113 protein-coding genes and 1 tRNA gene (2 of these 114 only partly in view) are annotated in these 110776 nt (G+C 64.5%); 70 read left to right on the forward strand and 44 right to left on the reverse strand.

What is annotated here, in order from left to right:
• The 6 genes from H4I97_RS10600 to H4I97_RS10625 all read left to right on the forward strand — a co-directional run.
• Nucleotides 1-1505, forward strand: partial view of an LPS-assembly protein LptD gene (locus H4I97_RS10600; protein ID WP_244658621.1) — the 3' portion only. 841 nt of this gene lie to the left of the window's left edge; the window shows 1505 of its 2346 coding nt (coding positions 842-2346); the start codon falls outside the window, past its left edge; its stop codon occupies nucleotides 1503-1505.
• A gap of 199 nt (nucleotides 1506-1704) precedes the next feature.
• Nucleotides 1705-2649 carry a SurA N-terminal domain-containing protein gene (locus tag H4I97_RS10605; protein WP_182304593.1) on the forward strand — a complete coding sequence of 315 codons (945 nt, stop codon included), beginning with the start codon at nucleotides 1705-1707 and terminating at the stop codon, nucleotides 2647-2649.
• 18 nt (nucleotides 2650-2667) lie between these two features.
• Complete coding sequence (gene pdxA / locus H4I97_RS10610) at nucleotides 2668-3693, forward strand: 4-hydroxythreonine-4-phosphate dehydrogenase PdxA (protein WP_182304594.1); 1026 nt, start codon at nucleotides 2668-2670, stop codon at nucleotides 3691-3693.
• Nucleotides 3693-4520: a 16S rRNA (adenine(1518)-N(6)/adenine(1519)-N(6))-dimethyltransferase RsmA gene (gene rsmA, locus H4I97_RS10615; protein WP_182304595.1), complete on the forward strand. Its 828-nt coding sequence runs from the start codon at nucleotides 3693-3695 to the stop codon at nucleotides 4518-4520. Before pdxA ends, rsmA begins: the two co-directional genes overlap by 1 nt.
• Before the next feature lie 101 nt (nucleotides 4521-4621).
• The gene (locus tag H4I97_RS10620; protein ID WP_182304596.1) at nucleotides 4622-5095 is read left to right on the forward strand and encodes a carboxymuconolactone decarboxylase family protein; all 474 of its coding nucleotides are present in this window, start codon (nucleotides 4622-4624) and stop codon (nucleotides 5093-5095) included.
• Complete coding sequence (locus tag H4I97_RS10625; protein WP_182304597.1) at nucleotides 5095-5952, forward strand: sigma-70 family RNA polymerase sigma factor; 858 nt, start codon at nucleotides 5095-5097, stop codon at nucleotides 5950-5952. The genes H4I97_RS10620 and H4I97_RS10625 overlap by 1 nt, the downstream gene beginning before the upstream one ends.
• A gap of 28 nt (nucleotides 5953-5980) precedes the next feature.
• Here H4I97_RS10625 and gmk read toward each other — a convergent pair whose 3' ends face one another.
• The 7 genes from gmk to fabD form a co-directional block, all read right to left on the reverse strand.
• Nucleotides 5981-6637, reverse strand: coding sequence for a guanylate kinase (gene gmk / locus H4I97_RS10630; protein ID WP_182304598.1), 657 nt, complete (start codon nucleotides 6635-6637; stop codon nucleotides 5981-5983).
• Nucleotides 6638-6640: 3 nt separating this feature from the next.
• Entirely contained in the window at nucleotides 6641-7531 is an 891-nt protein-coding gene (locus H4I97_RS10635; protein WP_182304599.1) for a YicC/YloC family endoribonuclease, read from the reverse strand.
• 90 nt (nucleotides 7532-7621) lie between these two features.
• Nucleotides 7622-8797, reverse strand: coding sequence for an endolytic transglycosylase MltG (gene mltG, locus H4I97_RS10640; protein ID WP_244658773.1), 1176 nt, complete (start codon nucleotides 8795-8797; stop codon nucleotides 7622-7624).
• Nucleotides 8798-8920: 123 nt separating this feature from the next.
• Entirely contained in the window at nucleotides 8921-10177 is a 1257-nt protein-coding gene (gene fabF / locus H4I97_RS10645) for a beta-ketoacyl-ACP synthase II (RefSeq protein ID WP_182304601.1), read from the reverse strand.
• A gap of 106 nt (nucleotides 10178-10283) precedes the next feature.
• Nucleotides 10284-10520, reverse strand: a complete 237-nt coding sequence (locus H4I97_RS10650; RefSeq protein WP_027507378.1) for an acyl carrier protein — start codon at nucleotides 10518-10520, stop codon at nucleotides 10284-10286.
• Nucleotides 10521-10792: 272 nt separating this feature from the next.
• Nucleotides 10793-11530, reverse strand: coding sequence for a 3-oxoacyl-[acyl-carrier-protein] reductase (gene fabG / locus H4I97_RS10655; protein ID WP_182304602.1), 738 nt, complete (start codon nucleotides 11528-11530; stop codon nucleotides 10793-10795).
• 31 nt (nucleotides 11531-11561) lie between these two features.
• On the reverse strand, nucleotides 11562-12506 hold the full coding sequence (gene fabD / locus H4I97_RS10660; RefSeq protein WP_182304603.1) for an ACP S-malonyltransferase: 945 nt from the start codon (nucleotides 12504-12506) through the stop codon (nucleotides 11562-11564).
• 248 nt (nucleotides 12507-12754) lie between these two features.
• Between fabD and H4I97_RS10665 the strand changes: the two genes are divergently transcribed.
• The 7 genes from H4I97_RS10665 (at nucleotide 12755) to H4I97_RS10695 (ending at nucleotide 19407) form a co-directional block, all read left to right on the forward strand.
• Nucleotides 12755-13798, forward strand: coding sequence for an aldo/keto reductase (locus tag H4I97_RS10665; RefSeq protein ID WP_182304604.1), 1044 nt, complete (start codon nucleotides 12755-12757; stop codon nucleotides 13796-13798).
• Between the two features lie 38 nt (nucleotides 13799-13836).
• Nucleotides 13837-14829 (forward strand): calcium/sodium antiporter, encoded by a 993-nt coding sequence (locus H4I97_RS10670; protein ID WP_244658622.1) that lies wholly within the window; start codon nucleotides 13837-13839, stop codon nucleotides 14827-14829.
• 277 nt (nucleotides 14830-15106) lie between these two features.
• Nucleotides 15107-15562, forward strand: a complete 456-nt coding sequence (rpsF, locus tag H4I97_RS10675; protein WP_182304605.1) for a 30S ribosomal protein S6 — start codon at nucleotides 15107-15109, stop codon at nucleotides 15560-15562.
• A gap of 24 nt (nucleotides 15563-15586) precedes the next feature.
• Nucleotides 15587-15835 (forward strand): 30S ribosomal protein S18, encoded by a 249-nt coding sequence (rpsR, locus tag H4I97_RS10680; protein WP_112686882.1) that lies wholly within the window; start codon nucleotides 15587-15589, stop codon nucleotides 15833-15835.
• A 149-nt stretch (nucleotides 15836-15984) separates the two neighbouring features.
• Entirely contained in the window at nucleotides 15985-16962 is a 978-nt protein-coding gene (locus H4I97_RS10685; RefSeq protein ID WP_182304606.1) for a DUF2232 domain-containing protein, read from the forward strand.
• 24 nt (nucleotides 16963-16986) lie between these two features.
• Entirely contained in the window at nucleotides 16987-17562 is a 576-nt protein-coding gene (gene rplI, locus H4I97_RS10690; protein ID WP_182304607.1) for a 50S ribosomal protein L9, read from the forward strand.
• A 348-nt stretch (nucleotides 17563-17910) separates the two neighbouring features.
• Complete coding sequence (locus H4I97_RS10695; RefSeq protein WP_182304608.1) at nucleotides 17911-19407, forward strand: replicative DNA helicase; 1497 nt, start codon at nucleotides 17911-17913, stop codon at nucleotides 19405-19407.
• 16 nt (nucleotides 19408-19423) lie between these two features.
• Here the strand turns inward: H4I97_RS10695 and H4I97_RS10700 are convergent, their stop codons facing one another.
• From H4I97_RS10700 to H4I97_RS10710, 3 genes are all read right to left on the reverse strand, one after another.
• On the reverse strand, nucleotides 19424-19726 hold the full coding sequence (locus H4I97_RS10700) for an AzlD family protein (protein ID WP_182304609.1): 303 nt from the start codon (nucleotides 19724-19726) through the stop codon (nucleotides 19424-19426).
• Nucleotides 19723-20430: an AzlC family ABC transporter permease gene (locus H4I97_RS10705; protein ID WP_182304610.1), complete on the reverse strand. Its 708-nt coding sequence runs from the start codon at nucleotides 20428-20430 to the stop codon at nucleotides 19723-19725. Before H4I97_RS10705 ends, H4I97_RS10700 begins: the two co-directional genes overlap by 4 nt.
• 72 nt (nucleotides 20431-20502) lie before the next feature.
• A complete protein-coding gene (locus tag H4I97_RS10710; RefSeq protein WP_182304611.1) occupies nucleotides 20503-21360 on the reverse strand; it encodes an AraC family transcriptional regulator in 858 nt (285 codons plus the stop codon).
• Between the two features lie 116 nt (nucleotides 21361-21476).
• Between H4I97_RS10710 and alr the strand changes: the two genes are divergently transcribed.
• From alr to rarD, 13 genes are all read left to right on the forward strand, one after another.
• Nucleotides 21477-22640: an alanine racemase gene (gene alr / locus H4I97_RS10715; protein WP_182304612.1), complete on the forward strand. Its 1164-nt coding sequence runs from the start codon at nucleotides 21477-21479 to the stop codon at nucleotides 22638-22640.
• Between the two features lie 107 nt (nucleotides 22641-22747).
• Nucleotides 22748-24151, forward strand: a complete 1404-nt coding sequence (radA, locus tag H4I97_RS10720; RefSeq protein ID WP_182304613.1) for a DNA repair protein RadA — start codon at nucleotides 22748-22750, stop codon at nucleotides 24149-24151.
• Nucleotides 24152-24240: 89 nt separating this feature from the next.
• Nucleotides 24241-24876 (forward strand): CvpA family protein, encoded by a 636-nt coding sequence (locus tag H4I97_RS10725; RefSeq protein WP_182304614.1) that lies wholly within the window; start codon nucleotides 24241-24243, stop codon nucleotides 24874-24876.
• 137 nt (nucleotides 24877-25013) lie between these two features.
• Nucleotides 25014-26504 carry an amidophosphoribosyltransferase gene (gene purF, locus H4I97_RS10730; protein ID WP_182304615.1) on the forward strand — a complete coding sequence of 497 codons (1491 nt, stop codon included), beginning with the start codon at nucleotides 25014-25016 and terminating at the stop codon, nucleotides 26502-26504.
• 198 nt (nucleotides 26505-26702) lie between these two features.
• Nucleotides 26703-27443 (forward strand): SDR family NAD(P)-dependent oxidoreductase, encoded by a 741-nt coding sequence (locus H4I97_RS10735; RefSeq protein WP_182304616.1) that lies wholly within the window; start codon nucleotides 26703-26705, stop codon nucleotides 27441-27443.
• A 190-nt stretch (nucleotides 27444-27633) separates the two neighbouring features.
• Complete coding sequence (locus H4I97_RS10740; RefSeq protein WP_244658623.1) at nucleotides 27634-28038, forward strand: hypothetical protein; 405 nt, start codon at nucleotides 27634-27636, stop codon at nucleotides 28036-28038.
• A gap of 203 nt (nucleotides 28039-28241) precedes the next feature.
• The gene (gene cysS, locus H4I97_RS10745; RefSeq protein ID WP_182304617.1) at nucleotides 28242-29726 is read left to right on the forward strand and encodes a cysteine--tRNA ligase; all 1485 of its coding nucleotides are present in this window, start codon (nucleotides 28242-28244) and stop codon (nucleotides 29724-29726) included.
• Nucleotides 29727-29784: 58 nt separating this feature from the next.
• Nucleotides 29785-30261: a GFA family protein gene (locus H4I97_RS10750; RefSeq protein ID WP_182304618.1), complete on the forward strand. Its 477-nt coding sequence runs from the start codon at nucleotides 29785-29787 to the stop codon at nucleotides 30259-30261.
• Between the two features lie 134 nt (nucleotides 30262-30395).
• On the forward strand, nucleotides 30396-30857 hold the full coding sequence (locus tag H4I97_RS10755; RefSeq protein WP_182304619.1) for a GFA family protein: 462 nt from the start codon (nucleotides 30396-30398) through the stop codon (nucleotides 30855-30857).
• A complete protein-coding gene (locus H4I97_RS10760) occupies nucleotides 30854-31351 on the forward strand; it encodes a GFA family protein (protein WP_182304620.1) in 498 nt (165 codons plus the stop codon). Before H4I97_RS10755 ends, H4I97_RS10760 begins: the two co-directional genes overlap by 4 nt.
• Entirely contained in the window at nucleotides 31348-32307 is a 960-nt protein-coding gene (gene pip, locus H4I97_RS10765; protein WP_182307610.1) for a prolyl aminopeptidase, read from the forward strand. Before H4I97_RS10760 ends, pip begins: the two co-directional genes overlap by 4 nt.
• Nucleotides 32308-32641: 334 nt before the next feature.
• The gene (gene cimA, locus H4I97_RS10770) at nucleotides 32642-34258 is read left to right on the forward strand and encodes a citramalate synthase (RefSeq protein WP_182304621.1); all 1617 of its coding nucleotides are present in this window, start codon (nucleotides 32642-32644) and stop codon (nucleotides 34256-34258) included.
• Nucleotides 34259-34421: 163 nt separating this feature from the next.
• On the forward strand, nucleotides 34422-35330 hold the full coding sequence (gene rarD, locus H4I97_RS10775) for an EamA family transporter RarD (protein ID WP_182304622.1): 909 nt from the start codon (nucleotides 34422-34424) through the stop codon (nucleotides 35328-35330).
• A 9-nt stretch (nucleotides 35331-35339) separates the two neighbouring features.
• Here the strand turns inward: rarD and H4I97_RS10780 are convergent, their stop codons facing one another.
• Nucleotides 35340-35960, reverse strand: a complete 621-nt coding sequence (locus H4I97_RS10780) for an LOG family protein (protein ID WP_182304623.1) — start codon at nucleotides 35958-35960, stop codon at nucleotides 35340-35342.
• A 156-nt stretch (nucleotides 35961-36116) separates the two neighbouring features.
• Between H4I97_RS10780 and H4I97_RS10785 the strand changes: the two genes are divergently transcribed.
• Together H4I97_RS10785 and H4I97_RS10790 are read left to right on the forward strand one after the other, a co-directional pair.
• Nucleotides 36117-38216 (forward strand): LysM peptidoglycan-binding domain-containing protein, encoded by a 2100-nt coding sequence (locus H4I97_RS10785; RefSeq protein ID WP_182304624.1) that lies wholly within the window; start codon nucleotides 36117-36119, stop codon nucleotides 38214-38216.
• 141 nt (nucleotides 38217-38357) lie between these two features.
• Entirely contained in the window at nucleotides 38358-40241 is a 1884-nt protein-coding gene (locus H4I97_RS10790) for an ABCB family ABC transporter ATP-binding protein/permease (protein WP_182304625.1), read from the forward strand.
• Between the two features lie 6 nt (nucleotides 40242-40247).
• Here the strand turns inward: H4I97_RS10790 and H4I97_RS10795 are convergent, their stop codons facing one another.
• A complete protein-coding gene (locus tag H4I97_RS10795) occupies nucleotides 40248-41555 on the reverse strand; it encodes a sensor domain-containing diguanylate cyclase (protein ID WP_182304626.1) in 1308 nt (435 codons plus the stop codon).
• Nucleotides 41556-41802: 247 nt separating this feature from the next.
• On the opposite strand from H4I97_RS10795, the gene H4I97_RS10800 reads away from it, so the two are divergent.
• The 3 genes from H4I97_RS10800 (at nucleotide 41803) to H4I97_RS24785 (ending at nucleotide 43691) form a co-directional block, all read left to right on the forward strand.
• Entirely contained in the window at nucleotides 41803-42501 is a 699-nt protein-coding gene (locus H4I97_RS10800; RefSeq protein WP_182304627.1) for a phosphatidylserine decarboxylase, read from the forward strand.
• Nucleotides 42502-42523: 22 nt separating this feature from the next.
• Complete coding sequence (gene pssA, locus H4I97_RS10805) at nucleotides 42524-43384, forward strand: CDP-diacylglycerol--serine O-phosphatidyltransferase (RefSeq protein ID WP_182304629.1); 861 nt, start codon at nucleotides 42524-42526, stop codon at nucleotides 43382-43384.
• Between the two features lie 172 nt (nucleotides 43385-43556).
• Nucleotides 43557-43691 (forward strand): hypothetical protein, encoded by a 135-nt coding sequence (locus H4I97_RS24785; RefSeq protein ID WP_280527676.1) that lies wholly within the window; start codon nucleotides 43557-43559, stop codon nucleotides 43689-43691.
• A 14-nt stretch (nucleotides 43692-43705) separates the two neighbouring features.
• Here the strand turns inward: H4I97_RS24785 and H4I97_RS10810 are convergent, their stop codons facing one another.
• Complete coding sequence (locus H4I97_RS10810; protein WP_182304630.1) at nucleotides 43706-44470, reverse strand: SOS response-associated peptidase; 765 nt, start codon at nucleotides 44468-44470, stop codon at nucleotides 43706-43708.
• Between the two features lie 147 nt (nucleotides 44471-44617).
• On the opposite strand from H4I97_RS10810, the gene H4I97_RS10815 reads away from it, so the two are divergent.
• The 9 genes from H4I97_RS10815 (at nucleotide 44618) to H4I97_RS10855 (ending at nucleotide 50618) form a co-directional block, all read left to right on the forward strand.
• Nucleotides 44618-45040, forward strand: a complete 423-nt coding sequence (locus H4I97_RS10815) for an NUDIX hydrolase (RefSeq protein WP_182307611.1) — start codon at nucleotides 44618-44620, stop codon at nucleotides 45038-45040.
• A complete protein-coding gene (locus tag H4I97_RS10820; RefSeq protein ID WP_182304632.1) occupies nucleotides 45030-45470 on the forward strand; it encodes a TIGR02301 family protein in 441 nt (146 codons plus the stop codon). Before H4I97_RS10815 ends, H4I97_RS10820 begins: the two co-directional genes overlap by 11 nt.
• 103 nt (nucleotides 45471-45573) lie before the next feature.
• Nucleotides 45574-45831 (forward strand): hypothetical protein, encoded by a 258-nt coding sequence (locus H4I97_RS10825; protein WP_182304633.1) that lies wholly within the window; start codon nucleotides 45574-45576, stop codon nucleotides 45829-45831.
• Between the two features lie 19 nt (nucleotides 45832-45850).
• Nucleotides 45851-46618 (forward strand): hypothetical protein, encoded by a 768-nt coding sequence (locus H4I97_RS10830; protein ID WP_182304635.1) that lies wholly within the window; start codon nucleotides 45851-45853, stop codon nucleotides 46616-46618.
• A 70-nt stretch (nucleotides 46619-46688) separates the two neighbouring features.
• Complete coding sequence (gene ygfZ / locus H4I97_RS10835) at nucleotides 46689-47525, forward strand: CAF17-like 4Fe-4S cluster assembly/insertion protein YgfZ (protein ID WP_182304637.1); 837 nt, start codon at nucleotides 46689-46691, stop codon at nucleotides 47523-47525.
• A 21-nt stretch (nucleotides 47526-47546) separates the two neighbouring features.
• A complete protein-coding gene (locus tag H4I97_RS10840; protein WP_182307612.1) occupies nucleotides 47547-48158 on the forward strand; it encodes an HD domain-containing protein in 612 nt (203 codons plus the stop codon).
• Nucleotides 48155-48691 (forward strand): tyrosine phosphatase family protein, encoded by a 537-nt coding sequence (locus tag H4I97_RS10845; RefSeq protein ID WP_182304639.1) that lies wholly within the window; start codon nucleotides 48155-48157, stop codon nucleotides 48689-48691. Before H4I97_RS10840 ends, H4I97_RS10845 begins: the two co-directional genes overlap by 4 nt.
• Nucleotides 48688-49674 carry an NUDIX hydrolase gene (locus H4I97_RS10850; RefSeq protein WP_182304640.1) on the forward strand — a complete coding sequence of 329 codons (987 nt, stop codon included), beginning with the start codon at nucleotides 48688-48690 and terminating at the stop codon, nucleotides 49672-49674. The genes H4I97_RS10845 and H4I97_RS10850 overlap by 4 nt, the downstream gene beginning before the upstream one ends.
• 56 nt (nucleotides 49675-49730) lie before the next feature.
• A complete protein-coding gene (locus tag H4I97_RS10855) occupies nucleotides 49731-50618 on the forward strand; it encodes a mechanosensitive ion channel family protein (RefSeq protein WP_182304642.1) in 888 nt (295 codons plus the stop codon).
• A gap of 27 nt (nucleotides 50619-50645) precedes the next feature.
• Here the strand turns inward: H4I97_RS10855 and nadC are convergent, their stop codons facing one another.
• The 3 genes from nadC to nadA are packed head-to-tail and all read right to left on the reverse strand — an operon-like array spanning nucleotide 50646 to nucleotide 54285.
• A complete protein-coding gene (nadC, locus tag H4I97_RS10860; protein ID WP_182304644.1) occupies nucleotides 50646-51554 on the reverse strand; it encodes a carboxylating nicotinate-nucleotide diphosphorylase in 909 nt (302 codons plus the stop codon).
• Nucleotides 51555-51576: 22 nt separating this feature from the next.
• The gene (locus H4I97_RS10865) at nucleotides 51577-53169 is read right to left on the reverse strand and encodes an L-aspartate oxidase (RefSeq protein ID WP_182304645.1); all 1593 of its coding nucleotides are present in this window, start codon (nucleotides 53167-53169) and stop codon (nucleotides 51577-51579) included.
• 42 nt (nucleotides 53170-53211) lie between these two features.
• Nucleotides 53212-54285, reverse strand: a complete 1074-nt coding sequence (gene nadA, locus H4I97_RS10870; protein WP_129331396.1) for a quinolinate synthase NadA — start codon at nucleotides 54283-54285, stop codon at nucleotides 53212-53214.
• A gap of 245 nt (nucleotides 54286-54530) precedes the next feature.
• On the opposite strand from nadA, the gene H4I97_RS10875 reads away from it, so the two are divergent.
• The 4 genes from H4I97_RS10875 (at nucleotide 54531) to H4I97_RS10890 (ending at nucleotide 58061) form a co-directional block, all read left to right on the forward strand.
• Nucleotides 54531-55184, forward strand: a complete 654-nt coding sequence (locus H4I97_RS10875; RefSeq protein ID WP_182304647.1) for an HD domain-containing protein — start codon at nucleotides 54531-54533, stop codon at nucleotides 55182-55184.
• Between the two features lie 9 nt (nucleotides 55185-55193).
• Nucleotides 55194-56042 carry an MOSC domain-containing protein gene (locus H4I97_RS10880; RefSeq protein WP_182304648.1) on the forward strand — a complete coding sequence of 283 codons (849 nt, stop codon included), beginning with the start codon at nucleotides 55194-55196 and terminating at the stop codon, nucleotides 56040-56042.
• A 143-nt stretch (nucleotides 56043-56185) separates the two neighbouring features.
• Nucleotides 56186-57406 (forward strand): MFS transporter, encoded by a 1221-nt coding sequence (locus tag H4I97_RS10885; RefSeq protein ID WP_182304650.1) that lies wholly within the window; start codon nucleotides 56186-56188, stop codon nucleotides 57404-57406.
• A gap of 400 nt (nucleotides 57407-57806) precedes the next feature.
• Nucleotides 57807-58061, forward strand: a complete 255-nt coding sequence (locus tag H4I97_RS10890) for a hypothetical protein (RefSeq protein WP_182304652.1) — start codon at nucleotides 57807-57809, stop codon at nucleotides 58059-58061.
• Here the strand turns inward: H4I97_RS10890 and recO are convergent.
• Nucleotides 57989-58762: a DNA repair protein RecO gene (gene recO, locus H4I97_RS10895; RefSeq protein ID WP_182304653.1), complete on the reverse strand. Its 774-nt coding sequence runs from the start codon at nucleotides 58760-58762 to the stop codon at nucleotides 57989-57991. The two genes, H4I97_RS10890 and recO, sit on opposite strands and share 73 nt — an antisense overlap.
• A 155-nt stretch (nucleotides 58763-58917) precedes the next feature.
• Between recO and H4I97_RS10900 the strand changes: the two genes are divergently transcribed.
• Nucleotides 58918-60018, forward strand: a complete 1101-nt coding sequence (locus H4I97_RS10900) for an AbrB family transcriptional regulator (protein ID WP_182304654.1) — start codon at nucleotides 58918-58920, stop codon at nucleotides 60016-60018.
• Nucleotides 60019-60033: 15 nt separating this feature from the next.
• On the opposite strand, the gene era is transcribed toward H4I97_RS10900, so the two are convergent.
• From era to rpoZ, 8 genes are all read right to left on the reverse strand, one after another.
• Nucleotides 60034-60981, reverse strand: coding sequence for a GTPase Era (era, locus tag H4I97_RS10905; protein ID WP_182304655.1), 948 nt, complete (start codon nucleotides 60979-60981; stop codon nucleotides 60034-60036).
• A gap of 15 nt (nucleotides 60982-60996) precedes the next feature.
• Nucleotides 60997-61710: a ribonuclease III gene (gene rnc, locus H4I97_RS10910; RefSeq protein WP_182304657.1), complete on the reverse strand. Its 714-nt coding sequence runs from the start codon at nucleotides 61708-61710 to the stop codon at nucleotides 60997-60999.
• The gene (gene lepB, locus H4I97_RS10915; protein ID WP_182304658.1) at nucleotides 61707-62450 is read right to left on the reverse strand and encodes a signal peptidase I; all 744 of its coding nucleotides are present in this window, start codon (nucleotides 62448-62450) and stop codon (nucleotides 61707-61709) included. The genes rnc and lepB overlap by 4 nt, the downstream gene beginning before the upstream one ends.
• Nucleotides 62451-62568: 118 nt before the next feature.
• Nucleotides 62569-62973 carry a holo-ACP synthase gene (gene acpS / locus H4I97_RS10920; RefSeq protein ID WP_182304660.1) on the reverse strand — a complete coding sequence of 135 codons (405 nt, stop codon included), beginning with the start codon at nucleotides 62971-62973 and terminating at the stop codon, nucleotides 62569-62571.
• A gap of 272 nt (nucleotides 62974-63245) precedes the next feature.
• A complete protein-coding gene (locus tag H4I97_RS10925; RefSeq protein ID WP_182304661.1) occupies nucleotides 63246-63398 on the reverse strand; it encodes a DUF3563 family protein in 153 nt (50 codons plus the stop codon).
• Nucleotides 63399-63531: 133 nt separating this feature from the next.
• Nucleotides 63532-64098, reverse strand: a complete 567-nt coding sequence (locus H4I97_RS10930; protein WP_182304663.1) for a hypothetical protein — start codon at nucleotides 64096-64098, stop codon at nucleotides 63532-63534.
• 83 nt (nucleotides 64099-64181) lie between these two features.
• On the reverse strand, nucleotides 64182-66398 hold the full coding sequence (locus H4I97_RS10935) for a RelA/SpoT family protein (protein ID WP_182304664.1): 2217 nt from the start codon (nucleotides 66396-66398) through the stop codon (nucleotides 64182-64184).
• A 99-nt stretch (nucleotides 66399-66497) separates the two neighbouring features.
• Complete coding sequence (rpoZ, locus tag H4I97_RS10940; RefSeq protein ID WP_182304666.1) at nucleotides 66498-66893, reverse strand: DNA-directed RNA polymerase subunit omega; 396 nt, start codon at nucleotides 66891-66893, stop codon at nucleotides 66498-66500.
• A 298-nt stretch (nucleotides 66894-67191) separates the two neighbouring features.
• Here rpoZ and H4I97_RS10945 point away from each other — a divergent pair, with 298 nt between their 5' ends.
• From H4I97_RS10945 to H4I97_RS10960, 4 genes are all read left to right on the forward strand, one after another.
• Complete coding sequence (locus H4I97_RS10945) at nucleotides 67192-67776, forward strand: LabA-like NYN domain-containing protein (protein WP_182304668.1); 585 nt, start codon at nucleotides 67192-67194, stop codon at nucleotides 67774-67776.
• A gap of 222 nt (nucleotides 67777-67998) precedes the next feature.
• Nucleotides 67999-69513 carry a methyl-accepting chemotaxis protein gene (locus H4I97_RS10950; protein ID WP_182304670.1) on the forward strand — a complete coding sequence of 505 codons (1515 nt, stop codon included), beginning with the start codon at nucleotides 67999-68001 and terminating at the stop codon, nucleotides 69511-69513.
• 80 nt (nucleotides 69514-69593) lie between these two features.
• Nucleotides 69594-70673, forward strand: a complete 1080-nt coding sequence (locus H4I97_RS10955; RefSeq protein ID WP_182304672.1) for a bifunctional transcriptional activator/DNA repair enzyme AdaA — start codon at nucleotides 69594-69596, stop codon at nucleotides 70671-70673.
• A gap of 279 nt (nucleotides 70674-70952) precedes the next feature.
• Entirely contained in the window at nucleotides 70953-71825 is an 873-nt protein-coding gene (locus H4I97_RS10960) for a LysR family transcriptional regulator (protein ID WP_182304674.1), read from the forward strand.
• Between the two features lie 16 nt (nucleotides 71826-71841).
• Here H4I97_RS10960 and H4I97_RS10965 read toward each other — a convergent pair whose 3' ends face one another.
• From H4I97_RS10965 to H4I97_RS10980, 4 genes are all read right to left on the reverse strand, one after another.
• Complete coding sequence (locus tag H4I97_RS10965; protein WP_182304676.1) at nucleotides 71842-72276, reverse strand: DUF3830 family protein; 435 nt, start codon at nucleotides 72274-72276, stop codon at nucleotides 71842-71844.
• Nucleotides 72276-72752: an SsrA-binding protein SmpB gene (gene smpB / locus H4I97_RS10970; protein WP_112686763.1), complete on the reverse strand. Its 477-nt coding sequence runs from the start codon at nucleotides 72750-72752 to the stop codon at nucleotides 72276-72278. Before smpB ends, H4I97_RS10965 begins: the two co-directional genes overlap by 1 nt.
• Before the next feature lie 243 nt (nucleotides 72753-72995).
• Nucleotides 72996-73496, reverse strand: coding sequence for a GFA family protein (locus H4I97_RS10975; protein ID WP_182304678.1), 501 nt, complete (start codon nucleotides 73494-73496; stop codon nucleotides 72996-72998).
• A 271-nt stretch (nucleotides 73497-73767) separates the two neighbouring features.
• Nucleotides 73768-74223, reverse strand: a complete 456-nt coding sequence (locus tag H4I97_RS10980; RefSeq protein ID WP_182304679.1) for a DUF2269 family protein — start codon at nucleotides 74221-74223, stop codon at nucleotides 73768-73770.
• A gap of 144 nt (nucleotides 74224-74367) precedes the next feature.
• Here H4I97_RS10980 and H4I97_RS10985 point away from each other — a divergent pair, with 144 nt between their 5' ends.
• The gene (locus tag H4I97_RS10985) at nucleotides 74368-74964 is read left to right on the forward strand and encodes a TetR/AcrR family transcriptional regulator (protein ID WP_244658624.1); all 597 of its coding nucleotides are present in this window, start codon (nucleotides 74368-74370) and stop codon (nucleotides 74962-74964) included.
• A 21-nt stretch (nucleotides 74965-74985) separates the two neighbouring features.
• Here H4I97_RS10985 and dapA read toward each other — a convergent pair whose 3' ends face one another.
• Entirely contained in the window at nucleotides 74986-75870 is an 885-nt protein-coding gene (dapA, locus tag H4I97_RS10990; protein ID WP_182304684.1) for a 4-hydroxy-tetrahydrodipicolinate synthase, read from the reverse strand.
• Between the two features lie 221 nt (nucleotides 75871-76091).
• Here dapA and H4I97_RS10995 point away from each other — a divergent pair, with 221 nt between their 5' ends.
• A complete protein-coding gene (locus H4I97_RS10995; protein ID WP_182304685.1) occupies nucleotides 76092-78164 on the forward strand; it encodes a lytic transglycosylase domain-containing protein in 2073 nt (690 codons plus the stop codon).
• A 93-nt stretch (nucleotides 78165-78257) separates the two neighbouring features.
• Nucleotides 78258-79142: an alpha/beta fold hydrolase gene (locus tag H4I97_RS11000; protein ID WP_182304687.1), complete on the forward strand. Its 885-nt coding sequence runs from the start codon at nucleotides 78258-78260 to the stop codon at nucleotides 79140-79142.
• Between the two features lie 98 nt (nucleotides 79143-79240).
• Here the strand turns inward: H4I97_RS11000 and H4I97_RS11005 are convergent, their stop codons facing one another.
• Nucleotides 79241-80245: a porin gene (locus H4I97_RS11005; RefSeq protein WP_182304689.1), complete on the reverse strand. Its 1005-nt coding sequence runs from the start codon at nucleotides 80243-80245 to the stop codon at nucleotides 79241-79243.
• A gap of 257 nt (nucleotides 80246-80502) precedes the next feature.
• Nucleotides 80503-80593: transfer RNA gene (locus H4I97_RS11010), tRNA-Ser, on the reverse strand.
• A gap of 586 nt (nucleotides 80594-81179) precedes the next feature.
• Here H4I97_RS11010 and H4I97_RS11015 point away from each other — a divergent pair.
• Complete coding sequence (locus tag H4I97_RS11015; protein WP_182304691.1) at nucleotides 81180-82217, forward strand: porin; 1038 nt, start codon at nucleotides 81180-81182, stop codon at nucleotides 82215-82217.
• A 284-nt stretch (nucleotides 82218-82501) separates the two neighbouring features.
• On the forward strand, nucleotides 82502-83434 hold the full coding sequence (locus tag H4I97_RS11020) for a tyrosine-type recombinase/integrase (RefSeq protein ID WP_425306235.1): 933 nt from the start codon (nucleotides 82502-82504) through the stop codon (nucleotides 83432-83434).
• 138 nt (nucleotides 83435-83572) lie between these two features.
• Here H4I97_RS11020 and H4I97_RS11025 read toward each other — a convergent pair whose 3' ends face one another.
• The gene (locus H4I97_RS11025) at nucleotides 83573-84379 is read right to left on the reverse strand and encodes an aldolase/citrate lyase family protein (protein ID WP_182304695.1); all 807 of its coding nucleotides are present in this window, start codon (nucleotides 84377-84379) and stop codon (nucleotides 83573-83575) included.
• A 9-nt stretch (nucleotides 84380-84388) separates the two neighbouring features.
• The gene (locus H4I97_RS11030; protein ID WP_182304697.1) at nucleotides 84389-85606 is read right to left on the reverse strand and encodes an NAD(P)/FAD-dependent oxidoreductase; all 1218 of its coding nucleotides are present in this window, start codon (nucleotides 85604-85606) and stop codon (nucleotides 84389-84391) included.
• A gap of 206 nt (nucleotides 85607-85812) precedes the next feature.
• Here H4I97_RS11030 and H4I97_RS11035 point away from each other — a divergent pair, with 206 nt between their 5' ends.
• Nucleotides 85813-86847 (forward strand): calcium-binding protein, encoded by a 1035-nt coding sequence (locus H4I97_RS11035; RefSeq protein WP_182304699.1) that lies wholly within the window; start codon nucleotides 85813-85815, stop codon nucleotides 86845-86847.
• Between the two features lie 223 nt (nucleotides 86848-87070).
• A complete protein-coding gene (locus H4I97_RS11040) occupies nucleotides 87071-88294 on the forward strand; it encodes an acyl-CoA dehydrogenase (RefSeq protein ID WP_182304701.1) in 1224 nt (407 codons plus the stop codon).
• 67 nt (nucleotides 88295-88361) lie between these two features.
• Here H4I97_RS11040 and fabF (H4I97_RS11045) read toward each other — a convergent pair whose 3' ends face one another.
• The 4 genes from fabF (H4I97_RS11045) to H4I97_RS11060 form a co-directional block, all read right to left on the reverse strand.
• Entirely contained in the window at nucleotides 88362-89630 is a 1269-nt protein-coding gene (gene fabF, locus H4I97_RS11045) for a beta-ketoacyl-ACP synthase II (protein WP_182304703.1), read from the reverse strand.
• A 93-nt stretch (nucleotides 89631-89723) separates the two neighbouring features.
• Entirely contained in the window at nucleotides 89724-90143 is a 420-nt protein-coding gene (locus tag H4I97_RS11050) for a MarR family winged helix-turn-helix transcriptional regulator (RefSeq protein WP_244658625.1), read from the reverse strand.
• 61 nt (nucleotides 90144-90204) lie between these two features.
• Nucleotides 90205-91572 (reverse strand): MATE family efflux transporter, encoded by a 1368-nt coding sequence (locus H4I97_RS11055; protein WP_182304705.1) that lies wholly within the window; start codon nucleotides 91570-91572, stop codon nucleotides 90205-90207.
• Between the two features lie 87 nt (nucleotides 91573-91659).
• Entirely contained in the window at nucleotides 91660-92100 is a 441-nt protein-coding gene (locus tag H4I97_RS11060; RefSeq protein ID WP_182304707.1) for a glyoxalase superfamily protein, read from the reverse strand.
• Nucleotides 92101-92391: 291 nt separating this feature from the next.
• Here H4I97_RS11060 and H4I97_RS11065 point away from each other — a divergent pair, with 291 nt between their 5' ends.
• A complete protein-coding gene (locus H4I97_RS11065) occupies nucleotides 92392-92739 on the forward strand; it encodes a hypothetical protein (RefSeq protein WP_182304709.1) in 348 nt (115 codons plus the stop codon).
• 72 nt (nucleotides 92740-92811) lie between these two features.
• Here the strand turns inward: H4I97_RS11065 and H4I97_RS11070 are convergent, their stop codons facing one another.
• Nucleotides 92812-93264 (reverse strand): host attachment protein, encoded by a 453-nt coding sequence (locus tag H4I97_RS11070; RefSeq protein ID WP_182304711.1) that lies wholly within the window; start codon nucleotides 93262-93264, stop codon nucleotides 92812-92814.
• Between the two features lie 322 nt (nucleotides 93265-93586).
• Between H4I97_RS11070 and H4I97_RS11075 the strand changes: the two genes are divergently transcribed.
• Both H4I97_RS11075 and H4I97_RS11080 read left to right on the forward strand, forming a co-directional pair.
• On the forward strand, nucleotides 93587-93970 hold the full coding sequence (locus H4I97_RS11075; RefSeq protein ID WP_182304713.1) for a PilZ domain-containing protein: 384 nt from the start codon (nucleotides 93587-93589) through the stop codon (nucleotides 93968-93970).
• Between the two features lie 85 nt (nucleotides 93971-94055).
• The gene (locus H4I97_RS11080) at nucleotides 94056-95165 is read left to right on the forward strand and encodes a pyridoxal phosphate-dependent aminotransferase (protein WP_182304715.1); all 1110 of its coding nucleotides are present in this window, start codon (nucleotides 94056-94058) and stop codon (nucleotides 95163-95165) included.
• A 164-nt stretch (nucleotides 95166-95329) separates the two neighbouring features.
• On the opposite strand, the gene H4I97_RS11085 is transcribed toward H4I97_RS11080, so the two are convergent.
• Nucleotides 95330-95596 (reverse strand): SEL1-like repeat protein, encoded by a 267-nt coding sequence (locus H4I97_RS11085; protein WP_182304717.1) that lies wholly within the window; start codon nucleotides 95594-95596, stop codon nucleotides 95330-95332.
• Nucleotides 95597-96142: 546 nt separating this feature from the next.
• Between H4I97_RS11085 and H4I97_RS11090 the strand changes: the two genes are divergently transcribed.
• Nucleotides 96143-96478, forward strand: a complete 336-nt coding sequence (locus tag H4I97_RS11090) for a DUF2147 domain-containing protein (protein ID WP_182304719.1) — start codon at nucleotides 96143-96145, stop codon at nucleotides 96476-96478.
• An 80-nt stretch (nucleotides 96479-96558) separates the two neighbouring features.
• Here H4I97_RS11090 and H4I97_RS11095 read toward each other — a convergent pair whose 3' ends face one another.
• On the reverse strand, nucleotides 96559-97251 hold the full coding sequence (locus tag H4I97_RS11095; RefSeq protein WP_182304721.1) for a glutathione S-transferase family protein: 693 nt from the start codon (nucleotides 97249-97251) through the stop codon (nucleotides 96559-96561).
• A gap of 288 nt (nucleotides 97252-97539) precedes the next feature.
• Between H4I97_RS11095 and H4I97_RS11100 the strand changes: the two genes are divergently transcribed.
• Nucleotides 97540-97716: a hypothetical protein gene (locus tag H4I97_RS11100; RefSeq protein WP_182304723.1), complete on the forward strand. Its 177-nt coding sequence runs from the start codon at nucleotides 97540-97542 to the stop codon at nucleotides 97714-97716.
• A gap of 84 nt (nucleotides 97717-97800) precedes the next feature.
• The gene (locus tag H4I97_RS11105) at nucleotides 97801-99303 is read left to right on the forward strand and encodes an AMP nucleosidase (protein ID WP_182304725.1); all 1503 of its coding nucleotides are present in this window, start codon (nucleotides 97801-97803) and stop codon (nucleotides 99301-99303) included.
• A gap of 30 nt (nucleotides 99304-99333) precedes the next feature.
• Here the strand turns inward: H4I97_RS11105 and H4I97_RS11110 are convergent, their stop codons facing one another.
• A complete protein-coding gene (locus H4I97_RS11110; protein ID WP_182304726.1) occupies nucleotides 99334-100308 on the reverse strand; it encodes a lysylphosphatidylglycerol synthase domain-containing protein in 975 nt (324 codons plus the stop codon).
• A gap of 161 nt (nucleotides 100309-100469) precedes the next feature.
• Between H4I97_RS11110 and H4I97_RS11115 the strand changes: the two genes are divergently transcribed.
• The 3 genes from H4I97_RS11115 to H4I97_RS11125 all read left to right on the forward strand — a co-directional run bounded on the left by H4I97_RS11115 (nucleotide 100470) and on the right by H4I97_RS11125 (nucleotide 104603).
• Nucleotides 100470-101963, forward strand: a complete 1494-nt coding sequence (locus H4I97_RS11115; protein ID WP_182304727.1) for an ArnT family glycosyltransferase — start codon at nucleotides 100470-100472, stop codon at nucleotides 101961-101963.
• Nucleotides 101964-102066: 103 nt separating this feature from the next.
• Nucleotides 102067-103107 carry a glycosyltransferase family 2 protein gene (locus H4I97_RS11120; RefSeq protein ID WP_182304728.1) on the forward strand — a complete coding sequence of 347 codons (1041 nt, stop codon included), beginning with the start codon at nucleotides 102067-102069 and terminating at the stop codon, nucleotides 103105-103107.
• Nucleotides 103104-104603, forward strand: a complete 1500-nt coding sequence (locus tag H4I97_RS11125; RefSeq protein ID WP_182304729.1) for a glycosyltransferase family 39 protein — start codon at nucleotides 103104-103106, stop codon at nucleotides 104601-104603. The genes H4I97_RS11120 and H4I97_RS11125 overlap by 4 nt, the downstream gene beginning before the upstream one ends.
• Here the strand turns inward: H4I97_RS11125 and H4I97_RS11130 are convergent, their stop codons facing one another.
• Nucleotides 104604-105074, reverse strand: a complete 471-nt coding sequence (locus H4I97_RS11130) for an OsmC family protein (RefSeq protein WP_182304730.1) — start codon at nucleotides 105072-105074, stop codon at nucleotides 104604-104606.
• A 204-nt stretch (nucleotides 105075-105278) separates the two neighbouring features.
• Here H4I97_RS11130 and H4I97_RS11135 point away from each other — a divergent pair, with 204 nt between their 5' ends.
• Entirely contained in the window at nucleotides 105279-105854 is a 576-nt protein-coding gene (locus tag H4I97_RS11135; RefSeq protein WP_182304731.1) for a PadR family transcriptional regulator, read from the forward strand.
• Nucleotides 105855-105856: 2 nt separating this feature from the next.
• On the forward strand, nucleotides 105857-106144 hold the full coding sequence (locus H4I97_RS11140) for a DUF2218 domain-containing protein (protein ID WP_182304732.1): 288 nt from the start codon (nucleotides 105857-105859) through the stop codon (nucleotides 106142-106144).
• Nucleotides 106145-106460: 316 nt separating this feature from the next.
• Here the strand turns inward: H4I97_RS11140 and H4I97_RS11145 are convergent, their stop codons facing one another.
• Nucleotides 106461-107828, reverse strand: a complete 1368-nt coding sequence (locus H4I97_RS11145; protein ID WP_182304733.1) for an aspartate aminotransferase family protein — start codon at nucleotides 107826-107828, stop codon at nucleotides 106461-106463.
• A gap of 224 nt (nucleotides 107829-108052) precedes the next feature.
• Here H4I97_RS11145 and H4I97_RS11150 point away from each other — a divergent pair, with 224 nt between their 5' ends.
• From H4I97_RS11150 to H4I97_RS11160, 3 genes are all read left to right on the forward strand, one after another.
• Nucleotides 108053-109411 carry a glutamine synthetase family protein gene (locus tag H4I97_RS11150; protein WP_182304734.1) on the forward strand — a complete coding sequence of 453 codons (1359 nt, stop codon included), beginning with the start codon at nucleotides 108053-108055 and terminating at the stop codon, nucleotides 109409-109411.
• 164 nt (nucleotides 109412-109575) lie between these two features.
• Nucleotides 109576-110238, forward strand: coding sequence for an outer membrane protein (locus tag H4I97_RS11155; protein ID WP_182304735.1), 663 nt, complete (start codon nucleotides 109576-109578; stop codon nucleotides 110236-110238).
• Nucleotides 110239-110462: 224 nt separating this feature from the next.
• Nucleotides 110463-110776: the 5' end (the start) of an outer membrane protein gene (locus H4I97_RS11160; RefSeq protein ID WP_182304736.1), read on the forward strand. It continues 346 nt past the right edge of the window; the window shows 314 of its 660 coding nt (coding positions 1-314); the start codon lies at nucleotides 110463-110465; its stop codon lies beyond the right edge, outside the window.

The following is a 110776-nucleotide window of genomic DNA, read 5'->3' on the forward strand; positions in this document are numbered from 1 at the left end:
AGGGAACGGCGACGCTCCGCTTCGCCGGCATCCAGCAGCTCCACAGCGAAAATTTCGACGCCGGCACCAGCGACGCGCGCAGGGACCAGCGCGGGATGGTGGCTTCCAAGGGCGAGTTCAAGATCAATCCCCGCTGGACGTTCGGCTGGGACGTCATGCTGCAGAGCGACAACAACTTCGCGCGCACCTACAATCTCGACGGACTCGACGGCACCACGCATGCCAACGACGTCTACCTGTCGGGTCTCGGCGAGCGGAACTATTTCGACCTGCACGGCTACTATTTCGACGTGCAGGATGCCGACCCCGAGAGCAACGCCGAGAAGCGCCAGCCGGTCGTGCTGCCGTCCCTCGACTACAGCTATGTGGCACCCGAGCCTGTGGCCGGCGGGCAATTGTCCGGTACGCTCAACTTCACCGGGCTGTCGCGTTTCAAAACAGACGAAGTCGACACGGATGCAGACGGCATCAGCGATCGCTTCCGCGGGCTCAAGGGATCGATGAGCCGGATGACGGCAGAGACCGAATGGAAGCGGACATTCTCCGTTCCGGGCGGCCTTCAGCTCACCCCGCTGCTTGCTGCCCGCGGCGATGCCTACTGGCTCGATATGAACAGCCCGACGGGCTATACCGGCGATTACTACGACCAGGCGACCGCAAGCCGTCATATGCTGACGGCAGGGCTCGAGGCGCGCTATCCGATCCTGATCACCACCGACAACAGCAGCCATATCGTCGAGCCGATCGCGCAGATCTATGCGCGCAACGACGAGCAGCTTGCCGGCCGGCTGCCGAACGAGGATGCGCAGAGCTTCGTCTTCGACGCTACCAACCTCTTCGAACGTGACAAGTTTTCCGGTTTCGACCGCGTCGAAGGCGGCACCCGCGCGAATGTCGGCATCCGCTATACCGGCACGCTCGACAACGGTTTAGGCCTGCGTGCCATCTTCGGCCAGTCTTACCAACTCGCCGGCCTGAACTCGTTTGCGACGGATGACCTCGTCCATGCGGGCGCAGATTCCGGTCTGGAAACCGACCGCTCCGACTATGTCGGCATGGCGGGCATCGACATACCGAACGGCCTGACGCTGAGCGCCAATGCGCGTTTCGACGAACGAACGTTCGACGTGCGCCGCACCGATGCGAGCCTCGGCTTCACCAACGACCGGCTGCTGGCGAACCTTACCTACACGCAGATCGCCGCACAGCCTGAATACGGTTTCAAGGACAAGAACGACGAGCTGCAGGCGGCAAGTTCGGTCAAGGTCGACGAATACTGGTCGGTCTTCGGTTCGCTCACCTGGGACATCAACAACGCCACGATCAACCGCAAGGGGATCGGCATCTCCTATGCCGACGAGTGCACGATCTTCTCGCTGGTCTACTCCGACAAACGCGACCCGAACGACGAGTCCGCGAGCGACTGGACGATCGGCGCACGACTGACCTTCCGCACGCTCGGTGACGTCCGCGTCGGCAAGACCGACCTCGCCGGCTTCGATTGATCAAGGCGCCGGAACGGTCAGGCATGGGCGTATCGCGATCTTCCCTCCGATTATCCCGGACGAATGCAGGCGACATCCCGGCGCAAATGTCATTGTTTCGCCGCACGGATTGTGCAATCCCTGCTGCACATTATACTTCGGTGGCCAACGAAATGCCGGGTCGCGTGAACACAAGCGCGCCCGATGGAAAGGAATGCCAATGACTTTTGGCAAAAAGCAGACACGTATCCTGCTTCTCTGTGCGGCAGCGCTCGCCTTCACCGCAGCCCCCGGCCCCCTGCCTGGCCTTCCCGTAGCCCATGCGGCGAGCGAAGTCGCCGTGGTCGTCAACAAGACCGCGATCACCACGGGCGACGTCGCCAAGCGCATGGCCTTCCTGCGCCTTCAGCACCGTAAGGGCGACCTGAAGAAGATGGCGCGCGAAGAGATGGTCGACGAGACCCTGAAGCGTCAGGAGATCGCCCGCGTCGGCATGTCGGTCAGCACCGAAGAGGTCGATGCCGCCTTTGCCCGTTTCGCGAGTTCCAACAAGCTCTCCGCCCAGCAGCTGACAGGAATCCTTAGCCAGGCCGGCGTCACGGCCGACCACTTCAAGGCATATATCGCCGTCTCGATGAGCTGGCCGCGCCTCGTCAACGCCCGCTACGGTTCCCGCGGCAAGCTTTCGAGCCAGGAGGTCGCGACGCGTCTCCTGGAGCGCAAGGAAAAGCCGGTCACCACGGAATACTTCCTGAAGCAGGTGATCTTCGTCGTCCCTGCGAACAAGAAGGGCATCGTCGGCAAGCGCAAGTCGGAAGCCGAAGCCTCGCGTTCGAAGTTCCCCGGCTGCGATCAGGCGATGGAGTTCGCCAAGAACTATCGCGACGTGTCGATCCGCAACCTCGGCCGCGTGCTCGCGCCGGAACTGCCCGACGACTGGAAGCCGCTGATCGAGAAGGCGAAGGGTGCGACGACCGGAACGCGCGTCACCGACCGCGGCGTCGAGTATCTGGCGATCTGCAACCAGCGCCAGGTGTCGGATGACGTCGCGGCGGAAGTCGTCTTCCGCGCCGAAGACCTCGGCAAGGAGAAGCCGTCGGACAATCCGAACGCAAAGAAGTACCTCGATGACCTGCGCTCCAAGGCGCAGATCGTCTATCGCTGATCCCCGGGGCAACCGACGATGACACAGACCGAGAGCCTTCCTCTCGCACTCAGCCAGGGGGACCCGGCGGGTGTGGGTCCCGATATCGCACTTTCGGCCTGGCTGGAGCGGACGGTTCACGACGTGCCACCGTTCCTCTTCATCGGAGATCCGGCCGTTCTCGCCGTTCGTGCGAGGCAGCTCGACATCGACGTGCCGCTGAAAGAGACCGATGCCGCCGGTGCCGTGTCCGTCTTCTCCGATGCGCTCCCGGTGCTGCCGATTCCAACCGGCGTCGACGTGGTGGCGGGCAGCCCGCACGTTTCGACCGCCAAGTCGACGATCGCCGCGATCGAGGCGGCCGTCCAACTCTGCTTCGACGGCAAGGTGCGCGGCATGGTCACCAACCCGATCGCAAAGGCCGTGCTCTACGAAGCCGGCTTCGGCTTTCCGGGCCATACCGAATTCCTGGCCCATCTCGCGAGCCGCGCCACGGGGCAGACCTGCCGTCCGGTGATGATGCTTGCCGGGTCGAAGCTGAAGGCTGTGCCGGTCACCATCCATATCCCGATCAAGGATGTTCCGGCTGCGCTGACCGAGTCGCTGATCCTCGAGACCTGCCGCGTCACGGCCAAGGACCTCAAGGAGCGTTTCGGCCTTTCCTCGCCGCGGCTTGCCGTCGCCGGGCTCAATCCCCACGCGGGCGAAGGCGGGGCGATCGGGCTCGAGGACGAGGAGATCATCCATCCGGCGATCATGCAGCTGCGGGAGGAAGGAATCGACGCCTTCGGTCCGCTGCCCGCCGATACCATGTTCCACGACGAGGCGCGCCGTCGCTACGACGTCGCGATCTGCATGTACCATGACCAGGCGCTGATCCCGGTCAAGGCGCTCGGTTTCGACGACTCCGTCAACGTGACGCTCGGCCTTCCCTTCGTGCGCACCTCGCCCGACCACGGCACCGCCTTCGGCATCGCCGGCACCGGCATCGCCCGCCACGACAGCCTCGTCGCCGCACTGAAGCTCGCTTCGGAGATCTCCCGCCCCGCGGGCGCCGCCTCCTGATGGCGGCTCTCGACGGTCTTCCGCCGCTGCGCGACGTCATTCGTCGCCATGAGCTCGACGCCCGCAAGGCGCTCGGCCAGAACTTCCTGCTCGATCTCAACCTGACGCAGAAGGTCGCCCGCACCGCAGGCTCGCTCGAAGGCGTGACCGTGTTCGAGGTCGGTCCCGGACCGGGCGGCCTCACCCGCGCGATCCTCGCGCTCGGCGCCAAGAAGGTGATCGCCGTCGAACGCGACGCCCGCTGCCTGCCGGCGCTCGCCGAGGTGGCCGAACACTATCCCGGTCGGCTGGAGGTGATCGAGGGCGATGCGCTGAAGACCGATTTCGAGGCGCTCGTACCCGAAGGTCCGGTCAAGATCATCGCCAACCTGCCCTACAATGTCGGCACGCAGTTGCTGGTCAACTGGCTGCTGCCGAAGACCTGGCCACCGTTCTGGCAGTCCCTGACGCTGATGTTCCAGAAGGAAGTCGGCCAGCGCATCGTGGCGGACGAGGACGACGATCACTACGGCCGCCTCGGCGTGCTCTGCGGCTGGCGCACCGACGCCCACATGGCCTTCGACGTACCGCCGCAGGCCTTCACGCCGCCGCCGAAGGTCACCTCGACCGTCGTCCATCTCATCCCGAAGGCAAATCCCCTGCCCTGTTCGGCGGAAAAGCTCGAGCGCGTCACGCACGCCGCCTTCGGCCAGCGGCGCAAGATGCTGCGCCAGAGCCTCAAATCCCTCGGCGGCGAAGCCTTGCTCGTAAAGGCCGACATCGACCCGGCGAGACGGGCCGAGACGCTGTCGGTGGAGGAGTTCGTCCGGCTGGCGAATTCGCTCTGAGGGACGCCGCCCGACGCCGGGCGTGCAAAAAAATCGCCGGCATGTCACATCGGGCGATGTCCACTCGTCATGGTGTCGTAACCAACAGAAGGATACGAACCATGAGTGCAAGACTTGATATCTTCTCCGCCGCTCCCGCCCTGATGAAGAAGTGGATGGGCGTGTCGATGGATGCCGCCGCCAGCCTCGAGCCCAGCCTTATCGAACTCGTCAAAATCCGCGCCTCGCAGATCAACGGCTGCGCCAACTGCCTCAACATGCACACCGTCGAGGCCCGAGCGAAGGGCGAGAGCGAGCAACGCATCTATCTCCTCTCCGCCTGGCACGAGGCGCCGTGCTATTCCGATCGCGAGCGCGCCGCGCTAGGCTGGACCGACGCCCTGACCCGGCTCTCGGAAGGCCACTCGCACGACCGGGCCTACGAGGCGCTGAAGGCGCATTTCACGGAGGACGAACAGGTGAAGCTCACATTGATGATCAATGTCATCAACGGCTGGAACCGTCTCGCCGTCGGCTTCGGCCTCTGGGTCGACCCCGCCGCGGCGAAAGCAGCCCAGACGGAGGTGGCGGCCTGATGGCACCCCAGTCCCAGGAGGACGCGGCGGCGAGCTTCGACCCGCTGCGTCCGAAACTCATCCGCGTCGCCTACCGGATGCTCGGTTCGGTGGCCGACGCCGAGGACGTGGTACAGGAGGCCTTCATCCGCTGGATGGGGGCCGACCGCCATGCGGTGCGCGAGCCGGAGGCCTTCCTCCGGCGCACGGTGACGCGGCTTTGTCTCGATCAGCTGAAATCGGCAAGGCGCCAGCGCGAGACCTATGTCGGCCCCTGGCTTCCAGATCCGGTCGTCGAGGACGAGGAGGAAGAAGACGTCACGCTGCCGCTGATGCTGGCGCTGGAGCGTCTCTCGCCGCTCGAACGTGCGGCCTTCCTGCTGCACGACGTGTTCGGCCTGCCCTTCGAGGAGGTCGCCACCACGATCGAACGGGACCCGCCCGCCTGCCGGCAGCTCGCCACCCGTGCGCGGGGCCATGTGCGCGAGGCACGGTCACGCTTCCAGATCGACAAGGAACGCGGCGTCGAACTCGCCGAGGCCTTCTTCGCGGCCTCGCGCAGCGGCGACATGTCAGCGCTCGGGGCGATGCTCGCGGCCGACGTCAGCGTCCATGCCGACGGCGGCGGAAAACGCGCAGCGGCCGGCGCACCCATCTTCGGCTTCGAGGCTGTCATGATGCTGCATGATCATCTGGCCGAGCTCTTCCGGAAGAACGGCTCGCAACTCGTCCACGCCGGCTTCATCAACGGACTGCCGGGGTTCGTCTCGCTGGAGGCCGACGGCGAACTCCAGACGACGGCGCTCGATATCGTGGACGGGAAGATCGCGGCGATCTACGTCGTCCGCAATCCCGACAAATTGCGGCACCTGAATTAGGGTCAGCCGGAGGCAATGCCTCCGGCTGTTATGTCTCGGTGATGAGCCCGTTGACGAAGTCGAACAGGCCGTGGCGCCGGTCGCGCCGCAGCCGCTCTGCCTTGATGATCGATTTGACCGAGTCGATCGCGGTGTTGAGATCGTCGTTCACGATCACGTAGTCGTATTCCCGCCAGTGCTCGATTTCGGAGCGCGAATTGGCAAGCCGCGTCTGGATCACCTCTTCCGTGTCTTCCGCGCGGCGATGCAGGCGCGACTGCAGTTCGGCCATGGTCGGCGGCAGGATGAAGATCGACACCACGTCGGCCGGCATCTTTTCCTGCAGCTGCTGGGCGCCCTGCCAGTCGATGTCGAAGAGCATGTCGCGGCCCTCGGCCATGGCGATTTCCACCGGATCACGCGGCGTGCCGTAGAAATTGCCGTGGACCTCGGCCCATTCGAGCAGGGAGTCGGAGGCGCGCAATGCCTCGAACTCGCGTTGTGAGACGAAGCGGTAGTGGACACCCTCCACCTCGCTGTGGCGACGCTCGCGCGTGGTGACGCTCACCGACACGCTGATCTGCATGTCCGGCTGGCTGAGCAGCGTGCGCGCGATCGACGACTTTCCCGCGCCCGACGGCGACGAGATCACCAGCATCAATCCGCGCCTGGCGATCTCCACCACGCCCCCCTTCGGCTTACCCATTGTCTACTCCAAATTCTGGACCTGTTCCCGGAACTGGTCGATGACGACCTTCAGTTCGATGCCGGCGGAGGTCACCGCAACGGCATTGGACTTGGAACAGATGGTATTCGATTCGCGGTTAAATTCCTGCGCCAGGAAATCAAGCTTACGCCCGATCGGGCCGCCTTCGGCAAGCAACTCCCGGGCGGCGCCGACATGCGCCTTCAGCCGGTCGATCTCTTCGCGGAGATCTGCCTTGGTGGCAATCAGCGCGGCCTCGGCGTGCAACCGGTCGCGGTCAAGCGAGGGTGCGCTTTCCAGCAAGGCCTGAAGCTGCGCTTCCAGCTTGCGGGCGATCTCTTCCGGCGAGCGTGACGGATCGGCCTCGACGCGACGGGCGAGCTCCTCGATCCTGTCGACGTGTCCAGCAAGGAGACGGCCGAGCGCCTCGCCCTCCCGCCGGCGCATGTCGCCGAGGGCGGCGACTGCCTTGGAAAGGCCTTCGAGGATGGCGGCGTCACGCGCGGCGATGATCTCTTCGCTGTCGACTGCTTCGCGGAACTCGACGAGCCCGCGGATACCGAGAAGCGCATCGAGGCGCATCGGCGAAGGATCGACGACCGAGGAACCGAGCGCATCGCGCAGTTTGAGGACGGCTGCAAGCGCCTCCTCATTGACGACTGCCTCGACACGGTTCTCGCTGATGGTGACGGAAAGGGTCACCTGCAGATTGCCGCGAGACAGCGCCTCGGAAAGACGGTGGCGCACCTCGACTTCGAGGGCCTCCATGCCGCCCGGCAGGCGCAATCTTATATCAAGCCCCTTGCCGTTGACCGAGCGCAATTCCCAAGCCCAGCGGTAGCGCCCGCTGGTGCCTTCGCTTCGAGCAAAGCCGGTCATGGATTGCAGTGCCATCGCTCTACTCCGTAGGCTCTGAAGGACAGGGTTCATCCGGCGTTCGCCGTGCGGGCCGGAGCCCGGGAATGCGGAGCCGATATCGGGCTGCTAGTTGTTCGGCGGCGGAGCGTCCATCACCGCTTCGGGCTCGACGCCACGCTCGGCTTCGAGCTTGCGCCACTTCTTGACGTTGGCGTTGTGCTCTTCGAGCGTCGCCGCGAAGACGTGTCCACCGGTGCCGTCGGCCACGAAGTAGAGGTCCTTGGTGCGCCAGGGATTGGCGACCGCTTCGAGCGCTTCCCGGCCCGGATTGGCGATCGGCCCCGGCGGCAGGCCCTTGACCACGTAGGTGTTGTAGGGCGTTTCCTTCTTCAGGTCCGACTGGTAGATCGGACGGTCGGCCGGCTTTCCGTCGCCGCCGAAGAGGCCGTAGACGATCGTCGGGTCCGACTGGAGACGCATTCCCTTCTGTAGGCGATTGTAGAAGACGGAGGCCACGTGGGCGCGTTCGTCCGGCTTGCCCGTTTCCTTTTCCACGATCGAGGCGAGCGTCACGAGTTCGAGCTTGCTCTTCAGCGGCAGGTCGGGATCACGCTTCTCCCAGACCTGGTCGACGATCTTCTCCTGTGCCGCGATCATCTGGCTGATGATCTCGTCGCGCTTGGTGCCGCGGGAAAACTTGTAGGTGTCGGGCCGGAGCGCCCCTTCGGCCGGCAACTCCGCCGGCAGCTCGCCCTCGAGTACCGGATCTTCGGCAAGCCGCTTGAACATCTGCTTGACCGACAGCCCTTCCGGGAAAGAGATCGCATAGAGGATCGACTTGCCGGATTTCAGGAGATCCATGATCTCCTTCATCGAGGCCCCCGCCTTGATCTCGTATTCGCCCGCCTTCAGCGTCTCGTTGTCGCCGAGGTAGGTGGCCGTCACATAACGGAAGATGCGGGAATCGGTGACGACGCCGGTCCGCTCGAGATTGTTGGCGATCTCGGCAAGGCCCGCGCCGTTGCGAACGACGAAATTGACGTTCGCCTGCAGCGGCCCCCGCTCCTGGTACGCCGACATCACGTAATAGAAGCCGGCGACGGCGATCACGAAAACCGTGACCGTCAGCGTCATCAGGAAATTGAGGAAGATCACCAACTGGCTGCGCGCCTTGCGCGAGCGTTTGGGAGGCGCCGGAACCCGTTCCGGCTTCAGCGCTTCGGTCGGCGATTTCGGAATGATCGGGCCCTTGGACGCGGGTTCCGCGGTACGGCCGGGCTCATTCCCGTTGTTGTGATCGATCTCGCTCACCGGCACTCCTCTTCATTTCGGTCCAGCCGCTCTTTCGCCGGACATTGCGGCGAAAACCGGTATGCGGCATCCGTCCCGAAAGCGTCGTTCCGGCGCGCCCGGCCTGCCGGCAGGTTATCCCTGGTAGCGACGCAGGACCAGCGAGGCATTGGTGCCTCCGAATCCGAACGAATTGGAAAGCGCGACATCGATCTGACGTTCGCGCGCCTTGTGCGGCACGAGGTCGATCGCCGTTTCCACTTCGGGATTGTCGAGGTTGAGCGTCGGCGGCGCGATATTGTCACGGATCGCGAGCGCAGAGAAGATCGCCTCGACGGCGCCGGCGGCGCCGAGAAGATGGCCGATCGCCGACTTGGTCGACGACATCGAGATCTTCGAGGCGGAATCGCCGACGAGCCGCTCGACCGCGCCGAGCTCGATGACGTCGGCCATGGTCGAGGTGCCGTGGGCATTGATGTAGTCGACATCGGCAGGCGTCAGGCCGGCGCGCTTCAGCGCCATCGCCATGCAGCGCTGCGCGCCTTCACCGTCTTCCGATGGGGCAGTGATGTGGTAGGCGTCGCCGGAAAGGCCGTAGCCGACGATCTCGGCATAGATCTTGGCACCACGGGCCTTTGCGTGCTCCAGCTCTTCCAGCACGACGATGCCGGCTCCCTCGCCCATGACGAAGCCGTCACGGTCCTTGTCGTAGGGACGCGAGGCGCGGGTCGGATCGTCGTTGCGGGCGGTCGACAGCGCACGGCAGGCGGCAAAGCCGGCAAGCGAGATGCGGCTGATCGGCGATTCGGTGCCGCCGGCGACCATTACGTCGGCATCGCCGAGCGCGATCAGGCGCGCTGCGTCGCCGATGGCATGGGCGCCGGTCGAGCAGGCGGTGACGACCGAATGGTTCGGGCCGCGCAGCTTGTGACGGATCGAAACCTGGCCGGACGCCAGATTGATGAGACGGCCGGGAATGAAGAACGGCGAAAGGCGGCGCGGACCCTTGTCGCGCAGGATGAATCCCGCCTCGACGATGCCTTCGATCCCGCCGATGCCGGAGCCGATCAGCACGCCGCTCGCGATCTGGTCCTCGTCGCTCCTGGGATGCCAGCCGGCATCCTCGAGCGCCATGTCGGCGGCCGCGATCGCGTAAATGATGAAATTATCGACCTTGCGCTGTTCCTTGGGCTCCATCCAGTCGTCGGGACTGAACGCACCCTCGCCCTCGGTCGGAATGCGGCAGGCAACCTGCGCAGGCAGGTCATCGACCTCGAATTCGGTCACGCGGCGTGCGCCGCTCTGCCCGGCCAGGAGTTTCGACCACGTCACCTCGGTTCCACATCCCAGAGGCGATACCATGCCGGTACCGGTGATAACGACCCGTCTCATAGTCCGCAGCCCACCTGTTCTTTCGGTCTGAAAACAGCAAGGCCCGCCAGGAGCGGGCCTCCGCAGGCCGGATCTAGGGCGATCCGCCTGCCTAGCATGTCAACGATCAGGCCTGAGCCTTCTCGATGAACTTTACCGCGTCGCCGACGGTCAGGATGGAATCGGCCGCGTCGTCCGGGATTTCAACGCCGAACTCTTCTTCGAAAGCCATGACCAATTCGACCGTGTCGAGCGAGTCGGCGCCCAGGTCGTCGATGAAGCTCGCGCCTTCGACGACTTTCTCGGCATCAACGCCAAGATGGTCAATTACAATTTTCTTCACGCGTTCTGCGATATCGCTCATGTCGGTTTCCTCGACCTTCTTTATCTCGGGGCGCCGCGACGGTCCCCTACCCTGTATCAAACCGGCGATCGATGCTTTTGCAACCTCACCGGCAAACTCGTTCAGCCCAATCCACAACGAACAGCAGCCTAGGCACAACTGCCGCCTGTCATTTCGGGACGACTGTACACAGTCTTGGCCCGCTTAACATGCTTTAAGCCCTTCGCAAAGCCTGAAAATCACCGGCGAGAGGCTGCTCAACATGCAAATCCCGCGCGCAATGCGCGCGAGCGTCAGATCATCGCCATGCCGCCGTTGACGTGAAGCGTCTGGCCGGTGACATAGCCCGCCTCGTTGGAGGCGAGATAGAGGACGGCGGCGGCGATGTCGCTGCCGGTGCCCATGCGCTTCATCGGGATCGCCCCCATGATCGCTTCCTTCTGCTTCTCGTTGAGCTTGCCGGTCATGGCGCTTTCGATGAAGCCCGGCGCGACGCAGTTGACGGTGACGTTGCGCGTCGCGATTTCCTGGGCGAGCGACTTCGAGAAGCCGATCATGCCCGCCTTCGAGGCGCAATAGTTCGTCTGGCCCGGATTGCCGGTGACGCCGACGATCGAGGTGATGTTGATGATGCGACCGAAGCGGCGGCGCATCATCGGATGGGTGAGTTCGCGGGTCAGCCGGAAGACCGCCGTCAGGTTGACCTCGAGGACACTGTCCCAGTCCTCGTCGCTCATGCGCACGAAGAGACCGTCCTTGGTGATGCCGGCGTTGTTGACGAGGATGTCGACGCCTTCGAGTTCGGCTTCCGCCTTCTCACCGAGCGCCTTCACTTCGTCGCGGCTCGACAGGTTCGCCGGGAAGATCTTCACCCGGTCGCCGAGATCGGCGGCGAGCGCCTCGAGCTTCTCGACGCGCGTTCCATGCAGGCCGACGATGGCGCCACGCGCATGCAGCAGGCGGGCGATTTCCTCGCCGAGGCCGCCGGTTGCGCCGGTGACGAGGGCCTTGCGGCCGGTCAAATCAAACATGATCGCAATCCTTGTTTTTCGAAACGGAAGATCAGCCGAGAAGTGCTGCGAGCGCGGCGTCGATATCGGCCGGCGTGTTGACGGCAATGCCGTTCACGGACTTGTCGATGCGGCGGGCGAGACCCGTCAGGACCTTGCCCGAGCCGAGTTCATAAAGCGTGGTGACGCCGTTTGCGGCGAACCATTCAACCGTCTCGCGCCAGCGAACCTGGCCGGTGACCTGTTCGACGAGCAGCGCGGCGATCTCGTCGGCTGACGTGACCGGCGCGGCGCGGACGTTGGCGATCAGCGGTACGACCGGGTCCTTCTTCCCAACCTTGGCGAGCGCCTCGCGCATGGCCTCGGCGGCCGGCCCCATCAGGGCGGAATGGAAAGGTGCGGAGACGGGCAGCATGATGGCGCGCTTTGCGCCCTTGTCGGTCGCAAGGGTAGCCGCCTTTTCGACTGCGGCCTTGCCGCCGGAAATCACCAGCTGGCCGCCGCCGTTGTCGTTGGCGATCTGGCAGGGTCCGACGGCGGAGGCCTCGACGCAAATAGACTGCACGTCACCGTGCTCGAGCCCGATGATCGCGGCCATGGCGCCTTCGCCGACCGGAACGGCGGCCTGCATGGCGTTGCCGCGGATGCGCAGGAGCCGCGCGGTATCGGCGAGCGAGAAGGTGCCGGCGGCGCAGAGCGCGGAATATTCGCCGAGCGAATGGCCGGCGACGAAGGCGACCTTGGACTTGAGATCGAGGCCGCGGGCCTGCATCACGCGGATCACTGCCATCGATACGGCCATCAGCGCCGGCTGGGCGTTGGCGGTCAGCGTCAGGGTTTCTTCCGGCCCTTCGAACATGACGGAGGAGAGCTTCTCGCCGAGCGCCTCGTCGACTTCCTCGAAGACCGCACGGGCCTCGGGATAGGTCTCCGCAAGCTCCTTGCCCATGCCGACGGCCTGGCTGCCCTGGCCGGGGAACGTAAATGCCACACTCATGGTCCAATCCTTCTCGGGATATGTTCTTCCCTGACTTTTTTCTCTCCCTTTGACGGGTTTTCAAAGGGAGTCAAGTGCAGGCGGGCCGCTATGCCCCGCTCTCGGCACGTTGTCCAGAGCCGGGAGAGGAGCATCTGCGCATTGGCACAGGCGTGGAAAGAACGCGCTTGCAGTGCTGCGAAATCGACCTAGATTCGCAGCGCAACTCCCGCCCTCCGATATTCTTTCCAGCAACGGAAACCGCTTTCATGAAGTACAACAAACTCGGCCGAACCGGCATCACCGTCTCCGAAAGCTGCCTGGGGACGATGACCTGGGGTTCGCAGAACACTGAGGCTGAAGCCTTCGAGCAGATGGACTATGCGCTCGATCACGGCATCAATTTCTTCGACACCGCCGAACTCTACCCGACCACCCCACTCTCCGCCGAGACCTATGGCGACACCGAGACGATCATCGGCAACTGGTTCGAGAAAACCGGCAAGCGCAAGGATGTCGTGCTCGCGACCAAGGTCGCCGGCGCCGGCCGACCTTATATCCGCGGCGGCGAGCCGATCACCGGGGCGGCGATCCGCGAGGCGGTCGACGCGAGCCTCAGGCGGCTCAAGACCGACTATATCGATCTCTACCAGATTCACTGGCCGAACCGCGGTCATTACCACTTCCGCCAGGCATGGACCTACAATCCGTTCAAGCAGGATCGCGAGAAGGCTGTCGCCGACATCGAGGAGAAGCTCTCCGCGCTCGACGACTGCGTGAAGGCCGGCAAGATCCGTGCGATCGGCCTCTCCAACGAAACGGCCTGGGGCACGCTCAAATATCTCTCGCTTGCCGAGAAGAAGGGGCTCGCACGAGTGGCGACGCTCCAGAACGAGTACAATCTCCTCTACCGCAGCTTCGATCTCGATCTCGCGGAGGTCTCACATCATGAGGATGTCGGCCTGCTCGCCTATTCTCCGCTGGCTGGCGGCATTCTTTCGGGCAAGTATCTCGACGGACAGAAGCCTGCAGGCTCCCGCGGCTCGATCAACGGCGACATCGGCGGACGCCTGCAACCACGCCAGGAGCCGGCGACGCGCGCCTATGTCGAGATCGCCCGCAAGCATGGCCTCGATCCGTCGGCGATGGCACTCGCCTTCTGCCTCACGCGGCCGTTCATGGCCTCGGTGATCATCGGCGCGACCGGCATGGAACAGCTGAAGACCGACATCTCGGCCGCCGATCTCGTGCTCTCCGACGAGGTCCTCGCCGAGATCGCCAAGGTCCATCGCTTCTATCCCATGCCGATGTGAGGTCGCCCGCGGCATCGCGAAGCAGGCAGAAGACGCCATTGCAGGTTGCGCATGATCGTCCGGGCTGCTCCAATGGAGCGGTCTGGACGGCGAAGCGGAACGATATGGATTACCTCCTCGTAGCGAGCGGCTTGGTCTTTCTCTATTTCGGCGCGGAATGGCTGCTGCGCGGCACCGTCTCCCTGTCCCGACGGCTGGATATCCCGACGCTTCTGGTCTCGCTGGTCGTGATCGGCTTCGGAACCTCGCTGCCGGAACTCCTGGTGTCGCTGCGGGCCGCCTTCGCGGCCTCGCCGGGCCTCGTGCTCGGCAACGTCGTCGGTTCGAACATCGCCAACACGCTCCTCATCATCGGGATCGGCTCCGTCATCTCGCCGATGAAGGAGTGGGACGGTGCCGTCCGGCGTGACGCGCTGGTGATGCTCGCCGCGACCATGCTGATGCTCCTGCTCGTACAGTTCACTGAGGTCGGACGCTTCGCCGGCCTCGTCATGGTGACGCTTCTCGCCCTCTATCTGCACCAGGGTTATCGCAAGGCGAGGCGCGATCCGTCGACGCGGATCGTCGAGACGATCGAGGGCGAGGAACTGCCCTGGTCACGGATCGCCATCCTCATCGCCGCAAGCCTCCTGGCACTGTTTGCCGGCGCCGAACTGCTCGTCCGCGGCGCAACGAAACTCGCCACCGACTTCGGCGTCTCCGAAGCGGTGATCGGCCTGACGGTCGTCGCGGTCGGCACCAGCCTGCCGGAACTCGCGACCGCCGTCGTCGCAGCTTCCCGCCGCCAGTCTGACGTAACCGTGGGTAACGTCGTCGGCTCGAACATATTCAACATTCTCTTCATCCTCGGCGTGACGGCGCTTGTCCTGCCGGTGCCGGTCGCCCCGCGCTTCCCGGGGTTCGACGTCCCGGTGATGCTGGCCTCAGCGACCGTCTTCACCGCGGCGATCCTTCTCGACCGGCCGGTCGGCCGCCTGTTCGGGGTGCTGCTGCTCGCGCTCTACGGCGGCTATCTGGCGTTCGTCACCTGAACGATGGTGCGTTTCCGGCTTTTCAGCCTTGCCTTTCCTCGAAAAATGCGTATAAGCGCGCTGTTCAAAACACCCGGTCCTTCGGCTGGTGGCTGAACGGAGGGCAGGTCCTCGAAAGAGGATCGCAGGCACCGAAGGGTTGCCGGCCTCCCGTGTCTCCGCTCTCGACCGTCTCGATCAAACGCTTTTCTTGCCTGGTCTTTCCAGTTCCAAGAGCAGTCGTTGAGGCTTAGCGCCGGATCCGGGTGACGACAACCGCAAGAAAGGCAAGTCTACAATGGCTCTTTACGAACATGTATTCCTTGCCCGGCAGGATATGTCCGCTCAGCAGGTTGATGCCCTCGTCGAACAGTACAAGGGCGTCATCGAAGCTAACGGCGGCAAGGTCGGGCGCATCGAGAACTGGGGCCTGAAGTCCCTCACCTACCGCATCAAGAAGAACCGCAAGGCGCACTACGCCCTCATGGACATCGACGCTCCGGCGGCCGCCATCCATGAAATGGAACGCCAGATGCGCATCAACGAAGACGTTCTTCGTTACATGACCATCGCCGTCGAAGCCCACGAAGAAGGCCCGTCCGCGATGATGCAGAAGCGTGACCGCGACGACCGTCCGCGCCGTGACGGCGACGACCGTGGCCCGCGCCGCGACTTCGGCGACCGTGGCCCGCGTCCGGACCGTGGCCCCCGTGAAGGTGGCTTCGAACGCCGTCCGCGCGAAGACCGCGCGTAATTTCGAGCACAAGGAGAAAACACAATGGCTGATGCATCCTCTGCTCCGGCACGCCGCCCGTTCCACCGCCGTCGCAAGACCTGCCCCTTCTCGGGCGCGAACGCACCGAAGATCGACTACAAGGACGTTCGTCTCCTGCAGCGCTACATTTCCGAGCGCGGCAAGATCGTTCCGTCCCGTATCACGGCGGTTTCCCAGAAGAAGCAGCGCGAACTGGCCAAGGCCATCAAGCGCGCCCGCTTCCTCGGCCTGCTGCCCTACGTCGTAGCGTAATCCGACATTGTTCCGCCGGCTTCGGCCGGCGGAACCGCCCTTCCGCGATGGGCGCGGATCGGCACCCTTGAAAACCCATGTTGGGGACCGGACGTTCACAGATCGAATCCGGATCTTCCCCTAACTGCTTCGAAAAGCAGGACAGCGACGTGAAACAGGTGAATGCGACATTGCTGCTGACCGGCGTTCTCGCCGGCATTACCGCCGTCCTGCTGGTGCTGGGCGCGAACGCGCAGCCGTCGTTTGCCTCTCTCCTCTACGCGGCGTCTGCCCTTCCCGTTCTCATCGTCGGCCTCGGCTGGGGCAACATCGCTGCGATCACCGCGGTCATCACCGCTGCGGTCATCGGCGCGGTCGCCGTCTCGCCGCTCTTCGCCTTCGCAATGGCGATCTTCACCCTGCTGCCGGCGGGCTGGCTCAGCCATCTTGCGAACCTCGCGCGCCCGGCTTCCGAGCTCGGCGGGCCGCAGAACCTGATGGCGTGGTATCCGCTCTCCGACATCCTGCTGCATCTCTGCTCGCTGGTCGCGCTCGCCGTCGTCGCGCTGGGAATCATGATCGGCTACGGCCCGGATCTGGTCGGCCAGATGGTCGATGCGCTGCTGCAGTCGGTCCAGGGCGGAGAGAACCCCGCACTGGCGCCGGATGCCGCAAGCGTCGCGCAGCTGAAGCGCATGATGCTGACCATGCTGCCGGTCGTGCAGGGCGGCACCTGGGTACTGATGCTCTTCTCCGCCTATTATGTCGCCGTGCGGGTCGTCGCCGCTTCCGGCCACGGCCTGCGCCCGCGCGAGGACATCCCCTCGGCCCTCAGGATGAACCGCAACGCGCTCTTCGTCTTTCTCGCCGGCATTCTCGCGACGTTCTACGGCGGCGTTCCGGCGCTGGTCGGCGCCACCGTTTGCGGCGCCTTCGGTGCCGGCTTCCTCCTCGCCGGCTTCGCCTCCCTGCACCTGCGCACCCGCGGCAAGGACTGGCGCGTGCCGGCGCTGGTGCTCGCCTACATCTCGGCGCTGCTTCTGCTGCCCGCCTTCTTCATTCTCGTCCTCGGCCTGTCGGATACCCGGCGGACCGTGGCGCTGACGCCGGCGCGATCCGCCGACAAACCCGACAACACCGACACCTGAACTTGAGACTGAAAGGAAACGAAAATGGAAGTCATTCTTCTCGAACGCATCGCCAAGCTCGGCCAGATGGGCGAAACCGTGAAGGTTCGCGACGGCTTTGCCCGTAACTACCTCCTGCCGCAGGGCAAGGCGCTGCGCGCCAACGCCGCCAACAAGTCCCGCTTCGAAGCCGAACGCGCCACGCTGGAAGCCCGCAACCTCGAGCGCAAGTCGGAAGCCCAGAAGGTCGCCGACGCCCTCTCCGGCAAGTCCTTCGTCGTCGTCCGTTCGGCCGGCGAAACCGGTCAGCTCTACGGCTCCGTCGCCGCTCGTGACGTCGTCGACATCCTGGCCGCCGAAGGCTTCAACGTTTCGCGCAACCAGGTCGAGCTCAACCAGCCGATCAAGTCGATCGGCCTTCACCAGGTCACCCTGCACCTGCACGCCGAAGTCGAACTGGCGGTCGAGCTCAACGTCGCCCGCTCGGCCGAAGAAGCCGAACGCCAGGCCAAGGGCGAAAGCCTGACCTCCGCCGACGCGATCTACGGCGTCGACGAAGACGCCCTGCGTCCGGAAGACTTCTTCAACCCGGACGCCGAGCTCGAAGGCGAACAGGAATAATATCCGACGCAAGCCGGATTTGGACGCCCGGGCCCCTGTGGCCCGGGCGTCTTCTTTTGCGAAAAAGCCGACGCCCGCAGGGGCCGAAAAATTCGCCGCCGGCACACTCCGCACGGTGTAGAATTGGTCCTGCCGGGCGATTCGCCCACGCCTGCAGACGCGGCAAGAAGAATCCCGCCGGACTGCGCGGAATTCTTTCGGCCTGTGGATAAAAGGGACAACTGCCGGCATACGCCGTCCGCCGCGCGAGCGAGCGTGGAATCGCCCGATTGCTGTTGACTATCCTGTCGTCGACCGCCAAACCGGTTGGCTGTCGACGAGCACGAACGAGGGAAACGGTAGCCCGCAATGAACGACGCTGTGCGCAAGATCACGCCCCCCCAGCAGGCCGAGCCGCTCTATCGCGAAGCGCCGAACAACATCGAGGCCGAACAGGCGCTTCTCGGGGCGATCCTGGTCAACAACGACGCCTATTACCGCGTCTCTGACTTCCTGAAGCCCGTCCATCTCTACGAGCCGCTGCACCGCAAGATCTTCGAGGTTGCCTCGGAGATCATCCGCATGGGCAAGACGGCGAACCCGGTCACCATCAAGACCTTCCTGCCGGCCGAGGAGAAGGTCGGCGACCTGACGGTGGCGCAGTATCTCGCCCGCCTCGCCTCCGAGGCGGTGACGATCATCAACGCCGAGGACTACGGCCGCGCGATCTACGATCTGGCACTGCGCCGCGCGCTGATCCAGATCGGCGAGGACGTCGTCAACATCGCCTATGACGCGCCGCTCGACATGCCGCCGCAAGCGCAGATCGAGGATACCGAACGCCGCCTGTTTGAACTCGCCGAGAACGGTCGCTACGACGGTGGCTTCCAGGCCTTCAGCGATGCGGTGGCACTCGCCGTCGACATGGCGGGGGCCGCCTTCGAACGCGACGGCAATCTCTCCGGCATTTCCACTGGCATCCATTCGCTCGATTCGAAGATGGGCGGCCTGCAGCGCTCCGACTTGATCATCCTCGCCGGCCGTCCGGGCATGGGCAAGACCTCGCTTGCGACGAACATCGCGTGGAACATTGCGGCATCCTACGAGCCGGAGGTCATGCCCGACGGTTCCTTCAAGGCCCGGAACGGCGGCGTCGTCGGCTTCTATTCGCTCGAAATGTCGTCCGAACAGCTCGCCACCCGTATCATGTCCGAGCAGACCGAGGTCTCCTCGTCGAAGATCCGCCGCGGCGACATCACCGAGCACGACTTCGAAAAACTCGTCGGCTTCTCGCAGACCATGCAGAAGGTGCCGCTTTATATCGACCAGACCGGCGGCATCTCGATCGCCCAGCTCGCCGCGCGCGCCCGTCGCCTGAAGCGCCAGCGTGGCCTCGATTGCCTGGTGGTCGACTACGTACAGCTGATGACCGGCTCCAAGAAGGCCGGCGAGAACCGCGTGCAGGAAATCACCGAGATCACCACCGGCCTCAAGGCGCTCGGCAAGGAACTCAACGTGCCGATCGTCGCGCTCTCGCAGCTCTCCCGTCAGGTCGAAAGCCGCGACGACAAGCGCCCGCAGCTCTCCGACCTGCGTGAATCGGGCTCGATCGAACAGGACGCGGACGTCGTGCTCTTCGTATTCCGCGAGGAATACTACGTGAAGAACATGGAGCCGCGCGATCCCGCCGACCCGAAATATACGGAATGGGAATCGCAGATGGACAAGGTCAAGGGCACGGCCGACGTCATCATCGCCAAGCAGCGCCACGGACCGACCGGCACCGTCAAGCTCGCCTTCCAGGCCGAATACACCCGCTTCGCCGACCTCGCGGACCCGAGCTTCACGCAATACGAGGAGCACTGAGCGGGGGAACCCGCTCTCAGAGCCCCACTGCCCGCAACACCGCGACGGCGGCGACGCCGAGGGCGGTTGCGGCGAGCAGCGGCAGGCGGAGCGCCGCAAGGGCGGTGACGGCTGCGGCGATCGTCTCCGCCGGTCCGGTGGCGAGTGCGGTGGGTGCGACGACCGCCATCAGTACCGCCGGCGGGATCGCCTCCATCGCCCGCTTCTGACGCCGGTCGAGCGTCAGGAAAGAGAAGAGGACCAGCCCGCCGACACGGGTGGCGGCGGTTGCGACCGCCATTGCGAGGATCGCGAGAAAGGTCTGCGGATCGAGCGTCATGCCGTGACCTCCTCGTGTTCGGGCATGAGGACGGCCGCGGCGACGCCGGCCAGTGCGCCGGCGAGGATATACCAGACACCCAGTACGGCCGCGTGCACCAGCACCGCCGACAGCCCGCTTGCTATGAGCACAAGTCCGGTACGCGCCCCCTTCCAGAAATTCATCACCAGCACGATAAAGACGGCGCAGAAGACGAAATCGAGGCCGGTGACGGCCGGGTCGCCGAGGAAGGCACCGGCGAGCGAACCGGCAAGACCCGACGCCACCCAGGCGAGGTAGAAGGGAATGACTGCGCCGGCGTACCAGAGCGGCGTGAGCCTCGCGCTCGCCGCGTGGGTTTCGGCGACCGCCCAGCCCTCGTCGGTCAGGAAGAGCACCGAGAGATACTTCCGCCAGCCGGGAAAATGCCCGAGCTTCGGCGCCAGCGACGCGCTCATCAGCACGTGGCGGATGTTGACCAGGAAGGCGGAGATGCCGAGTGCCGCCCAGCTCGCCGGATGCGTCCAGATGTCCATGGCGACGAATTGCGAGCCGCCGGCGAAGACCAGCGCGCTCATCAGTGTCGCCTCCAACGGCGAAAGGCCGTTGCCCGCCGCTGCCGCCCCGAAGACGAGGCCGATCGGGATCACCGCTGTGATCAGCGGCGCCATGCGGCGCATGGCAGAGAAGACTTCGGCGGCGCGGCCGCCACGATGGTCCGGCATGTCAGGCATCCTGTTTGTCGATGAGACCCTGCTCATAGGCAAAGGGGACGAACGGGTCTTGAAGGAAAGTGATCAGCCCTTGCGGAACTGTCCGGGTGTCACACCGGTGCGCGACTTGAAATGCCGGCTGAAATGCGCCTGGTCGGCAAAGCCGCAATCGAGCGCGACATCGGCGATCGGCCGCCCGAGCCGCAAGAGGGTGCGTGCCTGCCGCACCCTTACATCGGTCAGGAAAGCATGCGGGGTGATATGGAATTCCTTGCGGAAGGCGCGGATCAGGTGCGCGCGCGACAGGCTGGCGGTTGCCGCGAGTTCATCGAGGCCGACGTCTTTCGCGAAATTCTCCGTCAGATAGTCGCGCACTCGCCAGACGGCGGTGCGCTCGCGCGTATCGACGGGCGAGATGCGCCGGCTGCCGTGACGGACGAAGATCGCCGCAAGCACCGAAAACATGCTCTCCTCAGCCTCGAGCGCGCCGACATTGTTTTCCAGCGCAAGGTGCGCCCGGTGAAAGGCCTGCGCCAGTTCCGGGTCGAGCGGCGTGCCGCGGGCGAAAGCGGGCGTCCCGTGACACGCCTTGCCGGTCACATCTTCGAGGACATCGCGGTAGAGCGTCTCACCCGGATAGATCATGCGGTAGCGATAGCCTTCGGCGCCCGGCGCGCCGTCATGCACGACCTCCGGGTTGATGAGGTAGAGATGGCCGGGGCCGGTCTCCTCGCGGCTGCCGCGGATGCGGGCGATCTGGCTGCCGCTCTCGATAGCGCCGATCGAGAAGGTGTCGTGGGCGTGCGGGGCGTATTCATGGGTGCGGAAGGTGGCGCTCAGGCACTCCATGCCCGCAAAGCGACCGTCGCGCCAGAAATTGGTGCGTTCGGCCATCGTCAGCGGCATGCCGCTCGCCGCTTCTGTCTGCGAAACGTTGTGCATCGCGAAATATTACCGCACGCGACCATTCCAGTCTTGAACAAAAGTGATAGGGTCGGCCTGTGCCGGGTCGCCTTGCCGACCCTTTCCGCTTCTCCCCCTACGATGCATAGTGCCAGATGACCGCTCTTACCGAAATCCCGGAGCTTCCCGAAGACTTTCTCAACGCGCCGCTGCGGCTCACCGTGGATCTCGGCGCGCTCGCCGACAACTGGCGCGACATGGCGCGGCGCTCCGGCAGTGCGCGTACCGCCGCGGTCGTGAAGGCGGACGCCTACGGCATGGGCATCGAGGATGCCGGCATCACGCTCTACGAGGCCGGCGCGCGCGACTTCTTCGTCGCCGTCCCGTCGGAAGGGGCGACACTTCGCGCCTATGCGCCGGATGCGCGCATCTTCGTGCTCTCCGGCCTCTGGCCCGGTGCCGAACAGACCTTCTTCGAGAACGATCTCGTGCCGGTGATCGCCTCCGAGGAACAGCTCGCGTTGTGGATGGCGGCAGTCTCCGAACGCGGCGACCACCCCTGCGCGCTGCATGTCGATACCGGCTTCAACCGGCTCGGCCTCAGCATGAAGGAAGCCTTCGAACTGGCCGGCGACGTATCGCGCCCGGCGAGCTTTTCGCCGGTGCTCGTGCTCAGCCATCTCGCCTGTGCGGACGATCCGTCGTCACCGATGAACCGCCGGCAACTGGAGTCTTTCCGCGAGGTTAGCGCCGCTTTCGAAGGGATCGAATCAAGTCTTTCAGCTTCTGCTGGAATCTTCCTCGGGTCCGATTACCACTTCGACCTCACCCGTCCGGGCATCGCACTCTACGGTGGCGAGGCCGTCAACAGTGTCAAAAACCCGATGCGCCCGGTCGCTAAGGCCGAAGCCCGCATCCTCCAGGTCCGCGAGGCGGCGGCGGGCGAGACGGTGAGCTATGGCGGCACCCTGACGCTTGCCCACGACAGCCGGCTCGCGATCGCCTCTGTCGGCTATGCCGACGGTTATCTGCGCAGCCTCTCGGGCACCGGCGTGCCGCTGCGTGACACCGGCATCCCCGGCGCCTTCGGCTTCATTGCCGGCAGACGCGTGCCGGTCGCCGGTCGCGTCACCATGGATCTGACGATCTTCGACGTCACCGACCTGCCGGCGGGCGCCGTCAGGGCCGGCGACTATGTCGAGCTTTTCGGCCCGAACATGCCGGTCGACGAGGTCGCCCGCGCCGGCGGCACGATCGGCTACGAAATGCTGGTCGGCCTCGGCCTGCGCTACGAGCGACACTATCTGGACGCCGAATGAGACGCCGCAAGGCTTGCATTCAGACCGGTCTTCCGCCTATCTCTGGCGCATGATTCACATTTTGTTCCGCTGAACGGAGCAGATGTTCGAACAGCGGAAGAGTGAGCATGGCCAAAGCCCGAACCCAATTCGTCTGCCAGAACTGCGGCACCGTTCATACCCGCTGGGCCGGCAAGTGCGACGGCTGCGGTGAGTGGAACACCATCGTCGAGGAAGACCCGATGGGCGGCATCGGCGCAGGCCCCGGCAAGGTGCCGAAGAAGGGTCGGCCGGTGACGCTCACCTCGCTCTCCGGCGAGATCGAAGAGGCGCCGCGCATCCCGACCGGCATGGCCGAGCTCGACCGGGCGACCGGCGGCGGTTTCGTGCGCGGCTCGGCGGTGCTGATCGGCGGCGACCCGGGCATCGGCAAGTCGACACTACTCATGCAGGCGGCAGCCGCGCTCTCCCGCAAGGGCCAGCGCGTCATCTACGTCTCGGGCGAAGAGGCGGTCGCGCAGGTCCGGCTGCGGGCACAGCGCCTGCATGCGGCCGAGACTGATGTGCTGCTCGCCGCCGAGACCAATGTCGAGGACATTCTGGCGACGCTCGCCGAGGGCAAGCGGCCGGACCTCGTCATCATCGATTCCATCCAGACGCTGTGGAGCGACACCGCCGATTCGGCACCCGGAACGGTGACGCAGGTGCGCACCGGCGTGCAGGCGATGATTCGTTTCGCCAAGCAGACCGGCGCCACCATGGTGCTCGTCGGCCATGTCACCAAGGACGGCCAGATCGCCGGCCCCCGCGTCGTCGAGCACATGGTCGACGCGGTTCTCTACTTCGAGGGCGACCGTGGCCACCACTATCGCATCCTGCGCACGGTCAAGAACCGCTTCGGCCCGACCGACGAGATCGGCGTCTTCGAAATGTCGGACCGGGGCCTGCGCGAGGTCGCCAATCCGTCCGAGCTCTTCCTCGGCGAGCGCAACGAAAAAGCCCCGGGAGCCGCCGTTTTTGCCGGCATGGAGGGCACGCGACCGGTGCTCGTCGAGGTGCAGGCGCTGGTCGCCCAGACCTCGCTCGGCACGCCGCGACGCGCCGTCGTCGGATGGGATTCCTCCCGCCTGTCGATGATCCTCGCGGTGCTTGAGGCCCATTGCGGCGTGCGGCTCGGCAGCCACGACGTCTACCTCAATGTCGCCGGCGGCTATCGCATCTCGGAACCGGCCGCGGACATGGCCGTCGCCTCTGCCCTGGTTTCCTCGCTGGCCGGACTTGCCCTTCCCGCCGATTGCGTCTATTTCGGCGAGGTCAGCCTGTCCGGCGCCGTCCGGCCGGTTGCGCACACGGCCCAACGGCTGAAGGAGGCAGAAAAGCTCGGTTTCGCGCGGGCGGTGCTCCCTTCGGCCTCGCCCGATCTGCCGAAAGGCACGGCGGGGCGGTGGAGCGAGATCGAAAGCCTTCCCGACCTGGTCGCGCGCATCGCCGGGTCCAGAGTGAAGGCCGGAGAGGAGATGGACGGCAATTGATCCTTTTTCGGCCGCAATGCGGTGTATGGGATCACCGAACGCGATGACGATCACGCAGGCCGGGGCCGGCCGTCTTGGAGTTGATTTAGATGCCCATCACTATTTTTGACGGTATTGTCATCGGCGTAGTCCTGTTTTCCGCCGTTCTCGCCATGGTTCGCGGTTTCTCCCGCGAAGTGCTTTCGATCGCAAGCTGGGTCGGCGCCGTCGCCGCCGCCTATTACCTGCATCCGCTGGTGCTTCCCTACATCAAGAACTACACGAGCGACGAGCGCATCGCGCTTGCCGGTGCCGCCGGCATCGTCTTCCTGATCGCGCTGATCGTCATCTCCTTCATCACGACGCGCATCGCCGACTTCATCATCGACAGCCGCATCGGCGCGCTGGACCGCACGCTCGGCTTCCTCTTCGGTGCCGCCCGCGGCATTCTGCTGCTGGTGGTCGCAGTCGCCTTCTGGAACTGGCTGATCGACGTCAAGCATCGCCCGGACTGGGTCAACAACGCCAAGTCGAAGCCCTTCCTCGACGCGCTGGTGCTGAAGCTCGAAGCGGTGCTGCCGGAAGACATCGAGCCGCAGCTGCGCGCCCGCATCCTCGGCAAGGACGAGGCGGACGGCGAAGCGCCGGCCGAGCAGGCGCCCGCAGACCAGGCACCGACCGGACAGGCGGCGCCATCGCAGACCCTCGCTCCGCCGGCAGAAACGACGGCACCGGCCGAAAACTGACGGGCAGCGGCGGCTGCCGCTTCCTATATAGGACGTGAAAGACAAATCGGGCGCCGTCGGAGCGGGATCATCCGGCGAAAGCGCCCCGAGAACCGTGTATAGTGTACCTGCCCCGCACCGAGCAAAGGCCTGCTTCCATGAACCAGTCTGATTTCAACTCCCTCGAAGACGGTCTCGACGGCGACACCCTGCATGAGGAATGCGGGGTGTTCGGCATTTTGGGACACCCCGACGCGTCGACGCTGACGGCGCTCGGCCTGCACGCGCTTCAGCACCGGGGCCAGGAAGCGGCCGGCATCGTCTCCTTCGACGGCCAGCAGTTCCACACCGAAAAGCACATGGGCCTCGTCGGCGACCATTACACCGATCCGGTGACGCTGGCGAAGCTGCCGGGCACGGTCGCGATCGGCCACACCCGCTATTCGACGACCGGCGAAGTGGCGCTCCGCAACGTGCAGCCGCTCTTTGCCGAACTGGAAGAAGGCGGCATCGCCATTGCCCATAACGGCAATTTCACCAACGGGCTCACGCTTCGCCGGCAGATCATCGCCACCGGCGCGATCTGCCAGTCGACCTCGGACACCGAAGTCGTGCTGCATCTCATCGCCCGCTCGCGTCATTCATCCACGGCCGACCGCTTCATCGACGCCATCCGCCAGATGGAAGGCGGCTATTCGATGCTGGCGATGACCCGCACGAAGCTGATCGCCGCCCGCGACCCGATCGGCATCCGGCCGCTCGTCATGGGCGAACTCGACGGCAAGCCGATCTTCTGTTCGGAGACCTGCGCGCTCGACATCATCGGCGCGAAGTTCATCCGCGACGTTGAGAACGGCGAGGTCATCATCTGCGAAATCCAGCCGGACGGCTCCATCACCGTCGACGCCCGCAAGCCGGCGAAGCCGCAGCCGGAGCGGCTCTGCCTGTTCGAATACGTCTATTTCGCCCGTCCCGATTCCGTGGTCGGCGGCCGCAACGTCTACATGACCCGCAAGAACATGGGCATGAACCTCGCCAGGGAAGCCCCGGTCGAGGGCGACGTCGTGGTACCGGTTCCGGACGGCGGCACGCCAGCCGCCCTCGGCTACGCTCAGCAGAGCGGCATCCCGTTCGAATACGGCATCATCCGCAACCATTATGTCGGCCGCACCTTCATCGAGCCGACCCAGCAGATCCGCGCCTTCGGCGTGAAGCTCAAGCATTCCGCCAACCGTGCGATGATCGAAGGCAAACGCGTCGTGCTGGTCGACGATTCGATCGTGCGCGGCACCACCTCGCTCAAGATCGTGCAGATGATCCGTGATGCCGGCGCCAGCGAAGTGCACATCCGCGTCGCCTCGCCGATGATCTTCCATCCCGATTTCTACGGCATCGACACGCCGGACGCCGACAAGCTGCTCGCCAACCAGTATGCCGATGTCAATGCCATGGCGAAGTATATCGGCGCCGACTCGCTCGCCTTCCTGTCGATCGACGGGCTCTACAAGGCGGTCGGCGGAGCACCGCGCAATCCGGAGCGGCCGCAGTTCACCGATCATTACTTCACCGGCGACTATCCGACCCGCCTCCTCGACCGGGAAGGCGAAAAGGTCGGCCGCAAGGTTTCCATGCTGGCCAGCAACGGGTGATGGACGCAGCCACCCTCCCCTTGAGGGGGAGGGTCGAACCGAAGGTGGGAGGGTGACCTCTTCTTTCGGAGCCGCTCACCCCCACCCGCAGCTACGCTGCGACCTCCCCCCTCAAGGAGGAGGTAAAGTGCAGGCCCACACCGCCTGAATTCCTATCGTCGGTGTCGCATTGCACCGCTTCTCCGGGAGACTTCACAGATGACAATCGACCTCAAGGATCGTATCGCGCTCGTGACCGGCGCATCGCGCGGCATCGGCTATCATACCGCGCTCGAACTCGCCAAGGCCGGCGCGCATGTCATTGCCTGCGCGCGCACCGTCGGCGGGCTCGAGGAACTCGATGACGCGATCAAGGCCGTCGGCGGTTCGGCGACGCTGGTGCCCTTCGACCTCGCCGACATGCAGGCGATCGACACGCTCGGCGCCTCAATCTTCGAGCGCTGGGGCAAGCTCGACATCCTCGTCGCCAATGCCGGCATCCTCGGCGTCATCTCGCCGATCGGCCATGTCGAGGCGAAGGTCTTCGAAAAGGTAATGGCGATCAACGTCACCGCCACCTGGCGGCTGATCCGCTCGGTCGAGCCGCTGCTCGTCAAGTCCGACCAGGGCCGCGCGGTGATCATGTCCTCGGCAGCCGCCCACAAGTGCCGACCCTTCTGGGGCCCCTACTCCGCCTCCAAGGCCGCCGTCGAGGCACTCGCCCGCACCTGGGCCGGGGAAACGCAGCGCCTGCCGCTGCGCGTCGTCTCGGTCGATCCGGGCGCCACCCGCACCGCCATGCGCGCCCAGGCCATGCCCGGCGAAGACCCGTCGACGCTGCCGCATCCATCCGAGGTCGCCGCCCGGATCCTGCCGCTCTGCGGTCCGGAACTCACCGAGACCGGCAAGCTCTTCGTCGTGCGCGAAAACCGCCTCGTCGACTACCGCATGCCGGAGTGACGGCAAAACCGGCCTCGGCGATCGTTACCCTGATCGGAGTGTCGCGCATCCGCCCGTGGACTTGCGACGTGCCCGCCGTAAAATTCGGACCATAATTGGTAGAGACGGCGCGGGAGCCGCCGTTTCCCTTTCCTTTGCCGTCGGGTGCGGTAGGTTCCGAACCACCGCCAGAACAGGAGAGAACCAGCCAATGCCGTCCCTGAAATATGCGCTTGTCGCCCTTTTCCTTGCCGCAGGCCCGGCCCTTGCCGACGACCTCGCGGCCCTCAGCACGACGGCCAGCAGCATCACCGGCGACATCAGCTTCGACGATTACGAGATCGTCTTCGGAAACGGCGAGAAACTGGTGTTCGAAGACCTGATCGCCGATCACTTCACCGTCGACGGCAAGGATGTCCCCGCCTCCGTCTACAGCGTCAAGGGAGCGCAAAATCCGGAGCTCCTCAACGGCAATCGCCTCTGCGGGGAAAGCCCGGTCACCTATGTCGCCTCCTGGCTCGACGGTGACGTCACCATGCTCGCGGTGTTCGAGACGCCCGAGGCTCCGGAAAGCAGCGACGGCATGTGTGCGCTCTACACCTATGTCTATCCCTGAGGGCACTCTCCGGCGACCGCTCGCCCACTTGACCTTGCGGCCGGCGCGCGCCATAACGCTGGCCATGAAAACGACGATCTGCATTCGCGGGATTATTATTCGCTAGCGCATCCGCTGGCCCGGCCGTTTTCGTCTCCAGACCCAAGTCCCAGATGACAACGCCCCGGCCCAGCCGGACGGGTGGAATTCATCGGGAGACAGGAATGGCGGGCAGCCTCAAGCTTTACAACACACTTGCGCGCGAGAAGGTCGATTTCGAGCCGATCGACCCGACGAACGTGCGCATGTATGTCTGCGGGCCCACCGTCTACGACTTCGCCCATATCGGCAATGCGCGACCGGTGATCGTCTTCGACGTCCTTTACCGGCTGCTCCGGCACGTCTACGGCGAAGAGCATGTGACCTATGTGCGCAACATCACCGACGTCGACGACAAGATCAACGCACGTGCTCTTCGCGACTTCGGCGGCCGCATCACCGACGGCTCGATCACGCTCAACGAGGCGATCCGCGCTGTCACGGAAAAGACCGAGAGCCAGTTCCACAAGGATGTGGCGGCGCTCGGCACGCTCTCGCCCACCGTCGAGCCGCGGGCGACCGACAACATTCCGCAGATGATCGAGATCATCCAGCGGCTACTCTCCGCCGGCCACGCCTATGTGGCGGAGGGCGCGGAAGGCCAGGAAGTGCTGTTCTCGACCGCCTCGATGCCGGATTACGGCAAGCTTTCCAAGCGCAAGCTGGAGGACCAGCAGGCGGGCGCGCGCATCGCCGTCGAGGCGCACAAGCGCAATCCGGCCGATTTCGTGCTCTGGAAGGAATCGGCCGCGACCGAGCCCGGCTGGGCCGCCGCGTTCACCGTCGCCGGCAGCGCCGTCTCGATCTACGGCCGTCCCGGCTGGCACATCGAGTGCTCGGCGATGTCCGACCGCTATCTTTGGCAGGAAGCGCGCGACCGGCTATCACCGAAGGGCAAGGCGAAACCGCACCAATTCGACATCCACGGCGGCGGCCTCGACCTCATCTTCCCCCACCACGAAAACGAGATTGCCCAGTCCTGCTGCGCCTACAACACCCATGTGATGGCGAATGTCTGGATGCACAACGGCTTCCTGCAGGTCGAGGGCCGCAAGATGTCGAAGTCGGAGGGCAACTTCGTCACCATCAACGAGTTGCTGGAGACGGAGAAGTTTGGCGGCCGCAAATGGCCGGGCGAAGTGCTGCGGCTCGCCATGCTGATGACGCATTATCGCGAGCCGATCGACTTTTCGGTGAAGCGACTGGAGGAGGCGGAGCGGCTGCTCGCCAAGTGGCCGGCGGGCGATGCCGGCGACGCGCGCCCCGACGCCTCGGTCGTGGAGGCGCTTGCCGACGATCTCAACACCGTCGCGGCGGTCCAGACGCTGCACGCCCTCGCAACCGCCGCCAATGCCGACCCGGCGAAGCTCTCCGCCTTCGTGGCCAGCGCAGAACTGCTCGGCGTGGCTCCGAAGAAGGCCGAGATCGGCGAGGAGCTTTCCTCTGCCGTCGAAGCCCTCGTCGACATGCGTCTCGAAATGCTCAAGGCCAAGAACTTCGCCGAGGCCGACAAGATCCGCGACGACCTTTTGACCAAGGACATCCAACTGAAGGACGGCAAGGACCCCGTCAGCGGCGAGCGGGTGACGACATGGGAGGTCAAGCGGTAATCATGCTGGCACCGGCGGCGCTCGATACTCCGGAGCCCAGAGACACGGGAGGACTGTCATGACTGACACCCATACCGGCGGATGCCAGTGCGGCGCGGTGCGGTTTCGCGCGCGCGGTACGCTGAAGGACAGCTCGATCTGTCACTGCCGCATGTGCCAGAAGGCCTTCGGCAGCTATTTCGCGCCGCTCGTTTCGGTGCGGGGCACGGATTTCGAATGGACACGAGGCGCACCGAAGAAATTCCGCTCGTCGAACTTCGTGCTGCGCGGTTTCTGCGGCGACTGCGGCACGCCGCTGACCTACGAGGCGCCGGACGGTATGGCGGTCGCAGCCGGCGCTTTCGACGATCCGGCCGCCGTGCCGCCGACGGTGCAGTACGGCGTCGAGGCGAAGCTCGGCTTCTTCGACCGGCTGCATGAATTGCCGGAACTTTCGACGCTGGACGATCTCGACAACGCACCGTTTCTGGAAAAGCTCGTCTCGTTCCAGCACCCCGATCACGACACCGGGACATGGCCGGAGGACAAACAATGACCGAGAAGAAGCCGGGCACGGAAATGCCGAAATGGCTGCTCTACGGGCTGATCGGCAAGGGCGTTCTCGTCCTCGTCGTCACCGCAGCGGTCGTCGCCTACGTCATGTTGAAATAGAAGCTGCGGAGAAGCACCATGGAAGGCGTATTCACCGGCGGATGCCAATGCGGTGCAGTCAGGTTCCGGGCGGAAAAGCTCGGGCGCGCATCGATCTGTCATTGCCGCATGTGCCAGAAGGCCTTCGGCTCCTTCTTCGGTCCTCTCGTCGGAGCCGATCTGGCGCATCTCACCTGGACGCGGGGACAGCCGACGCTCTTCCGTTCCTCCGCCAAGATCAAACGCGGTTTCTGCAGCAAATGCGGTACGCCGTTGAGCTATCATTACCCGGAGGGCGTGGATCTCGCCATCGGTGCCCTCGACCACCCGGAAGCGATCGAGCCTCAGGTCCAGCTCAATCACGCCGTCCGGCTGCCCTGGATCGACCACCTTTTCGAAAAGCCGGTGGCGGAACAGGAATACGACGTGGGAGACGTCGTTTCCTTCCAGCATCCCGACCACGATACCACCGTCTGGCCGCCCGAGGAGGATGAGGCATGAGCACCCGCGAGGTCCATTCCGGCGGCTGCCAGTGTGGCGCGATCCGCTACAAGATCGCCGGCGAACTCGGCTATCCGCATATCTGCCATTGCCGCATGTGCCAGAAGGCGGGCGGGAATTTCTTCATGGCGCTCACCGGAACCCGCAACGAGGATTTCCTCCTGACCCGCGGCGAGCCGAGCTGGTTCCGCTCCTCCGATCCCTGCGGCCGCGGCTTTTGCGCGAAATGCGGCACGCCGCTTTTCTTCAAGACCGTCGGCTCGCCCTATATCAGCGTCACCATCGGCAGCCTCGACGATCCGGAAGCCTGCACGCCGGTATCGCAGGACGGGGTGGAATCGAAGGTCTCCTATTTCGACCGGCTCTTCGGCCTGCCGGAACGAGAGACCGACCGCTCCGACCTGCCGGGCGGAACAGCTTCCGTCGACCGCAGCAATCACCAGCATCCCGACAACGATACGGCGGCATGGCCGCCCCGAGAGGACCGATCATGATCAACGAACTGCGCGGCTTCTATCCCGAGATCGAACCCTACGAGACCGGCTTCCTCGATGTCGGCGACGGGCACAGCGTCTACTGGGAGCGCTTCGGGACCAAGGGTGCCAAGCCGGCGGTCTTCCTGCATGGCGGCCCCGGCGGTGCCACCGGCCCTAACAACCGCCGCGTCTTCGATCCGGCCCTCTATGACGTCATGATGTTCGACCAGCGCGGCTGCGGCAAGTCGACCCCTCATGCCTCGATCGAGGCGAACACCACCTGGCATCTCGTCGCCGACATCGAACGCCTGCGCGAGATGATGGGCGTCGAGACATGGCTCGTCTTCGGCGGCTCCTGGGGCTCGACGCTGGCGCTCGCCTATGCCGAGACGCATCCCGAACGCGTCTCCGAACTGGTGCTGCGCGGCGTCTATACGCTGACCAAAGCCGAGCTCGACTGGTACTACCAGTTCGGCGTCTCGGAGATGTTCCCCGACAAGTGGGAGCGCTTCCGGGCTCCGATCCCGGAAAACGAGCGCCATGAGATGATGGCGGCCTATCGCCGGCGGCTCACCGGCACCAATCGTGAAGAGCAATTGCGCTGCGCCGTCGCCTGGAGTTCCTGGGAGGGCGAGACGATCACGCTGCTGCCCAACCCGGACTATTCCGACCATTTCTACGACCCGGAATTCGCGCTCGCCTTCGCCCGCATCGAGAACCATTTCTTCGTCCATGCCGGCTGGCTGGAGGAAGGGCAGTTGCTGCGCGACGCGGTGAAACTCAGGGATATCCCCGGCGTCATCATCCACGGCCGCTACGACATGCCCTGCCCGGCGAAATATGCCTGGCAGCTCCACAAGGCCTGGCCGAAGGCGGATTTCCACCTGATCGAGGGCGCCGGCCACGCCTATCTCGAACCCGGCATCCTCGACCAGCTCATCCGCGCGACCGACCGGTTTGCGGGGAAGGCTTGAAATGGCGATGGACCTGGCCATCCCCCTCTGCCCTGCCGGGCATCTCCCCCACACTGGGGGAGAGTGGTCCTGGGAGATGGGGCGCGGCCTCACCCTCCCCTTGAGGGGGAGGGTCGGAGCAAAACTCCGGGGTGGGGTGACGTTGGCGAAGTGGGTGCAGGTCTCACCCGTCGTACTTCAGATATGGTTCACCCCCACCCGCCGCTTCGCGGCGACCTCCCCCTCAAGGGGGAGGTGGGAAGCGCGACGGCGGCCACCCCCTTGTGGGGGAGATGTCGCAAAGCGACAGAGAGGGTAACACCCTCAAGACGAAGAACTGCATGAGGATAGCAGCATGACACGCGAAAAGATCTACCTCTTCGACACGACGCTCCGCGACGGACAGCAGACGCCGGGCATCGACTTTTCCGTCGAGGACAAGATCGCCATCGCCGCGATGCTCGATGACTTCGGCTTCGACTATGTCGAGGGCGGCTATCCGGGCGCCAACCCGACGGACACCGCCTTCTTCACGCAGAAGCGCACGAACCGCGCCTCCTTCGTCGCCTTCGGCATGACCAAGCGGGCCGGCATTTCCACCTCCAACGATCCGGGGCTTGCCCAGCTCCTGCAGGCAAAGAGCGACGCCGTCTGCTTCGTCGCCAAGAGCTGGGACTATCACGTCAAGGTGGCGCTCGGCTGCTCCAACGAGGAGAACCTCGAAAGCATCCGAGAGAGCGTCGAGGCGGCAATCGCCGCCGGCAAGACCGCCATGGTCGATTGCGAGCACTTCTTCGACGGCTACAAGGCCAATCCGGACTATGCCGTCGCCTGCGCGAAGACCGCCTATGAAGCGGGCGCCCGTTGGGTCGTTCTCTGCGACACCAATGGCGGCACGCAGCCGCCGGAGGTCGGCGCAATCGTCGCCGCCGTCATCGCCGCCGGCGTACCGGGCAGCGCACTCGGCATCCACGCCCACAATGACACCGGACAGGCGGTCGCCAATTCGCTTGCGGCGATCGAGGCCGGCGCACGGCAGATCCAGGGAACGCTGAACGGGATTGGCGAACGCTGCGGCAACGCCAATCTCGTGACGCTCATCCCGACGCTCTGCCTCAAGGAGACCTATGCCGAACGCTTCGAGACGGCGATCGACCGCGAGACGCTCGCCGGCCTCACCCGGCTGTCGCACGCCTTCGACGAGCTTCTCAATCGCTCGCCGGAGCACCAGGCACCCTATGTCGGCGCGTCCGCCTTCGCGACGAAGGCCGGCATCCACGCCTCCGCCCTGCTCAAGGACCCGCGGACATACGAGCATGTCGATCCGGCGAGCGTCGGCAATTTCCGCAAGGTCATGGTCTCCGACCAGGGCGGCAAGGCGAACTTCATCAACGAGCTGAAGCGCCGCGGCATCGCGGTCGAGAAGGACGATCCCCGCCTCGACCGGCTGATCTCGATCGTCAAGGAGCGCGAGGCGACCGGCTATGCCTACGAGGGGGCCGATGCGAGCTTCGAGCTGCTCGCCCACCGCACGCTCGGCACGGTTCCGGACTTCTTCTCGATCGACGGCTTCCGGGTGATGGTCGAGCGCCGCTTCGATGCGAACGGCCACCTGAAGACGGTGTCGGAAGCCGTCGTGAAGCTCGTCATCGACGGCGCGAGCGTCATGTCGGTCGCCGAAGGCGACGGCCCGGTCAACGCGCTCGACATTGCGCTTCGCAAGGACCTCGGCAAGTACCAGGCCGAGATCGGAGACCTCGAGCTCACCGACTACAAGGTGCGTATCCTCAACGGCGGCACCGAGGCGATCACCCGCGTGCTCATCGAGTCCGGCGATGCCACAGGCGTGCGCTGGTGGACGGTCGGCGTGTCGGAAAACATCATCGACGCCTCCTTCCAGGCGTTGATGGATTCGATCGTCTACAAGCTGATGAAGAACCGCCAGCTCGCCGGCAAGATCGCAGCGGAGTAGATCCGCGGTTGGCATTCGCCAGGTGATGACGCGCCGCGAGAGGTCTCGCGGTGCGAGATATGTCGTTCAATTCCGGTCACCGACCCTTCACCGGAATGAATTTGTCCATTCGTGATGCATGGAGTATCGCAAGCCCCTAAAATCAAAAAAGGATGGAAACGCCATGGCGACCGACACCGCAGTCGAGGTCAAGAACGAGGACAGCGCGCGCGGCTTCGCCTTCGCGCTCGCCGCTTACATGCTCTGGGGATTCCTTCCGTTTTACATGAAGGCCCTCGCGCACATTCCGCCGACCGAGGTGATCGCCCACCGCATTCTCTGGTCGATCCCGATCGCCGGCGGCGTGCTGCTCATCCTCCGGCGCACGGACGATCTGAAGGCGGCGATCCGCAATCCGCGGATGCTCGGCATGGCCGCCGTCACCGCCCTGCTCATCAGCATCAACTGGGGCATCTATGTCTGGGCGATCGGCGCGGGCCGCGCACTCGATACCGCGCTCGGCTACTTCATCAACCCGCTCTTTTCGATCTTTCTCGGCGCCGTGCTTCTGAAGGAAAAACTTGCGCCGGCGCAGAAGGTGGCGATCACGCTCGCCGCAATCGCCGTTGCGGTACTGACCTACGACGCCGGCGGATTGCCGTGGGTGGCGCTCGGCCTCACCTTCTCCTGGGGCTTCTACGCCTTCTTCCGCAAGACCCTGCCGATCGGCCCGAACCAGGGCTTTCTCCTCGAAGTGCTGCTGCTCAGCGTGCCCGCGCTCGGCTACATCGCCTATCTCGGCGCGACCGGCCACGGCCATTTCTTCGCAACCGGCACCGCCGACGCGCTGCTCCTGCTCGGAACGGGCGTGGTGACCGCGGTGCCGCTGCTTTTCTACGCCAACGGCGCCAAGCTCCTGCGCCTCTCGACCATCGGCATCATGCAGTACCTGCCGCCGACGATGATCTTCCTGATCGCCGTCTTCGTCTTCAAGGAGCCCTTCGGCACCGCCAAGATGATTGCCTTCCCGCTGATCTGGCTGGCGCTCGGCATCTTCGTCTGGCCGATGCTGAGGCAGTACCGCAAGCAGTAACGGCCAGGATCAGAGCTTCGCGATGACCTCGTCGGCGCCGTCGAGGTCACGGGCGCCCTCGACCTTCTCGAGGATCGTCGGGATGATGTCCTCGACATTGTCGATGACGAGCGGCTGCACCCGCTCGGCCGTGTGGATGAACCCCTGCCCGCGCATGTGATGGAGCAGTTCGAGCATCGGGTTCCAGAAACCGTTGATGTTGGCGAAGACCATCGGCTTTTCATGACGGCCGAGCTGCGCCCAGGTCATGATCTCGACGATCTCCTCCAGCGTGCCGATGCCGCCCGGCAGCGTGATGAAAGCGTCGGCGCGCTCGAACATCTTGTGCTTGCGGGCATGCATGTCCTCGGTGACGATCAGTTCGTCGAGCTGTCCGAGCGAATGGCGCGTCGCTTCCATGTCCACCAGGAATTCCGGGATGATGCCGGTGACGTTGCCGCCGTTCGACAGGACGCCGCTCGCGACCGCTCCCATGATGCCGCGGGTGCCGCCACCGTAGACGAGGCGCAGGCCATGCGCTGCGATCGCACGGCCGAGCGCGCGGCCGGCGGCGATATGGTCGGGATCGCGCCCGGGCTGGGAGCCGCAATAGACGCAAACGGATCGAATCGTATTCATGTTTTTGCTCATGAAGGAAGAAAGACAATCATGCGCCGTCAAGGTCAACCGAATTGACGAAAAAGCTGTCGGCTCAAGGCCGCCAGCCGTTGAGAAAGCTTGTGAAAGCGGCGAGATAAGGCTAGCAATTCCAAGGGATATGGCGGCCTTTCCGCCCGGAGAGTGACTATGATGAAAAATCGTGCCGGCTTGCTGGCCTTGCTGGTGCTCGCGATTGCGACGATCCTGATGGTGTTCTTCGTCATGCCGAGAATTTCGGACGACGGGAAGAACAAGGCCCAAACGACGACGGCAAGCGGCGACGCCGCGAAGACGCCTGCGCCCGAACCCGCCAAGCCGGCCGAGAACGCCGCGTCGGTGGCCAGCGAAAAGATGGAGCGCCTGAAGGCCGAAGCCGAAAAGGCCGCGCAGTCTCTCGTTTCGCTCTTTGCCGACGGCAAGGTGCCCGCAGCCGAGGCGTATGCCGGTGCTCGGGCGGAAGCCGAAAAGGCACTCACCGCTCTTGCCACGCTCGACGTCCCGGAGGCGCTCGAAACCGACATCAAGGAGACGATGACGGCAGCACGGACCAACGCCGAAAAGGCGCTCGCGCTCCTCAAGTCACTGCCGACCGATCCGGCTGCTGCAGGCAACGCGATCGGGAAGATCGTCGATGCGCTCGCCGGCAAGACGGAGACGGCACCGGAAGCTCCGGCACCGCAGGCCGCAGCACCGGCAGCGGAAAAGCCGGCGGCAACCGAGACCCCGGCGACAACCGGCCCGATCGTCCCGCGCTTCGACGTGTTGCGCGTCGAGCCGGACGGCTCGGCCGTCATCGCCGGCAATGCCGAACCCGGCTCCAAACTCGAGATTCTCGACGGCGACAACGTCATCTTCGAAACCGAAGTAGGCATCAGCGGCGACTTCGCCGTCATTCTCGACAAGCCGCTTTCGCCCGGCGATCATTCGCTGCAACTGCGCGTTACCGGAAAGGATGGAAAGATCGTCACGTCGGAAGAAGTCGCGACGATTTCCGTTCCGGAAAAGGGCAACGGCAACCTGCTCGCCATGGTCACCAAGCCCGGCGAGGCGAGCCGCGTGATCGCCGCACCGGAAACCGTCAACCAGGCGGACAAGAAGGCTCGTGTTCCGGCTGACGAAAAGCCGGTGGCGCAGACAGCCGAAGCACCGCAGGCTACGGCAGCGCCGCAAGAAGCCGCGACAGCCCCGCAGCCCATCGAGGCCGCCAAGCCGGCACCGGCGGCGGAAGTCCAGGTCAGTGCGGTGGAGATCGAAGGCGACCGCATCTTCGTCGCAGGAACGGCCGCTCCCGGAAGCGCGGTTCGCGCCTGGGCGGACGACACGCTGATCGGCGCGGCGACGACGGACAATACCGGGCACTTCGTCATAGAAGGCACGATCACCCTCGCCGTCGGCGATCACACGATCCGGGCAGAACTGCTCGACGCAGAGGGCAAGGTGCTGGTGCGCGCCTCCGTGCCGTTCAACCGCCCCGAAGGGCACCAGGTCGCCGTCGTCGCACAGTCGAAGCCTCCGGAAGCCGGCCAGCCGGCAGCCATGGTGCCGCTCGACCGGGCGACCTTCGAAACCATGCGCGGCTCGGTCGGAAAGGCCTTCGGCATCCTCCAGGGGCTCTTCGCCGACGACAAGACACCGGCTGCCGAGGAGCTTGCCGCCGCCCGTTCGGCGACGGAAATCAGCCTCCAGTCGCTCATCGACTACCGTCTCGGCGCGGGCGTCGATTCCGACTATGCGCAGTTCGTGACGCAGACGGCAGCGCGCGCCCGCAACGCCCTCGAAGCGTTGAAGGCACTTGCAGCCGATGCCGACGCGGTTCGGGCCGGACTGCCGAAGGTGGCGGAACTGATCCAGACCGTTCTCGAGTCGCTGCCGACCGCAGCGGTCGCCGGGGCGCAGACGACCGCGGAGAAACCCACGGCCGAAGCCGCATCCGAGAAAGGCACCGCACCGGCAGCGGAACCGGCGCCGGCTGAAACGGCGGCCGATGCGCCGAAGACGATCGAGCAGGCGCCGCTCACCGAGAGCAAGAACACGGTGATCATCCGCCGCGGCGACACGCTCTGGCAGATCTCGCGCCGCGTCTACGGGCTCGGGGTCCGCTACACGACGATCTATCTCGCCAACGCCAACAAGATCAGCAATCCGGATCTCATCGAGCCCGGCCAGGTCTTCCAGGTGCCGCACGATGCGCTTCCGAATGCGGAAGAGCTGCATCGCCGGCGTCTGCGCGGCGAGACGATCGACTGACGGGTGCGGCGCAGGCGACCCGGCAAAAGTTTCGGGTCCTCCATTGCGCGCGCATATTCGAAACCCTATGTGGCGAAAGTCGGCGGCCTCCGAGAGGCCGCCGATTTCATCTGACGACGGTTGACGCGAGGGGCAGGCAACATGACGAAGAAGAAGACCGTATCGGCGGATGCCTCCAATCCGCTCGAAACGCTGGTCAACCTCTGGCCGTACATGTGGCCGACCGGGCGGCCGGACCTCAAGGCGCGCGTCGTCTGGGCGACCGTCTTCCTCGTCGTCTCGAAGTTCGTCCTGCTTCTTGTCCCTTATTTCTTCAAATGGGCGACCGATGCGCTGAACGGCCGGCTCGACATGGTCGGGCTGCTGCCCGCCTTCCTGCTCGGCGCCGTCGCGCTCGTCATCCTCTACAATCTCACCCGCATCGCCCAGGTCGGCCTCAACCAGTTGCGCGACGCGCTCTTTGCCAGCGTCGGCCAGTATGCCGTGCGCCAGCTCGCCTACCGGACCTTCGTTCACATCCACCAGCTCTCGCTCCGCTTCCATCTGGAACGCAAGACCGGCGGCCTCTCGCGCATCATCGAGCGCGGCACGAAGGGCATCGAGACGATCGTCCGCTTCACGATCCTCAACTCGGTTCCGACCCTGCTCGAATTCCTGCTGACGGCGGTGATCTTCTGGTGGGGCTACGGCTTCTCCTACCTCGCCGTCACGGCGATCACTGTGTGGGCCTACATCTGGTTCACCATCAAGGCGAGCGACTGGCGCATCGGCATCCGCCGGTCGATGAACGACAGCGACACCGAAGCCAATACCAAGGCGATCGACTCCCTCCTCAACTTCGAAACCGTCAAGTACTTCGGCAACGAGGAGATGGAAGCCAAGCGCTACGACAAGTCGATGGAGCGCTACGAGAAGGCGGCGACCGAGGTCTGGACCTCTCTCGGCTGGCTGAACTTCGGCCAGACGGCGATCTTCGGCATCGGCACGACCGCGATGATGGTAATGTCGGCACTTGCCGTCCAGCGTGGCGAGCAGACGATCGGCGACTTCGTCTTCGTCAACGCTCTGCTGCTGCAGCTCGCCATGCCGCTCAACTTCATCGGCTTCGTCTATCGCGAAATCCGCCAGGGCCTCACCGATATCGAGCAGATGTTCGACCTTCTCGAAGTCGAGCCGGAGGTGACCGACAAGCCGGGCGCCCCCGACCTCGCGATCGCAAAGGGCGCCATCAGCTTCAAGGACGTGCACTTCGCCTACGACCCGCAGCGGCCGATCCTGAAGGGCATCTCGTTCGAGGTTCCCGCCGGCAAGACCGTCGCTGTCGTCGGCCCGTCGGGCGCCGGAAAGTCGACGATCTCGCGCCTGCTCTACCGCTTCTACGACATCCAGAAGGGTTCGATCACCGTCGACGGGCAGGATGTCCGCGAGGTGACCCAGAAGAGCCTGCGTTCGGCGATCGGCATGGTGCCGCAGGATACCGTGCTCTTCAACGACACCATCGCCTACAACATCCGTTACGGCCGGCCCTCCGCCGCCGACGAGGAAATCCAGGCCGCCGCGGAAGTCGCGCAGATCGCCCACTTTATCAGCGATCTGCCGGACGGCTTCCAGACCAAGGTCGGCGAACGCGGGCTGAAGCTCTCGGGCGGCGAGAAGCAGCGCGTGGCCATCGCCCGAACCGTTCTCAAGGCGCCGCCGATCCTCATCCTCGACGAGGCGACGTCCGCGCTCGACACCACGACCGAGCAGGAGATCCAGACCGCCCTCGACGTCGTCTCGAAGGACCGCACGACGCTGGTCATCGCCCACCGCCTCTCCACCGTCATCGGTGCGGACGAGATCATCGTGCTCAAGGGCGGTGAGATCGCCGAACGGGGGACCCACGGCGAACTGCTCGCGATGAACGGCCTCTATGCCTCGATGTGGAACCGCCAGCGGGAGGCGACCCAGGCGGAAGAGCATCTGCGCCAGGTTCGCGAGAGCGACGACATGGGCGTCGTGGTTCGCCGCACGCCCGCGGTCTGACCGTCGTCAGCCTGCGCTCGCGTAGCCGGATTGACGTCGGGCGACGCAGACTCGGTTTCGCCCGGTGCGCTTCGCCCGGTAGAGCGCCTCGTCGGCCTCCTTCAGGGCATCCCAGAGCGTGCTGCACAACGGATCGAGCTCCGCCACGCCGACGCTGAGCGTGCCGGTCGCCTCCTCGACGTCCGGAAGAAGGCCGGCGTCGGACACCTGCCGGCGCATGGTTTCGGCAATTTCCGCCGCCATCGTCAGGGCAAGACCGGGAAACAGCACGTAGAACTCCTCGCCGCCGGCCCTCGCGACGGTGATACCGTCGCCTGCTGCGCTTTCCAGCAGCGCCGCGGTCGCGCACAGCACCCGATCGCCCTCCGCATGGCCAAACTGGTCGTTGATCGACTTGAAGTGGTCGAGGTCGATGATCGCGACCGACACCGGATGCCCTTCCCTGCGCGCGAGATCGGTCACTTCGGTCGCGATCTCGAAGAACTTGCGGCGGTTGTAGGCATTGGTCAAAGGATCACGCTCGGCAGCGTCGATCAGCCGGCCCTCGAGGTTCTTGCGGTCGGTGATGTCGAGCATGGCGCCGGCGATTCCGCGAAGGCGCCCGTCCTCCGACGCGATCGCCGCCTTGTGGAAGGCGACGTGATGGAGCGAGCCGTCGGCATAGCGCACCTCGCACTCATAGACCTGCTCGCCACCGCGGGCGAGCAGCGCATCGTCCGCCTGCTGATAGCGGCGCGCCAGATCCTCCGGCGCCACGTCATAGACGGAGCTGCCGACCACCTTCTCCGCCGGCAGACCGATAAAGCCCTCGAAGGCCTTGTTGCAGCCGACGTAGATGCCTTCGGCGTTCTTGAAGAAGATTGGTGTCGGCAGGCGGTCGATGCAGGCCTGCAGATAGTCGCGCTCAAGTTCGACATGGGCCAGGTCCTGCCGCTGCTGCAGCCGCCTTGCAAGGACGGCGCGGGCACGGGCGAGGCAGAGCGCGATGTCGTCCGGGCGGTCGAGCTGCAGAACGTCGTCGAAGCCCGCCTGCAGGACGTCGTCCGCGCAGAACGCCCCTGTCGCAGGGTCGGCGACACCGATCAGGTATTCATCAGGTCCGAGGAGCCGGCGCAGGGCCAATCCGGTCGGCGCCGGATCGCCGGCGCCGAGCGGCACGAAGCAGATCTCCGCCCCGGCTCCGGCAGGTTTTCCCTGTCGAAGGCCGAGCCCTTCCAGTTCGGGCGGAGCCGGCCCTTCCTGCGTGGAGAGCCAGTAAAGCGGCGAGCTTTCCCGTCGTGCATTCACCTCCACGGTGCTGTAGGACCCGTGCATAAAGAATAGTTCCCAAGTAAAAGGCGCAGTGACAAGCCGCCGAATCCATCCTTGCATCCGGCGATCCGGTACCAATATTAGCGAACAACCGTTGATGCTTGGTGCACAACGCTTGCCAAAAAGCGGACACGGTTGTTCCCGAATGATACAGATTGCCGCGCATCCGGTCTTTTGAACCGGCGCCATTGCCCCCGGCGGGCTTTCGCGCTAGTCAGCAGGCCTGATTTTCCGCGAGGAGACGATCCCCATGAACTTGCTCGATACCATCCGTAACACCATCGTTCCGATCCACAAGGAAGGCTACCCCTTTGTCGCCGCCTTCTTTGCCGGTTCCCTGGTTCTCGGCTGGATATCCGAGCCGCTGTTCTGGGTCGGCATGGTGCTGACCGTCTGGTGCGCCTATTTCTTCCGTGATCCGGAGCGCGTGACGCCGCAGGACGACGATCTCGTCATCAGCCCGGCAGACGGCAAGGTTTCCTCGATCCAGATGGTCGTGCCGCCGGAAGAGCTTCAGCTCGGCAACGAGCCGATGCTGCGCATCTCCGTCTTCATGAACGTCTTCAACTGCCATGTGAACCGCGCGCCGGTGCGTGGCCGGATCACCAACATCGCCTATCGCGAAGGCTCCTTCCTCAACGCCGAGCTCGACAAGGCAAGCCAGGAAAACGAGCGCAACGGCCTGGTGATCGAGACCACGCGCGGCAATATCGGCGTCGTACAGATTGCCGGTCTCGTTGCCCGCCGCATCGTCTGCTGGACCAACCCGAATGAAACGCTCAACGCCGGCGAGCGCTTCGGCCTGATCCGCTTCGGTTCGCGCCTGGACGTCTTCCTGCCGGCAGGCGCCGAACCGCGCGTGGCGCTCGGCCAGACGGCCGTCGCCGGCGAGACCGTGATTGCCGAATTCGGTTCGGCCAAGGGCCCCGTCGTCAGCCGCCGCAGCTGATCGCGGAGGCAAGGAGGGCGAGATGGAAGCGCAAGTGCCGCCGAACGAACCGAGGAACAGCCATGACGGTGCGCGTGGCCCGCGGCTTCGGGAAATCCCGCTGCGCCTCATCGTGCCGAACCTCATCACGGTGCTTGCGATCTGTTCCGGCCTCACCGGCATCCGGCTCGCCTTCGAGAACCGCTACGAACTGGCGGTGACGTTGGTGCTCGCAGCCGCCTTCATCGATGGCATCGACGGGCGTGTGGCACGGATGATGAAGGCGACGTCGAAATTCGGCGCGCAGATGGACTCGCTTGCCGACATCGTCAATTTCGGCGTTGCGCCTGCCCTCGTGCTCTATGTCTTCATCCTCGACCAGGCCCGCTCCATCGGCTGGATCGCCGCCCTCATCTACGCGATCGCGGCAGGCCTCCGGCTCGCCCGCTTCAACGTGATGGCGGAGCGCGATCACAAGGCTCCCTGGCAGTCCGAATACTTCGTCGGTGTCCCCGCCCCCGCCGGCGCGCTTCTCGTGCTTCTGCCGATCTACCTCGGCTTCCTCGGCGTGCAGCCGACGGCACCGGTCGCCTATGTCGCCGCCGGATACACTGTGCTGATCGCCGCGCTGCTGATCAGCCGCCTGCCGGTCTGGTCCGGCAAGTCCGAAACGCAGAAGATCCGCCGCGACCTGGTACTTCCGGTGACGCTCGGCATCGTCGTCTATGTCGCGCTTCTGATGAGCTTCACCTGGGAAGTGCTGTCGGTCACCGTCATCGCCTATCTCTTCACGCTGCCGCTCGGCGCACGCGCCTGGCACAAGCGCTTCGGAACCCTGGTCGTCATGGACGACGTCGGCGAAGGCAATGACAGTAACGAAGCGGAACTTGACCGCGGCCTGTGAAGGCTCTATCCGCCTCGCGCCATGGGCCGAGGGGGAATCATCTTCATGTGAATTGCTCTCGGTTTATGTCGGCGTTGATGAAACGTGATTTGCCGGAACCGTCGTTTCGACCAAGTTCTAAGGCAAAACTATAAAAAATCATAGGGACTGGAAGCAATTCAGGAGAATGAAAATGACTGGGAAGAAGGCGGCCGAGGCCGCACCTCCGAAGCAGAACCTCGATGGCAACTACCGACCGCTCGGCCTGAAGGCCGTCATCGCGGCAGCGCTGATGTTGAAGCGCAACTCAGACAAGAAGGCTGCATAGCTGATCGACGGCGGTCAAAACAGCGACATCTGGCCTGATCCCGTGTGCCTGTCCGTTCTATCGACCGACGGCAGGCTTTCCGCCACCGGCGCCTGAACTGCAGGCCCCGTGTTGCTCACCTTGTTCACGAGGTTCGACACGGGAACTGCCTCGAAGAAGTCGTCGTCCGGTGCAGAAAGAAGGTCTGTGACCTCGCGCGGCTCCTGGGCCCGGCAATCCAGCCAGCGGCCGTAATCCTCCGGTGCGATGACCACCGGCATCCGGTCGTGGATGCGGGCGATCGAGCGATTGGAGGCGACCGTCAGGATGGCTCCGGTGTCGACCTCGGAGCCGTCCGGTGACGACCATGTCTCCATCAGACCGGCGAAAGCGATCACGCCGCCGCTGCGCGGCCTGATCCAGTAGGCCTGCGATTTCTCATCGCTGCCCTTTTCCGGCCGATGCCACTCGTAGAAGCCCGAGGCCGGGACCAGCACGCGGCGATGGCGCATGGCCGCCTTGAAGGAGGCCTTGCCGATCGCCGTCTCCGCCCGGGCGTTGATCAGCAGCGGAAAGTCGTTGGGATCCTTCACCCAGGACGGCAGCAGACCCCAGCGGACCAGCATCGCCCGGCGCTCCGGCATGTTGCTGCCCGGCTCGCGGCGTTCCGACTGGACCACCACGAGGATGGGCTGGGTCGGCGCTATGTTGTAGCGGGCGGGAAAGGCTTCGAGCTCGAAAAGCCCGAGAGCCTCCCGTACCTCTTCGGGCATCGCCGACAGGGAAAAGCGTCCACACATGCACGGATTGATGGCACCGGCACCGCAGCGGGTCAAGGAGAAGGCGACAGGCGTTGCAACCGGCGGCCGGATGCCGCAATACTCCGCCGGAGGCGCCGCTTCGACGGTGCCGTGCTAGGCAGGAGAGGACGACCTACATTCATGAGCATGACGAAGACGTCCTTTGCCTCGGCCTCGTCGGCGATCGTGGAGCGCGACGGCCGCTTTCTCCTCGTGCGCCGGCTCAATCCGCCCGCCGCCGACCTCTATGCCTTTCCGGGCGGCAGGGCCGAACCGGGCGAGACACCCGCCGAAACGGCGCTGCGCGAACTGCAGGAGGAGACTGGCTTGCGCGGAGAGAACCCGCGGCTCTTCCACCGTTACGAACTCGCCGCCGAGGCGGAGAGCGGCAGCGGCGGCTTCGTCCTCTCGGTCTTCCTGGTCGATGTGACGGACGACACCGAGGCGCTCGCCGCCGACGATGCCGCCGATCTAGGCTGGTACCGGCCGGACGAGATTGAAGGCTTGCCCGTGCCGCCGAGCATTCTCGACTGCCTCGAACGGCTGGCGCGTGGCCGCGATGAGCGCTGACCTCAACGCGCGCCCGCGCGTCTCCGCCGCCATTGCCGCTGCCCTTCTCGTTGCGTTGTCCGGCACCCGGCCCGCCGCGGCACAGGAGGCATCGCCGGCGCCGCCCGTGGATTCGCAGGAGAAGCCCGCACCCTATGACACCCAGCTGATTCGCCTCTCGGAGGTCATCGGCGCCGTCCAGTATCTTCGCAATCTCTGCGCCGAGTCGGGCGAACCGCAATGGCGCCGGCAGATGGAAAAGCTGCTCGAAACGGAGACCGCCGGCGAGCCGAAACGCCGCGAACGCATGGTTGCAGCCTACAATCGCGGCTATCGCTCCTTCGCATCGGTCTATACGACCTGCACGCCTTCGGCCGTCACGGCCGCCGAACGCTACCGTGCCGAAGGCGCAACACTTGCCACGGAAATTGCTACCCGTTACGGAAATTAGCGAATAATTAACCTGTTTCGACACGACCCCGTGTCGTTTCAGGAAAAGGCTGCTAGTGTTGTTAACACGTGAGTAAGAACTGACCGCATCGAGGATGAGTATCATGGAACCGCGCCGCAACGACATCGACGACATGATCGTTCACGAGAAGATGCAGGCCGCCCTTGAGTACCAGAATGAAGCCTGGGCGGACGGTATGGCCGACGGCATCGAACCGGAAATCATCGCCGACGCGGCCTTCGCGCTTGCCATGCGCGAGACGATTCGCATTCACGGAGAGGAAGGCGCCGAGGCAATCCTCGAACAGCTCAAGGCCCGCATGGTCGCAGGCGAGTTCTCCCCGACGCGTTGCATCCAGTAATCGACAAAGAGGGACGGCGATGAAAAAGGCGTCCGCCCGGGCCAGCCGGAATCATAATCTGCGTCGTGTGGCCGCCATCCTTCTCGCCGGCGTGACGCTCATCAGCGCAGCCGGAAGCGCCGCCGCACTCTCCGAGCTGAAGCAGATCGGCGGACAGCCGGCGCAGGCCCCCGTCCCCACGGCCGAGGACGTGCCCGGGAGCGCGCCGCCCTCCGGCAGTGTCACCGGCATTCCCGATCCCGACCCGCTGATCAGCACACCGACCGACGACCCGAATGCGACAAGCGGAGTCGAGGAGGCGCCCGAGGACCAGGGGCCGCCGCCCGAAGTCATCTACGACATCGAAAAGGCGCCGGAGCCGGTGCGCAAGCTGCGGCAGCTGATCATCGAGGCCGCCGCATCCGGCGACATCGAGCGGCTCAAGCCGCTTCTCAATCTCGGCCCGAACCAGACGCAAGTCATGCTCGATTCGGCCGATCCCGATCCGATCGCCACGCTCAAGGGGCTTTCCGGCGACAGTGAGGGCGTCGAAATCCTCGCGATCCTGCTCGACGTGCTCTCCACCGGCTTCGTCCACGTCAATGCCGGTACGCCGGATGAAATGTATGTCTGGCCCTATTTCGCCGAGAAGCCGCTCGCCACGCTGACGCCGCCGGAGAAGGTGGAGCTCTTCCGGATCGTCACCGCCGGCGACTTCACCGACATGCAGGAATCCGGCAATTACAATTTCTTCCGCGTCGGCATCTCGCCGGACGGTCAGTGGAAATTCTTCACCGCCGGCGACTGACGCCGGCGCTTGCCGTTTGTCCGCCGAGACCTTAACTCTCTGACATCGCAATTTCGGAAAATCGCAGACGATGCCAGCAGCGTTTCTTCCCGACCGCGCCCTGATCCGGATTTCCGGACCGGAGGCCGAGCACTTTCTCCAGAACCTCGTCACCACCGACGTGGCGGCGCTGCCTGCCGGTGAAGCCGGGCCCGGCGCGCTCCTGACCCCGCAGGGGAAAATCCTCTTCGATTTCCTGATTGCGCGCGACGGCGACGGCTTCCTCCTCGAAACCGCGACCGGCCAGCAGGCCGACCTGGTCAGGCGGCTCACCATGTACAAGCTGCGCGCGGCGGTCACCCTCGCGGCAGAACCGGAAGCCGGCGTCACCGTCTCCTGGGGTGGGGAGCGAGACGCCACCGCTCTCCTCGACAAGCGCTTTGCCGCCGCCGGAACTGTGCTCGGCCGCCGGCCGGGCCGGCACGCCGGAGAAGACGATGGCAGCTATCTCGATCTCCGGATCGCTGCGGGCATCGCCGAATCGGGCACCGACTTTGCACTCCAGGACGCCTTTCCGCACGACGTCCTGATGGACCGCAACGGCGGCATCGGTTTCAAGAAAGGCTGCTATGTCGGGCAGGAGGTCGTCTCACGGATGCAGCATCGCGGGACGGCCCGCCGACGCGTCGTGCTCGTCGGCGGCGAGACGGCCCTGCCCGCGACGGGCACGGAAATCACCATCGGCGGAAAGCCGGTCGGCACGCTCGGTTCCGTCCGCGGAGCGGCGGGCCTGGCCATCGTCCGCATCGACCGCGTCGGAGAAGCGCTTGCGACGGGCGTGCCCGTGCTCGCCGGCGAGACCGCGGTCGCCGTCAGCCTTCCGGCCTGGTCGGGGCTCGACTTCCCGACGGCCGCCGAGGAGGCCTGACCGGTGCCGCCGCTCACGCAGATGAAGTCGCGGGCCTGGCAGCGGATGCTCTCCGGCCGGAGGCTCGATCTCCTCGACCCCTCGCCGCTCGACGTCGAGATCGGCGACATCGCCCACGGCCTTGCCCGCGTCGCCCGCTGGAACGGCCAGACCTCCGGCGACCATGCCTTTTCCGTTGCCCAGCACAGCCTGCTCGTCGAGGACATTTTCCGCCGCAGCCACCCGAAGGCGAGCGCCGACGAGTTGCAGATGGCGCTGCTGCACGATGCCCCGGAATATGTGATCGGCGACATGATCTCGCCCTTCAAGGCGGTTGTCGGCGGCGACTACAAGGTGGTCGAAAAGCGACTCGAGGCGGCCGTCCACCTGCGCTTCGGCCTGCCGCCGCATCCCTCGCGCACCCTCAAGGACGAGATCAAGAAGGCGGACCGGATCGCCGCCTATTTCGAGGCGACCGAACTTGCCGGCTTCGAGCCGGCGGAGGCGCGGAAATTCTTCGGCCAGCCGCGCGGCTTCGACCGCTCGACGATGATGGTCACGCCGCTCCCTGCCTTCGAAGCCCAAAAACGTTTCGTCGAGCGCTTCGAGGCAATCGAGGCGGCGCGGGTGCAGGCAAAGAAGGCAGCACCATGAGCGCGATCGTCGTCTCCCCCCTCGCCCGTATCGCGGAGATGGCCGTTCGCCACAAGGCGCGGGAAATGATCAGCCTGCTTGCGGAAGGGCAGGATTTCCATCGGCCCGGTGTAATCGATCCGGCGCGGCACCTGAAGCTCGGGGTCAACGACATCGCCTTCGCCGGCACTGGCGATCTCGTGGCGCCGCAGGAAGTGCATGTCTTACAGATCATCGATTTCGCACGGAATTGGGACCAGGCCGCTCCGCTCGTCGTCCACTGCTGGATGGGCGTGTCGCGCTCGCCGGCGGCAGCGCTCGTCGCAAGCCTCGCCGTCAGGCCCGACGACGACGAGATGGAACTCGCTGCGCGCCTCCGGCAGGTCTCGCCATACGCCACGCCGAACGCCCGGATCGTCGAGATCGGCGACCGGTTGCTCGGGCGTGGTGGCCGGCTCGTCGCGGCTGTGAAAGCGATCGGCCGCGGCGCGGATGCCGACGGCAACGCACCCTTCGTGCTACCGCTCCTGCCGGCCGGAGAACGGCTGCCATGACGGCGGGGACGGGTTCGCCAATCGAGATCAGCCTCGACGCGGCGATCGTCGCGGTCTCCGGCGGCAATCCGCAGATCCTCGTCGTCAGCGATGCGTCGAGCGAGCTCGAGAGCCTGCCTTTCGGACCATTCGACCCGGCGCGCTACCGCACCATGGAGATGTCGCTGCGCGTCGCGGTGGAGGCGCGCACCGCTCTCCACATGGGCTATATCGAGCAGCTCTACACCTTCGGCGACCGCGGCCGGCACAAGATGCCCGGTGACGCGGGCCCGCATCTCGTTTCGGTCGGCTATCTGGCGCTGACGCGCATGGACCCCGAGCGGACGGCGGCGCTCTCCGCCGCAGGCGTGCACTGGCGCGACTGGTACAGCTATCTTCCGTGGGAGGACTGGCGCCAGGGCCGCCCGGTCCTCCTCGACCAGGTCATCTTGCCGGCCTTGAGGCAATGGGCGGAGGAGGCAGGCGGCGATCCCGCGGGCGCCGCCCGGCTGTCGCGCCGCTCGCGCATCAAGCTCGCCTTCGGCCTCGACGATTTCCCGTTCGACGAGGAGCGGGTGCTGGAACGCTACGAGCTGCTCTACGAGGCCGGCCTCATCGAGGAGGCCGTCGCCGATGGCCGCGTCTGGCATACGGGACTGGCTGCCCGGCTCGGCGTACCGATGCGCTTCGACCACCGCCGCATCATGGCGACGGCGATCGCCAGGCTCCGCGGCAAGCTCAAATACCGCCCGGTCGTCTTCGAGCTGATGCCGCCGGAATTCACCCTTACCGAGCTGCAGGCGACGGTGGAGGCGATTTCCGGCCGCCATCTCCATAAGCAGAATTTCCGCCGCCTCGTCGAGGGTGCAGAGCTGGTCGAACCGACCGGCGGCACCATGGCTGCGACCGGCGGTCGGCCGGCCGCGCTCTTCCGCTTCCGCCACCAGATCCTCGAGGAACGCCCCGCTCCCGGCCTCAAGGTCGGAGGACGCAGCATCGGTTGACCTCGCCGGCGGGTGCCCCATGTAGCCACTGGGACCAACGGCAAGGGAGCACCGGAATGGAGTCACAGGCCAACGAAGCCGTACTCGCAACCCAGGCGGCGCTGGCACAGGCGAGCCGGCTCGCGGTACAATATTCTTTTTCGATCATCGGGGCGCTGCTGCTGCTTCTCGCCGGCTGGTGGCTGTCATCGCTGCTCAGCCGGTGGACGCACAGGGGCCTGTTGCGCGTGCGCGGCATAGACGAGACGCTTGCGCGCTTTTTCGCCAATGTCGTGCGCTATGGCGCGCTGCTTCTCGTCTTCGTGACCGTACTCGCCCAGTTCGGCGTGCAGACGGCATCGATCATCGCGACCCTCGGCGCCGCAGGCCTCGCGATCGGCCTTGCGCTCCAGGGAACGCTACAGAACATCGCCGCCGGCATCATGCTGCTCGTACTCCGCCCCTTCCGCGTCGGGGAATATATCGACACCGGGGCGATCTCGGGCACGATCATTGAGATCGGCCTTTTCGCGACGGAACTGCGCACCCCCGACGGGCTCTACCGGCTGGCACCGAACTCCACACTGTGGAACGTGCCGATCACCAATTTCAGCCGCGAGGCCACGCGCCGCTTCGAGTTCAAGATCGGCATCGGCTATGACGACGATATCGACCTCGCCGAGGGCATCATGCGCGACCACGCCGAGTCGGACCCCCGCGTCCTCAAGGACCCACCCGTCACGACCCATGTCGACCAGCTCGCCGACAGCGCAGTCGTCCTCACGCTGTGGTACTGGACGAAATCGTCGGACTTCTGGCCGACTTCACGCGAAATGATAAAGAAGGTGAAGAAGTCATTTGAACAGAACGAAATTTCTATCCCGTTCCCGCAGGTAACGTATCACGGACCGAAGCCACTGGTCGCACTCGCCGAACGGCTGACCGAGGCGCCGGAGGACAGATGAGCCATCCGGGCGCCCGACCGAGGCGCCTCAGGCGATCGTGATGTCCAGTCCGATATCGAGCGTCGGCGCGGCCATGGTGATCTTCGAGGTCGAGATATAGTCGACGCCCGTCTCCGCGATCGCGCGAATGGTCGAGAGGTTGACGTTGCCGGAAGCCTCCAGCATTACCCGGCGGCCTGCAGCCCAGTAGCCCGCCTCGTCGAGACCGCTGTGGGTCCGGTTGATCGCCACTGCCTCGCGAAGCGTTTCAGGCCCCATGTTGTCGAGCAGGATCGCGTCCGGTTCGGCCGCAAGTGCCTCGCGCATCTGTTCAAGCGTATCGACCTCCACCTCGACCTTCACCAGATGGCCGGCATAGCCACGGGCCGCGTGCACCGCCTCGGCCACGCCGCCACAGACGGCGATGTGGTTGTCCTTGATGAGGATCGCGTCGTCGAGGCCGAAGCGGTGGTTCGAGCCGCCGCCGAGCCGGACGGCGTATTTCTCCACCGCCCGAAGTCCCGGCAACGTCTTGCGGGTGCATGTGACCCTGGCCCGTGTATGGGAGATCTCTTCGGCGAAGCGCGCCGTGTAGGAGGCGACACCCGAAAGATGCATGAGGAAATTGAGCGCGACGCGTTCGGCCGAGAGCAGCGAGCGGGCCGGGCCGCTCACCCGCGCGATCGGCGTTCCGGGACCGACCCGGTCACCGTCTGCGGCAATCGCCTCGAAGGCCACGGCGGGATCGACGATGCGGAAGGCCGCACGGGCAAGCTCGATGCCCGCGACGACGCCCTCCTCCCGGCTGTTCATCTCGGCCGTGGCAACCCGTTCCGGTGCGATCGTCGCATAGGTGGTGATGTCGCCGGCGCGGCCGAGATCCTCGACGAGCGCCGCCTTTACCTGGTCCTCGATCATCAGCGCCGGAAGGACGGGCCGGAAGGTCTCTGCGGTCATGGTCGTCACTCCCCTTGTCCTGTTATCCGGCGATCTCGGCGGCCGTCTGCTCGGCATCCTTCAGCGTCATGTAGGTACGGTGGCGCCAGCTCTCGACCGTGTCGGGGCGGTCGGCGCGGAAATGCCCGCCGCGGCTCTCCTGACGGCGATAGGCGGCGGTCGCGATCAGTTTTGCCGCGGCCACCATGTTGGAAAAGCGGATGCGGGTGTTCTCGCGCTCCAGCCGCGCGATGTCGCGGATGAGGTCTTTCAGCCCGTCACCTGTGCGGATGACGCCCGCCTCCGCCGACATCCGCCGGCGCAGTTCGGCAAGCTGCGGGCTGTCTTCCAGGGTCACGAGCTCGTCGTTCTCGCCGGCGTTCTTCGGCCATTCGTAGAGGGTCGATTCCGGCAGCATGCCCTTGATGTTCTCGGCGATGCGGGCGGCAAAGACGATGGCTTCGAGCAGCGAGTTGGACGCGAGCCGGTTCGCACCGTGCACGCCGGTCGAGGTGACCTCGCCGGCCGCCCAGAGTCCGTCGACGGTCGTCTTGCCGTCGGCATCCACGAGCACCCCGCCCATGTGGTAGTGGACGGCCGGAACCACCGGGATCGGCTGCGTGACAGGGTCGATGCCCGCCTCCATGCAGGAGGCGTAGACGGTCGGGAAGAGTTCGCGGAAATGCGCGCCGACCGCCTTGGTGCAATCGAGGAAGGCGCCGCGGCCCGCCTTCACCTCGGCGAAGACGCCGCGGGCGACGACGTCGCGCGGGGCGAGCTCGGCATCGGGATGCAGGTCGGTCATGAAGCGATGGCCGGCGGCATTGACGAGGATCGCACCGTCACCGCGCAGTGCCTCGGTCGCGAGCGGTGCGGGATCGCGGCCGATGTCGATGGCGGTCGGATGGAACTGGACGAATTCCGGATCGGCGACCATGGCGCCCGCCTTCGCGGCCATGCCGAGGCCGGCGCCGCGCGCCTCCGCCGGATTGGTCGTCACCTGGTAGAGATGGCCGACACCGCCCGAGCACATCACCACCGCGCGCGCCGGAAAGGCGACGCGGGTCTTGGACTTGCCGGCGTCGGGCCTTGCGATGACGCCCGAGACGAAGCGGCCCTCGACAGCCAGCTCCTCGACGACATAGCCTTCCATGACGCGGATCGACGGCGTGCTGCGGACGGCGGCGATCAAGGCTTCCATGATCGCCTTGCCGGCCTGGTCGCCCTTCACCCGCACGATGCGGCGCTCGGAATGGGCGGCCTCGCGCGAGAGCAGGAGCTTGCCTTCGAGGTCGCGGTCGAAAGGAACGCCGTAGGAAAGGAGATCGCGGATACGGTCCGGCCCCTCCGAGATCATCAGCCGGGCGATCTTCTCGTCGACGATGCCAGCACCGGCGGCGAGCGTATCGGCGAGATGCTTCTCGACCGTGTCGCCGGGGCTCATCGCCGCGGCGATACCGCCTTGCGCCCAGGCGGAGGAGGCGCCGTGGCCGATCGGCGCGGCGGCCAGAACGGTGACGGGACGCGGCGCGAGCTTCAGCGCGCAGAACAGGCCGGCAAGCCCGCCCCCGACGATCACGATGTCGTCGATGCCCTGCCACGACTGCGGCCGGATGGATTCGATATTGGTGGGCATCTGACTGGTCTCCCCGGCCCAGGGCCGATCTTGCGGGTACTGCTATTGCTTGAGGTTGATCATGCGCTCGACGGCAAGCCGGGCACGGCCGGCGATCGCCGGATCGACGGTGACTTCCTCCGTCATGAAGAGCAGGCTGTCGAGAATCTTCGGCAGCGTGATCCGCTTCATGTGCGGACAGAGGTTGCACGGCTTGACGAAGTCGACGTCCTTCACCTCCGCCTGGATGTTGGAGGCCATCGAGCATTCGGTGACCAGCAGCACGCGGCCCGGGCGCTTCGTCTTGACGTAGTCGATCATGCCCGAGGTCGAGCCGGCATAGTCGGAGACCGCAAGCACGCTCGGATGGCACTCCGGATGAGCGACGATCTCGATCGACGGATCGGCGGCCTTGTATTCGAGAAGCTCCTCGGCGGTGAAGCGCTCGTGCACCTCGCAGTGCCCCTGCCACGTCAGGATCTTCTTTTTCGTCTTCTTGGCGACATTCATCGCCAGGTATTCGTCCGGGATGCAGAGCACGGTGTCCGATTCGAGGCTGTCGACCACGGCGACCGCATTCGACGAGGTGCAGCAGATATCGGTTTCCGCCTTCACGTCAGCCGAAGTGTTGACGTAGGTGACGACCGGGACGCCGGGATAGCGCGCCTTCAGCGCCCGCACGTCGTCGCCGGTGATCGATTCAGACAGCGAGCACCCTGCCCTGCCGTCCGGGATGAGCACCGTCTTCTCCGGATTGAGCAGCTTCGACGTCTCGGCCATGAAGTGGACGCCGCACTGGATGATGATCCCGGCATCGACGCGGGTCGCGTCGCGGGCGAGCTGGAGCGAATCACCCTTGATGTCGGCGACGCAGTGGAAGATTTCCGGCGTCTGGTAATTGTGGGCGAGAATGACCGCACCGCGCTCCTTCTTCAGCCGGTTGATCGCGTGCACATAAGGGGCGAAGACCGGCCATTCGATCGCCGGGATGAAGCTCTTCACGCGCTCGTAGAGATGCTCGGTTTCCTTGGCCACGGCCGGGGTGAAGGAAAGGTCCGGGCGCTCCAGAATTCCGTATCGTTCGGCGGCACTGCCAGCCGGCGCCTTTGCGGCGGTCGCACCTTGCACCTGTTGCATCCTGATCTCCCTGCCGTCGCCGGCTTCCATTTATGCTCAATTTGAGCATAAGCAAGGTCAAAGAAAACCGGCGCGTGCCGGTACGCTCGATTTAGAAACTTTTGTGACAAGTTGCAAGAGGCGGTGTCGTTCCGATGACATGACATGGCGGCACGGCGGGCGGCGGAGCCGGCATTGCGCTTCGGCCGGGACGCGGGTACGGGAGGAGAGAAGCCGCCCTCCACGCTCCTGCAGGACCCCCGCCGATGTCCCGTCCTCCGATCGCCGATGCCTTCGCCCCGCATGAGGCGCTTGCGGCAGAACTCCTCGCCCATGCCACGGAGAGCGATGACGGTTCGCACGACGTCGCCCACGTTCTGAGGGTGTTCCGCAACGCCATGCGGATCTCCGGCGACGAAGGCGGCGACACCCGCATTCTTGCTGCTGCGGTCCTCCTGCATGACTGCGTGGCGGTCGAGAAGAACTCGCCGCTCCGGGCGAGCGCCTCGCGGCTGGCGGCAGAGAAGGCGGCAACGATCCTCGCCGGCCTCGGATGGGCGGCGGCAGACATCGGCCGCGTCGGCCACGCGATCGAGGCCCACAGCTTTTCCGCCGGCATCGTGCCCGAGACACTGGAAGCAAAAATCCTGCAGGATGCCGACCGGCTCGACGCCATCGGCATGGTCGGTGCGGCGCGCTGCTTCTACATCGCCGGCCGGCTCGGCTCGGCGCTCTACGACCCGGCCGACCCGCTCGGCGAGAACCGCCCGCTCGACGACAAGCGCTTTGCGATCGACCATTTCGAGACGAAGCTCTTCCGGCTCGCCGACGGTTTCCAGACGGAAAGCGGGCGCGCGCTCGCACGCGAGCGGCACGAGCGCCTCCGCCACGTCCTCGACCTTTTCATCGACGAAATCTGAGGGATCATCATGCAGGTCAGCCAACTGAACATCTATCCGCTGAAGAGCGCCCGCGGCATTCCCTTGCCGGCCGCCGCGATCGACGCTCGCGGGCTTGGCGGCGACCGGCGGATGATGCTGACGGGACCGGACGGCCACTTCGTCACCCAGCGTGAACTGCCGGATCTCGCCCGCCTCACGGCACTGCCCGCCACTTCCCATCTCATGCTGCGCCTCGATGACGGCCGCGAGATGATGGTGGCGCCGCCGCATCCCGACCGCCGCATGGATGTCGCCGTGTGGAAATCGATCATCAGCGCCGCCGTCGCCGACGACAGCGTCAATGCCCGCCTTTCGGACTGGTTCGGACGGGAGCTGAAGCTCGTCTTCTTCGACGGCGCGGCGCAGCGCACCGCGAGCGCCGAGTGGGCCGGCCCGGAGACGCCGGTTTCGTTCGCCGACGGCTACCAGGTGCTCGTCACCACGACCGGTTCTCTGAAGGCGCTCAATGCCGACATGGAGGCGCACGGCGAGGGCTCCGTCGGCATGGAGCGCTTCCGCCCGAACATCGTCATCGACTGCGACGAGGCCTGGGCCGAAGACCGCTGGGCGGCCATCGAGATCGCCGGTGTGCGGCTCGACCTGGTAAAACCCTGTTCGCGCTGCATCATCACCACGCAAGACCAACAGACCGGCTCCCGCGAGGGCGCCAATCCGATGCCGGCGATGGGCCGCATCCGCATGTCCGCCGACCGCCGCGTTCCCGGCCCGCTGTTCGGCTGGAACGCCGTGCCCCGTAGCGAGGGAAAGATTGCGATCGGCGATGCCGTGACCGTCCTTGATACACGGGCCGAAGGCTGGGCGATCAAGCAGCGGTGACCACCGCTGGCCCGCGACCCATCAAATCACCGCACCCCAACATTGACGGCCATCAATTCCGCTGATGGTTCATTCAGGAAAAAGCACTTTTCCGTGATCCTGAGGCGCTCTATCGTCTGCGGCCGAAACAGGAGACGGAATCCATGACCACGACCGTGCGCAGTCCCATGCCCTGGCTGATCATCGTCAGCGGCTCGCTGATCGCGATGATGACCTTCGGGCCTCGCTCGGCCATGGGTTTCTTCCAGTTGCCGATGCTTTCCGACACCGGCTGGGACCGCTCGACCTTCGGGCTCGCGATGGCGATCCAGAACCTCGCCTGGGGCCTCGGCCAGCCGTTCTTCGGTGCGATGGCTGACAAGTACGGCACCGGCCGGGTGCTGACCCTTTCCGGCGTACTCTATGCCGTGGGCCTGACCGTTATGGCCCACGCATCCTCGCCGGTCTGGCTGCATATCGGCGGTGGCCTGCTGGTCGGCTTTGCCGTCGCCTCGGGCTCCTTCGGCATCGTTCTGTCGGCCTTTGCCCGTAACGTCACGCCCGAGCAGCGCTCCTTCGCCTTCGGTATCGGGACCGCCGCGGGATCGGCGGGCATGTTCCTGTTTGCGCCGCTCAGCCAGGCGCTGATCTCCAATTTCGGCTGGTCGGACAGTCTCGTCTGGCTCGGCGCCCTGATGCTGATCGTGCCGCTGCTCGCCTACCCGCTACGCGGCAACGCCAATTCCGGCACCCAGTCGAAGGCGCAGGCCCAGCAGACAGTCGCCGAAGCACTGCGGGAAGCGCTCGGTCACCGCAGCTATCTGCTGCTGACCAGCGGCTTCTTCGTCTGCGGCTTCCAGGTCGCCTTCATCACCGCCCATTTCCCCGCCTATCTCGGCGACATCGGCATCGACGCCCGCTATGCGGTGATCGCCATGGCGCTGATCGGCTTCTTCAACGTGATCGGCTCGCTCGCTTCCGGCTTCATCTCGCAGCGCTATTCGAAGCCGTACTTCCTCGCCTTCATCTATGTCGCCCGCTCAGTCGCCGTCACGGCTTTCCTGCTCCTGCCGCAGACGCCGCTGTCGGTGATCGTCTTCGCGATCGTGATGGGGCTGCTCTGGCTCTCCACCGTGCCGCCGACCAATGCGCTCGTCGCCATCATGTTCGGCACCCGCCATCTCGGCCTGCTCGGTGGTTTGGTGTTCCTCTCCCACCAGATCGGCTCCTTCCTCGGCGTCTGGATGGGCGGCTACCTCTACGATCGCATGGGCTCCTACGACACCGTCTGGTGGTTCGGCGTGGCGCTCGGCGTGTTCGCCGCCATCGTCCACTGGCCGATCGCCGAACGTCCGGTGGACCGCGCACTGCCGGCGGCGGCGTGAGTCTTCACGATCGAACACATTTTTTAGCAATTGCGGCAGAGGCGATTATTTTTTGCCGCAATGCACCCACAATCGCGATGTCACAAAATATTATTTTATTTTTCATCCACTGAAGGTTGACGAAAAAGCACCTCGCGCCTACCTTGAGCCAGCTGGTTCGATGGCGGACCAACAGATTCAACCCGGGAAGCTCGTTCAGCGAGTCCCTGCCAAAAGGAGGTCAGCGAAATGCGTGTTGTATTCCTTCATGCCGCCCGTCCTTGGCATCTATCCCCCAATGGCGTGCGCACGGCCGGCAAATGCCGATCCGTGTGTCGAATGTGACGCCGAACAATCACTGAACTTCACAAGCTGAGTCCAACGATTGTCCGCGCGGGATGCGCGGGCGGGGATATTGATTATGGAAAAGAGAGTTATCGAATATGCCGGAGTCCCGGTCGGGATTTCCGTTCCCGATGGTGACAGGGTCAAGTTCATCGCGGTCAAGTTTCCGGTCATCGAACTGGATGGCGGCACCTACCGCAACATCGTCGAGCTGCAGCTCGCGATTCATGACCACATGAAGAAGAACGGCAGAGACGGTCAGGCGGTGTTTTCGCAGGCCGCCACTGCGCTCTCCGGCTCGCCGGAACGCAAGGCCTTCAATGCCGCCTGAAGAAACCCCTCGCGAGCCGCGCCGGGCGTGATGCCCCGCGGCTCGTAGACATGCCTGCCGAGAAAGAACCCCGTCAGTCGAAAAGCATCGGCCAGGTTCTCGGACGTCGCGGCACGCGATGCACCGGCGCAGAGAAAAGGCGGGAGCGCCAGCATCTTGTCGGCCCATGGCGCGCCGGCATCGCGACAGACGGCGCGGCCCGATTTCGGAGAGACGTAGACGAGGTCTTCCCGCGTGCCGGTCGCCGCACACTGGGCGAGATCGAGCCCGAAACCCAGATCGTTCAGCACTGCAAGCTCGAAGCGGATGAAGAGTTCGCCGGCCGCCTGCGCCTCGTGCAGGTGGTCGAGGATGATGTCGAGCATGCCGAAGAGATGCGGATGCGGATCGCGCTCCGGAAGGAGCCTGAGCAGGGCCGCGAGCGCCTGCACGCCGTAAACGGCGGTCGCCGTCTCCATCAGCCTCGCGGCCCGCAGCGTCAACGGTTCCACCCGGTATTCACCGAGATGTTCGTCGAGGCGTGCCCGCCAGACGACGTCGAGGCGGTTTCCCGGCTGCAACATCGGTTGCATGGTGCGGGAACGTCCGCCGCGCACGAGGCCGAGATGCCGACCGTGCTCGCGGGTCATCATCTCGGCGATGATGCTCGTCTCGCCGTGGCGCCGGGCGCCCAGGAATATCGCTTCGTCACTCCATTGCATGATGTCGTTCTATACCAGATCGGCCTCCGGGCACAGGTCCGCGAGGTGGAGAAAGCAATCCGGCGGCGAATTCCCGCCACCTGCGCGATACATTTCATCAGGAATCGGTATAGTAGCCGAAGCACGACGCCCTCCCCGATACGAGCTTCCCCCGAATGTCATCTGACGACCGTCCGTCGACCGAAACCGCGCTCGAACCAGGCCTGCTGACGCGGCTGCCGACACCGCTGCGCTGGACGGTCCTGCTCCTGCTTTCGGCAGTGCTTGCCGCGATACTGGAAGAGATCGGCATTCCCGGCGCGCTGCTGCTCGGGCCCATGCTGGCCGCGATCGCGGCTGCAACCAACGGCGCACGCCTCTCCGTGCCGCGCATCCCCTATTTCGCCGCGCATTCGATGATCGGCTGCGTGATCGCCCGCGCGCTGGACCTGAAAATTGCCGAAACCTTCCTGCACGGCTGGCCGCTCTTTCTCTCGGTGGTGCTGGCGATCGTGCTCGCGAGTACGGTCACGGGTTATCTCATGGCCCGCAGCGGCGTCCTGCCCGGAACCACCGCGATCTGGGGTACGTCCGCGGGCGCCGCCTCGGCGATGATGCTGATGGCGGAGGCCTACGGCGCGGATGCGCGCCTCGTCGCCTTCATGCAGTATCTCCGCGTGGTCTGCGTCGCCTCCGCCGCCTCGGTGATCGCAGCACTCGCCTTCCACGCCGCCGGCGGCGAGGCCCAGCCGCTCGACTGGTTCCGCGCGGTCGACGTGTTCGCGCTTTTCGAAACGCTTGCGGTCGCCTTCGCGGCGAGCGCCGTCGGCGCGCTGCTCAAGATACCGGCCGGAACCATGCTGCTGCCGATGATCGCCACCGCCGCACTCTCGACGACGGGCCACCTGCAGATCGAGCTGCCGCCATGGCTACTCGCCATTTCCTACGGCGTGCTCGGCTGGAAGATCGGCCTCGGCTTCACCCGGCGCATTCTCCGCCATGCGACCAACGCCCTGCCGCAGATCATGCTCTCGATCGTCGTGCTGATTACCTTTTGCGGTACGCTCGCGGTCCTGCTCTGGGCGACGCTCGGCGTCGACCTTTTGACCGCCTATCTCGCGACCAGCCCCGGCGGGCTCGATTCGGTCGCGATCATCGCCGCCTCGACGCCGGTCGACATCTCCTTCGTGATGGCCCTGCAGACGGCACGTCTCTTCATCATCATCCTGATCGGGCCACCGATCGCGAAGATGGTGGCGCGGCGGCTGAAGACCTGACAGCAGCCCGGCCGGTCAGCCCTTGGGGAATTCGAGGCCCATTTCGCGATAGCGCTCGGGATCGTTGCCCCAGTTCTCGCGGACCTTGACGAACAGGAAAAGATGCACCGGCTGCTCGAGGATTTCCGAGAGCTCCTTGCGCGAGGCGGTGGAGATCGCCTTGATCGCCTCGCCGGCCTTGCCGAGCACGATCTTCTTCTGGCTCTCGCGCTCGACATAGATCACCTGCTCGATGCGCACCGAGCCATCCTTGCGCTCTTCCCACTTCTCCGTCTCGACGTGCGAGGCATAGGGCAGTTCCTGGTGCAGCCTCAGGAAAAGCTTCTCGCGGGTGATCTCGGCGGCGAGCTGGCGCATCGGCAGATCCGAGATCTGGTCCTCCGGATAGTACCAGGGGCCTTCCGGCAGCGTCGTCGCCAGATAGTCCATGAGGTCGTCGCAGCCAGACCCCGTCGTCGCGGAAACCATGAAGGTGCGCTCGAACTTCACTGCCTCGTTGGCCGCGGCGGCAAGCTTCAGCAGCTGTTCCGGCTGCACCCGGTCGATCTTGTTGAGCACGAGGATCTTCGGCTGCGGAACGTCCTTCAGTGCTTCCAGGATCGCCTCGGCATCGCCGCGCAGCCCCCTCTCGCTGTCGATCAGGAGCAGGATCAGGTCGGCGTCCTTGGCACCGCCCCAGGCGGACGTCACCATCGCCCGGTCGAGCTTGCGCCGCGGCTTGAAGATGCCGGGCGTATCCATGAACACGATCTGGGCGTTCTGGTGGATGGCGATGCCACGCATCACCGCGCGTGTCGTCTGCACCTTGTGGCTGACGATCGACACCTTGGCGCCGACCAGGCGGTTGACGAGCGTCGACTTGCCGGCATTGGTCGGGCCGATCAGGGCGACGAAGCCCGAATGCGTCGGCTGATCGCCGGAATGCTCGCCGCCGGCGGCGGCCATGTTGTCATTGTCGGTCATAGATATCCATCAGCCTCAAGGGGCGGTTTTCTGCCAGACGCCCTCGCGCTCCAGCATTTTCGTGGCAGCAACCTGTTCGGCCGCGCGCTTGGAACGTTCGGTTCCCGTTTCGGGGGCGACCCCCGGAATTTCGACGGTCACGGTAAAGCGCGGATCATGATCCGGTCCGCTGCGTTCCGCAACCTTGTAGATCGGCGTGACTGCGTGCCTGGCGTGCGCCCATTCCTGCAGCTCCGTCTTGGCATCCCGCCGTGCGCCGTCGGCGCGGGCCGCCCTCGCGCTCCAGTGCTTCAGCACGAAGGCACGCGCGGCCTCCAGGCCGGCATCGAGATAGATCGCGGCAATCAAGCTTTCCACCACGTCGGCGCGGACATTCAGCATGTTCTTGCCGGTGAGCTTCTTGACGTCGGCACCGGTGCGGATGAAGCGGTGAAGCTGCAGCTCGTCGGCAATCGCCGCGCAGGTCTCGGCACTGACGAGCTGGTTGAAGCGGACGGAAAGCTCGCCTTCCGTCGCGCTTTTGAAGGAGGAAAACAGAAGCTCCGCGATGCAGAGGCCGAGCACGCGGTCGCCGAGGAATTCCAGACGCTCGTAATCGCCGCCCCGGGCGAGCGTCGCGCTCGCATGGGTGAGCGCGCGGTCGAGCCGCTGCTTGTCGGCGAAGGAGTAGCCGATCACGGCCTCAGCCTGTGCCCTGTCCTCGGCCGAGAGCCCCCTCGCCTTCTTCATTGAACGACCTTGAACAGCCGATCCCAGCGCATGTTGGCCGGCCACTTCCAGACCTCGCGGAACGACGTGTCGTTGCCGAGCGAGAAGAAGATCATCGACGCACGGCCGACGAGGTTCTCGGCGGGCACCATGCCGACGTCGAAACGGCTGTCGAGCGAGTTGTCGCGGTTGTCGCCCATCATGAAGTAATGGCCTTCCGGCACGATGAACTCACGGGTGTTGTCGCCGCGCGAGGTCGGTGACTGGTCGAGCGTGTCGTAGCTTACGCCGTTGTCGAGCGTCTCGCGGAAGACCGGCACGTCCGCGCCCGGATCCTGGCGGTAGTCGGAGGTGAAAGTGCCGTCGGGCTGGCGCGGCACCGGCTGGCCGTTGACGTAGAGCACGTCGTCGATCACCTGGATGCGGTCGCCCGGAAGCCCGATCAGACGCTTGATGTAGTCGATGTCCGGGTTCGGCGGGAAGCGGAAGACCACGATGTCGCCGCGCTTCGGCTCGCTGGCGAAGATGCGGCCTTCAAAGAGGTCGGGAGAGAAGGGCAGCGAATACTTCGAATAGCCGTAGGCGAACTTGTTGACGAAGATGTAGTCGCCGACCAGCAGCGTCGGCATCATCGAGCCGGACGGAATGGTGAAGGGCTGGAAGAGGACAGTGCGAATGATCACCGCCAGCAGAAGAGCCTGGATGATGACCTTGATGTTTTCCCACAGCCCACTGGCTTTCTTTTCAGCTTGCTCGGTCACGCCGCTTGGTTCCTTCTTCGCAAAATTATGCCCTGTCTAGTCTCTTCGGCCCGCGGCGGCAACGGCAAAGCCCGTGAAATTCCGCCGCACCGCCGCCGGAATAAAGCCCGACGCTCCGTCACCGCGCGACCGGTCGCGCTTCGATGACCACGAAGGCCTGGGCGTAGGGAAATTCGTCGGTCATGGTGAGATGGACCACAGCCTCGTGGCCTGCCGGCGTCATGGAGCGCAGGAGTTCCGCCGTCGCGCCTGTCAGCACGAGCGAAGGCTTGCCGTGTTCGGAATTGATGACGCCGATGTCCTTCCAGAAGACGCCTTGCGACATGCCGGTGCCGAGCGCCTTGGACAGCGCCTCCTTGGCGGCGAAACGCTTGGCGTAGGAGGCTGCGCGGTTCTTGCCGGCATCGGCGCGCTGACGCTCGGCGTCGGTGAAACAACGCCCGGTGAAGCGCTCGCCGAAACGCGCAATCGAGCGCTCGACGCGCCGGATGTCGGCGAGATCGCTGCCAATGCCGATGATCATGAAGCCCCCTGCATTGTGTCGGACATCATCGCGGCCCCGGTTCGGGTGATCGCGAGCGGCCCGGCTCCGCCGGCAGGGACAGCGGCGAGGCGGACGACAAACATGCGCCCGGCGGGGGGCGCATGGAAATCCGGAGCTTTTCGGCGACGACGAGACATGGGGCACATTTAGTGTATCTGTCCGTCGTCACACAAGGGCGGACCGGCTTCAATCACCGGATCGGCACCATTTCCCGGCCACGCCCGTCGCGGGCACGCAGGTCTTGCAGGCGATCAGCGGCCGCTACGGAACAGGCCGCGGTCGATCTGCCGCTGGCGGTATTCCAGATCGACGAGGTCGCGCGAGCCGTTCAGATAGGCTGCTTCGCGTTCGGCGATGGTCGGGACGTGCAGGGCGCGGGCCAGTTTACGAATGGGAGCAAACATTGTCTTCCCTCTCTTCTTTCATCATTTCCACTGGTCACGAATATAATGGTGCAGCGCACAAAGCACCACGCATGGAAGCGGTGCCCAGCCATGCGGAAAACGCATGTCGAGACGTTTGACGCGACGGTTCTGCTTAATTGCGAGGCAGCAGCTTTGGTCGGATTTCGTCGTCCCAGATCAGATCGCGGCATGCGGCGAGCTTCTCCGCCGGAAGCCGAAAGCGGCGGTCGTCGGAACCGAAACGCGCACCGGCCGGCAGGGCCTCCTCGCCGTCGCAGAGCGCAAGGCCGGCGGGAACGTCGACCATCAATGCACCGGAGGCCTCCCGCCGCATCGTGAAACGGCCGCCGTCGCATTCGACGGCACAGTCGAGCACCGCCGCCTTACCCGAGACGGGGCGGCAGCCGCCCGAAAGCTGAAAGGCATCGGAAACGCCGCGGAACCGGAATTCGAGATTGACGATGCTCTCCGCATACGGCCAGTCCGGCCGGTAGGCGAGAACGCGCATCTCCGTCACGTTCTGCTGCGGATGACCCTGCAAATGCGTCTTGTCATAGCGCCGGGCGAAGCAGGCGGAGGCGAGCTCGCCGGTGCGCAGCGGCTGACCGTAGAGTAGGGTCTCGTCACCCTCCGCCGCAGTGGCCACCGGCACGGCGGCAAGCATCGCCAGAATGGAACCGATCACCGCCGTCTTCGACATCGCCTTCGAACTCCCTGCCCCGTCGGAGCAGTTCACCACAGCGACGAGCCGGCGTCCAGCGCGACGGCGCCGGGCAACGCGGCTCAGTCGTAGACGCGCTTGACGGTCGAAATGCAGTCGAGGTCCTTCAGCTGCGCAATCAGTTGGTTGAGCTGGCGCAGGTCCCAGACCTCGACGTCGATCGCCATTTCGGTGAAGTCGGTAGCGACGCTCGTCATCGTGAGGGTGCGGATGTTGACGTCGAGGCCGGCCATGGTCTGCGCGACCTTGGCGAGCGCGCCCGGCTCGTTGATCGCGTTGATCAGGATGCGAGCGATGAAGCGCGTCTTGTTGGCCTCGTCGAGGTCCCAGCGGACATCGATCCAGCGCTCGGGCTCCTCGTCGAAGCGTTGCAGCGCCGAGGCCTGGATCGGATAGATGGTGATGCCCTTGCCGTCTTCCATGATGCCGACGATACGGTCGCCGGGAACGGCGCCCGCCGGCGAAAAATGCACCCGCGCGCTGCCGGAAAGCCCACGGATCGGCAGCGGCTCCGGCCCCTCGCCGACACCTTCCGCGAGCTTGCCCTTGTTCGGCAGGCGGAAGACCATGCTATCGGCGCCACTCATGTTGAACCAGCCTTCGTCGCTCGCCGGCTTCACCGTGACGCGCTCGTCCTGGTAATCGGGGAAGACCGCCCGCAGCACGTCGATCGAGGACATCTCGCCACGACCGACCGCGGCGATCGCATCCTCGACGTCCTTGTGACCGAGACGGTGCAGCACCGGCCGCAATGTGTCGCGCGAGAAGATCTTGCCGGCGCGCTCGAAGGTACGCTCGAGGATACGGTGACCGAGGCCGGAATACTGCTTGCGGATCGCCAGGCGGGTCGCGCGGCGGATTGCCGAACGGGCCTTGCCGGTGACGACGATCTCCTCCCAGGCGGCCGGCGGCACCTGCACGCCGGAGCGGATGATCTCGACTTCGTCGCCGTTGTTGAGGCGGGTGACGAGCGGCATGATCGAGCCGTTGATCTTCGCTCCGACCGTGGTGTCGCCGATGTTGGTATGGACCGCGTAGGCGAAGTCGATCGGGGTCGCACCGCGCGGCAGCGCGATCAGCTTGCCCTTCGGAGTAAAGCAGAAGACCTGGTCCTGGAAGAGTTCGAGCTTGGTGTGCTCGAGGAACTCCTCCGGGTTGTCGCCTTCGGCCAGTGCCTCGATGGTGTGGCGGAGCCAGGAATAGGCATTGCTTTCGCGTGACAGCAGTTCGCCGTCGCCCCCCTCGCCGTCCTTGTAGAGCGCGTGGGCGGCGATGCCGTATTCGGCGATCTCGTGCATGCGCTTGGTGCGGATCTGCAGTTCGATGCGCTGGCGCGACGGACCGACGATGGTGGTGTGGATCGAGCGATAGTCGTTCTGCTTCGGCGTCGAGATGTAGTCCTTGAAGCGGCCGGGAACCACGCGCCAGCGGGTGTGGACGATTCCGAGCGCGCGGTAGCACGACGGGATGTCGTCGACGATGATGCGGAAGCCGTAGACGTCGGAGAGCTGTTCGAAGGAGAGCGACTTCGACTGCATCTTGCGGAAGACGGAATAGGGCTTCTTCTGCCGCCCCTTGGCAGCCGCGTGGATCAGGCCGTTGGCGACGAGGAGATCGCGCAGCTCGTCCTCGATCTTCTTGATCAGGCCCTCGTTGCGGCGCGAAAGCTCCGCCAGGCGCTCGGTCACCGTCTCGTAGGCTTCGGGATTGATGTAGCGGAAGGAGAGATCCTCCAGCTCCTCGCGCATGTCCTGCATGCCCATGCGACCGGCGAGCGGCGCATAGATCTCCATCGTCTCTTCGGAGATGCGGGCACGCTTCTCCGGCTTCATGTGCTCGAGCGTGCGCATGTTGTGCAGGCGGTCGGCGAGCTTGACCAGCAGCACGCGGACGTCGTCGGAAATCGCCAGCAGGAGCTTGCGGAGGTTTTCTGCCTGTTTGGCCTTCTTGGTGACGAGGTCGAGCTTCTTGAGCTTGGTCAGCCCCTCGACCAGCCGCCCGATGTCCTCGCCGAAGAGTTCGTCGATCTCGGCGCGGGTCGCCGTCGTGTCCTCGATCGTGTCATGCAGCAGGGCGACGGCGATCGTCGATTCGTCGAGACGCATCTCGGTGAGGATCGCGGCGACTTCGAGAGGATGGGAGATGTAGGGGTCGCCGCTCGCACGGGTCTGTTTTCCGTGCTTCTGCATGGCATAGACGTAGGCTTTGTTCAGCAGCGCTTCATTGGCATCGGGCTTGTATTTCTGAACCCGCTCCACGAGCTCGTATTGCCGCATCATCCAAAGCCACTCCAACAAACGAAATGCGCGCCAACCCGTGGGGTCGGCGCACACGAATATATTGTCGTCGGCACAGACTAGGCCGAGATTGCTTGACGATTAGTAATCGTCGCTCTTTTCCGGCGGAACGAGGCCTTCGATGCCGGCCAGAAGGTCTTCTTCCGACATCTGGTCGAAGGTCACGGTTTCCGGCATGTCTTCCTCTTCCTCGCTGCGGACAGCGGCGGTGGAAAGAAGCGCGTTTGCATCCTGCTCCGGCTCGTCGACTTCGACGTGCTTCTGCAGCGAATGGATGAGGTCTTCCTTGAGGTCGCCCGGAGACAGGGTTTCGTCAGCGATCTCGCGCAGGGCGACGACCGGATTCTTGTCATTGTCGCGATCGATGGTGATCTGCGAACCTTGCGAGATCTGCCGTGCACGATGGCTGGCGAGCAGAACGAGCTCGAAGCGGTTCTCTACTTTGTCGATGCAATCTTCAACGGTGACACGGGCCATAGCCTGTCCTTTACGGTCATGATCTTTCGGGATTAACACGCCCGATACAATCAATGGCCGGCGAATTCAAGTTTTTCCTTGATCGCAGCGTGACATTGCACCCTGATCCGCGTTGCAATCGGCACCGAAAATTTTCATAACTCAACCAAAACGTGCTTGGAATGTGATCCGACGTGCACTACATGATTCTTATATGAACAGTTCATAATTTTACGGGACCGTTCATACGTCAGAGGCAACTTCCTGACTTTGCATAGGTTTTCCGCTTTGCTCGTTTAAAACCAAAGGGATATTGCGCATGTTTGATCCACGCGAAAAGCTCGCACTCTTCATCGACGGCGCGAATCTCTACGCGGCCTCCAAGAGTCTCGGGTTCGACATCGACTACCGCAAGCTGTTGAAGGCTTTCCAGAAGCGCGGCTACCTGTTGCGCGCCTATTATTATACGGCGCTGATCGAAGACCAGGAATATTCGTCGATCCGCCCGCTGATCGACTGGCTCGATTACAACGGATACAAGGTCGTCACGAAGCCGGCGAAGGAGTTCACCGATTCCATGGGCCGCCGCAAGGTCAAGGGCAACATGGATATCGAGCTTGCCATCGACGCGATGGAGCAGGCGGAAACGGCCGACCATCTGGTGATCTTTTCCGGCGACGGCGATTTCACCACCCTGGTCGAGGCGCTGCAGCGAAAGGGCCGCAAGGTTTCCGTCGTTTCGACCATGGCCACGCAGCCGCCGATGATCGCCGACGACCTGCGCCGGCAGTCCGACCATTTCATCGATCTCATCAGCCTCAAGGCCGAGATCGGCCGGGACCCGAGCGAGCGCATGGCCCGCGCGCCGGTCGAACCGGCCGCCGGCGAAGACATCGAGGAATAGGAACCTCGGCTGTTTGATCGGGCCTCCGGACCCGGCACCGTGCGTGCCGGGAATTTTATCGTTCGCACCTTTTTTGGGCATAGAGCCGACACGGATACGTAGCCCTCACACTATTTATTTGTTTCTTAAGCATTTGAGCACAGGATGAGATACGGAAGAATTGCTTCCGGTATTCGCCTCGCGGCTCGGCGCCGCACGGCATTGACAGACAGCAGTGCAGCAATGACCAATTCCTTTCCGAGCCGTTCCGATCTTACCGATCGCCTCTCTTTTCTGAAAATTGATAAAGCGCAAATTGCAACCCTGACTGCCCTTCAGCCCGTAATCAACACCTCCATTGGCCCGGCGCTCGACGTCTTCTATGCGGCAGCGAAGACCAACGCCGAAACTGCCCGCTTCTTTTCGAGCGACGCCCACATTTCGCACGCCAAGGAAAAGCAGCGCAGCCACTGGTCGCTCATCACCTCCGGCCGGTTCGACGACCAGTATGTGAATGCCGTGACCACCATCGGCCGCACCCATGCACGGCTCGGGCTGGAACCGCGATGGTATATCGGCGGCTACGCACTGGTACTCGAAGGCCTTCTCGACGCCGTCGTGAAAAATGAGCTGAAGGGCATGCTGCAGGCAAAGAAGGCCAAGCGCATCTCCGACGGCATCAGCGCGGTCCTGAAGGCCGCCATGCTCGACATGGACTATTCGATCTCCGTCTACCTGCAGGCGCTCGCCGAAGAACGCGAAAAGGCCGAGCAGGAACGTCACACTCTGGAGTTGGAGCAGGAAGAGGCGCTCGCCGCGATCGACCGGGCGCTCGACGCCCTGAGGACCGGCGACCTTTCCGTCACCATCGAACAGCCGCTTTCGCCGCGATTCGAGCGCCTGCGCGACAACTACAATCAGGCGCTTGAAGCCTTGGGGACCGCGTTTTCAGCGATCGTCGACGAGACGAACCGCGTATCTGGGAGCACCCGCGAGCTTTCCGCTGCCACCGACAATATGGCCCAGCGCACCGAGCAGCAGGCCGCCGCGTTGGAAGAGACGGCCGCCGCGCTCGACGAAATCACCGCCGTTTCCCGCCAGGCGGCCCAGCGTACCCAGGAGGCGATGACCGTGGTGCACGCCTCCGCGCAGGAAGCCGTGCGTTCCGGCGAGATCGTCGACGAGGCGATCAACGCGATGGGAGAGATCGAGCAGTCGTCGCGCAGGATCACCCAGATCATCGGCGTCATCGACGAGATTTCCTTCCAGACGAACCTGCTGGCGCTCAATGCGGGCGTCGAGGCGGCCCGGGCGGGCGAAAGCGGGCGCGGCTTTGCCGTCGTGGCACAGGAAGTCCGCGAGCTCGCACAACGCTCCGCCTCGGCCGCCCGCGAGATCAAGGGCCTGATCGACCGTGCGTCGCAGGACGTGGCTCACGGTGTGTCACTCGTCAATCGCACCGGCGAGGCCCTGCGCACGATCGGCGGTCAGGTGCACTCGATCAACGAGCACATCACGGCGATCGCCACCTCGTCGCAGGAGCAGTCCTCCGGCATCGGCGAGATCAACAAGGCGATCAACAGCATGGATCAGATGACCCAGCAGAACGCCGCGATGGTCGAGGAAACGAACGCCGCGACGCATGAGCTCAACCAGATCGCCGGCCATCTGAACACCCTTCTGTCGCGCTTCAACGTCTCGCGTTCGCAGGTCCATACACCGTCATCGACGAAGTATCGCCCCTCCTACGCGGCCTGACGCCCCTACCGACCGCCGAAAAGAGAATCCGTGCTCTTTTTCCGGCGGCATTCGTTCGCCGTCCGGGGTAAAACAGATGCATGCTGTTTGACCGACCCACCGACGACACCCTCTATGACGCGCTTTTAAAGCGCGATGCGGCCTATGAAGGCTTCGCCTATGTCTGCGTCACCACCACGCGGATCTTCTGCCGGCTGACCTGCCCGGCTCGCAAGCCCAAGCGCGAGAACTGCGTCTTCGAGGAAAGCATCGCCGCCTGCCTGGAAGCTGGTTACCGCCCCTGTCTCCGCTGCCGACCGATGCTGCGCTACAAGGACAACGACCCGACCGTCACTTCGCTCCTCGAAGCGCTGGAGCGCGAGCCGGAACGGCGCTGGCGCGAGAGCGACCTTCTTGCGATGGGGCTCGATCTTTCCACCGTGCGGCGCGCCTTCAAGCGGCAGTTCGGCATGAGTTTTCTCGAAATCGCACGGCTGCGCCGCGTCGGGCTTGCGGCCGAAACGCTGGCCGAGGGCGCGCCGGTCATCGAGGCGCAGCTCGACGCCGGCTTCGAATCCGGCAGCGGCTTTCGCGCGGCGATCAACCAGCTCATCGGTAGTGCGCCGCGTCACCTGCGCGGCAAGGGCCTCCTCAGGGCCGACTGGATCGAGACGCCGATCGGCCCGATGATGGCGATCGCCGACGAGCATGCGCTGCATCTCCTCGAATTCGCCGACCGCCCTGCCCTTCCGACCGAGATCCGGCGCATCCGGGAAAGGACCGGCTGCGGCATCGTCCTCGGGCGCGCCGCGCCGATCGACGCCGTGGAGCAGGAGCTCAAACGGTACTTCGACGGTGACAGCGCCGCCTTCGACGTGCGCATTGCCGGCCACGGCACGCCGTTCGAACGCGCGGTCTGGGAGGCGCTCCGGCAAATCCCGCCCGGCACCGTTGAGAGTTACGGCGCACTCGCCGCGGCGATGGACCGTCCCGGTTCCGTCCGCGCGGTCGGACGCGCCAACGGCGCCAACCAGATCGCGATCGTCATCCCCTGCCACCGGGTGATCGGTGCGGACGGCGGGCTCACCGGCTATGGTGGCGGCCTGTGGCGCAAGCGTTGGCTTCTGGAACACGAGCGGCGGATGGCAGCCGGTCAGCGGACAGCCGAAGCCGCGGAATGACGGCGCCGGTGTCCAGTGCCGCGGTACGGGCACGGCGGCGCCGCGCCCTCCACCTTGCCGGAATCTCGACGATCCAGCGCAGGCCGTCCCATTCCGGCCGCTCGAGCGGGTCCTCCAGCGGGTCGCGCCGGACCTGCGCCGTGCGGCGACGGCAGTATTCGAAGGTTGCGAGCCATTCGATCAGCATGGCGTTCTCCTTTCCGACCGCTTAACCTGTGCATGAGGTAAGCCTCGGCCTTTCCGGCGTGTAGACGCGGAAATGAATGGAGCATTTCAGCGATGAAAGACGAGAACTGGGACGATCTCCGGCTGTTCATGCATGTCGCGGCCGAAGGTGGTCTGGTCGGAGCCGCCGAGCGCACGGGAATCAGCGCGCCGACGATCGGCCGGCGCATGCTGGCGCTGGAGCGGGCGACCGGCCACAGCCTGTTCAGCCGCCACACGAAAGGCTACTCGCTGACGCCGGACGGCGAGGTGCTGCTGAAACACGTGCAGATCATGGAAATGCAGGCGGCCACCATCCGCCGCTGGAACGAGAACGGCTACTGCCTGCCGATCGTCTCCGTCGCCGGCGACGGCTGGCTCTCCCTGTTCCTCGCCCGCAATCTTCGCGAGATCTGGACGCCGGAGGATGATTTCCGCCTGTGCGTCAAGGCGACGGAGAGCGAAGTCGACCTCACCTTCCGCGAGGCGGAGATTGCACTCACCGATCGCCGCCCGCCCGGCGGCAATCTCGCCGCACGCCAGTCGGAGCGCATCGTCTACGCGATCTATGCGACGCCGGAGGTGGCGACCGAACCGCAGGAACGGTTCATCTCGATCGGCCGCGAGCTCGCCTCGCGCCCCGCCGACAAATGGATATCGCGACAGCCGGACAAATGGATCAGCATCTGGACGACGACGCTCGCCTCACTGCTGGAGATCGCCCGCAGCGGCGGCGGGCGGGTGGTGCTGCCCTCTTTCATCGGCGACAGCGAACCGGGGCTCGTGCGCCTCGGCGAACCGATCGAGGAACTGTCGGCCGATCTCTGGATCACCATGCATGACGACGACCGCCACCGGCCGGAAGTGCGACAGGTCATCGAGCGGCTCGCAGCACTTTTCCGCCGACACGGAGAGCTGTTCTCCGGACGACCGGCGATCCGGACGTGATCGGCCCCGAGTGCTCTCAGGGCGAAATCTGTTCGAAGACGATATCCTGGGCGCCCTGCCAGAGCACCATGCGGCCGATGGCCTCCAGGTGCTCACGGCCCTCGACCACCGTCAGGAAGTGGTTGCCGGCGAGCACGCCCATCTTGCTGGCGAAATGCGAGCTGCCATAGGCGAAGAGCAGCTCGGTCTCGCTGAACCCGCCCGGATAGAGCAGGATATCGCCGCGCGAGGGGTGGCTCGTATGGTTCTCGAAGCCGGCGCCGAACGCGAATTCGCCGAGCGGCACCCAGACCGCCTCGCCGCTCCAGCGCGAATGGATCGTCTGGTTTCTGAACGGCAGGAAGCTCTTGAAGATACGGCAGGTTTCCGGCGCCTTTTCGGTCTCGAAGCGGGCGACGAAGGTGAAGGGGCCGACGGTCACCTTCAGGCGTTCGGCAGGTGCTGCGCGCATCAGCCGGCCTTCAGGAGGCGGCTCTTCTGGCGGTTCCAGTCGCGCTCCTTCTCCGTCTCGCGCTTGTCGTGCAGCTTCTTGCCCTTGGCGAGCGCGAGTTCGAGCTTGGCGCGGCCCTTCTCGTTGAAATAGACCTTGAGCGGGACGAGCGTCATGCCCTCGCGGTTGACGGCGGCGCGCAGACGGTTGATCTCGCGCTTCGAGAGCAAGAGCTTGCGGCGACGGCGCGGCTCGTGGTTGAAACGGTTCGCCTGCAGGTATTCCGGCAGATAGGCATTGATCAGCCAGATCTCGTCGCCCTCGTCGGAGGCATAGGATTCGGCGATGTTGGCCTTGCCCTCGCGCAACGACTTGACCTCGGTGCCGGTCAAGACCAGCCCCGCTTCATAGGTGTCGATGATCTCGTAATTGAAGCGGGCCTTGCGGTTCTCCGCGACAATTTTGTTGACCGTGCGCTGGCTGCCTTTGGGGGCCATGATCTCGTCTTCCAATCTGCCCGGACCGTTCTTCTCTTGACCGGCGACGGGCACCCGCCGGCTCTTGTCGCATGGATGTAATACAGAGCGGCGGGGAAATAAAGGCGGGGCGGGTGTGATGGGCAATCTGCCTGCCATGCCGAGACTGGACGGTAGGCCGTTGCTGCCGTCGATTTAAGGAGCGACGGAGTTCTCAAAATAGCTGCAACGGACAACGCCCTGCGTCATTGGCCGGAGCGGGACTTAGCCGTCACACCCCTTCACCACCCATGAGGCGGTATCGTGATCGGGGTGCTGGTTGCTACTCTCCTTGATTGCCGCAGCCCAGTCGGCGCCATTGCTTTCGGTCGCGCCGGCATCTTCTATGTCCGTGATCGTATCGAACCACGCCACCATGTTCTCGGTGCAGGTATTGGCAAGAGGCGAGAAGGCGTCCGGATCGTCAATCGAACCGATCATCAGGTTGGTGCGACCGTTTTCGAGGTGATGGAAGAACAGGGGCGTGCCGCAGTTGGCGCAGAAGCCGCGCTCGACAAGCTCCGAACTCTTCCAGACGCTCGGCTTGCCGCGTGTCCAATTCAGCGCATCATCGGGTGCAGCGACCAGCGCGGCAAAGATGTTGCCCGAGGCTTTCTGGCACATGCGGCAATGGCAGAGATGCGCATTATCAAGCATAGCGGTCGCGCGGTAGCGCACGGCACCGCACTGGCAACCGCCGGTCACCTCCATCTCGATACGTTTCATCCTGTCTCCTCCTTCAAGAGGCGGGTTTCCGCTTAATCTCTTTTAGGTTTTCGTCCTTTGGTCGTCCAGCCTGCCGGAACGCCAAGCTCGGCGAGCAGCCGCGAATCCCGCACGCACCGGCGCCACGTCGATTATCGCCTCTGCGGCGGGTTCGAGCGTCGGCAGCGTCGGCAGGCGCACCGTGCGGCTCATCCGCCCGAGTCTCGAGGCGCATATTGGCACTGCGGCTCTGCCACGTCGAAACCAGCTAATCGCGGCTTTCGCTATCACGTCAGGCGAATGGGATCACGTCGGCCTTCATGGTCATCAGAACCGCGACGAGCGCGAAGATCGTCAGCATGGCGAGGCGTCCGTACAGAGCCCGGGTCTCGCCGACAACAGCTTCCACCCCGGGGCCTGTCGCCGCGTCGCGCAACGCCGCCTGTGCGCGTGCCTGCCATTCGCGCACGAACTTCGCCTCCACGACGACCAGCATCGCGATCAGGATGAGCGATATAACCAGCCAGGGGGTGAGGAGCGACCAGCCGCCGATGAAGACCAGGGCGATGCCGGCAACGATGCCGATCATCACCAACGGGCCCGCAATACGACTCGAGAGGAAGGCGACCGCGACCGGCTTCCTCGTGCCTCGCCGCCCGAGCAGCAAGAGCAGCTCACTCGCCACGAGCAACGTCAGGGCGGTGCCCATAGCGGCGGCATGAATTCCGAGGACGGTTCCGTATAGCATGATCTATATCCTTGTGTTCACGACGTTTTTTGAGATAATGCGAGCTATCGCTTATATTTGTCTACTCGCATTGGAATCGCCGGAACCTTGACCCGCAAACCGCACACGATCCCTCGCAAACAGGCCGTTCAGAACCGGTCGCGGATGACCGTCGACGCTCTCGTCGAGGCGACCGCTCGCATTTTGGTGAAGGAAGGGTTCGACAAGGCCAGCACCAACCGCATCGCGCAGGAGGCGGGGGTGAGCATCGGATCACTCTATCAGTATTTTCCCAGCAAGGAGGCGCTGGTTGCCGCGGTCATCGACCGCCACAACGAACAGCTGATGCTGGTTGTGCGCGCCGCTTTGCGGGAGGTCGCCTCGCAGCCGATCGAGCAAGCGGTGCGCCGTCTGGTCGTGGTGGCCATCGAGGCGCACCGCATCGATCCGAAGCTGCACCGCGTTCTCACCGAGCAGATCCCGAGGACCGGACGTCTCGAGGATGTGGAAGCGTTCAATCGCGAAGCGCATGCAAGCTTCAGGGATTATCTGACCCACCATAAGGACGAGATCAGCTGCGCCGATGTCGACCTCGCGGCCTTCATCTGCGTAACGACGATAGAGGCACTGACCCACACGGCCGCTCTCCACGCCCCGGCCATACTACCCGACGACATGGTCGAGACACTGATCGAGGAGGCGACGCGCCTCGTCGTCGGCTACCTGAGACCGCCAGCGGCCGGGCACGTCGGCCCGGCCTGAAGCGGTCCCTTGCTCAGACGTTCACCCCACCAGCCCCGCATGCGCGAGCGCCGCGTCGATGGCTGCTTCGGTGGCGGGTTCGAGCGTCGGCAGGAGCGGCAGGCGCACCGTGCGGCTCATGCGGCCGAGCTTGGAGAGCGCGTATTTGACGCCGCAGAGGCCGGGCTCGATGAAGATCGCCTTGTGGAGCGGCATCAGCCGGTCCTGGTATTCGAGCGCCTTCTTGTAGTCGCCGGCAAGCGTCGCCGCCTGGAATTCCGCACAGAGCCGCGGAGCGGCATTCGCCGTCACCGAGATGCAGCCGACGCCGCCATGGGCGTTGAAGCCGAGCGCCGTCGCATCCTCGCCGGAGAGCTGGATGAAATCCGTACCGCAGGTGATCCGCTGCTCGGAGACGCGCTCGATCTTGCCGGTCGCATCCTTCACGCCGACGATGTTCTTGTGCGCCTTGGCGAGCTTGCCCATGGTTTCCGGGCTCATGTCGATCACCGAGCGGCCGGGAATGTTGTAGATGAAGATCGGCAGCTTCACGGCACCGGCGATCGCCGCGAAATGGGCGAAGAGGCCCTTCTGCGTCGGCTTGTTGTAATAGGGCGTGACGACGAGCAGCGCGTCGGCGCCGACAGCTTCGGCGTGCTGCGCAAGCTCGATCGCCTCGCTCGTGTTGTTCGAGCCGGCGCCGGCGATCACCGGGACCCGCTTGCTTGTCGCCTCGACACACAGTTCCACGACCCGTTTGTGCTCCGCATGGGAAAGGGTCGGCGATTCACCCGTCGTGCCGACCGGAACGAGACCGGTCGAGCCCTCGGCGATCTGCCATTCCACATGCGCTGCAAAAGCTGCCTCATCAACCGCACCGGTTTCGGTGAACGGCGTCACGAGAGCAGGAATGGATCCCTGGAACATGCATAAAACTCCTCACGGCCGGCATTCATGCTTCGGCCGCATTCCTCGGTTACGAACGCGCGCAGCTTATTGCGGCCTCCGGGCCGCGGCAAGCGTACCGGGCGCGGTTTTATGACAGTTTCAGGCGGCGTAAAAGCGGGAAAATCTGGCGCAGCGGTAAGGTTTCGTTAATATGCTCGGCAGCTAATGGAAATATTCCACATCTGCCATCGGGTACGGGGATGAAAAGAGCGCTTCTGTTGACCTCCGCCTTCGGTTTCGGGCTGGTGGCGACTGCCGCCATGGCCGGCCCGCCGGACGGCGGCGCCGTGCCCCTGCCTTTGCCGAAGCCGGAGTTGCGTCCCGTCGAGGCGGCCCTGATGCCGACCTTCGAGATCACCGGGGCGATCCCGCGCATGGGGCGCCTGCCGGTCGCCGATCCGCTGCTGAAGGAAGGGCTCGACGCGCTCTCGAACAAGGACGGCGCCGAGGCGCTCGCTATCCGCGACCGGATGACGGTCTCGCTCGACCGGCACATGCTCACCTGGTCGATCGCCATGTCCGGCCTGCCGGGTATTCCCTCCTCCGCCATCGCCGCAGCACAGCGCGAGCTCGACGGCTGGCCGGGGCTCTCCGCCTTCCGGGCCAATTCCGAACGCGCCCTCTATCGCGAAAACCCGCCGGCAGATGCCGTGCTTTCCGCTTTCGGTTCGACGAAACCGGAAACGCCGGAGGGCGCGGTCATCCTCGCGCGGGCACAGCTCGCCACCGGTGACCGCACAGCAGCCGCCCGCACGCTTCGCGCGATCTGGCACGGCGAGGCGCTCGACAAGGCGATGGAGGACAGGATCCTCAAGGAGTTTTCCGGGCTCCTCACCACCGCCGACCACAAGGCGCGGATGGACTACCTCCTCTACCGCGGACGGGCGACGCAGGCGAAACGCTTCTCCACCCTCGGCGAGGCGCAATCGCTCTACAATGCCTGGGCGGCCGTGCTCAACCGCTCATCGAAGGCCGGCCAGCTGCTCGCCGCCGTCGATCCGCGCTGGGCGAAGGACCCGGCCCTGCTCTTCGCACGCATCGAGAATCTTCGCCGCCAGGACAAATACGAGGAGGCCGCGAACCTGCTGGCGAAGGCTCCGCGCGATGCGACAGCACTCATCAACACCACCGAATGGTGGAACGAGCAGCGTATCGTCGCGCGCGGTCTCGCCGACCAGGGCGACTTCAAGGCGGCCTACCGTGTCGCGTCACGGCATACCGCGGCCGAATCAGGCGATATCGTCGACGCGGAATTCCATGCCGGCTGGTATGCGCTGCGCGGCCTCGGCGACGCCGAAACCGCCGCGCGCCACTTCCGCAAGATTCTCGCCACGTCGCAAAGACCGCTTTCGGTTTCCCGTGCCTGGTACTGGCTCGGCCGTGCCGCCGAGGCGGACAGCAAGACGGATGCGCGCGATTTCTTCCTGAAGGCCGCGCGCTACCCGAGCACCTTCTACGGCCAGCTTGCCGCGGCGCGGCTCAAGTCGCCGGGGCTCGCCATCCCCTACCCCGCACCGACGCCCGTGGAGCGGCAGACCTTCGCCAATCGCGAGGCGGTGCAGGCGATCGCACGCTTCGAGGCGGCCGGCCACGGCTGGCGGGCGGAAAGCCTCTACCGGGCGCTCGCCCAGCAGATCGACAGCCCCGGCGAGCTCGCGCTCCTTGCCGCCCAGGCCGAAAAGAGCGTCGGCCATCAGCTCTCCTTGCAGATCGGCAAGGCCGCCTATGCCCGCGGCATCGACGTGCCGGCGCTCGCCTTCCCGATCGGCGTCATCCCGAACTCCGCCAACATCGCCGGCTCCGGCAAGGCACTGGCCTACGCGATCGCGCGCCAGGAAAGCGCCTTCAACCCGGCCGCCGTATCGCCGGCGGACGCCCGCGGCCTCCTGCAATTGATGCCGGGAACCGCGCGGGGGGTGGCCGGGCGCTACGGCCTTGCCTATTCGCCGGAAAAGCTCACCTCCGACGCCGGCTACAACGCCACTCTCGGGGCACATTACCTCGGCGAGCAGATCGACAAGTTCGGCGGCTCCTACGTGCTCACCTTCGTCGCCTACAATGCCGGGCCGAAGCGCGTGCCGGAATGGATCGCCCGCTATGGCGACCCGCGCGGCAAATCGATCGACGACGTCGTCGACTGGATCGAGCGCATCCCCTTCCCCGAGACACGCAACTACGTGCAGCGGGTGATGGAGAACTACCAGATCTACAAGACGCGGCTCGGACAGAAGGCCGACATTATCCACGACCTGCGATACGGACGCGAGGGCTGACAGGCGCGGAGACGGTCGACAACCCGGTGATTTCGTGGAACTTTCGGTCTGGCGACCGTCTGGTCGCCCTGCAAGCGAGGCCGGGAGGATAAAATGGCGGCGGATGGCGGCGGTTTCTCGAAATTCGAGGTGACGGTTGCGGACGGGCTGACGCTGCGCGGGCGCATCTTCGGCGAGGAAATCGGCGGAACACCCGTCGTCTGTCTCGCCGGACTGACCCGCAACGGTCGCGACTTCGCGCCGCTTGCTCAATGGCTGGCGAGCCATCCCGAGCGTCCCTTCAAGGTGGTGACGATCGATTCGCGCGGCCGCGGCGCATCCGATCGCGACCCGGACCCGAACCGCTACACGGTTCCGGTCGAAACCGGCGACGTGATTGCCGTCTGCGCCGCGCTCGGCATCGCCCGCGCGGGCTTTATCGGCACCTCGCGCGGCGGACTCATCCTCCATATCCTCGCGGCTCTCAAACCGGATCTGCTCGCGGCCGTCATCCTGAACGACATCGGCCCGGTTATTGAGGCGGAGGGACTGCGGCACATACAGTCTTATCTCGCCGACAGCGTGCCGTTTTCTGACTTCATCGAGGCGGCGCACCATCTGCAGGCCGTGCACGGAGCGCATTTCCCGGCGCTCGGCGAGGACGAATGGCAGGAGATGGCACGCGCCATCTACCGGGAACAGAACGGGATGATCGAGGCGGACTGCGACCCGGCGATCGCCGCGGGGATGATCGCGGCCGATCTCAGCCAGCCGTTACCCGACCTCTGGCCTCAGTTCGAGGGTTTCGCCGCGGTGCCGCTGATGGTGATCCGCGGTCAGCACTCGAAGCTTCTGTCTGAGGAGACGATCGAGGAGATGGGGCGGCGCTATCCTGCGCTCCGGAGGTTGACGGCATTCGGCCAGGGGCACGCCCCGCTGCTGCATCTCGGCGCGCTGGCGGAGGACACCCACCGCTTTCTCGCTGAAACCGGCGGCTAATTCGCTCTCACCCCACGACCACCGGCAGAAACACTCAATTCAAAACGAAAAAGCCCGGCACGAAGGCCGGGCTTTCCCTATAAGATCGGGTGATCTTATTAGAACGAACGCTGCAGGCGGAAGAAACCACCCCATGCGCCGTCGTCGCCAGCGGCGTCGGTGTCGGCATACTGAACCGAAACCTTGGCTGCGAGGCCCGAGGCGATTGCGTAGTCGAGGGTTACACCGGCCTTCCAGGCGTCGACGTTGGCGAAGCCTTCGCCAACAGTGCCGTAGTTCCACCAGTACTGGGCACCGGGGGTCAGGGTCAGCTTGTCGGTGAGCTTGGCAGCGTACGAAGCAGCAACGGTCCATTCCGAAGCGTCGTAGTACTGGTTTGCGCCGGTCGAGTAGACAGCGGCGACGCCGAGCGTGCCCGGGCCGACTTCAGCTTCTACGATTGCGCGGACAGCACCGTCTTCGCGAGCGAAGTCGTAGGCGCCGAGCAGGTAGGCGGTAACCGGACCGAAGGTGGCCGAAACCTGACCTTCGATGCCGACGCCGTCGGTTTCGCCAGCAGCCGAAGCGTGCAGTTCGTCAACGAAAACGCCGACCTTGAAGGCGTCGGAAGCGTATTCGTAACCGATCGAGTTGATCAGGTTCGAACCGAGCGAGTCGGTTTCACCAGCGAGACCCGAATCCCAGTAGTTGTAGAAGTAGCCGACCTTGAAGCCGCCGACCGAGATCGAAGCTTCGTCGAGCTGGAAGGCGCCGTTGGTGCCGTCTTCTTCACCCCAGGCGTAGAAAACGATCGTCGAGCTGATCGTGCCGACTTCCGAGTCGTTCTTGGCGTCGAACTGAACGAGACCGCGGGTACGGGCATCCCAGTCGCTGGTGTCGGTGTTGTTGTCATAGCCCCACTCGAGCTGAGCGCGAACCGAACCGCTGATCTTGAGGCAGGTTTCGGTGCCGGGGATGTAGAAGTAGCCGGTGCCGAAAGCGTCGCAAACGCGAACGTATTCCATCGGCTCGGGCTCGGCAGCAACGATAGCGTCGGCAGCCTGAGCGCCGGAAACTACTGCGAGAGCAGCAGCGGAGCCGAGAAGAAGGCTCTTGATGTTCATATTGACCTCCAGTCAATTTTAAGGGGAGGTCATGTTCACGAGGGAGTAATATCGTTAGGTATCAACCCTTTAAGCTGATTGTCGATTTTTCGGAAGGGAGAAGAGGTGTCGTTCGGCGCAATTTTCGATAGCACAAGACGCTGCAAATTGGTCCACGCGAGAATGCTCCAGGCAGTGCCTAGCTGGCGCCTTAATTAATGAAACCGTGAACGATGATGAGAGTGTCGCGCTGGTCGTCGGCGGCGATGCCACATAAGTGGCGGAGAGGAAGGGATTCGAACCCTCGATACGCTTTTGACGTATACTCCCTTAGCAGGGGAGCGCCTTCGACCACTCGGCCACCTCTCCGGTGCGGCCTGATTATTTGCATAAGGGTCCGATTGCAAGGCCTTTTCGCCGGATTCCAAATTTTCCCCACGGTCGGCGCCGCCGAGCTGCCGCGTCCGAGAATCGTTTGCCCGGGGGACGCGCGATTCGCCGTGAATTCCCGTCGAAAGCCGATTCCACTCCTCAATCCAGGGTATCGGCGTGCCAAGTTGGCACAGCGATGCCCCGTCTCCAGCCGGCAATCGGGACTGCAAGCCTCTTCCTTATCCACGAAAAGCCATAGAATCGCCGTGCTCACCGCAGGCGGCTTAATCCTCGTCACTTTCGTTAAGTGCCGCATAAGAAAGGACTTTCTTAATAAAGGGTAAAGAAGTGGGCCGTCGGAGAGGCCGGTTTGTGTCCTTTCGGCAACAGGCCCTTGGGAAGGGGGGTGCGATAACTTCCTTTCGGCTGTTTGGTGATTGCATGACGGGACGCGTTTTGTATTTTCAGTCTCGGAAGCGAGGCGGTGGATCGTCCGTCTTCTGAAACCGACGGGGATGGGGCAGGGAATGCTGTCCTTCAGCCAAAGAACCCAGACCCATATGAAACTTGACTGGAGGTCAATATGAACATCAAGAGCCTTCTTCTCGGCTCCGCTGCTGCTCTCGCAGTAGTTTCCGGCGCTCAGGCTGCCGACGCTATCGTTGCTGCCGAGCCCGAGCCGATGGAATACGTTCGCGTTTGCGACGCTTTCGGCACCGGCTACTTCTACATCCCCGGCACCGAAACCTGCCTCAAGATCGGTGGCTACGTCCGTGCTCAGCTCGACTGGGTTGACGATCCGAACGTTCCTGCCGGCGTCGACGAGTTCTCGATGGACGCCCGTACCCGCGCCTATCTCTCGGTCGAAGCCAAAAACGACTCCGAAATCGGCACGATCGGCTCCTTCATCGCCCTGCGCACCTGGGCTGAAGAAGACTACAACGGCGGCGCCTTCGAAATCGACGAAGCCTACATCACTGCTGGCGGCTTCAAGGTCGGCTACATGTACAACTACTGGGATTCGGGTCTCGCCGGCGAAACCGACAACCTTGGCTCGAACCGCATCAACTCGATCGGTTACGAATACGCTTCCGACGCCTTCAAGGTCGGCGTCTTCGTAGACGAACTCTCCGACACGTACACCGGCTGGCCGATCAGCTACGCCGGCACGGACGGCGTCGGCATCGAAGGCCAGGTTTCGGCCACCTTCGGTCCGGTTACCGGTTACCTGCTCGGCGGTTATGACTTTGCGGCTGAAAACGGTGCCGTTCGCGGTATCCTCGAAGCCGAAGTCGGCCCGGGCACCCTCGGCCTCGCCGCCATCTGGTCGTCTGGTGCGAATGCTTACTACGACGTCTCCGAATGGACCGTTGCCGCTTCGTATTCGGCCAAGCTCACCGACAAGCTGAGCCTGACCCCCGGCTTCCAGTACTGGTGGAACACTGGCCTGGTCTCCGCGGACGAGTTCTCGAACGACGACGCATGGCGCGCCGGCGTAACGCTCGACTACAAGATCGCAGAAGGCCTGACCACCAAGGTTTCGGTTCAGTACGGCGACACCGACGCTGCCGGCGTAGACGGCGTTTGGGACGGCTTCTTCCGTCTGGAACGCTCCTTCTGATCGTCAGGCGATCACGTGAAATTGAGGTCCGGCTTTCGAGCCGGACCTTTCCCGGTCGTGGGAGGCGTCGGGTCTGAAGATCTTTCCTTTGTTTATGGCGATTTCGGCATCCGAAATCATATCCGAAAGAGAGAAGGAGGCCTGCAAGAGTCCACAGTCTGCATTGGCATGGAATGACTACCCCGCGCATTTGCATGGTTGTTGAAGATAGATTTTAGGCATAACTTTATGAGCCCGCACTTATGCGGGACGTAGGTTTTGTTGCGTTTTTTGAGGGATTGCGCGTGAGCAAGGCGGAGACGAAGACACTGGATTTCGATCAGCAGGTCGAACTGCCGTCCTATCTTGTTCACTACCAGTATCGCCTCAATACGCCGATGGAGGTGAAGGAGACCTCGCTGCGGGCCATGTTCGGCAAGTACGGCGATCTTCTCTGGCTCAACGGCAGCCATAAATACAATGTAACCAATTTCATTAGTGAGCTTCACGACCTTCTCGATACTCCGAGCTTTTCCTCATTCTCCCAGGAAATGCTCGACCAACTGATTGGTAAGTTGCGCAAGCGCGGTAACAGCAATGCCACCATCAACCGCAAGATGGCGGCCTTAAGCAAGCTACTGCGAAAGGCGTACAAGATGGGCGACATACATAGTCTGCCGGAGTTCAAGCGGCAGAAAGAAAAGGCCGGACGCATCCGTTTCCTCGACGGAGAGGAAGAAACTGCGCTGTTCGGCGAGATCCGGTCCCATTCCGAACTCTACTACCGCTTCTGCATTTTCCTCGTCGATACCGGTGCGCGCCTGAGCGAGGGCCTCGACTTGCGCTGGGGCGATATCACCGAAAGCCGAGCGACTTTCTGGGTGACCAAGTCCGGGCGCAGCCGCTCGGTCCCCCTCACCCACCGCGCGGCGAAGGCGATCGCCGCCTCCGACAAGCGCAAGCCGGGACCGTTCAGCGACATCGATCAGCAGCGCTTCCGCATTGCCTGGCACCAGGCGAAGGATGTCATCGGGCTCGGTGACGACAAGGACGTGGTTCCGCACATCCTGCGCCATACCTGTGCCTCGCGCCTCGTGCAGGGCGGCATCGACATCCGCCGCGTCCAGATGTGGCTCGGCCACCAGACCCTGCAGATGACCATGCGGTATGCGCACCTCGCCTCGCATGATCTCGACATGTGTGTGCCGATCCTGGAGCGCGCCGCTTCCGCCAAGTAATCGCTGCGGAGATCCCTTCCGCGGCGTCGTTCCCGCCCGTCCGGGCATCGCCCTTCCTAAATTTGCAGATATCTCAAAAAAAAGCCGCGGTAACGTCTCGGACGTCGCCTCCCCTGCCGCAGTGCCCGTGCTGCCGCGTCAATAACCGGCGCGGCGGGCCTCGTTGGGAGCGGTCCCGCCGTCGCGATAGCGCGAGCGCAGGCTGCGCAGCGCGCCGGAGAATTCCGTGACGTCCGCGCCGACCGCGACGTAGCTTGCGCCGAGTTCGAGGTAGCGGCGATTGAGCTCCTCGCTGAAGGTCAGGATGCCGGCGGCCTTGCCCGCCTTCAGGATGGTGGCAATCGCGTTCTCGATCACCGACTGGACCTCCGGTGCGTCCATGCGGCCAAGGAAGCCCATGTCGGCGGCGAGATCGGCCGGTCCGATGAAGACGCCGTCGACGCCGTCGACTGCTGCAATATTCTCGAGATCGGCGATCGCCGCACGGCTTTCGGCCTGGACGAGAAGGCAGATGCCGTCGGAGGCCGTGTCCGCATAGTCGGGAATGGTGTTGAAGGCGGAGGCGCGGGCGACGGCGGCGCCGACGCCGCGCACGCCCTGCGGCGGATAGCGGACTGCCCGCACCAGCTCACGCGCCTGTTCGGCCGAGTCGACCATCGGGATCAGCAAAGTCCGCGCACCGATATCGAGCAATTGCTTGATCATCCAGGTCTCGCCGACGGGTGCCCGCACCACCGGCTCGGCCGTGGACGACGAGAGCGCCTGAAGCTGGGCGAGGATGCTGCGCAGGTCGTTCGGACCATGCTCCCCGTCGATCACCAGCCAGTCGAAACCGGCATGACCGGCGATCTCGGCCGCGAGCGCATCGGCCATGTCGAGCCAGAGACCGATCTGCGGGCGGCCTTCGCGGATTGCCTTCTTGAACAGGTTTTCACGGACAGTCATCGATTCCCCTCAGGAAAGCAGCGTCTTGAGATCAAAGGCGGGATCGGCGACCGCCGCCTTGTCGGCATTGCGGCCGAGCTCCAGCAGCTTCTTGCCGGTTACATAGGCCTTGGCGTCGTTGATGGCGTCGACGGCGATCAGCTGCCTCTCTTTATAATACCAGACGGAGAGGCTCTCCTCGCGGCTGCCGGGCCGCAGCACCGTTTCGTCATAGCCCATGTTGAAGCCGGCAATCTGCAGTTTGACGTCGTACTGGTCGGACCAGAACCACGGCTTCGGATCATAGGAATCTGAGCCGCCGGCGATGACGGCAGCAGCGGCCTCCGCCTGATCCACGGCGTTCTGCACCGATTCGAGTCGCACCGGGGCACCTTTCCAGGTGAAGACGGTGCAGTCGCCCGCCGCATAGATCGACGGATCGGAGGTGCGGGCAAACGCATCGACGACGATGCCGCCTGCCGTTTCGAGACCGGCATCGACCGCCAGCCGGTCGTTCGGCGTCACGCCGATACCGGCGATCACGAAGTCGACGTTGAGCACCGAACCGTCGGAGAGTTCGGCGCCCTTCACCCTGCCCTCTTCGCCGATCAGGCGCACGAGCCCGGTCTTCTCGCGAATGTCGACGCCGTTCTTCCGGTGGATGGCGCGCATGGCGTCCGCCGTCTCCTTCGCCGCGACACGCTGCAGGATGCGGTCGGCCATTTCGATCAGCGTGACCTCGACACCGAGCTTGCGGGCGACCGCTGCGGCTTCGAGGCCGATATAGCCACCGCCGATGATGAGAAGCCGACGCCCCTCCTTCATCTCAGCGGCCATCATGTCCGCATCCTTGCGGTCGCGAACGGTATAGACGCCGTCGAGATCGCCGCCGATTGCAGCCGGCAGCCGACGCGGCGTCGCTCCGGTCGCCAGCACCAGCGTCTCGTAAGAAATCACGCTTCCGTCGAAGAGACGCACGACCTTGTCGTCGCGGGCGATCTCCTCTACCGGCGTCGACAGCCGGATCTCGACGGCATTTTCGGCGAACCAGCTTTCCGGGCGGAAGAGCAGCCGGTCGAAGGTCATCTCGCCGAGCAGGTATTTCTTCGAGAGCGGCGGGCGCTGGTAAGGAAGGCAGTCCTCGGCGCCGAGAATCGTGATCGGCCGCATGTCCTTCAGGCTCCGGAGCTTGGCGGCGACCGCAAATCCCGCCTGACCTGCCCCGACGATGACCAGTCTGCCCGTCACGTTGCTCTCCTGAAAAACCCGAAAAAATGGCGTGGGAAGTCGCCGGCCCGCCGGCAAGGAATGGCTTCAAGGGGTACCGCCAAAGCCGCCGGCCCGTCAAGCAAACAGCGGCCGCGCCACGACAATTCCGCCGTTCAGCCTGCATTCAGCCACGAGGGACAACTATCCAGACAAATGCCAAGCCCTGCATCCAGGAGGACATCCCGATGGCAACCAACATCTACGGCACGAGCTACAACGACGTCATCTATCAGGACGGCTACGCCTACGTGAACATCTACGCCTACGGCGGCAACGACCGGATCTACCTCAATCTGGGCGGCTACTATGGCGGCTTCAATTATGTGAGCGCCGGCAGTGGCAGCGACCGCGTCGAGAACACGTTCGAGGGCGGCAACCGCATCTATCTCGGCACCGGCGACGACGTCTATATCGGCACCGGCTTCTCGACAGCGACGGATTACGTCGACCAGGTGAACGCCGGCGACGGCAACGACGCGATCCAGGTCTACACCTACCAGAGCATCTATAACGGTGAGGCCGGCAACGACCGCTTCTACTCCGTCGGCTGGGAGAACACCTTCCACGGCGGAACCGGCACCGACCTGATCAGCTACAAGATCCAGGACGGCGATGCCGACCTCAGGGGCTACGGCATCAAGATCGATCTCGGCAACGGCTATGCGACCGCCACCGGCTCCGAGCGGGAGACGTTGATCAGCATCGAGAACGCCGTCGGCACCGGTTACGCCGACACGATCCTCGGATCGAGCGTCGCGAACACGCTTTGGGGCGACAACGGCAACGACCTTCTGAACGGGTACGCCGGCAACGACATCCTGCTGGGTGGCAACGGCAACGATCGTATCTATGGCGGCTCGGGCAACGACCGGCTCTACGGCGATGCCGGCCGCGACGTGATGACCGGTGGCACCGGCGCCGACATCTTCCACTTCACCAAGCTGAGCGACAGCCGCGTCGGCACCTATCGTGATGTCATCACCGACTTCCATCACGGCGAAAGCGACAAGATCGACCTGCGCACGATCGACGCCGACACCCACCACACCGGCAACCAGATCTTCGACTTCATCGGCACGGCGGCCTTCAGCCACACGGAGGGCGAATTGCGGTTCTCCGGCGGCGTTCTCTCCGGCGACGTGAACGGCGACGGCGTCGCAGACTTCCAGGTCGGCGTCTCCGGCCTCTCGAAAATGTATACGAGCGATTTCTATCTCTGATCCACCAGGGATGAAACGGAGGCCCGGCACCTCGAACGAGGTGTCGGGCCTTTTTCGTTTCAGCTCAAGGGATTGGCTCACGTCATTCCGTAATGGAATGACATCATGCGCTCGTAAAATTCAAACGATTTTGGCTAATCGCCGCAAACTTAAAGCTTTTCCTTCCATGAAAGGTGATGTAGCAATAGGCCAAAATCTACCGAACTCATGCAGGGACGGCGACATGACAGACCACCATCCAGCAACACCGGAACAGGCGCGTGCCAAGATGGCAGCCTTCGTCTGGGATGACCCCTTCCTCCTCGAGGAGCAGTTGACCGACGAAGAGCGCATGATCCGCGACACCGCCCGCGCCTATTGTCAGGACAAGCTCGCGAGCCGTGTGACGGAGGCCAACCGCCACGAGATATTCCATCGCGAGATCATGACCGAGATGGGCGAACTGGGTCTCCTCGGCCCGACCATCCCGGAGGAATTCGGCGGTGTCGGCGCCAATTACGTCTCCTACGGTCTCGTCGCCCGTGAAGTCGAGCGCGTCGATTCTGGCTACCGCTCCGCCATGTCGGTACAGTCGTCGCTCGTCATGCACCCAATCTTCGCCTACGGCACCGACGAACAGCGCGCCAAGTACCTGCCGAAGCTCGCAAGCGGCGAATGGGTCGGCTGCTTCGGCCTCACCGAGCCCGACCACGGCTCCGATCCGGGCTCGATGATCACCCGCGCGAAGAAGGTCGACGGCGGCTATCTCGTCTCCGGCGCCAAGAACTGGATCACCAATTCGCCGATCGCCGACGTCGCTGTCGTCTGGGCGAAGTCCGACGCCCATGACGGCAAGATCAAGGGCTTCATCCTCGAGCGCGGGATGAAGGGCTTCGAAACGCCGAAGATCGAAGGCAAGTTCTCGCTGCGCGCCTCCGTCACCGGCATGATCCAGATGGACGAGGTCTTCGTTCCGGAGGAAAACCTGCTGCCGCACGTCTCTGGCCTCGCCGGCCCGTTCGGCTGCCTCAACCGCGCCCGCTACGGCATCGCCTGGGGCGCGCTGGGTGCCGCTGAATTCTGCTGGCATGCCGCACGGCAGTACACGCTCGATCGCAAGCAGTTCGGCAAGCCGCTCGCCGCCACCCAGCTCGTCCAGAAGAAGCTCGCCGACATGGAAACCGAGATCGCCCTCGGACTGCAGGGTGTTCTGCGCCTCGGACGTCTTCTCGACGAGCATCGTGCACCGGCCGAACTCATCTCGATGATGAAGCGCAACAATTGCGGCAAGGCGCTCGACATCGCGCGCGTCTCCCGCGACATGCACGGCGGCAACGGCGTCTCCGACGAATACGGCGTCATCCGCCACGTCATGAACCTGGAAGCCGTCAACACCTACGAGGGCACGCACGACATTCATGCGCTGATCCTCGGCCGCGCCCAGACCGGCCTGCAGGCGTTCCAGTAAGCCTCGGCGACAGTCCCGATCAAAAAGAAGCCGTGCCGGGCGACCGGCGCGGCTTCTTACTTGAGCGTTACCCGAAGCGGCTGAAGACCAGGGCGGCATTCACCCCGCCGAAGCCGAAGGCGTTCGACAGGACGTGGTCGACCCGAACCGGTGACGCCTTGCCGGTCAGCAGGTTGAAGCCTTCCGCCTTCGGCGCCGGCTCCTCTACATTGAGGCCAGCCGGCAGCAACCCGTCGCGGATCGCGAGGACCGAGAAGACCGCCTCGATCGCGCCGGCCGCTCCGAGCATGTGCCCCGTAGCCGACTTGGTGGAGCTCACCGCAACGCCCCCGCCGCGCGGTCCGAAGACCCTTTCCAGCGCCGCCAGTTCCGCCGCATCGCCGACCGGCGTCGATGTCGCGTGTGCATTGACGTAGCCGACCTTCTCCGGCGCAAGCCCTGCCGCGGCAAGCGCCAGTTCCATCGCGCGGGCTGCCTCGCGCCCGTCGGGCCAGCCCGCCGTGACGTGATGGGCGTCGGTGGTGGTGCCGTAGCCGGAGAGCACCGCCAGCGGACGAGCGCCGCGCGCCTCGGCGTGGCCGAGCCGCTCGATCACGAGCATGGCGGCACCCTCGGAAAGGACGAATCCGTCATGACGGGCATCGAACGGACGGGAGGCGCGATGCGGCTCGTCGTTGAAGCCGAAGGAGAGCGCCTTTGCCGCGGTGAAGCCGCCGATCGCAACCGGGTCCACGCAGGCTTCCGTGCCGCCGCAGAGCGCGATGTCCGCCTCGCCGTTGCGGATCAGGCGCATGGCATCGCCGATCGCCTGCGCGGAGGCGGCGCAGGCCGTAACCGGAGCGCCTGACGGACCGTGAAAACCGAAGCGGATGGAAGCCTGACCGGTCGCGAGATTGGGCAGGAAGGAGGGAACGACGAAGGGCGAGAGGCGCCGCGTGCCGGAGGTGCGGATCAGTTCAGTCGCCGCGGTGATCGCCGGCACGCCGCCGACACCGGTGCCGATGATGGTCGCCGTGCGCATGCCGTCGGCCGGATCTTCCGGATGCCAGCCGGCCTGGTCCAGCGCCTCCTTTGCCGCCGCCATGGCGTAGTGGATGAAGAGGTCGCTGCGCCGGAGTTCCCGCGGGTCCATCGCCGCTTCGGGATCGAAGCCCTGCGGGTCGGCCGTATGGCTCGGCACCAGCCCGGCGATCCGGCATTTCCAGCCTTCGGTGTCGAAGCGGGTATTGGTGCGAATACCGCTCTCACCGGCAAGCAGCCGGCTCCAGGTGGCGTCGACGCCGGCGCCCAGCGGCGACACGGCACCGAGGCCCGTTATGACGATTGGTTCATGCATCCACGATCTCCCGCTTGTACTGTTCTGCGTTCGTGCATTTACACTGTGCATATACACTATACAAGCAGCAACTTGCCGCAGTAGACCGAAGGCTCATCGCGCCAGATGGCGGGCGACCTTGAGATAGGTGGCGATCTCGTCGGCGGAAAGGCCGGTCAGCAGGCCCGGTTGGGCCTTGCGCCACTCGACGACGAGCTGGTCGAGGAGCGTATCGCCCGCCTCCGTCAGGGCACAGAACCTGGCATTGCCGGAGGCGCCGGCGAGACGGTGGACGAGGCCCTTGCGCTCGAGAAGGTCCAGATTGCGGGTCAGGCTGGTGCGATCGAGCGAAATGCGTTGCGCCAGCAAGGCCACGGGCTCCTCCGGGTGGGAGCGGATTGCCCCGAGAAGCGAGAACTGCTGCACCGTGACGCCGAAGGGCTTCAGCCTGGCGTCGTAGCGGCGCAGCAGGGACCGCGCCGCGGAAACCGTATTGAGGACGAGGCAGTCGGCGAGTTCTTCGGGCATTGACATGGGCGAACCTTGTGGTGACGACGCGCGCCGTGTCAATGCCGAATGCCGTGGCCGGCTGCGCTCAGGCCGGCAGCAGTCCGTAAGCCAGGCCGCGGCGCCGGCCATGCGTAATTACCAGCGCCGCCAGCGCCACCATGCCCGTCTCGGCAAAGAGAGAGACCCGCCAGATCCCCGCCTCGCCGAAGAAGAACGGCAGGAGGAAGGTGAGCGGGACCGAGAGCAGATAAGGCCGCGCCAATCCGAAGAGGGCCGCTCGCCCCGCATCGCCGATCGCCTGGAAATAAGCGCCGAGCATCATCACCGGGCCGAACAGGACATAGACCGCGAGCATCCAGGGGATGATCCGGACGAACTCGGCCGCCACCAGCGCATCGGCGGAAAACGTCCGGCCGATCGGCGCGGCCGCCAGAACGACGAGCACCTCGACGGCAACGCAGTAGAAGAAGGCCGAAACGACGGCGATCGCCAGGCTCCCTGCCACCCGTTGACGCTCTCCGGCACCGAAATTGTTGCCGCAGATCGTCTGGAAGGCGAGTCCCAGCCCCATCAGCGGCAGGTAGGCGAAGGAGAGGATGCGGGTCACGATGCCGTAGGCAGCCACCGTCTCGACGTAGTGCACCGTCTGCCACCGCGCGAGATTGGCGATGATCGCCGCAGAGGCGAGCGAGATGCCGAGAAGCCCGAGACTTGCCGGCGCACCGAGGGCGAGAATGCCGCGCATCTCGCCGAGGCTCGCCCGCCCGCTCGCCATCGCATCGCCTGCCACGTGGCGCCGGCGCCAGGCGACGACGGCGGCGAGACAGGCCGCCTGGGCCGTGGCGGAGCTCAGCGCCGAGCCCGCCGCACCAAGCCCGAGCACGGCGATCATCAGCCAGTTGAGGAGAATGTTGAGGAGTGCTGCGGCGACCGTGATGCGGGTCATGGTTGCGATTCGCCCCTCGCAACGCAGCCGGTCGATCTCGACGGCGAGGAACATGGCCACGGGCTGGGCCACCACGGCGACCGCCATAAAGGCCTCGGCGAGCCTCGCCACCTCGTCGTCGCCACCGGCCGCGTGAGGGATGAGGTCCCGCCCGAGCGTCCAGTAAAAGAGGTTGAGAAGGGCCGCGATCGCGAGCGCCAGCCGGCGAGCGGAGGCGACGACCGATGACGCTCCCGCCGCTTCTCCCGCACCGAGACGCCGGGCGAGAATGCTCGCCATGCCGGAGGCGACGAGCGACTGCAATGCCAGCATCGCCATCAGTGCGGGAAAGAGAAGCGTCACCGCGGAGAGTGCCGCAGCACCCACATAGGCGCCGAGGAACCAGGCGTCGACGATAACGTAGAGGCCGTTCAGTAGCATGATGGCGACGATCGGCGTCGCCGTGCGCAGGAAGAGCCGGGGAATGCTTCCGGCGAGGTAGGGATTTCCGAGGGATTGGGATGTCATGACGAATCCTGACAACGGGCGCCGGACCGGCAATGAAGCCGTTCCGGACCGCGTCTTCGAACTGGATGGATTGAGAACCGGTCGGCGCTATGCGTCGAGCACGATGTGCGGACGGCCGTTCGAGGTACGCTGGGGCGAGACCCCTCGCCCGTCGATCGTGCCGCTGACGCGCTGGCGAAACGCCGAGAAGCTGTCGAAAGTCACGATATCGACCGGCTCGTCGAAATGCAGCGTGATCGCGTGATAGTCGCTGTTCGAGAGCTTGCGCAGCGCAAGCACCTTGCCGCGGAATCGCTGGCCGAGATACTCGCCGGTCACGACCGCGCCGACCACGGCCGGAGGCGCCGGCACGTTGTCGGTTCTCGCGGCAAGTGCCGACAGCGTGTTCCAGTCGCGCGCGCCGTGGCTTTTGGCGACGAGCTCGAGCGCAGCGCTGTGGGTGAGCGGGGTTCCCGCCGTGGACATCGCCTCGCGCAGCCGGCGGGCCTGTGATTTCAGGTCGTCAATGGTCAGATGGGCCATGGTCATGGCAGCCTCCTTCTTCCGTCGCACGCGTATTCTTGAACAGGGGGCTCGCATTGCCCCATGACGCATGCACGTGATGGGCTTTCCATGAACGAGGGAGGACTTCACCAAAGGTTTTCACCCGCGAGCGGCCGGCGCCTCAACCGACCCTTTTAATGGGGTGCCGGCACCGTTCTGTCAAGAAGCGCCCACGGCCGACGATCGGACGTCGGGAAAAATCGAGAATACACGTTGAGGAAACGTCAGTAATCTTTCGCTAGATTGAAGGCATGACGTCGAATCAGGGAGGGTGAAATGCCTCTGAAGGTCACACCGGACGCCAAAAGGGATATTCCGCAGGACCAGGTCTACGAGAAATACTCGGTCGACCGGCCCGGCAAAATCGTGTTCGTCGGCCGTCACCTGAGCACCAAGAATTCGCTGCGCTGCCTCGTCAGGACGATCTCGCTCTACGGTGCCGAGATCGAGCTCAGCCCGCATGTGATGCTGCCCAACCACTTCTTCCTCGAAATCCTCGGCATTCATGACGAGATCGGCTGCACCTTCATCCGCCGGGAGGAAGAAAAGGTGACCGTCGGCTTCAACATGCTGATCGATCCGGAGTTCCTGCACCACGTGGTGCGGCTCTCGTTCGAGCTCTAAAGAACGTCTGCACCAAACAAGAACGCCTCCGGCCGCGAGACCGGAGGCGTTTTTCTTGTTCTCTCGCGGACGTTATTCCAGCGATGCGAGGTGCTTTTCGAGTTCCGGAACGGTCTCTTTCACCAGATCCTTGGCCACCTCGGCGCGAACGACGCCTTCCGGCAGCCCGTCCAGCGCACCACGCAGTATGCCGAGCGCCTTCGGTGGCGCAACGAGGATGAGCGCCTTGATCTCATGTGCCTCGACCAGTTCGGAGATCTTTGCGGCGATCTCCTTCAGGAAGTCCGCCTCGGCCTGCTCGTGCCAGTCGGTCTCGCCCATGGCGCTGCGGCCCGACCCGACCGAGGAGAAGGAGCGGCCCGGCTGGTCCGTGCCGAGGTCTCGGGTCGCCTCGACATGCTGCCCCATGTGATCGGCGACCGTCAGGTTGACGAGGTCGGCATCCCCGTCGTTGCGCAGGAACAGCGCCTTGCCGCCGTCGCATACCACCACCCAGGCTTTCCGACCAATTACGATCCGGCTCATGTCTGCCTCCTTGGTTGCGGGGCCGTGCGCCCCCTTTTGATGATTGTAGGCATGTCGTCCGGCCTGTTCAAGCAAGCGCGAATATACCTGCCCTCGGTGCCGCCCTCGCTCCATGACAAGGGCGCCCGTGCTTCCGACGCTAGGCCGGTCGAAGCGGCACAACATTGATTGCGATCAAGTGACAACGCAGCGGCAGGCGTCCCGATCCCCGCTAATCCGGCAAAATATCATTTCGCTAAAAATCGATGAATTCCGTTGACGGCACTACAAGGCTTTTGCTGCAGCCTCGAAAAAGGGCGTCGTCTTTCGGGGGGTCTGGGACGTGAGCATGTTACGCGCGACGCATCTGGCGAGGGTGCAGTCGGAAATGTACGAACGGAAATGGGAACGCTTCTACGTGAAGCGCCCGGCCCGCATCGTCGCGGTGAACCGCGGCCTCTCCGGCATCACCATGCGTCACTGCGAGATCCTCGACATCTCGCAGGGCGGGGCCGGCATCCATGTTTCCACCACCATCGGCCTGCCGGAGCACTATTACCTGCAGGTGCTCGGCATCTCCGAACGGATCGGCTGCGCCGAGATTTACCGCAACGGCAGCCGGGTCGGCGTAAAGTTCATCATAGCGCTTCCGGAAAACACCCTGCACCGGATCGTCCGCGCCGATTTCATGATCGGCGAAAAACTCGAGCAGGCGAAGCGTCGCTGAACCGAAAGCCGTCAATCCGGCCTTGCGCCCGCCACCGTTGTTCCTATTGTACCGGCGTTTCGCAACTCGCCGGGAAATTTGCCGAATGACCGCCTTTTCGCGCTTCACGCCGCTGATCAGCGCCCTGCCCTCCACCGTTCCTTTCGTCGGCCCCGAGGCCATCGAGCGCCAGCGCGGGCGCCCGGTGCTCGCCCGCATCGGCGCCAATGAAAGCGGATTCGGCCCGGCACCCTCGGTGCTTGCGGCGATCGCCGACAAATCCGGCGAAATCTGGAAATACAACGATCCCGAAAACCACGCGCTGAAGATGGCACTCGCCGTCCATCTTGGGCTCGCACCGGCCAACATCGCGATCGGCGAAGGCGTCGACAGCCTGCTCGGGTTGATCGTGCGGCTCGTCATCGAGCCCGGAATGCCGGTCGTCACCTCGCTCGGCGGCTATCCGACCTTCAACTTCCACGTCAACGGTTTCGGCGGGCGGCTGGTCACGGTGCCCTATGTCGACGACCGCGAGGATCTCGACGGCCTGCTCGCCACGGTCAAGCGGGAGAATGCGCCGCTCGTCTATTTTGCCAATCCCGACAATCCGATGGGAAGCTGGTGGGATGCGGCGAGCATCACGGCTTTTGCCCGCGCGCTGCCGGAAACCACGCTGTTGGTCCTGGACGAAGCCTATTGCGAAACGGCACCCGCGGGCTCGACGCCGACGATCGGCGACCTCATCGACCTGCCGAATGTCATCCGCACCCGCACCTTCTCGAAGGCCTACGGTCTTGCCGGCGCCCGTGTCGGCTACGCGATCGGCACGCCCGGCACCGTCCTCGCCTTTGACAAGATCCGCAATCATTTCGGCATGGCGCGGCTCTCCACCGAGGCGGCGCTCGCAGCCCTCTCCGACCAGGCCTACCTTTCCGAGGTACTCGGCCGCATCTTCGCCGCCCGCGATCGCATCAGCGCGATTGCCCGGGCGAACGGGCTCGTTCCGCTGCCGTCGGCGACGAACTTCGTCGCGATCGACTGCGGCGGCGACGGCATCCGTTCACGTGCCATCGTGGACGGACTGATGGAGCACGGCGTCTTCATCCGCATGCCGGGCGTCGCACCGCTCAATCGCTGTATCCGCGTCAGCGCAGGCCTTGCCGCCGATCTCGATCTCTTCGAGCAGAGCCTGCCGAAGGTACTGAAGACGCTCTGAGCGACCGAGGCTTTGCCGGAGAAACGAAAAGGGCCACGCCGGCTTGCCGGTCGTGGCCCTTTCGTCATTCGGATTCCGTTTCCGAAACCCTCCCACGTACCCCCGTTTCCCCCAGGGTCGTGTCTCAGGTCCCCCGGCGGGTGCCGGGGGAGAATTGCTGCCGCTCAGTGCATCGTCATCCATTCGCGGGCTTCGCGAAGGGCCGCGGCGAGATCGGCCTTGCTCATGGACCGGGCAAGATCGGCCCGGAGCTCGGCGGCGCGGTCGCAACCACGGATCGCCGCAATGTTCAGCCACTTGTGCGCCGAGACGAGATCGGGAGCGCAACCGCGGCCGGTCGCATACATGAGCCCCATGTCGCAGAGCGCTTCAGGGCGGAGGTCGCCTGTCGCGAAGGTGGTTTCGGAAGTCTGCATGTCTGAGCGTGCCATCGGTTTTGTCCCTGTCTTGCCTGTCGTTTCTTTTCTTTCCCTGTTTCCCCTTGCGGGGTTTTCCGTCCGCCTCCCGGCCGTCTTTTTGCGGCGTTTTGTGGAGGCTTCCGGACCGGCAGTTTCCCTGCTCGTTTGATGGCTCCACTATGCCATGGGGCCTTCAACGGGCGCTTAAAAGCCATGCTTAATTTGCTGAAAACAAAGTACAAATGCTTGGTAAAATTGGGTTTTCGTTAAGCATCGGAGGCGCTGGAAATTAAGGATTTCCGCGCGCCTTTAACTTTTCGTTCGGATTTCGGCGTCAACCGAATGCTAACCACGAAATCGATTGTCCTCGGCGTCTTCGCCCCGCAAGGCACGGCCTGGACCCGCGCCGACCCCCGAGATTTTGGCCGGGAAGCCCTATTTACCTTTACGTCTGCGTAAGATAATTTTCCACGTCGAGACGGCCCCGGTATGGGCGAGGAAGGGTCGAGCGTCCCCTGTCTTCGCGAAGGCCGGGCCGTCCGCACCGCCTTGGGGCATCATTTCGGGAGGAAGAGTTACATGCGGAAGATCATACTGGCGATGGCGCTGGCGTTCGGGGCGGTTTCGGCCCAGGCCGCCGAGCCGATCGAAGGCAACTGGAAAACGGCAAGCGGCTCCACGGCGCAGATCGCGCCCTGCGGCGGCGCCTTCTGCGTCACGCTGAAGAGCGGCAAGTTCGCCGGCAAGCAGATCGGCAAGATGAGCGGCAACGGCGACAGCTACAAGGGCGAGATCACCGATCCGGAAACCGACAAGACCTATTCGGGCTACGGCAACGTCTCCGGCAACGCGCTGAAGATGAAGGGCTGCGTCATGTCGGTGTTCTGCAAGACACAGACCTGGTCGCGTCTCTGAGCGCACCCGGCGAGAAGCAAAACGGCCCGGCGGTCCTTGCGACCTCCGGGCCTCTTTTTTCTACCGGCAGAAGGTGGCGATCAGCGGGCCGTCTGGTTGAACAGCACCTTCTTCGCCTCTTCGTCGGTCGCGACGTTGCGGCGCTTCTCCTGGCCGACGGCAAGGCCGCGTTCGACGGCGGGACGCGCCATCATCGTCTCGAACCAGCGCTTCAGGTTCGGGAAGTCGTCGAGGTCCTGGCCCTGGTTCTTGTGGGGCACGACCCAGCCGATCGAGGCCATGTCGGCGATAGAGTATTCGCCGGCCAGAAACTCGCGGTCGGCAAGGCGTTTGTTCATCACGCCGTAGAGGCGGTTCACCTCGTTCGTATAGCGGTTGATGCCGTATTCGATCTTCTCCGGCGCATACTGGCGGAAATGGTGTGCCTGGCCGGCCATCGGACCGAGGCCGCCGACCTGCCAGAACAGCCATTGCTCGACCTCGACGCGAGCGCGCTCGTCGGTCGGGTAGAACTTGCCGTATTTGCGGCCGAGATACTGCAGGATGGCACCGGACTCGAAGACCGAGATCGGCGCGCCGTCCGGACCGTCAGGGTCGATGATCGCCGGCATACGGTTGTTCGGGGAAATCTTCAGGAAGTCCGGAGCGAACTGTTCGCCCTTGCCGATGTCCACATAGCGGACCTCGTAAGGCACGCCGAGTTCCTCGAGCATGATGGAGATCTTCCAGCCGTTGGGCGTCGGCCAGTAATAGAGTTCGATCGGTGCGGCCATGAATGTTTCCTCGAAAAGGTTTGCCGGATCGGCGCAAAGGGATTTCGGATCGTTTCGCCGGCCCTCGGCCGGTTGCGCATGGGGAATGCCTCCACAATTTGGGAAGGACAGCGCCGCGGTCAAGTCCGGCGCTCCTCTCTCCACTCTCACGTCCGCGTGACCACCCGCCTCTCGCTCCCCGTTCTGCAGATGAACGGCCGATGAACCGGTATCTCAGCGCGCGTTCAGACGCTGCGTGTCAAAACGGCATCATCGAACAACAACAAAGCCATCCCGAGGGAACCGATCATGTCCGCAACGCTCCTCCAGTCCGCTGCCTCCGGCCTCAGGATCGCACTGTTCGCCGCCCTGATGCTCGGCCCGCTGACCGCCCTCGGCTTCGCCAAGGCCGAGGGTTCGGTGATCGGCAAAGCCGGCGCCGGCTTCGTCCTCTTCGTCAGCCTGCAGCGGCAGTCGATGAGCTGAGGCAGAGACGGGGGCCGGCCGCTCGATCCACCGCCAGGGGCCCCACGTCGTTTGCTTGTCAGAAAGTCCACTCTATAATGGCGCATGAACAAGCGAATCTCGACACAGACACCCATCAGTTTCATTAGTCCCGAGCCCTATGAGCCGCGGGTCTTCACCGAAGCGAAGCCGGCAGTCGACGCGCTGACGGCTCTCTACGAGCGCAATACCGCCTTCCTGATCGACGCCTTCGGCGGGATCGCCAAGGGCGCGCCGATCGCCGGACGTTACCGCGCCTTCTATCCGCAGGTGGCAATCGAGACGACAAGTTTCGGCCATGCCGATTCCCGCCTCTCCTACGGCCATGTCACTTCACCGGGGCTCTACACCACCACGGTCACGCAGCCGCACCTGTTCCGCCACTATCTCGAAGAGCAGATCGCCCTTCTCATCCGGAACCACCAGGTGCCGGTCCTCGTCTCGGAATCGGAGACGCCGATCCCGTTGCATTTCGCCTTCGGCGAAGGCGCCCATGTCGAGGCGGCGGCGAGCGGGCTTGCCGATCTCTCGCTGCGCGACATCTTCGACACGCCGGACCTGACGACCACCGACGACGAGATCGCCAACGGCGAATACGAGCCGCAGCCGGGCGAACCGCATCCGCTCGCGCCTTTCACCGCCCAACGCATCGACTATTCGCTCGCACGGCTCTCGCACTATACGGCGACGCGCGCGGCGCACTTCCAGAATTTCGTGCTCTTCACCAACTACCAGTTCTACATCGACGAATTCTGCGCCTTCGCACGCAACCTGATGGCGGAAGGCGGCGGCGGCTATACCTGCTTCGTCGAGCCAGGCAATATAGAGACGCGCGCCGGCCAGAGCGAACCCGAAGCCGGACAGGGTACGCCGCGCCTGCCGCAGATGCCGGCCTATCACCTCAAAAAGCCCGGCCATGCTGGCATCACCATGGTGAACATCGGCGTCGGCCCGTCGAACGCCAAGACGATCACCGACCATATCGCCGTGTTGCGCCCGCATGCCTGGCTGATGCTCGGCCACTGCGCGGGTTTGAGGAACAGCCAGCGACTCGGCGATTACGTGCTCGCTCACGCCTATGTCCGCGAGGATCACGTGCTCGACGACGACCTGCCGGTCTGGGTGCCGATCCCGGCGCTCGCGGAAGTGCAGGTGGCGCTCGAACAGGCGGTCGAGGAGATCACCGGCTATCAGGGTTTCGAGCTGAAGCGCATCATGCGCACCGGCACGGTCGCCACAATCGACAACCGCAACTGGGAACTCCGCGACCAGCGCGGGCCGGTCAAGCGCCTTTCGCAGTCGCGCGCCATCGCCCTCGACATGGAATCGGCGACGATCGCCGCCAACGGCTTCCGCTTCCGCGTCCCCTACGGGACGCTGCTCTGCGTCTCCGACAAGCCGCTGCACGGCGAACTGAAGCTGCCGGGCATGGCGACGGCCTTCTACCGGACGCAGGTCAGCCAGCACCTGCAGATCGGCATTCGCGCACTTCAGAAACTCGGTGCCATGCCACCGGAAAGACTGCATTCACGCAAGCTCAGAAGCTTCTTCGAAACGGCCTTCCAGTAAGGCGAACGGTCGGGCGGCTCTCGCCCGGCCTCAGCCGCCGCGACGCAGACGGTCGAGCGTGGAGAGCGCGACCGAAAGCAGCGTGCCGAGAAGCGCCGAGATGATCAGGATCAGGTGCAGGTTGACGCTCGCACGTCCGAGAATGTCCATCGCCGGCCGGGCGGTGGAGGCGCCGAGCGCGACGGCGCCGGCGACGATGCCCGCCGGATAGGTGCCGACGCCGGCCGGCGCATGGACGGGCAGCACCGAGGAGAGTTCGCCGCCGAGCGCGCCGCCGAAGGCCGCGGCGACCGGCCCGACGCCCATCAGCCCGAGCACCCAGGCGAGAACCAGAACCTTGACGCCCCAGTTGAGCACCGTCATCCCCCAGGCACGCACGAGGCCGAGGGTCGAGGCCGGCAGGCCGTCCTCCAGCCCTTGCGTGATGCGGAGCAGCTTGCCGGCCAGCCGGCGCTTGGCAAGCGCCAGGACCGGCTCCTTGAGCTGGTAGGCGAGAAGCGGCGACAGCAGGAAGGCGAGCCAGACGGCGCCCGCAAGCGCCCGGTTGCCGGAGGCGGCGACGAGGCCGAGGCCGCCGGCTGCCATCAGCGCGTGGAGGTCGAGAAGCCGCATGACGAGCAACGCCGAGGTCCCGTGCAGGAGCGGTACGCCGAATTCCGAACGCATCAGCAGCGGAAAGCTGGTCTCGCCGCTGCGGAAGGGCAGCATGATGTTCAGGAGATTGTGGACCTGCGCCACGTGGAAGAGTTCGACGAAGCGCCCCCTGGTCTCCGCCGGGAAATAGTCGTAGAGCCTATAGGTCCGGGCGAAATAGGTGGAAACGAGGAGCGCCGAGGCGAGCACTGCCGGAGCGTAACCGATCTCGTTCCACTGGCCGAGGATCTGCCGCCAGCCCCAGAGATACTGTACGAAGCCGAGATAGAAGAGCACGGCGGCGACCGCGACGATCGTCACGCGGTGACGCGCAAGGGCCGAGGATGCGGCGGCTTTCTCGTCTGTCTGCATCGGCCAGGCACTTCCGGATTGCACTCAAAGACCCGTTCCTATAACAACCGCGACAGCAAATGCCAGAGTTTTCCGGAGCTTCACACCCGCGCCCGAGCGGCCCCGCGCTGCCGCCGCCCTCGGAGCCGCTACCCGGAAGCCGTCATGACAAGGACATCCCGGTGCTCGCATCCCTGAGGCAGCGTCCCAATCTCGTCTTCGCGCTGCTCGCCGTCTATTTCGCGACCAATCTGGTATTGCGGCTGCTGCTGCCGCGCTCGCTCGACCTCGACGAGGGCGAGCAACTCTTTCTCGCGCAATGGCTCGCCGCCGGCTACAATTCGCAGCCGCCGCTCTACAACTGGCTGCAATACGGGGTCGTCACGCTCCTCGGCCCCACGCTCTTCTCGCTCGCTCTCCTCAAGAACCTGATGCTCTTTGCGTCCTACCTCTTCTTTGGCCTCGCCGCGAATACCGCCCTGCGCAGCCGCGAGCTTGCGATCGTCGCGGTGCTCGGGCTCCTCACCATTCCGCAGGTGAGCTTCGAGGCGCAGCGGGATCTCAGCCACACCGTCGCAGTCATCTTCGCGACCAGCCTCTTCCTCTATGCCTTCCTCCGCACGCTCAAGACCGGCACGACCGTCTCCTACCTGCTGACCGGCCTCTCCGTCGGCCTCGGTGTGATCTCGAAATACAATTTCGTGCTGCTGCCGGCCGCAGCCGCCCTCGCCGTTTTGCCGGAGCCTGCCTTCCGCCGCCGCCTTTTCGACTGGCGCATCCTTCTCGCGGGCCTCGTCGCGTTCCTCGTCTTCCTGCCGCACGGGCTCTGGTTCCTCTACCATGTCGGGGATGCGACCGGGCGCACGCTCGGCAAGCTCACTTCAGAGGAAACGTCGGGCCGCGCAGAGCTGATTCTGACCGGGCTCGTGTCGCTTGTCCTCGCCTTCATCGGCTTCTCGGCGCTGACCCTCCTTCCCTTCGCGCTCATCTTCCGCGAAGACCTGAAGGCGATCCTGCGCGCCCGCAGCGAATGGACGCGGCTTTTCGCCCGCATCTTCCTGATCTCCGCCGCAGTGTTGGTCCTGATGGTGTTTTTCGGTGCAACCAACATCAAGGATCGCTGGCTGACGCCGCTCTATCTCGCGCTGCCGCTCTATCTCGCGCTGAAGGCGGAGGCCGCGAGTACCGACGTTTCGGCCGCCCTCCGCCGGTTCCTCCCGGTCGCGCTCACCGTCATGGTGCTGGTGCCGTCGGTTCTCTTCCTGCGCATCCCCGTGCTCGGGATGACCGGCCGCTACGAAAAGATCAATGTGCCCTACGGCCCGGCGATCGAGCGCATGCTCGCCGAGGCACCCGCCGCCCCGGCTGTCGTCGTCATCTCCGACCTGCAGATGGCCGGCAATATCCGCCTGCACCGGCCGGACCTGCCCGTCTTCGTGCCCGGACAGGGGCCCGTCGAGCCCGTCGTCGACGCCTCTCGCCCGGTGCTCGTCGTCTGGCGTACGCGCGACGGTCGTCCCGAGCCGCGCCAGCCGGAGGCACTCGCATCATGGATCGCCGGCAACACGACCTTCACCACCGCAGAAACAGGCGAGGTCGCGGTGCCCTATCACTACGGGCGGGTGGGCGACCTCTACCATGTCGCATTTTCCTACCTGGTTCCAAAGGGCGATTGAGTGGCGAAAGCGCCTGATTTCACGGATCATTTCACCGTGTTGTTGCTTTTCCGTCCTATCGGGATAAGGCATTAAGGACTATCACCCGGCGGGAAAAACCGCGATGAGCAACCGAGGAGCAGAAGAATTGGACGGCCGTACCGTATCCGCCGACGCCCGTGAGGGCGCAGAGAACGCGCTCGAACTTTCAGTCGTCGTTCCCCTCTTCAACGAGGAAGAAAGCGTCGGGCCGCTGATCGAGCGCATCTGCACCGCCATGGCCGGCTTCGGCAAACCGTGGGAACTCCTGCTCATCGACGACGGCAGTGCGGACGCCACCGTTGCCCGTGCGCGCCAGTCGCTCGGCCGCGAAGGCCTCGACCTCAAGATCGTCGAGCTGCAGCGCAATTTCGGGCAGACCGCAGCCATGCAGGCCGGCATCGACATCGCCGCCGGACGGCTGATCGCCACCATGGACGGCGACCTGCAGAACGATCCGAAGGACATTCCCGGCATGGTCGCCGCACTCGAAGAGCGCAAACTCGACCTTCTCGTCGGCTGGCGCAAGAACCGGCAGGACGACCTGCTGATGCGCAAGATCCCGTCCCGGATCGCCAATTACCTGATCGGCCGCTTCACCGGCGTGAAGCTGCACGACTACGGCTGCAGCCTGAAGATCTATCGCAGTGCCATCATCAAGCAGGTGCAGCTGATGGGCGAAATGCACCGCTTCATCCCGGCCTGGGTCGCCGGCGTCGTGCCCGGCTCGCGCATCGGCGAGATGCCGGTCACCCACCACGCCCGCCAGTACGGCGTCTCCAAATACGGCATCTCCCGCACGTTCCGGGTGATCCTCGATCTGCTTTCGGTGATGTTCTTCATGCGCTACAAAGCGCGGCCGGGCCATTTCTTCGGTTCGCTCGGCCTCGGCATCGGCGCGGTATCGAGCCTCATCCTCGCCTATCTCTTCATCGACAAGTTCATCTTCGGCAATGATATCGGCACGCGCCCGCTGCTGCTGATCGCCGTCATGCTCGTGCTGTCTTCGGTGCAGCTCATCACCACGGGCATTCTCGCCGAGATGCTGGCGCGCGCCTATTATCGCGGTGACGACACGCCGAACTACATCGTCCGGGAGGTCATCACCCGGGAGAGCGCGGAATGAGGCAGGCCGCCGGCGGCAACAGCGCGCTCGGCGTCATACTCGCCGCGATCGCCGGCTATTACCTGCTCGCGGTCCTGCTCCGCAGCTCGTTGCCGCCGTCGCTCGAAGTCGACGAAGCCGAACTCGTCTACACCTCGCAATTCCTCGCCTTCGGCTACGACCGCCAGCCGCCGCTCTACGACTGGCTGCTGCACGGCATGATCACGACCTTCGGCCTGTCGATAGCGGTGCTAAGCGTCTTGAAGAACCTATTGCTCTTCCTGGCAGCCGTCTTTTGCGGCCTCGCCGCCCGTCACATACTGCGCTCCGGCGCCTTGCAGGCGTTCGCCACAGTCGGCATCCTGGCCTTGCCGTCGATCTTCCTGATGTCGCAGCGGGATCTCTCCCACACCGTTGCGGCGATCCTCGCCGCCGCGCTCTTCCTGCACGCCTTCTTCCTGACGCTGAAGAGGCCGGGCCTCGGCACCTATCTCTATGCCGGCCTCGCGGTCGGGATGGGGCTGCTGTCCAAGTACAATTTCACGCTGCTTCCGCTCGCCGCAGTGCTCGCCATCCTGCCGGAGGCGGAATACCGCAAGCGCGTCTTCGATTGGCGCATGGCGCTCGCAATCGTCGTCGCGGCTGTGCTCGTTCTACCGCATGCCATCTGGTTCCTGCAGAACCTCGATCTGGCGACCGGCGGCACCGTGCGGGAAATGCGTGAAGCCGAAGCGGGTTCCAGGGTCCTCCGCGCGCTGATCGGCGTCGGCGCGCTCGCCTTCGCCCTGCTTCGCGGCATCGTGCCGCTCCTGCTGCTCTTCGGCATCGTCTTCCGCCATGACCTCCGCGCGATCCTGCGCGCATCGAGCCCGTGGACACGGATCGTCGGCCGCATGCTGATGATTCTCTTTGCGATCCTCGCCGTGGTCGTCGTGATGCTCGATGCCACCAGCATCCGGGAGAAGTGGCTGGTTCTCTATCTGCTGCCGCTACCGCTCTATCTCGCACTGAAGGTGGAGGCCGCCAGCGTCTCGCTCGACGGCCGGCTGAAAGCCTTCGCCGTCCCTGTCCTGGTGATTTCGGTGGCGACGCTCGGCTATCTCTTCCTCGGCCCGTTCATCGGTCCGCAGATCGGACAATACGGCCGGTTCAATACGCCGATCGCACCACTCTATGACGCAATTGTCACGGAACGGGGCTCGGCACCCGCCCTCGTCATCGCCGGCGACAAGCAGATCGCCGGCACCATCAAGCTCAGGGCGCCGGAGGTTCCGGTGACTTTCTCCACCGCGCCTGTCGCCCTGCCGGCGGAAGCGCTCCGGAAACGGCCGGCCCTCGTCGTCTGGCGCAGCCCCAAGGCCGACATGGCGCCGGTGCCCACGGCGCTGGTCGAAATCCTCACAAAAAGCGGACTGATTGCGAGCGGCCAGGACCTGCATCCGGCCTATCGCGCCGTGCCCTACCACTATGCCGCCGGCGGCGACACGTTCGAATTCGGCTACGTCTGGATCGACTGATCAGGCCGTCACGATCATCGGTTCGCAGCGCACCGGAAAATTCACCGAATTGGCGATGAAGCACTTTTCGTGGGCGTCGTGGTGCAGCGATGCCGCGCGCTCGCGGTCACCCGACGAGATTGTCACCCGCGGCCGCAGCACCACTTCAGTAAAGCGACCGCTGCCATCCTCCTCCGTCACCATCTGCCCTTCGGCGTGGTCCTCGTAGGCGGTGACAACGACGCCGTTCACCGCGCAGAGATGCAGGTACCAGAGCTTGTGGCAGGCCGAGACCGAGGCGACCAGCAGGTCTTCCGGGTTCCAGCGGTCCGCGTCCCCCCGGAAGGCGGGATCGGCCGAGCCAGGAATGTCCGGCTTGGCGCCGGCGGCGATCACGTGATCGCGGCTGTAATCGCGATAGCCGGAGGTACCGGTGCCGCGGTTGCCGGTCCAGGTGACCGTCGCACTGTACTCGTGATGTCTTCCGCTCATCTTTCCGATCCTCTTCCGCCTTGGCTGCAGGCCGTAACCGGCCGCGACTCTCTTCTTCGATCGCGAGAATAGGACAAGCGCAGCACACCTCAAAGGCAAGACCACGGTCCCGCGCATGACGAAGAATTTTCGCCACGGCTCTTGCAACGACCGTTTTACGATATATCTTAGATGCAGTTTAAACACATCGAAGGAAACCGAGACATGAGACATTCCCATTGCGGCCGTGAAGAACACGGCAATCCTTTTTTCCACGCCATGCGCCATGGCGGCTTCTTCGGCGGACGTCCCGAAGGCGGTCCGCGTGGCCGCGGCGAACGCCGGCGGATGTTCGACGCCGGCGAGCTCCGGCTCGTCCTGCTGAAGCTGATCGAGCAACAGCCGCGCCACGGCTACGACCTGATCCGCGAGATCGAGACGCTCTCCGGCGGTGCCTATGCGCCGAGCCCGGGCGTCGTCTACCCGACGCTGACCCTGCTGCTCGACATGGGGCTTTCCGAGGAACAGGCGAGCGAGGGCCCGCGCAAGCTGATGGGCATCACCGAGGCCGGCCGCCAGCATCTTTCCGAGCGGGCGGACGAAGTCGAGGTCGCCATGGCGCGGCTGACGGCGCTCGCGCGCCTCTCCGAGCGCACCGACGCCGCACCGGTGCGCCGGGCCATGCACAACCTGCGCACGGCGCTGCAGGACCGACTTTCGCAGGAGGGCGCAACGCGCGAGACGCAGCTCGAGGTCGCCCGCATCCTCGACGAGGCGGCAGGCAAGATCGAAAGGCTCTGACCATGGCAAGATCCGTCGCCACCGTGCCCAGCGAGAACGGCTGGAAATATCTGCAGCAGCTCTGCAAGCACTGGAGCCACAAGCTCGACGTCGAGCTCGGCGAGAAGACCGGAACCATCCGTTTCGCGGAAGCGACCGCGACGATGAGCGCAGACGAGACAGGGCTGACCGTCGCAATCGACGCGGCATCGGACGAGGTTCTGGAACGGATGGAAGGCGTGGTCGCAAACCATCTCGACCGCTTCGCCTTCCGCGAGGCGCCGCTCCCGTTCGAGTGGCGCGCGGACTGAGACGGCCGCTCATCCGGCTGCCGCCGCCTGACCGGTGGGGGCAAACAGGCAAGGAGCAAAGACACGAAAGGCCGGTTCACACCGGCCTTTCGTATGCGGAGAAACATGAATTCAGAGTATTTCGGCGATCTGCAGCGTCAGCATAACGCCTCCGTCATGCCGGCATCCAGCGCGATCAAGTCCTTGATCGCGAAGGTAGTCTTTCGCGGCGCAGACGCGCCGCTGCTGGACTCCGGCTCGCAGGCCGGAGTGACGGAGTATGTGATGGCGCTCCGGTCGCGCCGGCCTTCGGCATTCTCGGGTCCCTGCCCGAACCTTACTCCGGGCGGTTATCCTTCAGCCAGTCGAGCGCGTTCCGCAGTGTTTCGACCGTCTGGTCGACCTCGGACCGGGAGATGACGAGCGGCGGCGAGGCGAGCATGCGGTCGCCGGTTGCCCGAAGGATCACGCCGTTCGCCACGCACTGGTTGCGCACCAGCGTGCCGATGTCGTCCGGCTTCTCGAAGCGGCGGCGCGTCGCCTTGTCGGCGGCGATCTGCACCGCACCCATCAGCCCGACATTGACCGCCTCACCCACCATCTCGTGGTCGGCAAGGCTCCGCCAGGCCTCGGTGAAATAGGGACCGATATCGTCGCGCACCCGCTCGACCAGCCCCTCTTCCTCGATGATGCGGATGTTTTCCAGCGCCGCGGCCGCGCAGACCGGATGACCGGAATAGGTGTAGCCGTGGTAGAAATCGCCGAGTTCGCCGATCATCACATCGGCCACACGGTCGCTGACGATCACCCCGCCGATCGGCAGATAGCCCGAGGAAAGCCCCTTGGCGACCGGCGCCAGATCCGGCTCGTAGCCGTAGTGCTGGTGCCCGAACCAGGAACCGAGCCGGCCGAAACCGCAGATCACCTCGTCGGAGACGAGCAGGATGTTGCGCGCCTTGCAGATGCGGGAGATTTCCGGCCAGTAGGTTTCCGGCGGGATGATGACGCCACCCGCCCCCTGGATCGGCTCGGCGACGAAGGCGGCGACATTCTCCTCGCCGAGTTCATCGATCTTCGCTTCCAGCTCGCGGGCCACTTTCAGGCCGAATTCTTCGGGCGAGAGATCACCGCCCTCGGCATACCAGTAGGGCTGGCCGATATGATGGATGCCGGGGATCGGCAGGTTGCCCTGCTCGTGCATCCACTGCATGCCACCGAGCGAGGCGCCGGCGACGGTGGAGCCGTGATAGGCGTTCTTCCGCGCGATCACCTGCGTCTTGGTTTCATGGCCGAGCACCTTCCAGTAGACGCGCGCCATGCGGAACCAGGTATCGGAAGCTTCCGATCCGGAATTGGTGAAGAAGACGCGGTTGAGCGTCGGGCCGGCATGGCTTGCGATCTTCTGGGCGAGCAGCGTGGTCGGCGGCGTCGTCGTACCAAAGAAGGTGTTGTAGTAGGGAAGTTCTTGCATCTGGCGGTAGGCGGCTTCCGCGATCTCGTTGCGGCCGTAGCCGACATTGACGCACCACAGGCCGGCGAAGGCATCGAGATACTTCTTGCCGTTCTGATCCCAGATGTTGACGCCCTCCGCCCGGTGGATGATGCGTGTACCGTCCGCATTGAGCTTCTTCATGTCGGAGAAGGGATGCAGATGGTGGGCGGCGTCGATGGCGCCGAGATTGGAATGGGCGACGGGCTTGTTCATGGCGACAGTCCTGTTTGCAGGCCGCCCTGTCAGCAAGCCGCAAGACCAAATACGGGCAGACCCTGCGGCCTGCCCGGCATACGTCTCGCTGCCTTGCCTGATTGAAAGGCGGAACGTTATCGGCTACGAAGATGACCTTCCCAAATGCGTTTGGCAAGGGCGTCGATTTGCCGGCCTCCCCGCCCGCGATCATCCCTTCAGCCGAACCGGCGAGAGCTTTTTTCATGACGAATGCATCCCAGGCCGCCATTCTTCCCGCAGTCGATCCGTCCGCCCGCATCGAAGTCCTGCTCGTCGGCATGAACGGCGACCTGCGCGGCAAGATGATCCCGCTCGGTGCCGAGGAGAAGGTCTGGAAGAACACCGTCCGCTTGCCCGCCTCCACCCAGTCGCTCGACATCTGGGGCGACGACAACGACGACATCACCGGGATTTCGCTGACGCTCGGCGACCCCGACGGCATCTGCGTGCCCGACCGGCGCTCGCTGACAACAATGCCGTGGGGACCGGCGGGCTCGAAACAGGTGCTCGCCACCATGCATACACTTGCCGGCGAGCCGCATTTCGTCTGTCCGCGCGCCATCCTCGCGCGCGTGCTGAAGCGCTACGCCGAACGGGGCCTCACCCCGGTGGTGGCGACCGAACTCGAATTCTACGTGATCGACGACGGCTGGCGCGACAGCGACCGGCCAATGCCGCCGAAGGGCCTCACCTATCGCGGCGAGCCGAACGGCTTCCAGCTCTACGACATGAGCGCGACGGCGGCGATGGAGGATTATCTGACGACGGTCCGCCGCTACTGCGACGAGATGGGGCTACCGGCGGATGCCACGACCGCCGAATTCGGTCCCGGCCAGTTCGAGGTGAACCTGCTGCATCGTCCGGACGCCATGGCGGCCGCCGACGACTGCATCTACCTGAAGCGCGTCGTCGATTTCGCCGCGCGCCGCCACGGCCTCAAGGCCACCTGTATGGCCAAGCCCTACGGCGACCAGGCCGGCTCCGGCCTGCACGTCCATGCGAGCATCATCGACAGGGATGGAAAGAACATCCTCGATGCGAAGGGCGGCGATCCGGTGCGGCTCAAATCGGTGACCGCCGGCATGCTGAAGAGCATGCAGGACGCGCAGCTGATCTTCGCGCCGTTCGCCAATTCCTACCGCCGCTTCCAGCCGGGCTCGTTTGCGCCCGACAAGGTCGACTGGGGCTTCGGCAATCGCGGCACCGCGGTCCGCATTCCCGACAAGGACGGTCCCGCCGCGCGCGTCGAGCATCGCGTCGCCGGCGCCGACGCCAACCCGCATCTCCTGCTTGCGGCCATTCTCGGCGGCATGCTGCTCGGGCTGGACGCAGACCTCGATCCCGGCCCGGTCACCACGCCCGACAGCGCACCGGAAAATCCGGATATGCTCACCCACGACTTCCTGACGGCCGTCGATCGCTTCCGCGCCTCCGCCTTCATCGCCGACACGTTCGGCGAGGCCTATCGCAAGCTCTACGGCGACACCAAGCGCAAGGAGGCGATCACCTACCTGCGCACCGTCTCGGACTTCGACTACCGCACCTACCTGCCGCGGATCTGAGCCGGCAATTCAATTTCCTGCGACAAGAACGGACAGTTGGTCACGGTTCCGGCGACCCTGTGGCGCTCCGGCATCATGGCGGCGAATAGCGTCGGGGGGAGGATTGCGCGCCCACGCTTCAAGACATAGAGAAAAGAATATAGCTTATTGAAAGGAATCGTTTGATGACCAAGAATTTTGCCTGGGCAGTCCTCTTTGCAGCCATGGCGACGCCGGCGGCAGCTGCGGACATGTCGGCGTCTCTGGAGGCGCCGGTTTCCAGCGACTGGTCCGGCTTCTACCTCGGCGCACATGCCGGTGGTGGCAAATCGATCGTCGACTGGACCTTCGCCGGCCTCGGAACGACGGCGGATCACGAGGGCGACGGCGCCTTCGGTGGTGTGCAGGCCGGCTATAACTTCCAGTCCGGCAACTGGGTCTTCGGCGCAGAAGCCGATATTTCGGCCTCCGGCATCAAGGGCGACACGGCCTGCCCGAACCCGGTCTACACCTGCTCCAGCGACGCCAAGTGGCTCTCCACGGTTCGCGGCCGCGTCGGCTACAGCTTCGACAACCTGCTGGTCTACGGCACCGGCGGTCTCGGCATCGGGCGGTTCGAGATGAGCACCGACGACGGAGCGGGCGACAACGGCGGCGACAGCCGCACCAAGACCGGCTGGGTTGCCGGTGCAGGCGTCGAATACGCCATTTCACCACGTTGGTCGGTCAAGGCGGAATACATGTATTACAACTTTGGCAGCGCGAGGTACGGGGTTTACCCGACGCAGGAGGCGGACATCGATCAGCGGTTCCACACCGGCAAGATCGGCGTGAACTTCCGATTCTGATCGCGTCGCGATTTCCCCCTCTCGAGGAGCCGCCTTCCAAGGGCGGCTCTTTTCATATGCAGCGCCGTACGCCCGCGTCACGCCGCCCAGAATTGACAGATATCAACGATAAGCGCCCTTGTGTTGCACTTTGGATACGCAACCGCAAATTGCCGCTGGATGAATTGTCCATAGATGATTCCTTATATAATAATATTCGACATATCAGCGAGAGGGACAACGTAATGATCAAGCACTTCGCACGCGCACTCCTGTTTGCGGCCATGGTGAGCCCGGCGACGGCGGCCGATATGTCGGCTCCCCTGGTAACGCCGGTTTCCAGCGACTGGTCCGGCTTTTACCTCGGTGCGCATGTCGGCGGCGGCAGGTCGATCATAGACTGGACCTATGATCTCGGCGGCACGGCCGACCACGAGGGCAAAGGTATTCTGGGTGGCGCGCAGGCCGGCTACAACTTCCAGTCCGACAACTGGGTCTTCGGTCTCGAAGCCGACATTTCCGCCTCCGGCATCGACGGCGACACCGCCTGCCCGAACCC

The organism is Ciceribacter thiooxidans, assembly GCF_014126615.1.
Lineage (GTDB): Bacteria > Pseudomonadota > Alphaproteobacteria > Rhizobiales > Rhizobiaceae > Allorhizobium > Allorhizobium thiooxidans.

Bases quoted from the DNA above. Each gene is read 5' to 3' on its own strand.
- H4I97_RS10605 (WP_182304593.1), top strand. From the start codon at position 1,705: ATGACTTTTGGCAAAAAGCAGACACGTATCCTGCTTCTCTGTGCGGCA.
- pdxA (WP_182304594.1), top strand. From the start codon at position 2,668: ATGACACAGACCGAGAGCCTTCCTCTCGCACTCAGCCAGGGGGACCCG.
- rsmA (WP_182304595.1), top strand. From the start codon at position 3,693: ATGGCGGCTCTCGACGGTCTTCCGCCGCTGCGCGACGTCATTCGTCGC.
- H4I97_RS10620 (WP_182304596.1), top strand. From the start codon at position 4,622: ATGAGTGCAAGACTTGATATCTTCTCCGCCGCTCCCGCCCTGATGAAG.
- H4I97_RS10625 (WP_182304597.1), top strand. From the start codon at position 5,095: ATGGCACCCCAGTCCCAGGAGGACGCGGCGGCGAGCTTCGACCCGCTG.
- gmk (WP_182304598.1), bottom strand. From the start codon at position 6,637: ATGGGTAAGCCGAAGGGGGGCGTGGTGGAGATCGCCAGGCGCGGATTG.
- H4I97_RS10635 (WP_182304599.1), bottom strand. From the start codon at position 7,531: ATGGCACTGCAATCCATGACCGGCTTTGCTCGAAGCGAAGGCACCAGC.
- fabF (WP_182304601.1), bottom strand. From the start codon at position 10,177: ATGAGACGGGTCGTTATCACCGGTACCGGCATGGTATCGCCTCTGGGA.
- H4I97_RS10650 (WP_027507378.1), bottom strand. From the start codon at position 10,520: ATGAGCGATATCGCAGAACGCGTGAAGAAAATTGTAATTGACCATCTT.
- fabG (WP_182304602.1), bottom strand. From the start codon at position 11,530: ATGTTTGATTTGACCGGCCGCAAGGCCCTCGTCACCGGCGCAACCGGC.
- fabD (WP_182304603.1), bottom strand. From the start codon at position 12,506: ATGAGTGTGGCATTTACGTTCCCCGGCCAGGGCAGCCAGGCCGTCGGC.
- H4I97_RS10665 (WP_182304604.1), top strand. From the start codon at position 12,755: ATGAAGTACAACAAACTCGGCCGAACCGGCATCACCGTCTCCGAAAGC.
- rpsF (WP_182304605.1), top strand. From the start codon at position 15,107: ATGGCTCTTTACGAACATGTATTCCTTGCCCGGCAGGATATGTCCGCT.
- rpsR (WP_112686882.1), top strand. From the start codon at position 15,587: ATGGCTGATGCATCCTCTGCTCCGGCACGCCGCCCGTTCCACCGCCGT.
- rplI (WP_182304607.1), top strand. From the start codon at position 16,987: ATGGAAGTCATTCTTCTCGAACGCATCGCCAAGCTCGGCCAGATGGGC.
- H4I97_RS10695 (WP_182304608.1), top strand. From the start codon at position 17,911: ATGAACGACGCTGTGCGCAAGATCACGCCCCCCCAGCAGGCCGAGCCG.
- H4I97_RS10700 (WP_182304609.1), bottom strand. From the start codon at position 19,726: ATGACGCTCGATCCGCAGACCTTTCTCGCGATCCTCGCAATGGCGGTC.
- H4I97_RS10705 (WP_182304610.1), bottom strand. From the start codon at position 20,430: ATGCCGGACCATCGTGGCGGCCGCGCCGCCGAAGTCTTCTCTGCCATG.
- H4I97_RS10710 (WP_182304611.1), bottom strand. From the start codon at position 21,360: ATGCACAACGTTTCGCAGACAGAAGCGGCGAGCGGCATGCCGCTGACG.
- alr (WP_182304612.1), top strand. From the start codon at position 21,477: ATGACCGCTCTTACCGAAATCCCGGAGCTTCCCGAAGACTTTCTCAAC.
- radA (WP_182304613.1), top strand. From the start codon at position 22,748: ATGGCCAAAGCCCGAACCCAATTCGTCTGCCAGAACTGCGGCACCGTT.
- H4I97_RS10725 (WP_182304614.1), top strand. From the start codon at position 24,241: ATGCCCATCACTATTTTTGACGGTATTGTCATCGGCGTAGTCCTGTTT.
- purF (WP_182304615.1), top strand. From the start codon at position 25,014: ATGAACCAGTCTGATTTCAACTCCCTCGAAGACGGTCTCGACGGCGAC.
- H4I97_RS10735 (WP_182304616.1), top strand. From the start codon at position 26,703: ATGACAATCGACCTCAAGGATCGTATCGCGCTCGTGACCGGCGCATCG.
- H4I97_RS10740 (WP_244658623.1), top strand. From the start codon at position 27,634: ATGCCGTCCCTGAAATATGCGCTTGTCGCCCTTTTCCTTGCCGCAGGC.
- cysS (WP_182304617.1), top strand. From the start codon at position 28,242: ATGGCGGGCAGCCTCAAGCTTTACAACACACTTGCGCGCGAGAAGGTC.
- H4I97_RS10750 (WP_182304618.1), top strand. From the start codon at position 29,785: ATGACTGACACCCATACCGGCGGATGCCAGTGCGGCGCGGTGCGGTTT.
- H4I97_RS10755 (WP_182304619.1), top strand. From the start codon at position 30,396: ATGGAAGGCGTATTCACCGGCGGATGCCAATGCGGTGCAGTCAGGTTC.
- H4I97_RS10760 (WP_182304620.1), top strand. From the start codon at position 30,854: ATGAGCACCCGCGAGGTCCATTCCGGCGGCTGCCAGTGTGGCGCGATC.
- pip (WP_182307610.1), top strand. From the start codon at position 31,348: ATGATCAACGAACTGCGCGGCTTCTATCCCGAGATCGAACCCTACGAG.
- cimA (WP_182304621.1), top strand. From the start codon at position 32,642: ATGACACGCGAAAAGATCTACCTCTTCGACACGACGCTCCGCGACGGA.
- rarD (WP_182304622.1), top strand. From the start codon at position 34,422: ATGGCGACCGACACCGCAGTCGAGGTCAAGAACGAGGACAGCGCGCGC.
- H4I97_RS10780 (WP_182304623.1), bottom strand. From the start codon at position 35,960: ATGAGCAAAAACATGAATACGATTCGATCCGTTTGCGTCTATTGCGGC.
- H4I97_RS10785 (WP_182304624.1), top strand. From the start codon at position 36,117: ATGATGAAAAATCGTGCCGGCTTGCTGGCCTTGCTGGTGCTCGCGATT.
- H4I97_RS10790 (WP_182304625.1), top strand. From the start codon at position 38,358: ATGACGAAGAAGAAGACCGTATCGGCGGATGCCTCCAATCCGCTCGAA.
- H4I97_RS10795 (WP_182304626.1), bottom strand. From the start codon at position 41,555: ATGCACGGGTCCTACAGCACCGTGGAGGTGAATGCACGACGGGAAAGC.
- H4I97_RS10800 (WP_182304627.1), top strand. From the start codon at position 41,803: ATGAACTTGCTCGATACCATCCGTAACACCATCGTTCCGATCCACAAG.
- pssA (WP_182304629.1), top strand. From the start codon at position 42,524: ATGGAAGCGCAAGTGCCGCCGAACGAACCGAGGAACAGCCATGACGGT.
- H4I97_RS24785 (WP_280527676.1), top strand. From the start codon at position 43,557: ATGACTGGGAAGAAGGCGGCCGAGGCCGCACCTCCGAAGCAGAACCTC.
- H4I97_RS10810 (WP_182304630.1), bottom strand. From the start codon at position 44,470: ATGTGTGGACGCTTTTCCCTGTCGGCGATGCCCGAAGAGGTACGGGAG.
- H4I97_RS10815 (WP_182307611.1), top strand. From the start codon at position 44,618: ATGACGAAGACGTCCTTTGCCTCGGCCTCGTCGGCGATCGTGGAGCGC.
- H4I97_RS10820 (WP_182304632.1), top strand. From the start codon at position 45,030: ATGAGCGCTGACCTCAACGCGCGCCCGCGCGTCTCCGCCGCCATTGCC.
- H4I97_RS10825 (WP_182304633.1), top strand. From the start codon at position 45,574: ATGGAACCGCGCCGCAACGACATCGACGACATGATCGTTCACGAGAAG.
- H4I97_RS10830 (WP_182304635.1), top strand. From the start codon at position 45,851: ATGAAAAAGGCGTCCGCCCGGGCCAGCCGGAATCATAATCTGCGTCGT.
- ygfZ (WP_182304637.1), top strand. From the start codon at position 46,689: ATGCCAGCAGCGTTTCTTCCCGACCGCGCCCTGATCCGGATTTCCGGA.
- H4I97_RS10840 (WP_182307612.1), top strand. From the start codon at position 47,547: ATGAAGTCGCGGGCCTGGCAGCGGATGCTCTCCGGCCGGAGGCTCGAT.
- H4I97_RS10845 (WP_182304639.1), top strand. From the start codon at position 48,155: ATGAGCGCGATCGTCGTCTCCCCCCTCGCCCGTATCGCGGAGATGGCC.
- H4I97_RS10850 (WP_182304640.1), top strand. From the start codon at position 48,688: ATGACGGCGGGGACGGGTTCGCCAATCGAGATCAGCCTCGACGCGGCG.
- H4I97_RS10855 (WP_182304642.1), top strand. From the start codon at position 49,731: ATGGAGTCACAGGCCAACGAAGCCGTACTCGCAACCCAGGCGGCGCTG.
- nadC (WP_182304644.1), bottom strand. From the start codon at position 51,554: ATGACCGCAGAGACCTTCCGGCCCGTCCTTCCGGCGCTGATGATCGAG.
- H4I97_RS10865 (WP_182304645.1), bottom strand. From the start codon at position 53,169: ATGCCCACCAATATCGAATCCATCCGGCCGCAGTCGTGGCAGGGCATC.
- nadA (WP_129331396.1), bottom strand. From the start codon at position 54,285: ATGCAACAGGTGCAAGGTGCGACCGCCGCAAAGGCGCCGGCTGGCAGT.
- H4I97_RS10875 (WP_182304647.1), top strand. From the start codon at position 54,531: ATGTCCCGTCCTCCGATCGCCGATGCCTTCGCCCCGCATGAGGCGCTT.
- H4I97_RS10880 (WP_182304648.1), top strand. From the start codon at position 55,194: ATGCAGGTCAGCCAACTGAACATCTATCCGCTGAAGAGCGCCCGCGGC.
- H4I97_RS10885 (WP_182304650.1), top strand. From the start codon at position 56,186: ATGACCACGACCGTGCGCAGTCCCATGCCCTGGCTGATCATCGTCAGC.
- H4I97_RS10890 (WP_182304652.1), top strand. From the start codon at position 57,807: ATGGAAAAGAGAGTTATCGAATATGCCGGAGTCCCGGTCGGGATTTCC.
- recO (WP_182304653.1), bottom strand. From the start codon at position 58,762: ATGCAATGGAGTGACGAAGCGATATTCCTGGGCGCCCGGCGCCACGGC.
- H4I97_RS10900 (WP_182304654.1), top strand. From the start codon at position 58,918: ATGTCATCTGACGACCGTCCGTCGACCGAAACCGCGCTCGAACCAGGC.
- era (WP_182304655.1), bottom strand. From the start codon at position 60,981: ATGACCGACAATGACAACATGGCCGCCGCCGGCGGCGAGCATTCCGGC.
- rnc (WP_182304657.1), bottom strand. From the start codon at position 61,710: ATGAAGAAGGCGAGGGGGCTCTCGGCCGAGGACAGGGCACAGGCTGAG.
- acpS (WP_182304660.1), bottom strand. From the start codon at position 62,973: ATGATCATCGGCATTGGCAGCGATCTCGCCGACATCCGGCGCGTCGAG.
- H4I97_RS10925 (WP_182304661.1), bottom strand. From the start codon at position 63,398: ATGTTTGCTCCCATTCGTAAACTGGCCCGCGCCCTGCACGTCCCGACC.
- H4I97_RS10930 (WP_182304663.1), bottom strand. From the start codon at position 64,098: ATGTCGAAGACGGCGGTGATCGGTTCCATTCTGGCGATGCTTGCCGCC.
- H4I97_RS10935 (WP_182304664.1), bottom strand. From the start codon at position 66,398: ATGATGCGGCAATACGAGCTCGTGGAGCGGGTTCAGAAATACAAGCCC.
- rpoZ (WP_182304666.1), bottom strand. From the start codon at position 66,893: ATGGCCCGTGTCACCGTTGAAGATTGCATCGACAAAGTAGAGAACCGC.
- H4I97_RS10945 (WP_182304668.1), top strand. From the start codon at position 67,192: ATGTTTGATCCACGCGAAAAGCTCGCACTCTTCATCGACGGCGCGAAT.
- H4I97_RS10950 (WP_182304670.1), top strand. From the start codon at position 67,999: ATGACCAATTCCTTTCCGAGCCGTTCCGATCTTACCGATCGCCTCTCT.
- H4I97_RS10955 (WP_182304672.1), top strand. From the start codon at position 69,594: ATGCTGTTTGACCGACCCACCGACGACACCCTCTATGACGCGCTTTTA.
- H4I97_RS10960 (WP_182304674.1), top strand. From the start codon at position 70,953: ATGAAAGACGAGAACTGGGACGATCTCCGGCTGTTCATGCATGTCGCG.
- H4I97_RS10965 (WP_182304676.1), bottom strand. From the start codon at position 72,276: ATGCGCGCAGCACCTGCCGAACGCCTGAAGGTGACCGTCGGCCCCTTC.
- smpB (WP_112686763.1), bottom strand. From the start codon at position 72,752: ATGGCCCCCAAAGGCAGCCAGCGCACGGTCAACAAAATTGTCGCGGAG.
- H4I97_RS10975 (WP_182304678.1), bottom strand. From the start codon at position 73,496: ATGAAACGTATCGAGATGGAGGTGACCGGCGGTTGCCAGTGCGGTGCC.
- H4I97_RS10980 (WP_182304679.1), bottom strand. From the start codon at position 74,223: ATGCTATACGGAACCGTCCTCGGAATTCATGCCGCCGCTATGGGCACC.
- H4I97_RS10985 (WP_244658624.1), top strand. From the start codon at position 74,368: ATGACCGTCGACGCTCTCGTCGAGGCGACCGCTCGCATTTTGGTGAAG.
- dapA (WP_182304684.1), bottom strand. From the start codon at position 75,870: ATGTTCCAGGGATCCATTCCTGCTCTCGTGACGCCGTTCACCGAAACC.
- H4I97_RS10995 (WP_182304685.1), top strand. From the start codon at position 76,092: ATGAAAAGAGCGCTTCTGTTGACCTCCGCCTTCGGTTTCGGGCTGGTG.
- H4I97_RS11000 (WP_182304687.1), top strand. From the start codon at position 78,258: ATGGCGGCGGATGGCGGCGGTTTCTCGAAATTCGAGGTGACGGTTGCG.
- H4I97_RS11005 (WP_182304689.1), bottom strand. From the start codon at position 80,245: ATGAACATCAAGAGCCTTCTTCTCGGCTCCGCTGCTGCTCTCGCAGTA.
- H4I97_RS11015 (WP_182304691.1), top strand. From the start codon at position 81,180: ATGAACATCAAGAGCCTTCTTCTCGGCTCCGCTGCTGCTCTCGCAGTA.
- H4I97_RS11025 (WP_182304695.1), bottom strand. From the start codon at position 84,379: ATGACTGTCCGTGAAAACCTGTTCAAGAAGGCAATCCGCGAAGGCCGC.
- H4I97_RS11035 (WP_182304699.1), top strand. From the start codon at position 85,813: ATGGCAACCAACATCTACGGCACGAGCTACAACGACGTCATCTATCAG.
- H4I97_RS11040 (WP_182304701.1), top strand. From the start codon at position 87,071: ATGACAGACCACCATCCAGCAACACCGGAACAGGCGCGTGCCAAGATG.
- fabF (WP_182304703.1), bottom strand. From the start codon at position 89,630: ATGCATGAACCAATCGTCATAACGGGCCTCGGTGCCGTGTCGCCGCTG.
- H4I97_RS11050 (WP_244658625.1), bottom strand. From the start codon at position 90,143: ATGTCAATGCCCGAAGAACTCGCCGACTGCCTCGTCCTCAATACGGTT.
- H4I97_RS11055 (WP_182304705.1), bottom strand. From the start codon at position 91,572: ATGACATCCCAATCCCTCGGAAATCCCTACCTCGCCGGAAGCATTCCC.
- H4I97_RS11060 (WP_182304707.1), bottom strand. From the start codon at position 92,100: ATGACCATGGCCCATCTGACCATTGACGACCTGAAATCACAGGCCCGC.
- H4I97_RS11065 (WP_182304709.1), top strand. From the start codon at position 92,392: ATGCCTCTGAAGGTCACACCGGACGCCAAAAGGGATATTCCGCAGGAC.
- H4I97_RS11070 (WP_182304711.1), bottom strand. From the start codon at position 93,264: ATGAGCCGGATCGTAATTGGTCGGAAAGCCTGGGTGGTGGTATGCGAC.
- H4I97_RS11080 (WP_182304715.1), top strand. From the start codon at position 94,056: ATGACCGCCTTTTCGCGCTTCACGCCGCTGATCAGCGCCCTGCCCTCC.
- H4I97_RS11085 (WP_182304717.1), bottom strand. From the start codon at position 95,596: ATGGCACGCTCAGACATGCAGACTTCCGAAACCACCTTCGCGACAGGC.
- H4I97_RS11090 (WP_182304719.1), top strand. From the start codon at position 96,143: ATGCGGAAGATCATACTGGCGATGGCGCTGGCGTTCGGGGCGGTTTCG.
- H4I97_RS11095 (WP_182304721.1), bottom strand. From the start codon at position 97,251: ATGGCCGCACCGATCGAACTCTATTACTGGCCGACGCCCAACGGCTGG.
- H4I97_RS11100 (WP_182304723.1), top strand. From the start codon at position 97,540: ATGTCCGCAACGCTCCTCCAGTCCGCTGCCTCCGGCCTCAGGATCGCA.
- H4I97_RS11105 (WP_182304725.1), top strand. From the start codon at position 97,801: ATGAACAAGCGAATCTCGACACAGACACCCATCAGTTTCATTAGTCCC.
- H4I97_RS11110 (WP_182304726.1), bottom strand. From the start codon at position 100,308: ATGCAGACAGACGAGAAAGCCGCCGCATCCTCGGCCCTTGCGCGTCAC.
- H4I97_RS11120 (WP_182304728.1), top strand. From the start codon at position 102,067: ATGAGCAACCGAGGAGCAGAAGAATTGGACGGCCGTACCGTATCCGCC.
- H4I97_RS11125 (WP_182304729.1), top strand. From the start codon at position 103,104: ATGAGGCAGGCCGCCGGCGGCAACAGCGCGCTCGGCGTCATACTCGCC.
- H4I97_RS11130 (WP_182304730.1), bottom strand. From the start codon at position 105,074: ATGAGCGGAAGACATCACGAGTACAGTGCGACGGTCACCTGGACCGGC.
- H4I97_RS11135 (WP_182304731.1), top strand. From the start codon at position 105,279: ATGAGACATTCCCATTGCGGCCGTGAAGAACACGGCAATCCTTTTTTC.
- H4I97_RS11140 (WP_182304732.1), top strand. From the start codon at position 105,857: ATGGCAAGATCCGTCGCCACCGTGCCCAGCGAGAACGGCTGGAAATAT.
- H4I97_RS11145 (WP_182304733.1), bottom strand. From the start codon at position 107,828: ATGAACAAGCCCGTCGCCCATTCCAATCTCGGCGCCATCGACGCCGCC.
- H4I97_RS11150 (WP_182304734.1), top strand. From the start codon at position 108,053: ATGACGAATGCATCCCAGGCCGCCATTCTTCCCGCAGTCGATCCGTCC.
- H4I97_RS11155 (WP_182304735.1), top strand. From the start codon at position 109,576: ATGACCAAGAATTTTGCCTGGGCAGTCCTCTTTGCAGCCATGGCGACG.